Genomic DNA, 113,747 nt, shown 5'->3' on the forward strand with positions numbered 1-113,747 from the left:
CTGATCGCATCAAGACGGGACATCCCTTCCCCATCAGAACTTCAACCTGCCGTAACTTCGAGACAATCTCTTCGGGCCTCGGTCGCTTGTTTGCCATTCTCAGTCCTCCGTTTCCTAAACATAACGGTGGACCCGTTCAGTTGGGGAGGCTCATATCGCAACTTCAAAGAATGTCTGCCATCCGCCTTGTTCTTTAGAAAAACAAAGTGTTCTGGCGCAAAGAGTTACGGCGCAGCCCACACCGCCGCACATCTTTTGGGGACAGTGGGATTTGGACAAGCCAAACGCCCCTGTCCATCAGGGGTAAGACGCTGCCTTCCCCCTCGGGCAACCCTATTAGACAACACCGTGTCCTCGGCTGCGCCTGCGGGCCGCACCACTATTGTCGAATAGCATTGCCTCGCCCCCATCCGCGTTCGCCACGTGGCAGATCAGCAGGAACAAGCGCCTTCGGCGTCTGATCCGCAAATCAGCCCTGATTATCCCAAATGGGAAGTCAGGATCATTGAAATCGGTCTAGGTGCTGGATGAAGGAAGTGAGGCGAAAATGGCAAGGTTCTGTCGCTGGTGGCAGAACTATGTGTCGCCTGACACAAAGGAAAGTGGCGGACCGAGGAGGATTCGAACCCCCGACCCCTTGATTCGTAGTCAAGTACTCTATCCAGCTGAGCTATCGGTCCGCGTTGGTGAGGCGGTGTTTAGACCTGCTGCCCGAGACGTGCAAGCCGATTCTTCAAAAAAAAATCAAAAAGTCGTGTCCCCGCGCGGAAGGCTGATTTCAAAGACTGTTCCCTCGGGTCCGGTCTCTTTCAAAACCAGATCCCCGCCATGGCCGCGCACCAGCTCCTGCGAGATTGCCAGCCCCAGACCCGAGCCACCCTTTCGGACCCCGCCCTGGAAAGGCGTGAACAGGTTTTCGCGAGCTTTGGGGGGAAGGCCCGGCCCCGTGTCGCGGATTTCGATGCACCACGTGTCGTCGTATTCACACCCGGCAATGGTAACCCGGCCTGGTTTTCCGGAAGCAACCAGAGCCTGTCTTGCGTTGCGCACGAGGTTCATGATGACGCGGTACAATTGTTCGGGATCGGCGCGGGCCACAAGCGCGTCCGGCACTTCGTTCACGATCTCGACGCAAGCATCGGCGACGGCGAGTTGTTCGCTGGCCGCGACATCCGCCGCGATTGCGCGTATCGGAACCATAGTCAGAGTGGGCGCGGGCTCTTCCGCGCGTCCAAACGCCAATGTGCTTTCACAAAGGGACACAGCCCGTGTGATGGAATTCACCAGTTTTGGTGCCATCCGCCGCACCAGCGGATCGTCGCTGGCCTCGATCCGGTCGGTAAACAGCTGCGCCGAGGTCAAGATATTGCGCAGGTCATGGCTGACTTTGGCAACAGCCCCCCCAAGCTGCGCCAGCCTTTCGCGCTGTTTGAGCGCCTGGGTCAGGTCCGTTTGCAGCATCTTCAGCGCCTCCTCGGCCTCGCGCAGCTCCGTCACCTTCGAATTCGGTGTGATTACGCCACGCGCGTCCTCTGGCGCACTGGCATAGCGCTGCATGTAGCCGACAACGCTTTTGATGGGGCGCACAAGTACGACGCGCACGGCGAGAAACAGAAAAAACGCCGTGATGATGGAAATGACGAAGGACAGACCGAGAATACGCAACCCATAGTCAACCATCGCCGTTCGCAAGGGCATGCTGTCCGTGGTGACTTCGATCAGAAGGCCTGCCCCCTTGACCGGTTCTCCGATGACCCGGATGACTTCGTTTTCGGGCTTGAAAAAACGGCTGATCGCATCCCGGATCAGAACCCAGGGGCTTGCATCCCGCAAATCGAACGTGTCAGCGACTGGGCCCGGAATAGGCGACGACAACATCAGTTGCCGAACCTCATCCCGTCGCAATACGACGTTATAGACGCCTGCGTTTGCCAGCAGTTCCGCCTCAAGATCTTCCGCCAGCATATCGTCCGCCAGCAAAGCCAGCGAGGCGATCTGCGCACGTTCGAGCCTGTTCAGCAGAAAATCCTCGCGGAACCGGGCGATCGACGGGACAAAGATCAGGACTTCGGCCAACATGACGAAGACCGTCGTCAGGATCAGAAATCGGCCCGACAGCGAGTTCAATTTGCGCCCCTCCTCAGGTCAGGGAATCCAGCGCTGGACGAACCTGACAACTCGTTTAACTGTCTGATTCTCAAACAGCCTTGGCGAGAAATAGGCACCCGCCACACGTTTGTTAAGCTCTCCGATCGTCGGATAGGGTGAAACCATAGCAGCGATCTGCCCCATCTTCAGGTTATTGGCCAAAGCCAACGACCACAAGTTGATCAGTTCGCCCGCCTGATGCCCGACGATTGTGGCGCCGACGGGTCGGCCTTTCACGACCATGACCTTGACGAAACCTTCGGTTTTGCGCTCGGCAATCGCCCGGTCATTGTGGTGATAGTCAAAGCTGGCGATTTCGAGCTTTTCGCCATGCGCTTTGCGCGCCTGAACTTCGGTCAGTCCGACCTGGGCCAGCTCCGGGTCCGTATAGGTGGCCCAAGGGATATGTGCCGTTTTCGCCCTGGACGGCAGACCGAACAGGGCCGAACGAATGATGACGCCCGCATGATACCCGGCAACATGGGTGAATTGCAGGCCACCTGCCACATCTCCGATCGCATAGACGCGGCGATTGGTCGTGCGCAGCGCGTCATCCGTCCTGAGGCCGGTTCTCGTGCGCTCAATTCCGGCCACGTCCAAGTTCAGACGCTCAATATTGGCTTTGCGTCCGGCAGCGATCAAAAGGTGGGAGCCGCGATGAATATCACCGTTTTCGGCAACGACTTCCACAGCACCTTCTGTTCCGCGAACCTGCGCGACCAAGGCGTTTTCCTGGATATCCACACCTTCACTGCGCAGGGTATCCAGCACCACGGACGCTGCCTCGGGGTCGTCTTTGCCCAAGGCTTTGAGCCCTTCGACAACCGTCACCTTGCTGCCGAGGCGTATATGGGCCTGCGCCATCTCCATCCCGATCGGGCCGCCCCCGATGATCAGCAGGTGATCTGGCCGCTCTTTCAAGTCAAAGATGGTTTCGTTCGTATAATAGGGCACCGTGTCCAACCCCGGAATCGGCGGCACCAGCGGCGACGAACCGGTCGCAATGACGATGCGACGCGCAGAGATGACATGATCCCCGGCCTGCACCTTTTCTGGGGATATGAACGCGCCGTATTCGCGAATGACCTTCACGCCAAAGCCTTCGAACCGCTCCTGGCTGTCCATCGGTTCGATCTGAGCGATCACATCATGAACATGATCCTTTACGGCGGCATAGTCGACCTGCGGGCTGGTATTCGCGACGCCAAAAAGTGCGGAATGCGCCTGACCATAGGCCACCTTGCCGCTGGCAATCAGGGCTTTCGACGGGACGCAGCCGAAATTCAGACAATCACCGCCCATCTTGTGACCTTCCAGCAGGACAACATCCGCGCCCATCTGGCTGGCACCTGCGGCGACAGACAATCCTCCGGACCCGGCACCAATGACCAGGAGGTCGGTTTTCAGCTCTTTCATGGCTCAGGTGCCCCTTTTCGCGCGCAGTGCTTTGAAAACGATGGGCAAGGCGGCCAATACACACAACCCGATAATCGGCCCGATCACGAACGGTTCCCACAGCAATGAAACATCAGGCGTTTCCCCGCGGTCGAACACACCACCCAAACCGACTCCGATCCACGTGTACACGATACCTCCGGGGATGATGCCCAGCGCGGTCGTCAAAAGGAAATTACGGAACTTTACACCGACCAAAGCCGGCACGAGATTGGCAACAAAGAACGGCACGACCGGCACCAGACGCAGCAGAAACAACACCGAGATTTCGTTTTCCCGCAGACCGTCTTTCAGCCTCTTGACCGTCCCTTCTGAAGATTCCAGCCGCGACGTCAGGGCTTCGCCCAAGCCCCAGCGCGCCGCCAGAAAGATCGCCGACGCGCCGATGGTGGCGGACACGACATTGAAAACGGTTCCCGCAAAAAGACCGAAAAGAAAACCGCCCGTCATCGAAGCCACCGCGGCACCGGGAAGTGAAAAGGCCACAATGACGATGTAAATGGCGACAAAAGCGGCTGCCATGATCCAATAGTGACCGTCCCGCCACGCCAGAAGCGCCTCGCGATTGTCCCGCAAGGTCTCGAAAGTCAGGTAATCCCCAAGTGTGAAAAAGCCGACAACGGCAACGCTCAGGATTACAAGCAACGGAATGTGGCGCGCGAAACCATTGCGCGGCGCCTGGCTTGTGTCGGACATCAGATTTTCCGGTTCTTTGTGCTTCATCTTGTGCTCAAGATGCGCTGACTGACGGGCCAGCAACAGGGGGATCACGGGGCCTTGATCTTTGTGGCACCGAATGTGAGAGATTTCGGCGATAAACGGGTATTTTGAAACCTTTTGCCGTTGCCGGTAACAGAATTGTTGCAAAAGCTGCGAAAACCTGGCCGTTGGGGTTTGACTTACCCTCCGCTTGGCAGTAGAGGACGGGCTTCGAACACCACGGGCAGGCGAATCCGCGCCGCACCCGACCGCATAGATTGGAGACGGAGCGATGAAACGCACCTATCAGCCTTCGAACCTGGTTCGCAAACGCCGCCACGGTTTCCGTGCGCGCATGGCCACTAAGGCCGGCCGCAAGATCCTGAATGCACGTCGCGCACGCGGCCGCAAATCGCTGAGCGCGTAAACCGCTCACCGATCAGGTTATGAACATGACGCCGCCGGAGGCCCCTGAGGTTGGTAGGAACCACCCCGGGAACAAGCCCCCGGCGGCGTCCGTTTGTGCATCTGCACCTCTGACCGTTCTCAAGAAACGGTCCGACTTTCTGAAAGCGGCGCGTGCCCGCCGACAAGGCACGTCTTCGATGATGGTTCAGGCCCGCAAGCGCGCGCCCGGCGAGGGCGTCGGGATTCGCGTGGGGTTCACCTGCTCGAAAAAAGTGGGCAATGCCGTGGCCCGCAACCGCGCCAAGCGCCGTCTGCGCGAAGCCGCGCGGGCCGTGTTGCCCGAAGCCGGCCGCGACGGGTGGGATTACGTCCTGATCGGCCGCGCCGAGGGTACCGCCAACCGCCCCTATGACGCACTGTTGGACGACCTGCGCTATGCGCTCCGCAAGGTGCATGCGGCCGAAAAATGACCTTCCTGTCCCATATCGTCGCCCTGCCTGTTCGGGCGTATCGGCTGATCTTCAGCCCATGGGTCGGTTTCAACTGTCGCTACCAACCCACCTGTTCCGCCTATGCGCTTGAGGCGCTGGAGAAACACGGGGCGGTCAAAGGATCCTACCTGGCCGCTCATCGGATCTGCCGTTGCCACCCTTGGGGCGGCGACGGATACGATCCGGTACCTGACGACAAGCATAACGACCCTTCGTCCTGACCCCTCGTCAGACTTGACCGGCAAGTGCCGCGCCTGAACAGTTGGACCAGTCCAACCCGAGGTCCCGATGAAATCCCCAGCGCGCGATACCCTGCCAACCCACGATGTCCGGAACCAACCGCCCGCGCGCGGCGGCACCGATCTTTGGCTGTCTGATCCGGTCCTGCAAGACGCAGCAAAGACAGCGGGCGCGCGCGCTTTGGAGCTGGCGGCATATGGCAAAACACTCGGAACCGAAGAAGCGCGGGAACTGGGGCGGGAAGCCAACCGGCATCCTCCAGAGCTGCGGCTGTTCGATCCCGGCGGTAGGCGCCTGGACGAGGTGCGCTTTCACCCGGCCTATCATCAGATGATGCAGATCAGCCAATCGGCGGGCTATGCCGCACTGGCCTGGGATGGACAGCCCGGAGGGCACGCGACCCATGCGGCGATGGTCTATTTGGCCGGACAGGTCGAACCCGGGCATTGCTGCCCGATGACCATGACCTATGCAGCAATCCCTGCACTGGCCGCCAATGAACACATTGCCTCGCTCTGGCAGCCAAAACTCATGGCCCGCCACTATGATCCTTCGAAGGAACCGATCGGTCAAAAGACCAGCGCGACGCTAGGGATGGCGATGACCGAGAAACAGGGCGGTTCGGACATACGCGCCAATACGACCATTGCGACACGCGACGGGGATCACTGGCGCTTGCGCGGGCACAAGTGGTTCTGTTCCGCGCCAATGTCGGATGGGTTCCTGACACTGGCACAGGCGCCCGGCGGGTTGACCTGTTTTCTGGTGCCCCGCTGGCTCGAGGGCGAACGCAATGCGATCCACCTGATGCGTCTGAAGGACAAGCTGGGCAACAAATCCAACGCATCTTCGGAAATCGAGTATCATGACGCGCTGGCCTATCAGTTGGGCGAAGAAGGCGCGGGCATACGCACCATACTGGAAATGGTGCACCACACGCGGCTTGATACAGCCATGGCACCGGCCGGGCTGATGCGTGCCGCGCTCAGCGCAGCGCATCATTGGGTGGAACACCGCAGCGCATTTCAGCGCCGATTGATTGATCAACCGCTGATGCAAGCGGTCCTGTCCGACCTTGTTCTGGACTGGGAAGGCGCAGTGACTCTGGGAATGCGTGTGGCGCAGGCATTTGACGGTCAAACGCCCGAAGACAAGGCCTTTGCCCGGATCAGCGTCGCATTGGCCAAGTTCCTGAACAACAAGCGCTGCCCGGTCGTCGTCGTCGAAGCGATGGAAGTGCTGGGCGGCATGGGGTATGTCGAAGACACGCCCTTGCCCCTGATCTATCGTGAAGCGCCCCTGAACAGCATCTGGGAGGGGTCAGGCAACGTGATCTGCCTCGATATCCTGCGCACTCTGGCCCGTGAGCCGCTGGCTGCCGAGGTTCTGGAGGCCGAGTTGGATACGGTGACAGGCGCAGACAGAAATTATGACGCAGCACTGACCGCGCATCGCAGCCGCTGGCCCGGTCTGCCGCCCGAGGCCGAAGCGCGCTGGTACGCTGAACGCACGGCACTGCTGCTGACAGCCTCGCAATTGCTGCGCCATGCGCCCGGCGCTGTGGCTGACGGCTTTGTTGCCACACGTCTTTCCGGTGACAGCGGCCACATTCCCGGAGCAGTAGCCGGGTTGGATACTGGCGCCCTGCTGGCGCGGCTTGGCTGACCCGCCACTTGCCCGGTTGCGCCATCTGCTGTAGTGGCAGCGCATGTTTGATGATGCAGATGATATCCACCCGCTCTTTGCCGGCGCGCCCTCGACCACCGAGTTCAAAAAACTGCGCAAACGCATCGTGCGCCAGACCCGCGAGGCGATCGAGCAATACGGGATGGTGGACCCGTCCGCCCACGACAAGGACGGCAAACCGCCACGCTGGCTTGTCTGCCTTTCGGGCGGCAAGGACAGTTATACGCTGCTGGCCGTCCTCTACGAACTCAAATGGCGCGGATTGCTGCCTGTCGATCTTCTGGCTTGCAATCTGGATCAGGGGCAACCCGGATTTCCGGCAACGGTCCTGCCAGAGTTTCTGGACCGCATGGGTGTGCCACACAGGATCGAGTATCAGGACACATACTCTGTTGTGATGGACAAGGTCCCGCAGGGCCGAACATATTGCGCCCTGTGCTCGCGACTGCGCCGCGGCAACCTGTATCGCATTGCCCGGGAAGAAGGCTGTTCCGCCGTCGTGCTGGGCCACCACCGCGACGATATTCTCGAAACGTTTTTCATGAATCTCTTCCACGGAGGCCGTCTGGCCACCATGCCACCGAAACTGGTGAATGAAGAGGGAGATCTTTTTGTCTTTCGCCCGCTTGCCCACGTCGCCGAAGCCGACTGCGAGAAATTTGCCAAGGCCATGCAATATCCGATCATCCCCTGCGATTTGTGCGGCAGTCAGGATGGGTTGCAACGGCAGCAGGTCAAACAGATTCTCGATCAATGGGAATCGAACAGTCCGGGTCGGCGTCAGGTTATGTTCCGCGCGTTAACAAATGCACGCCCGTCGCACCTTCTGGATGCGAAACTCTTTGATTTTGTTAATCTTTCCGTAAACTCCGACGAAAAAGCGGAAAATTTGGAAGAAATACCGCTTCTGCGTTAACGACTGACTCAGACTGGCTTCCTAGGCTCGGCATACCATTCATGCCCAAGGTCAGGACCCGATGTGGAATCATCCTTTCGTCGACCGTATTTTTGAAGCTTTGAGAAACGTGGCATACGGCCCAGCCGTTCTTGCCTTTGTTCCGGCAACAAGCCTGGGGGCGTTCTGGCTTGGCGGTGAACGCGCTTTGGTCGCGGTGGCCCTGGGCTTGCCCCTGATGATTGCCGGTATAGGCGCAATGGCCCCCAACCCGGCAGACAGGAAACGGCAACAGGGTGGCCTGCTGCCGAATTACCAGTTCGAAACCGTTCTGGCAGAGGTGCTCTCGGATAGTCGCCGCAGCGGTGAAACGTCGGCCTGTTTCGCTGTAATCCTGGACGACTATACGCAAATGCTTGAACTGCATGGCCAAGCAGCAGCAAACCATGTGGCACAGCAATTCTGCTCTCGTGTCATGTCCATGATCCGCGCCAGTGACTCCGCGACCCGGATCGATGGAAACAAGATGATGGTTGTTCTGCACCCGGCGCAACAGCTTGATCTGGAAACCTGCATTCAGATGTCGGGACGAATGCAATCCGCGGTCGAAGACCCCATCATGCTGAACGGAACCGGAGTTTACTTGTCCTGCTCTATCGGTTTCTGCCTCAGCAGCAATGTCCCCGACGACACCGCGACGGATTGGTGCAACGCTGCAAACAACGCGCTGCAAGAAGCACAGCAAAACGGGCCGTCGACGATTCGTGCCTTTTCGTCCGAAACACGTCGCCGGGCTCAGGTCAGAACCAATCTGCGCAAGGAATTTGATGCGGCGCTGGAAAGCGGTGAAATTCGTCCATGGTTTCAACCGCAGATCTCGACGGATACCGGGCGCGTGTCCGGGTTCGAGGCTCTGGCCCGCTGGGAACACCCGAAAAAAGGAGTGCTGGGTCCCAATGTCTTTCTGCCCTTTGCCGAACAGGCGGAGTTGATGGGCAAACTGGGGCAGGCGATGCGGCATCACGCCTTTTGCGCAATGCGCGAATGGGATCGCGCCGGTCTGACCGTACCACGCATCGGCATCAACTTTTCGTCGGACGAATTGCGTGACCCGGGGCTGATCGACCGCCTGAAATGGGAATTGGATCAATGCGATCTGACCCCGGACAGATTGGCGGTCGAAGTATTGGAGACCGTGTTTTCCAGAGGGCCGGATGACGTAATCACCCGCAATGTCACGGGCTTGGCCGCGATGGGGTGCTGTATCGATCTGGACGATTTCGGCACAGGGCATGCCTCGATCGCGTCAATCAAGCGGTTCAACGTGTCCCGGATCAAAATCGACCGCTCTTTCGTGACAAAGGCGGACCAGGACCCAAGCCAGCAGCAGTTGGCCAGCGCAATTCTGACCATGGCAGAACGGCTGAGTCTGGAAACGCTTGCTGAAGGTGTTGAAACGCCCGGGGAACACGCCTTGATGGCGCAATTGGGATGTGACCACGTTCAGGGGTTTGGCATCGGCAAGCCCATGCCTTTCGAAAAAACCAAGGGCTGGATCACGTCTCATCGCAACAAGATCGACGGAATGCCCAAAATCGGGCGGCAAACCGGCTGAAGAACCGGAAACTGCGCCACAGAAGACCAATCCGTGACGAAATGACGAGCGATTCCGCTTGACCTTTGGGCCTGCACTCTGTTGAACCCTGCGGGTGTCTTTCACTGCTCAAGGTGGCTGTCCCAGATGGACGATCAGAACAAGAATCTCATCCTCGCAACCGCGCTCAGCTTTCTCGTGATCCTGGTCTGGTTCGTGCTGTTCCCCCCGCCGGAACCCACACCAACCACGGAACAGGCTGAAATCGCCAGCATCGAAGGGAATGAGGTTCAGACGCCCAGCGCCGCTGATACCGGTACGGTCGGCGAAGCAACTGCAAGCGCCACTGAAGCCGAAGCCGAACCCGAGGCGCCCCGCGTCAGCATCGACACGCCCCGCCTGACGGGCAGCCTGTCGCTTGCCGGTGGCCGAATTGATGAACTGTCTCTGAAGGATTACAAGGTTTCACTGGCCGAGGATTCTCCGATCGTCGAACTTCTGTCCCCAGTTGGAAGTGACTCGGCCTATTATGCGCTTTATGGCTGGGCCCCCGGCGCGGGCCTGTCGGTCACGGACGTTCCCGGCCCGAACACTCTTTGGACGCTTGAGCAGGGCGAAACTCTGGGTGTTGACACTCCGATCACGCTGGCCTGGGACAATGGAAACGGCCTCACCTTCCGCCGCACCATTGCCGTTGATGAAGACTATATGTTCTCGGTCACCCAGTCGGTCGAGAACACCACGGACGCCGAAGTCGGCATGGCCCCCTACGGCATTCTGGCCCGCCACGGCATGGGCGAAGACGGTGATCTGCCGGGCCTGAAGAACTTCTTTATTCTTCACGAAGGCGTCATGGTCATGTCTGACGGCGTTCTGGATGAGATCGACTATGGCGATGTGCGCGATTTCGATATCGACCCCAATGAACGCGCACAGGCCGAGGTCTATCAGGTCAAAGAAGGCGGCTGGATCGGGTTCACGGATCACTACTGGATGACCACCCTGATCCCGGCCGAGGGTGCAGCGTTCAAGGCCGCTGCCAAATACGATTCACGTCGCAAAATCTATCAAACGGAAACGGTGCTGCCGACACTGACAGTCGCGCCCGGTACGACGGAAGAGGTCACGACCAGACTGTTCGCCGGTGCCAAGGAGTGGGAAACCATCCGGGAGTATCAGGCAGAAGGTGTTCAGAAGTTCATCGACAGCATCGACTGGGGTTGGTTCTACTTCCTGACCAAGCCGATCTTCTGGCTGCTGCACAACATCAATGCCCTGATTGGAAACATGGGCTGGTCAATCATCGGCCTGACGCTGATCATCAAGGCCATCCTGTTCCCGCTAGCCTTCAAGTCCTACGTCTCGATGGCGAAGATGAAGGAATTGCAGCCGCAAATGGAAGCCCTGAAAGAAGCCGCAGGCGATGATCGCCAGAAAATGCAGCAGGGTATGATGGAGCTGTACAAAAAGGAAAAGGTGAACCCTGCCGCAGGCTGCTTGCCAATTCTGTTGCAGATTCCGATCTTCTTCTCGCTGTACAAGGTGATTTTCGTGACGATCGAACTGCGTCAGGCCCCATGGTTCGGCCCGTTCCAGGACCTGAGTGCGCCGGATCCGACGTCGATCTTCAACTTCTTTGGCTTGCTGCCTTGGGCCGCACCTGCACCCGAAAGCCTGATGGCGCTGATCTTCATCGGTATTCTGCCGCTGCTGCTGGGTATTTCGATGTGGTTGCAGCAGAAACTGAACCCGGCGCCAACCGATCCGACGCAGGCCATGATCTTTGCCTGGATGCCTTGGGTCTTCATGTTCATGCTGGGTGGTTTCGCCAGTGGTCTGGTCGTGTACTGGATCGCGAACAACACTATCACGTTCACACAGCAATATCTGATCATGCGCAGCCAGGGCTATAAGCCGGATGTATTCGGAAATATAAAGTCCGGTTTCAAGCGGACGCCAAAAACGGACAACAAATGAGCGGAACGGTCTCAAGCCTTTGGCGCCACCCGATCAAAAGCCATGGGCGAGAAGCCCTGAGCCAAGTCACACTCATCCCCGGGCAGACCATGCCCGGGGATCGCGTTTGGGCGGTCGCTCATGAGGCCGCCAAAACCGATGGTTCGGAATGGGCACCCTGTTTCAATTTCAGCCGCGGTTCAAAAGCGCCTCAGTTGATGGCCATTTCGGCCGAATTGCAGGGCGACCGGGTTACATTGCGCCACCCGCAGCGACCGGATCTCGGTTTTGCGCCGGACACCGAACAAGAGGCTTTTCTGGACTGGGTAAAGCCACTTATGCCGGCGGACCGGGCCGCATCTGCCCGGATCGTTCGGGTTCCGGGGCGCGGTATGACGGACAGCGACTTTCCATCGATCAGCCTGTGCAACATGGCATCGCATCGCGCAGTCGAACAGAAACTGGACCGGACTCTGTCCATTGTTCGATGGCGCGGCAATATCTGGTTCGAAGGTCTGCCGTTATGGGATGAGTTTGACTGGCTGGGTCGTGACGTGCGCATTGGCGAGGCCGTGCTTCGCGTTCGCGAGCGGATCACGCGATGTATGGCCACCACCGCCAATCCCGAAACCGGTGAGAGGGACGCAGACACCCTGCGCGCCCTGAACAGTTGGGACCATCAGGATTTCGGCGTTTACGCCGAGGTCCTTCAGGGCGGCGAAATCCGCGTCAACGATGAGGTGCAGGTGCTATGACCACGCTTCCCTTCCCCCTGGCCGAAGACCCGGATGAATTCGCCCTGGAACGAGGCCGCAAACTGTTTGCAGGCCCGTCCGAGTTCGTCAAAGGCGTTGTCGCCATGAACGGTCTGCCTGCCCCGGACCGGTTGGAAGTCTGTTTTGCGGGGCGTTCGAACGTGGGCAAGTCCAGCCTGATCAATGCCTTGACCGGCACGAAGGGTCTGGCCCGCGCATCCAACACACCCGGCCGCACGCAAGAGATCAACTTTTTCACCCAAGGCCCGGAACTCTATCTCGTGGACCTGCCGGGCTATGGCTATGCAAACGCCCCGGTGAAAGTGGTCGAGAAGTGGCAGAAGCTGCTGAAACAATATCTCAGCGGGCGCCAGACACTGCGCCGTGCCTTTGTCCTGATAGACTCGCGCCACGGGGTAAAACCGGTCGATGACGAAATCATGAAGTTGCTGGACACCAGCGCCGTGACGTTTCAATGCGTACTGACCAAGGCAGACAAGGTCAAAGCCAACGAACGCGAGAAGGTGTTGGAACAAACCCGGGCTGCGTTGTCCAAACATCCCGCAGCTTTTCCGGAGATTGTGCTCACGTCTTCCGAAAAGGGTGATGGCATCGCGACCCTGCGGTCCATCATTGCGCATCTGGAATAGCTTCGCCCTTGGCAGCGTGGGGCAAAGGTCCTAACACGGTTTTCCAGAAGGACTTTAGCTATGAAGACACGAGATATGAACCGGGACTGGATCGCCACCGCAGCCACACTCAACAGCGCCCTGCCCTATTTGCAGCGCTATGATGGAGCCATTGTCGTCATCAAACTTGGCGGGCACGCCATGGGCAGCGACGAGGCGATGGAAAGCTTTGCCCGGGACGTGGTTCTGATGCGCCAGGTGGGTGTGAACCCGGTGGTCGTCCACGGCGGTGGTCCGATGATCAATGCAATGCTGGGCAAGCTGGACATTCAATCCGATTTCGTGAACGGCAAGCGAGTGACCGACAAGGCCACGGTTGAAGTGGTCGAAATGGTTCTGTCCGGCCTCGTGAACAAACGCATCGTACAGGCGATCAATGATCAGGGCGGGTCGGCCGTGGGCTTGTCTGGCAAGGACGCAAGCCTGATGGTCTGCGATCAGACAGATGCGTCGCTGGGCTTTGTCGGCACTCCGGCCGAGATGAATCCGAAGATCCTGCACGATCTGTTTTCCCATGACGTAATCCCGGTCATTGCGCCGCTTGGTGCAGGCCGCGACGGTGAGACATTCAACGTCAATGGTGACACGGCAGCCGGGGCAATCGCATCTGCGCTCAAGGCAGACCGTCTGTTGCTGCTGACGGATGTTTCCGGTGTCAAGAACGCGGCGGACGATGTCGTGACCGAACTCAAGGCCGGTCAGATAAGGGAAATGACCCGCGAAGGCACCATTGCAGGCGGCATGATACCCAAGACGGAAACCGCGCTGGACGCCCTGCACAGCGGCGTGCGGGCGGTTGTCATATTGGATGGGCGTGCACCGAATGCCGTGCTGCTGGAGCTGTTCACCGAACACGGGGCCGGGTCACTGATACGCCCGGACTGACCCCCGCACGAGAGGAGGAGACATGACACATCTTGCACAGCCTTCCTCTGATCGTGACGCGACGCCTTATGAACAGGTTGAAAACGCCGCCGGTCATGCTGGTTTGTTGGTCATGGGCGCACTGCATCCTCGCCACGTTGCTGCCAAAGACCTCGACACCGGTACGCTGATCCTGTTGGGGGCCGGGCCGGACTTCTGGCCCGCACTGAAAGCCTCACCAGAATGGCACCAGGCCGACCCCGTTGACCGATGGTCGAAAAGGGTGGTCAGTCAGATGGCCGAGGCGCTCGGTGCCCGGGCGTATTTTCCGTTTGGCGGCCCCCCGTACACGCCATTCATCGACTGGGCGCTCAAATCTGGACGGACGTTCAGCAGCCCGGTCGGGGCATTGGTGCATGATACCGTTGGCATGATGATTTCCTATCGGGGCGCACTGCATTTTGCCGAAGAGTTCGCCATCCCAGCCCCTGCCGGCGTGTCGCCTTGCGAAACCTGCGCCGCGCCTTGCACGACGACCTGTCCGGTCAGCGCGCTGAACGCGCAGGATCTCTATGACGTCGCTGCATGCCACGACCATCTTGGCACCGCTGAAGGTCAGACCTGCATGTCTGGTGGGTGTCTGGCCCGCCTTGCCTGCCCCCTGAGCGCGGGCGCGGGGCGCGACCCCGAACAATCGGCCCATCACATGAAAGCCTTTCATCCGTCATGACCCGAATTCTGATCCTGACACGTCATGCGAAATCCAGCTGGGATAGCCCGGGTCTTGGCGATCATGACCGCCCGCTGAACAAGCGTGGACGAAAGTCAGCTCCGGCCATCGCTGCTTGGTTGCGTCACCACGGATGGCTACCGGATGAAGTTCTCAGTTCCACATCAACCCGCACCCGCGAGACATGGGATCGCATGGGTTTGCAGGCCAAAAAAATCAGTTTTCTCAGCGCCCTCTACCACGCTGATTCAAAGGTCATGCTGCGAGAGCTTTCGGGCGCTACGGAACCGGCTGTATTGATACTGGGTCACAATCCCGGGATCGCCGATTTCGCCAACCGTCTGGTGCGACAACCGCCAAATCATACACGCTTTTTCGATTATCCAACCTGTGCAACAACCGTCATGTCGTTCGACTTAAACAGCTGGGCCGAGGTCCGATGGCAAACCGGGACGGTGCTGGGGTTCACCATCCCGCGTGAGTTGATCGAATAGAAAAAGGCGGGGCAACACCCCGCCATAATTCTTTCAGCCTTTGTGCAGGTCAGTGACCCAGAATCTGGCTCAGGAACAGTTTGGTCCGCTCGCTTTGCGGGTTGTTGAAGAACTCTTCGGGTTCGTTCTGCTCCACGATCTGACCGGCATCCATGAAGATCACGCGGTTGGCGACCTGGCGGGCAAAACCCATCTCGTGAGTCACGCACAGCATGGTCATGCCTTCCTCGGCCAGTTCGATCATGGTGTCGAGCACCTCTTTGATCATCTCGGGGTCCAGCGCCGATGTCGGTTCATCGAACAACATGATCCGTGGCATCATGCAGAGCGAGCGGGCGATCGCCACACGCTGCTGTTGACCGCCGGATAGCTGACCGGGAAACTTGTCAGCCTGCTCGGGGATTTTCACCTTTTCAAGGAAATGCATTGCACGCTCTTCAGCCTCTTTCTTGGGCGTCTTGCGCACCCAGATTGGGGCCAGCGTACAGTTTTCCAGAATGGTCAGATGCGGGAACAGGTTGAAGTGCTGGAACACCATTCCGACCTCGGAGCGAATCTTGTCGATGTTCTTCAGGTCATTCGACAGCTCGATCCCGTCCACCACGATCTTGCCTTGCTGGTGTTCTTCCAGCGCGTTCAGGCAGCGGATCAGGGTGGACTTGCCCGAACCCGACGGGCCCGCGATCACGATCCGCTCGCCCTGATTGACGGTCAGATTGATGTCGCGCAGCACGTGGAAGGACCCGTACCACTTGTTCATTTGGTTGATTTCGATGGCGACCTCGTCGCTCACCTGCATCTTGGAGCGGTCGATTTCGCGGTCGATTGCAAGTTCAGACATGTGTTGAACTCCTTAACGATGATCTGTGGCAAGGCGACGCTCGAGCCACTGAGAATATTGAGAGATGCCGTAGCAGACGACGAAGAACAGAAGCGCGGCAAAGCCCAGAAGCTCCCAGTAGACGCCGTTCCATTCGGTCGACGCCAGGATGGGTCCCCGGATCATGCCCACCAGATCGAACATCGAAATGACCGAAACCAGTGTCGTATCCTTGAACAGGCCCACGGCCACGTTCACAATCCCGGGGATCGAGATCTTCAGCGCCTGCGGCAAGATGATAAGCCGCATCGCCTGCGGATAATCCAACCCAAGACTGTCTGCGGCCTCGTACTGCCCGCGCGGAAGCGCTGCCAGGCCGCCGCGGATCACCTCGGCGATATAGGCGGACGAGAACATGGTGATCATGATCACAACGCGCAGGAACAGGTCGACCGTGCTGTCAGGCGGGAAGAAATAGGCCAGCATCACCGAAGCCACGAACAGCAGCGTGATCAGAGGCACGCCGCGGATGAACTCGATGAAGATGACGCAGACCCACTTGATCAGCGGCATGTTCGACTGTCGCCCCAAGGCCAGTGCGATCCCAAGTGGTACCGACAGCGACACACAGGTTACGCCCAGCATCATGTTCAGCATGAAACCGCCCAGGTCACGGCTGGGAACGGCCGTCAGCCACGCATTCTCTGATGCGCCTTCCGGGATCAGGGCCCCTCCGACGTTCCAGATGACAAGTGCCGTCACAATTGCTCCGAAGAACCCGGCGGCAAAGTTGTTGTTGCCCAGCTTCTGGAAGACACCACCGGCGGCTATGCAGCCAACTAGTGCAACCAGAGGCACGAGGATCGTGCCACCCCAGATCAGCCAGAAAGCCAGGAAGGGATAGACCGCAGTGAACAACAGCATCTTGCGAGGCAAGTCAAAGAACAGCACCGGCGCAATCGCCACCAGCATCAGAACAAAGGCCAGGTTCGGCCGCCAATAGGCATCGACGGGGTACTTGAACCCATAGATCAGCTGAGGCCAGCGTTCCGTCAGAACCGCGAAACAGGCTCCGGTCTTGTCCCCCAGAATCTCGCGGCATTCCGCGAGCGAGTTGGCATTCCACACTCCGTTCAGAATCCATGGCAAGGTATTCTTGAGAAGAATGTAGATCAGGATTAGCGACAGAACTGTCAGGATCGAGTTGACGACCCCTGAGAACAGATTCTCGCGCAGCCATTTGATGACGCCGGTCTCATTTGCCGGCGGCGGTGAGGGCGGGATGGTGCCTTCGGCCACGAAGGCGATCGGGTTTGTTGCTTGATCACTCATGGCTCAGCGCTCCTTCAGCTTGACGGAAGCGTTGTAGATGTTCATCCCCGTCGAAATCAGCAGCGAGGCCGTGAGGTAGAACAACATCAGCAGCAGAACGCATTCAATCGCCCGGCCGGTCTGGTTCAGGGTAATACCACCCAGTGTTGCGGTGATATCCGCATAGCCAACGGCAATCGCGAGAGACGAGTTCTTGGTGATATTCAGATACTGCGAGATCAGCGGCGGGATGATGACCCGCAATGCCTGGGGCAGGATGACCAGTTTCATGATCCGTCCCTGACGCAGGCCCAACGCGGCGGCCGCCTCGGTCTGACCTTTGCTGATCGCCTGAATACCCGCACGCACGTTTTCCGCGATAAAGGCACCGGTATAGATCGACAGGGCAAACCACAGCGCAATCAGTGGACCACCGGCATTCAGTCCACCGCTGAAGTTAAAGCGCTTCAGCTCGGGGACATCCCAGGTCAGGCCCATGATGATCATCAACAGCACAAAAGGCACCAGCCAGATTGCCAGTTTCGGCAACAGCGTCGCGGGACGCTCGCCGGTTTCCTCCTGCTTCTTGGTCGCGCGTTTTTCGACTTCGCCACTGACGAACCACGATCCGATCAGGACGGCGATGACCAGCAACCAGTTCAGGGCTGTCGATGCAAACAGGCCATTGGCGAACTCGGGACGGGGAAAATAAATGCCTCGATTGGTAAAGGCAAAGGACCCAAACAGCATTGAAGACGTCGGGTTTTCCCCCCGGAACGCGCTGGGCGCCGGCAACACGGCCGTCATGATCGTGAAGATGATGATGATCCAGATCAGAACCGGGATGTTCCGAAAGATCTCGACATATACTGCCATCAGCTTCGACACGAGCCAGTTGTTCGACAGTCTCAGAACACCCGCGATCACACCGAAAACCGTTGCGGTGATACAGGCCAGGAAGGCCACGAGCAGTGTGTTCAGCAAACCGACAAGTGCCGCGCGTGCATGCGATGACTGACTGTCATATTCAACAAGACGCTGGTTGATGTCGTACCCGGCGGAATCGCCGAGGAAAGCATAGGAAATATTGAGCCCTGCGGCCCTGAGGTTCTGGATCAGGTTGTTGCCCAGATACCAGATGGAAAGCGCAATGACGATGGCCGCAATCACCTGAAATGTAAGAGAGCGATAGCGGGTATCGTTTATGAGCATAGACAACCGAAAATCAGCTTTCGGTGGGTCAGTCATAGTCGACATATTTTGGGATCCCCGTGGCTTGCGAGCTGTTTCATTTCGGCGAGGTTTTCCCCGCTCTGCATCTGCCCGCAGCAATTTATTGTAGAAGAGGGCGCAGGTTGCCCCGCGCCCTCTTCCATTGATGCCTTAACGGAACGGCGGCGAGTACAGCAGGCCGCCTTCGGTCCACTGTGCGTTCAGGCCGCGCGCCAGGCCGATCGGTGTTTCTTCACCGATGTTCTTGGCGAAGATTTCACCATAGTTGCCGCCAGCTTTGATCGCTTTGGCCGCCCAGTCGGCGTCCAGACCCAGCATTTCACCCAGAGTGCCTTCTGTACCCAGCAGGCGGTTGATTTCCGGGTTGTCGGTGCCAGCGCTCAGCTCGTCGATATTTGCCGAGGTCACGCCCAGCTCTTCAGCCGAAATCAGTGCGTTCAGGGTCCAGCGGACAACGTCGCCCCACTCGTGGTCGCCATGACGGACCAACGGGCCCAGCGGCTCTTTCGAGATGATTTCGGGCAGCAGGATGTGCTCGTCCGGCGCTTCGAAGGTGGCGCGGGTTGCGGCCAGGCCCGATGCATCGGTGGTGTAAACGTCACATGCACCAGCCAGGTACTGCTGCTGCGCTTCGGCGTTGGTTTCGATCGGAACCGGCTCGTAGCTGATGTTGTTGGCACGGAAGAAATCGGCCAGGTTCAGCTCGGTGGTGGTGCCGGTCTGGATGCAGACACGGGCGCCGTCCAGTTCCTTGGCCGAGCTGACGCCCAGCGCCTTGGGAACCATGAAGCCCTGACCGTCATAATAGTTCACACCGGTGAATTCGAACTTCAGGTCGACGTCGCGGCTGAAGGTCCAGGTGGTGTTTCTTGCCAGCATGTCGATCTCGCCCGAGGCCAGAGCGGTAAAACGTGTCTTACCAGTGGTCGGAACGAATTCAACGGCGTTGGCGTCACCCAGAACGGCAGCAGCAACGGCGCGGCACAGCGATACGTCAAAGCCTTGCCATTCGCCATTTGCGTCGGGCGCAGCAAAACCAACCAGACCGGTGGTCACACCACAATTCAGCTTGCCGCGTGCTTTAACGTCGTCAACGGTCCCTGCCATGGCTGCGCCAGCAGCAAGACCGGCAATCGTTGCCGCGCCCAAGATTACGGATTTTTTCATTTTTACCTCTTCCTGATTTTCCGCCTCGTCCGAGACGGCTCTGCCCGGCAAGTGGATGCCGGATAGGTTACCCCAAAGGTGTCTCCCCTTTAGTGGCACTGAGTTTGGGCGTATTCATAAACAAACGTCAAGGGCCGGATCATCGAAATCGATGGATCAGGCCCCAAGCTGTTTACAGATTTGCTCAAAAAACCGGAATTTAGGATCAAACCGATAATTCAAAGAAGCGTTTGGCATGCATAAAGGCTGCTTTCTTGGCCTCGGCAACCTGATGGGCTTCTTCGTCATGGCCCCATTGTTCAATTTGCCAGGTTTCATCCAATCTTGAAATGCGCCATATTTCGTCCGGATTGCGCCAATTCATGGCGGCCGCAAAGCCAAGAATCAATGACCCCGACAAGCTGACAAGATCGTGAAAAGCGGCCAGTTGGAACGCATCCAGCCCGTGCACCCGAGAACGCAATGTCGCCAGGGCGGATTCCGGCTGCGGTTGATGCAGGACGCCCGCAACCGGAACCAGACGGGCAGACAGCGCGGTCTCGGCCCAATCCAGGGCGGGGTCCCATTCGGCGCTCTGACGATCCTGCAACTCCTGCGGGTGGGTTGCGCGATAACACAATAAATCGGAATCGCCGTAATCGGCCAGCATGTCGGCCACTTCCCCGTGCTGGATGCGGACTTTGTCAATCGCTGCATTTGCAGAACGGGTGAACGGCATCACGGCAGGATCAACTTCTTTTTCCTGCGCGTCCCATTCCCCTGCCACCGCTTCGGCCATGGGGCGGGTTGGCAGGATCAGGTCTGCCTTGGCGGGTGTTTTGACCCTGCGGCCATCCAGTTCGACGGTGAAGCCGCCATCAACCGCGACAACGGTGCTGTCCTTCCAGAAGCGTTTCGGTTTCCAGTCACTCATCTTTCAATTCCACATCCCAGCCAGCGCATTGGGCAACTGGTCAAAGGTTTCGATAATGCAAGAAGCTGCGGTCAGAGCCGATCGGTCATGATAGCCCCAGATGACGCCGATGCCGCGAACACCGGCGGCCGCGGCCATATCCATGTCAAAGCTCGTGTCGCCGATCATCACTGCGCAGGCCGGATCGACCCCGGTTTCCGCCAATGCGGTCTGCACCATGGACGGATGCGGCTTTGACGGGTGGTGATCCGCGACCTGCCGGGTCACGAAATACGGTTCCAGCCCGTGGGCTTCGATCAATGCGTCCAACCCGCGCTGCGACTTGCCGGTTGCCACGCCAAGAAGCACTTCGGGCACGGCATGCAACGCTTCAATCGCCTCGCGCGCACCGGGGTACAACGGCGAACTTGCCGCGCCCAATTCAAGACGATGGGCGTGATAGGCCTCTTTATACCCGTCGACCAGATCGTTCTGGACCGAAAGAGGCTGTTCCGGCGCCAACCTGGCGATGGCATGCGGCAGCGACAAGCCGACAATGGACAGGATCGCCTTTCGCGTCGGAACCGGCACGGAAGCGGCCTGAAAGCTGGCGGTCATGGAATGAACGATGCTGCCCTGACTGTCGACCAGAGTACCGTCGACGTCGAACAGGACCAGCCGCAAGGGTGCGCTCATTGCAGTTCCTCAAACGGGTCGTCAGCCGCCAGATCCTCGCTCCATCCGAACGTGTCCCAGCTGTGCTTCATATGCTCGGGCAAGGGCGCCGTCACGGTCACTGGTTTCCGCGTCACCGGATGCAGGAAGGACAGTCGCCGTGCGTGCAGATGCAGCTTTTTGCTGATGATCCCACCCAGTTGCGCGCCCCATCCGTCGCCAAGGTTTTCCTGACCCGAACCGCCGTATTTTCCGTCGCCGATAATCGGATGTCCGATTGCGGCCATATGCGCCCTCAATTGGTGCGTACGTCCGGTGATCGGCTCCATCGCGACCCAGGCGGCGCGGCCGGCAACTCGATAGAGTGTTGCGTAATGCGTATGCGCGCGTTTTGCGCCCGGAGTGCTGTCAATTTCGTTCATATGCACGGGGATCATCTTTTCACCCTCGCCGTGCTTGCCATGACCGGGCGCCTTGACAAGGCCGGTCTTGATCTCACCCAGGTAAGGCGTTGGAACACCGGCAACCAGCGCCCAGTAGATCTTGCGCGTATCGCGGTGACGGAAAGCGGCCGTCAGACTCTTGGCGGCCTCACGCGTGCGTGCCAGCAGCAGAACACCTGACGTGTCCTTGTCCAATCTATGAACCAGCCGAGGGTTCTCGTCATAGCCGAACCGCAGCGCTTCGGACAGGCTGTCAACATGCCTTGTCTGCCCGCTGCCGCCCTGCACCGGCAGACCATGCGGCTTGTTCAGCGCCAGAATGTGATCGTCGCGGTAGATCACGCAGGATTGGATCATCTTGGCATCCGCATCCGAGATGTGATGCTTGACCTCAGCCGGTTTGTGATCAGCGTCCGGCAAAGGCGGCACGCGAACAACCTGTCCTGCCTCCAACCGGGTCGAGGCCTTGGCACGGCTACCGTCAACACGCAATTCTCCCTTGCGGCACATCTTTTCAATGCGCCCCTGGCTGACATGCGGAAACAGGCGGCGCAGCCAGCGATCCACGCGCTGGTCCCCATCCCCTTCGGCGACTGTAATAATCTGCACGCCACTCATGCCATTACCCCTTTTTCCGCGCGGGTGATCCGCCCGGATTGCGTGTTTATCCGTGTCCCAGAAATCATGGGCGTCTGTCGCGCGCAACGCGGCAAGAGTCAAGGTATCTGGCTCTGGATCTCAGATGTTCGAGAAGTCGCCGTGCCGCCCCGCTCCATCCCGAAAACGGGCCGCACCAGCGGTTCCTTCGCGGCGAATGGCATCCAACCCGTTGGCCCATTCGACCTTGAGAGCGTCACGAACCGGCATTCCACGGGTTTCGATGATCGACCGGCGGTCTGCCCGAACGGCCTCTTGCGGGAAACGGGCGATATCATGTGCCATGTCTTCAGCCGCCTTTCGTGCTGTGCCATGCGGAACGACCTTTTCCGCCAGCCCAATCCTGTAACACTCCTCCGCCTCGACCTTGCGCCCGGTCAGAGCAATCTCCAACGCCTTGCCCTGCCCCACCAGACGCGGCAACCTGACCGAACCACCATCCATCAGGGTAATCCCCCAGCGGCGGCAAAACACACCCAAGTAAGACGTTTCCGCCATGACCCGGATATCGCACCACAAGGCAAGCTCCATTCCTCCGGCCACTGCCGCGCCCTCTATCGCGCCGATGACAGGTTTCGAAAGCTCCAGCCGCGACGGCCCCATGGGCCCCAGCGTTGACGGGGCCGAACCGATGGGAAAACCATGTTTGTCGAAATACGCCTCGCGCCGTTCGGGATCGGCCAGCGATGCGGCAAGTTTCAGATCCCACCCTGCACAGAAATTGCCACCTTTGCCCCAGAATACCGCAGCCTTGGCCGAACTGGCCTCGAAACTCAGAAATGCCTCAACCAGAGCCTCGGCATGTTCCGTATCAACGGCGTTCCGCGCATCCGGCCTGTCGTGAATGACGGTCCAGACATCTTCGGATTTTTCGATTGAAACCGACATATCAAGTCCTCCCCTGCATGCATTGACCCAAGGGAAGCGTCCAATTTCAATCCTGTCGCCTGTGACGCCGCGGAACGCCCACGACTGACCCTGCGTAACTAGCTGTTCCGCTGCGCCCGCAGCTTGGCAAAGTAATCGAGGCGTTTCTTCAGCTCACGCTCGAACCCGCGCTCGACCGGCTGATACAGAACCGGGCGTTTCATCGTCTCGGGGAAGTAGTCCTGACCGGAAAACCCGTCCTCGGCATCATGGTCATAGGCATAGCCCGCGCCGTAACCCTGATCCTTCATCAAAGAGGTCGGCGCGTTCAGGATATGCTTGGGCGGTGGCTCGCTGCCCGACTGCTTGGCCAATCGCATTGCCGCCTTGTAGCCGACATAGGTGCCGTTGGATTTTGGCGCCAGCGCTAGATAGACCAGCGCCTGAGCAAGCGCCAACTCTCCTTCCGGGGAACCCAGACGTTCGTAGGTTTCCCACGATTGCAAGCAAATGGCCTGCGCCTGTGGATCGGCCAAGCCTATATCCTCGACCGCCATGCGTGTGATCCTGCGTGCAAGATACCTTGGGTCCTCGCCCCCGGTCAGCATGCGCGCAAACCAATACAAAGCCGCATCGGGATCAGATCCGCGCACCGATTTGTGCAGGGCCGAGATCAGGTTGTAATGCTCATCACCGGACTTGTCGTATTTTGCGGCCCGCCGCATCAATCGCGTCGACAGCGCATCAGGGCCCAGCGGCGCATCCACCTTCCACGCCGAAACCTGTTCGATCAGGTTCAGCAAAGCCCGACCGTCGCCATCGGCCATCTCCTGCAACGCATCGCGTGCGGCAGGCGTCAATGGCAACGCACGGTTCAGCTCTTTTTCGGCCCGCTGGGTCAGACGCTCCAGATCGGCAAGGCTGAGCCGTTCCAGCACCAGCACCTGCGACCGGCTGAGCACAGCGGCATTCAGCTCGAATGACGGGTTCTCGGTCGTTGCGCCGACCAACAGAATGGTGCCGTCTTCCATATGGGGCAGAAACCCATCTTGCTGAGCCTTGTTGAAACGGTGGATCTCGTCCACGAACAACAAGGTGCCCTGCCCGTTCTGGCGGCGTATTTTCGCGGCCTCAAAAACTTTCTTCAGATCCGGCACACCGGTAAAGATCGCACTGATCTGAACGAAATGCAGATCGGTTTCCTGCGCCAACAGCCGTGCAATCGTCGTCTTTCCAACTCCGGGTGGACCCCAGAAGATCAGGCTGGACAAACTACCTGCCGCCAGCATGACACCCAGCGGGGCCTCGGGGCCCAGCACTTGTTCCTGCCCGATCACCTCGGCCAGGGTTCGAGGCCGCAACCGGTCAGCCAGAGGCCGGTGTGGGGAAGCGGCGGGTTCTGCCGGCCCGGTATCGAACAGATCACTCACAGGTCACAACCGGAACCGCAAAGAAACGGACCGCCCCCCGCGCAGCAGACCTATCTGCACGTAACGGCCCGGGTCGGTCAGCGCGGTCTCAACGTCCCGTGGGCGCTGAATTTCTTCGGCATTGATGCTTTCAAGAATATCACCGGTTCGCAAACCCGCCCTTCCACCATACGGACCGGGATCCACCACGACGACACCGGTCTGCGACAGCGACAAACCCATCTTGGTGATCACGACAGGATTGACCCGAGATACCACCAAGCCCGGAAGAACGGTTCTGTCATTCAACGTCGTTTCTTCGGCGGCCGGAACGTCAGGGGCTTTGATAAGGGCCACCTCGACATCTTCACTTTGCGCACCGCGCAAACGGGTCAGAACCGAGGTTCCACCAACCCCGGCGACCGACATCCGAAACTTCATCTCGGCGGGCGAGTTTACCTCATCCCCGTCCACATGGGTTACCACGTCTCCCACTCTGAACCCTGCGTCGCGCAAAGGGCTGAGTTCATGCAGGTCAGAGATCACAACGCCCAACGGGATGGCCAGACCAAGGGATTCCGCGATATCCGCGCTCATGTGTTGACCCGACATTCCTGCCCACGGGCTGACGAAGGTTTCGTTTCCCTGCTGCGCCTGCTTGAGGAATTGCGCCACAAGATTGGCGGGGATGGCAAAGCCTATTCCGTTTGACCCACCCGATCGGGTCAGAATCGAGGTATTGATCCCGATAAGCTGGCCATTCACATCGATAAGCGCCCCGCCGGAGTTGCCCGGGTTGATTGCCGCATCCGTCTGGATGAAATATCCGCGGCCATTCCCGGTTGCCGTGCCCGTGCGCGCCAGCCCCGAGATGATGCCGGACGACACCGTCTGCCCCACCCCGAACGGGTTTCCGATGGCCAGGGCCAACTCTCCGACTTCGACCTGATCGGAATCGCGAAGGGTCAGATAGGGCAGGTCTTCGGCCTCTTTCAGCCGCAGGATCGCAATATCGCTTTCCTCATGGCCCAGCACAACCTCGGCCGAAAACTCGCGCCGATCGGTGGTCACGACCTGGATCTCGGTCGCGGATCCGACCACGTGATAGTTGGAAACAACATACCCATCGTCAGACAGGATAACCCCGGAACCCAACGAGTTTTGAACCCGCTGACGTGGTTCGCCAAACCCCCGGCCAAAGAAATCCTGAAAGAACGGGTCCGAGAAAAACGGGCTTGCCCGGCCCTGCCGGACGATCTTGGCATAGATGTTCACAACCGCCGGCGATGCCTGTTTCACGACCGGGGCAAATCCCAACGAAATCTCGGCCTGTGACTGCGGAACTTTCGTTTCGGCCATTCCTTGCGTCGCGCAGGTCAAGGCAACAAGGGTCAGCATTACGCGGATCATGGTGGCTCCGTTTTTTGCGATTGGCCCAGATATGCTGACACAAAATCTGAATTGCAAGTCGGCGGTCGGGTATGCCCCGCAACATGTCGGACATGCCATAACGAAAAAACCTCCGTCCGGTTTCCCGAACGGAGGTTCGACCGTGACCTTGGGTCAGATCTTATTCTTCGTCTGCTGCCTCTTCGGCGGCAACGCGGGCCTTGTCAGCCGCACCTTTGGCGTCCAGATCACGGTCAACGAATTCGATGATCGCCATCGGTGCCATGTCGCCATAGCGGAAGCCAGCTTTCAGGATGCGGACATAACCGCCCTGACGCTCGGCGTAGCGGGGACCCAGAACTTCGAACAGCTTCGCTACGTCTTTGTCTTCTTTCAGCTGCGAAGCGGCCTGACGGCGGGCGTGCAGGTCGCCGCGCTTGCCCAGAGTGACAAGCTTTTCGATGATCGGGCGCAGTTCTTTTGCCTTGGGCAGAGTTGTTTTGATTTGCTCATGCTCGATGAGCGAGCCAGCCATGTTCGCAAACAGCGCCTTGCGGTGCTCATGAGTACGGTTCAGGCGGCGATAACCACGTGCGTGACGCATTTTCTAGTTCCTTCTTTTGCGTTTTGCTTTGTCTGGCCGGCGATGCGTGTCACCGGCTCTCCTTGGGGCGGGAATGCCCATATGGTCCCCGGATATTCCCACTTCGGGCCGGGCATTGGGGAAGACGCGCTTAGAACGCGTCTTCGAATTTCTTGGCCAGATCTTCGATGTTGTCCGGCGGCCAATCCTCGACATCCATGCCCAGGTGCAGGCCCATGCCGGACAGCACTTCCTTGATTTCGTTCAGCGACTTGCGGCCGAAGTTCGGGGTGCGCAGCATCTCGGCTTCGGTCTTCTGGATCAGATCACCGATATAGACGATGTTGTCGTTCTTCAGGCAGTTTGCCGAACGGACCGACAGTTCCAGCTCGTCCACCTTCTTCAGCAGCAGCGGGTTGAACTCCAGACCATCGTCCTCGTCCTGACGGCTTGCCGATTCCGGCTCGTCGAAGTTGACGAAGATCGACAGCTGATCCTGAAGGATACGAGCGGCAAAGGCCAGTGCGTCTTCCGGCGTGATCGAACCATCGGTTTCGATCTTCAGGGTCAGTTTGTCATAGTCCAGAACCTGACCTTCACGGGTCGGCTGAACGTCATAGGCGACCTTTTTGACCGGCGAATAGATCGCATCAATCGGAATCAGGCCGATGGGTGCGTCTTCGGGCTTGTTCTTCTCGGCCGAGACATAGCCCTTGCCGGTGTTGACGGTCAGCTCCATGAACAGGTCAGCGCCATCGTCGAGGTGGCAGATGACGTGATCACGGTTCAAAACCTCGATGCCGGCGCTTTCGCTGATGTCACCCGCAGTGACGACCGCGGGGCCTTTGGCATTGATCGACAGGCGCTTGGGGCCTTCGACTTCCATGCGCAGGGCAACCTGCTTGAGGTTCAGGATGATGTCGGTGACGTCTTCACGAACGCCTGCCACGCTCGAAAACTCGTGCAGGACGTTGTCGATCTGGACGCTGGTGATGGCCGCCCCTTGCAGCGAGCTCATCAGGACGCGGCGCAGGGCGTTGCCCAAGGTCAGACCAAAGCCACGCTCCAGCGGTTCGGCAACCAGGGTGGCCTGACGTGCAGGATCATTGCCCGGCTTGGCTTCCAGCTGGGTCGGCTTGATCAATTCTGCCCAATTCTTGTGGATCATGTAATCCCTCCATTCCTGTCCGCGCCCCATGACCAACAAGGTGCAGACGCCCGAGGTTCAAAATGACGTGCTGGGGCCGTGCAGAAACACAGCCCCAGCTCAATTCAAAATCGCTTAGACGCGACGACGCTTCGGCGGGCGGCAACCGTTGTGAGCAATCGGTGTCACGTCGCGGATCGACGTGATGTTGAAGCCCACGGCAGCCAGCGCGCGTAGTGCCGATTCACGGCCCGAACCGGGGCCCTGAACTTCGACTTCCAGCGTCTTGACGCCATGTTCCTGCGCCTTCTTGCCTGCGTCTTCCGCAGCCATCTGAGCGGCGTAGGGGGTCGATTTCCGCGACCCCTTGAAGCCCATGGTACCGGCAGACGACCACGAGATGGCGTTGCCCTGTACGTCCGAGATCAGGATCTTGGTGTTGTTGAAGGTCGAATTCACATGGGCAACGCCCGATGCGATGTTCTTACGCTCTTTGCGCTTAACGCGAGTCTTGTCACGTGCCATCGGTCAGACCCTCCCTTATTTCTTCTTACCAGCGATGGCCTTTGCGGGGCCTTTGCGGGTACGAGCGTTGGTGTGGGTACGCTGACCGCGAACCGGCAGGTTGCGGCGGTGACGCAGACCGCGATAGCAACCCAGGTCCATCAAGCGCTTGACGTTCATCTGAACTTCGCGACGCAGGTCACCTTCAACGGTGAAATTTGCATCGATGTGCTCGCGGATGGCCAGAACTTCGGCGTCGGACAGTTCGTTGACGCGACGGTGCGCTTCAATGCCCACGGCTTCGCAGATCGCTTTGGCCGAGGTGTTTCCGATACCGGTGATATATGTGAGGGCGATAGGTACCCGCTTTGCAGTCGGGATGTTTACGCCGGCAATACGTGCCACGTGTCACTTTCCTTTTCGTTGCGGTTCCGTAACTCCAGAACCTTTTTTCACAACGCTTTACCGTGGCAGTGTGGCCAGAGGGTTCAGCATTATTCGAGGTGGTCGGGGCGGTTGGGACGAATCCCGCACGCGGTCTTGATTCCCTTTAGGGATGGGGGTCGATATGGGCTTTTGGCGGTGCCGTCAAGCCCATATTGAAATCAGCCGAGAATGGCCTCGATCGACGCCGTGACTTCCTTGATGTCCGCCAGCCCGTTCACGGGGCGCAGATCGTCCTTGGCGTAGTAATAGCCGATCAGCGGAGAGGTCTTCTTGTAGTACTCCATCAACCGCGTGCGCAGACTGTCTTCGTTATCGTCGGCGCGACGAACGAAGTCATTTTCCTTGCCGCAGTTGGTGCACTTGCCGTCAGCCGGGATCGGCTTGGTCTTGTCGTTATAGACCTCACCGCATCCGCCGCAGGTTGACCGTGCGGTAATCCGCTCCACCAGAGCATCGTCATCCACGCGCATCTCGATCACGGTATGCAGGGACTGGCCCAGCTTGGTCAGCAGAGCCGACAGCGCGTCGGCCTGCGCCAAAGTGCGGGGGAAGCCGTCAAAGATAAAACCGGCGCCCTTTTCGGTGGTCAGTTTCTCTTCAATCAGGCCGATCACGATCTCATCGGTGACCAGCTTGCCCGCGTCCATGATCGCAGCAACCTTCTGGCCCATTTCGGTTCCGCTGGTCTTTGCCTCGCGCAGCATATCCCCGGTGCTGAGCTGCACCATCCCGCGGGTCTCTACCAGGTGACGCGCCTGCGTTCCCTTGCCTGCCCCCGGGGGGCCCAGAAGAATGATGTTCATCGACGAGCAGCTCCCTTTCTGCCGCGTTTCTTGCCTTTGCCGCGCAGCTGGGACTTTTCGATAAGCCCTTCATATTGATGCGCCAGCAGGTGGCTCTGGACTTGCTGGATCGTGTCCATAGTCACAGAGACGATAATCAGAACCGAGGTGCCACCGAAATAGAACGGAATGGCAAACTGGCCCCGCAGAATTTCGGGCAGAAGACAGACCGCCGCCAGATAGGCCGAACCCAGAACCAGCACGCGGTTGACTACGTATTCCAGATACTCGGCGGTTTTCTTGCCGGGCCGGATGCCGGGCACAAAACCGTTCTGCTTTTTCAGGTTGTCCGCCACATCGTCCGGTTTGAACGACACGTTGAACGTATAGAAATAGGCGAAGAACACGATCATCGAGGCAAAGAACAGAAGGTAAAGCGGCTGTCCGGGGCCGAAATTGGCCAGCAGCCACGACATGACCGGCCCGTTGGCAGCACCGGACGAGAAGGTCGAGATCGTGACCGGCAGCAGCAGCAGCGAGCTGGCGAAGATCGCCGGAATGACACCCGCAGGGTTGACCTTGACCGGCAGGTGGCTTGAACCGCCTTCGTAGACTTTCATACCGGCCTGGCGGCGGGGATACTGAATGTGGATCTTGCGCAGGGCGCGCTCCATGAACACCACGAAGGTGATGACCGCGATGACCATGACGATCACGCCAACAATCACGGCAGGGCTGATCGCACCGCTGCGGCCGCTTGCAAAGAACTGCGCCAGAGCAGCCGGAACCTCGGCAATGATGCCGACGAAGATGATCAAAGAGATGCCGTTGCCGATCCCGCGTGCAGTGATCTGCTCACCCAGCCACATCAGGAACATGGTACCGCCAACCAGCGTTATCATGGTCGACATGCGGAAATAGAGCCCCGGATCAGTCGCCAGATCGCCCGATTCCAGCGAAACGGCCAGACCATAAGCCTGAACGGTGGCCAGAGCCACGGTGCCGAACCGGGTATACTGGTTGATCTTCTTGCGCCCCTGCTCGCCCTCTTTCTTGAGCTGTTCGAGCGCGGGAACCATGGATGTCAGAAGCTGAACGATGATCGAGGCCGAGATGTAAGGCATGATGCCGAGGGCAAAGATACCCATCCGCCCCAGCGCCCCGCCGGTAAACATCGAAATCATGCCGCCGATGCCCTGCCCCGCCTGTTCCATGAATTCGCGCAAAGCTGCTCCGTCAATCCCCGGCACCGGAATAAAGGTGCCCAGACGATAGACGATCAGCAAACCCAGCGTGAACAGGATGCGGTTGCGCAGATCGGTGGCCTTGCCCAAAGCAGCCCAGCTTGTGTTGGCTGCCATTTGTTCTGCTGCTGATACCATAAATCGGTCTCTCTTATGCAAACGCCGCCCGGAACCGTTTTCCGGCTCGGACGGCGTCTTGGAAAACTCTGAGGTCTATGTAAGCGGGTCTTTGCCCGCTCACAAGCGATTACTCTGCCGCAGCAGCTTTTGTGACCTTCAGTGAACCGCCCGCTTTCTCGACTGCCTCGACGGCAGATTTCGAAGCACCGGTCACTTCCAGGTTCACCTTGGCGCTGATTTCGCCTTTGGCCAGAACGCGGATACCGTCCAGCTTGCGGCGCACCAGACCGGACGCAACCAGAGCGTCTTCGGTGATCGCAGCCGAAGCGTCCAGCTTGCCGGCGTCGACGAATTTCTGGATCAGACCCAGATTGATAACCGCGAATTCCTTGCGGTTCGGCTTGTTGAAGCCGCGCTTGGGCAAACGCTGGTACAATGGCATCTGGCCGCCTTCGTAGCCATTGATGGCCACACCCGAACGGGATTTCTGGCCTTTGATACCACGGCCACCCATTTTACCTTTGCCGGAACCCGGACCACGGCCAACGCGGGTGCGTTTCGGGCTGGCGCCTGGATTGTCGCGCAGTTCGTTCAGTTTCATGTCGCTTCTCCTAAGCCGGATATGACCCCGAAGCGTGATGGGCCAAACACGGCATTTCTTGGTTTTGATTCTCGTGGCGGAAAGCCACCGCAGGCGTATAGGCCCGATAACCGCACTTGACAAGCCTGTAGATTGCCTTGCGCCCCGGGATGCCGGCATGAGGTCTTGAGCCAGGTGTTACGCAAAGGGCACCTCTGCCGACCTTTGACCGAAAAGTGACCGTGAAATGCAGCGCCTTTAAGAAAAACCGCTTGCTATGTCGGGGTGGTCGTCTATCCGGTGGCCTACAAACACTAGACTGGCAGGCGTATGACTGAACCCTCTCTCTCGCTCCGCGACAAGCCGGAGACCACCGCCGCACGTGACTGGGTAACAACGCTTGCCAAATATCGCGAACCGGACCAAATGCGCAGCGCTTTTGAGCTGGGCGTAAGCATTGTCCCCTTTTTCGGACTGTGGGCATTGTCCTGGATGTCACTTTCAGTCAGCTATTGGCTGGCCTTTGTGATTTCCGCCCTCAATGCAGCCTTTCTGTTGCGCTTGTTTGCCATCCAGCATGATTGCGGGCACGGCGCATTCTTCAAAAACCGGGCCGTCAGCGACTGGATCGGGCGCGGCATCGGAGTTCTGACACTGACACCATATGATGTCTGGCGCCGCACGCATTCCACGCATCACAACAGTTCCGGCAACCTGGACAAGCGCGGGATGGGCGATGTCCACACCCTGACCGTGGCGGAATACCGCGCCAAAACACCACTGAACAGGTTCTGGTACCGCGTGTACCGGAACCCGATCACTCTGTTCGTGCTTGGCCCCGGTTATCTGTTTCTGTTTCAAAACCGCCTTCCGCTGGGCCTGACAGACAGCGTCAGGTTCTGGGTCAGCGCGATGGCGACCAATCTTGCCATTCTGATTGCCCTTGTGGCCATCTACTATTTTGGCGGGCTGATGCCGATGTTGCTGATCTTTCTGCCGTCGACTCTGATTGCCGCAACGGCCGGAGTTTGGCTGTTTTATGTACAACACCAGTTCGAGAACACGCATTGGGACGCCGATGCAGACTGGCAACTGCATGAAGCAGCGCTGCACGGAAGTTCGCACTATATCCTGCCCTCAGTGTTGCAATGGTTCAGCGCCAATATCGGCATCCACCATGTACACCACCTCTACAGCCGCATTCCGTTCTACCGCCTGACCGAGGTGCTGCGCGATCATGAAGAACTGGCAAACAGCAACCGGATGACCATCCGGGAAAGCCTCGCCAATGCGCGGCTTCACCTGTGGGACGAGAAGAACCGTCGTCTGTTGTCCTTCGCCGAGGCCCGCGCACTTTATGGGTAACGGGCATGCCCGGCGCTTTCGTTTCTGGAATCGAAGCGCATGCCTTGCGTCAACGGCAGGCGTATGGCGCGGGACAGGCTCCATCCATCGCGACGACTTTCTCGGGCGTGATGTTGGCAGAGAATTCGCGCGTCACAAACCGGTATTCTGCCGGTGCAAACGCAGGCGCGACTAAGGTGCCTTCATCCCGATCGTGACTGGCTTTATCGCCCACGCCTGAACGGGAAAGCGATCGCGATTGACGCAACCCGCATCGCGCCCCGCATTGCAGTGAAAAAGGCAGTGACCATCTGGTGACATGAACACCACTCTGCACGACATCAGTGATAACGAGGATTGACCGTTCAACCTGTTTGTCGATGCTGGGCAAGGCTGCGGCACCGTGAAAGAATACTAGCCCCCGGGCATGTGGACACGGCGGAAATCCCTCATGCCCTTGCACAAATCACACAAAATCCCTTGTCACACCCCCGCCCCGATGCCATATGCAAAGTGCTTACGTTTTTCTATTCGACCTACTGTCTCCTTCATCGGCAGTCAGTCTATCGATACAGACCGACGACGCCAGGCTGCCGCAACTCCGTGGGCAGCACTCAAACAGGAGACACGGATATGCCAGCAGGCACCGTAAAATGGTTCAACACCACCAAAGGCTTCGGCTTCATCGCACCGGAAGAGGGCGGCAAAGATGTATTCGTACACATCTCGGCTGTCGAACGTTCGGGCCTGACCGGTCTGGCCGACAACCAGAAAGTCACGTACGAGCTGCGCGCCGGTCGTGACGGCCGCGAAAGCGCCGACAGCATCCAGCTGGCCTGAGCTTGATTTCGGGTGAGGGGATCCCCCTCGCCCCTTTCCCGCCGCGACCTCCGGTGGCAGGCAGGACACATCACGTCCACGTGATGTCTGCCCTAGAATTGACCAAATATCATATCATGATGAAATTGGTTTCAGTTTCATTGGTCATTCGACGAGGGTTTCGATGTTTACACGCCGTATTTTTCTGGCCGCAACAGCAGCCAGCATGTTGCCGGGCATCGCCAGCGCCAAAAAGGCGGTCGAGTATGATCCGACACCGCAATTCGTGCGCATCAAAAAACAGTTTGTACCAGGTCAGCTGCTGGTCGCGCCCCGGTCGTTCTATCTCTATTTCGTCACTGAACCTCGCAAGGCGATCCGCTATGGCTGCGGTGTCGGCAAGGCGGGGCTGGAGTTTACCGGCACAGCCACCATCGATGTGAAAAAGGAATGGCCGACCTGGCGTCCGACCGATGAGATGATCGAACGTGATCCCGTCGCTTACGCCAAATTCAAGGACAACGACTATGTCCAACCCGGCGGCGGAGATAACCCGCTGGGCGCGCGCGCGCTGTATCTGTTCCAGAACGGTGTCGATACCTATTTCCGCATCCACGGCACGACGCAGCCGCAGACCATTGGCCGGGCGGTTTCCAACGGTTGCATACGAATGCTGAACGAGCATGTGATCGATTTGTACAACCGGGTCCCGATCGGAACAGTTGTCACGGTCGTCTAGGTGCCCATGGATGGGCGCCTATTCCGCTCGACCCGCCTGATCAACCAGCTTCAGAACGGACGGCCCCAGTGATTCAACGATTTTGGACACCCCATCCGCGTTTGGATGTATTCCGTCCGGCTGCATGAACTGCGATACCGCACCGGGGTCGCCCTCGGCCGCAAGCCCTTCAAAGAAACTGGCGGCGAAGAGGACGTCGAACTCCTTCGCCAAGTCTGGGTACATTCCGTCGAAAGCTTGCTTGTAATCGGCCCCGTAGTTACCCGGCGCCTGCATACCGATCAGCAGAACCGGTACATTCACGCCCCGCGCCACGTCAAGGATCCTGCGCAGATTGGCCTTTGATACGGCAGGGTCGATCCCCCGCAGCAGGTCGTTGCCGCCAAGGGCAACGATCATGCCATCCACGTCCGGTGTCAGGGTCCAGTCTACACGTGCGGCCCCGCCCGCCGTCGTGTCACCCGAAACACCTGCGTTGATGATGCGGACATCCGCGCCCTGCGTCTGCAACCAGCGTTCAAGCTGTGGAACAAACCCGCTTTCCTCCACCAGCCCATAGCCCTGAGTCAGCGAGTCCCCCAAAGCCGCAATCACCACTTGATCGGCTGTGGCCGCAAAACCGCACCACGCGAAAAGGCCTGCCATCAAAGCCTTGCGCAACGTGGTGATCGCTCCATATCCCAAAAGACCGCTCCTTTTTCGGGTAGACCCATGACGACTGCTGTTCTCGCCCTCCAAGATGCCTCTTTGTCCCTGGATGGCAATGCCGGGCGGGTCGATATCCTGCATGACATTACTTTGACTGTGAACAAAGGCGAGACGCTGGGGCTTATCGGGCCTTCTGGCTCGGGCAAGTCTTCGCTGCTGATGTTGATGGCGGGGTTGGAGCAGGCGACGCACGGTCAAATCATGGCGCTGGGTCAAGACCTGACCGACATGGATGAGGACGCTCTGGCCCGGTTTCGGCGCGACAGTATGGGGGTGGTGTTTCAGAACTTCCACCTGATCCCGACGATGACCGCGCTTGAAAACGTGGCAACCCCACTGGAACTGGCAGGGCACAAGGATGCGTTCGACCGGGCCAAGCAAGAGCTGGACGCCGTTGGCCTGTCGCACCGTCGCGATCATTACCCGGCGCAACTGTCGGGCGGAGAACAACAGCGTGTTGCCTTGGCACGAGCATCTGCACCGCGTCCCAAAATCCTGTTGGCTGATGAACCGACCGGGAATCTGGACGAAACCAACGGGGCCGCAATTGTTGATTTGCTGTTTGGTCTGCGCCGGAAATACGATGCAACCCTGATTCTGGTGACCCACAGCCATTCATTGGCCGAAAGATGTGATCGGGTCGTTCGGTTGCGTGACGGCAGGATCGCCGAAGAGACCCGGCAGGAGGCCGCGGAATGAGCCTGCGGATGGCCGGGCGGCTCGCCCGCCGCGAGCTACGCGGAGGCCTGAGCGGTTTTCGGATCTTTCTGGCCTGTTTGGCGTTGGGGGTCGCCGCCATCGCAGCCGTCGGGTCGGTGCGGCAAGCCATACAGGCTGGGCTTGCGCAAGAAGGGGCCTCGCTGTTGGGGGGCGATGCCGAACTTGAATTCACCTATCGTTTTGCCGATGAGGCAGAGCGCTCCTGGATGCAACAGACATCCGTCCAGATGTCCGAGGTTGTTGATTTCCGCTCGATGGCCGTTGTGCCCGGCGCGACAGGTCCGGAACGAGCGCTGACTCAGGTCAAGTCGGTCGACAACGCGTACCCACTTGTCGGCTCGGTACGGCTGGAACCCGAGATCCCGCTGGAAAACGCCCTGAACGGCAGTTCCGGCTTGCCCGGGGCCGTGATGGAACCTGTGCTGATGGACCGGCTTGGGTTGTCCGTCGGTGATCGGTTTTCACTTGGGACGCAAGAGTTCATCCTGACGGCTGCCTTGCTGGACGAGCCCGACAGCGCGGCGGATGGGTTTGGCCTTGGGCCGCGCACTCTGGTGCGAACCAAGGCGTTGCAGGCGTCCGGTCTGCTGGAACCCGGAACACTGTTTTCAACAAAGTACAGGATGATCCTGCCCCGGAACGCAGATCTTTCGGATGTATCCGCAAGGGCTGACGCGGCATTCGAAGGCACGGGAATGCGCTGGACGGATGCACGCAACGGTGCCCCCGGGATATCCGAGTTCGTCAATCGCCTGAGTGCATTTCTTGTCCTTGTCGGGCTGTCCGGGCTTGCCGTCGGCGGCATCGGCGTTTCTGCCGCCGTGCGTGCTTATCTGGCGCAGAAGACAGAAACGGTTGCGACTCTGCGTACCTTGGGGGCCGATCGCGCCACCATTTTTCAAACCTACATGATTCAAATTGGCGTTCTGTCCGTCTTCGGGATCGCGATCGGCCTGGCGCTGGGTGGATTGGCGCCGCTTGTTCTGGCCCCGCTGCTGGAAAGCCAATTGCCGGTTCCAGCAGTGTTTTCGCTGTATGCACAGCCGCTGATCGAGGCAGCAATATACGGTCTGCTCACAGCGTTCCTGTTCACCCTTTGGCCATTGGCCCGCACCGAGGATGTGCGCGCCGCGACGTTGTTTCGCGACGCGCTGAGCTCGGCCCGCCCCTTTCCACGTCTGATTTACGTCGTGGCAACCGGTGCCGGGCTGTTGTTGCTGATCGCCCTGGCATCATGGTTCAGCGGCTCGACGCGGCTTACTGTCTGGACCGGCGGCGGGCTTGTCGGTGCACTGGCGCTGTTGGCCCTCGCCGCTTATGCCATTCGCAAACTGGCCCGGGCTGGGACTTCGTTGGCCCGCGGGCGACCCACAGTCAGATGGGCGTTGTCGGCCATCTCGGACCCACGCGAAGGTGCAGTATCTGTGGTTCTGTCACTGGGGCTGGGCCTGTCGGTGCTGGCTGCGGTCGGGCAGATCGACGGGACCCTGCGCAACGCCATTTCGGGCAACCTGCCGGATGTTGCGCCGTCGTACTTCTTTGTGGACATCCAGAAAGATCAAATGCCCGGCTTCACCGAACGCCTGCAAAGCGACCCCGCGGTCAGCCGCATTGAAAGCGCGCCGATGTTGCGCGGGATCATCACGCAGATCAACGGCCAGCCCGCTCGGGACGTGGCCGGAGATCACTGGGTGCTGGAAGGAGATCGCGGCGTGACCTATTCGGTTCAACCGCCGCTGAACGCACGCCTGACCGCAGGGGAATGGTGGGCCGAAGATTACGCAGGTGCACCCCAGGTCAGCTTTGCCGCAGAAGAAGCCGAAGAGATGGGCCTGAACCTGGGCGACCAACTGACCGTCAATATCCTGGGGCGAGACATCACGGCAGAGCTGACGTCCCTGCGCGAGGTGGATTTCTCTACCGCGGGAATGGGCTTTGTCATGTCGATGAACCCCTCTGCGCTGGCTGGTGCGCCGCACAGCTTTATCGCGACGGTCTATGCCGAAGAACAGGCCGAGGCGGCCATCCTGCGGGATCTTGCAGGCCAGTTCCCCAATATCACGGCCATCCGGGTGCGCGACGCCATTGATCGTGTCTCGGGCCTGCTGGCAGGCATCGCCGCAGCAACCTCGTACGGTGCAGGAGTATCGCTGCTGACCGGATTTCTGGTTCTGATCGGCGCTGCGGCGGCAGGCGAACCTGCCCGCAGATACGAAGCAGCGATCCTCAGGACATTGGGTGCAGATCGTGGCCGTATCCTGCGCAGCTTTGGCCTGCGATCCGTTCTGCTTGGGGCCGCTGCGGGTTGCGTCGCGCTGTTCGTTGGCATTCTGGGCGGCTGGGCCGTTGCCACCTACATCTTCGACACAGAGTTCACGGTCATCTGGTCATCGGCCTTCGGCATCGTACTGGCCGGGATAGGCGTCACGTTATGTGCTGGGCTGGCATTTGCCCTGCGTCCACTTTCGGTGCGTCCGGCGCGCATATTGCGAGCGAGCGATTGAAATCAGCGCACGCAGGCCACGGGCTGCAAGAGCCTCAGCAGCGGATCATTGTCACATACCAGCGCATCCAGTGTAACATCGTCCAGGGACGCATAGAACACCTCTGCCGCGTCCTGAAGCGCAAGCCTCAGCCGGCAGGCATCCGTAAGAGGGCACGTGTTGTCCGCGTCGGCGAAACACTCGGCAATGGGCAAAGCCCCTTCAACATGCCGGAACACCGCACCGATGCGTATCTGATCCGCAGGGCGCGCCAGCGACATGCCACCGTTTCGACCGCGCTGCGTGCTCAGATAGTTCAGCTGGCTCAGCTGATTGATCACCTGCGCCAGATGGTTTTCCGAAATGTTGCACACTTCGGCGATTTCGGATTTCGTGACCAGCCTGTCCGGGTGAGCTGCGCAATACATCAACAGGCGCACAGCGATATTCGTCCTTTTGGTAATCCGCATGAGGGCCTCCCTAAATTCAAGATGCAACCTTATTGCATGTCCGGGAAAAAAGCGGTTTGACATACATCAATCGACCCAAAGGACACTTCTTGGATGGCCGACCCCTATTTCTTTGGCTATGGCAGCCTCGTGAACCTCGCGACGCATGATTTCCCCGATCCGCGCCCCGCGCGACTGAAGGGTTGGCGGCGGGCCTGGCGGCATACCGATCTGCGACCCGTGGCGTTTCTGACTGCCGTGCCCGACCCGAAGTCAGAGATCGAAGGTATGATTGCGCATGTTCCCAATAATGACTGGGCCGCGCTGGATGAACGGGAATGGGCGTATGACCGAATTCCCGCAACGCAGTCGGTTTCACATCCCCTGACGCACGACGTCGAAATAGCTGTCTACGCCGTCCCGCACGATCGGCACAACCAGCCCAGCAATCACCACCCGTTGCTGCTCAGCTATATCGATGTTGTCGTGCAGGGTTACTTGCGGGCATTCGGCGAAGACGGCGCGGATCGATTCTTTGAGACGACAACAGGCTGGGACGCCCCGATCGTGAATGATCGCGCCGAACCGCGTTATCCACGCCATCAGCAACTCAAACCTGTCGAACGTGATTTTGTCGATGACCGCCTGACAAGATTGTCGGTTCGGTTCGTACAGCCGGCATAAAAAAAGGGCCACCACGTTAGCCGCGCGCGCGGATCACCTGTAGCAACGGCATCAGCGCAGCCATTTCCGGGCCGCGCTCCATGCCGGTCAACGCTTTGCGCAGTGGCATGAACAGGCCTTTGCCCTTGCGACCGGTTGCCTCTTTCACGGCCTTGGTCCAGGTGCCCCACGTGTCACCATCGAACGGTCCTTCGGGCAGCAACGCCATCGCCTGGGCAATAAATTCCCGATCTTCATCGGCGATCAGGGGATCGGCCCCGTCACGGCACAGCTCCCACCAGCCCTTGAGATCGGCCAGGGTGGTGATGTTTTCGCGGGCCATGGCCCAGAAAGGTTCTGCCAATTCATCGGGAACACCGGCATCCGCAACGGCACTGGCCACCTCGGACAGCGGCAGCGATTGCAAATGCCTGGCGGTCAGCGGGAACAGGTCCTGTACATCGAACTTGGTCGGCGCGGCGCCAAACCGGTTTACATCGAACCCTTCGATCAGCTCGGCCATTTCCGAGCGCAGCTCAACCGGATCAGATGAGCCCAGACGCGCCATAAGGCTCAGCAATGCCATCGGTTGCACACCCTGTTCGCGAAGATCGCGCAAGGCCAGCGTGCCTAGCCGTTTCGACAATGCCTCGCCCTGCGGACCAGTCAGCAGAGAATGGTGGGCAAAGCGTGGACAACGCCCGCCCAGCGCCTCGATGATCTGGATCTGCGTCGCCGTGTTGGTCACATGGTCCGAACCCCGTACAACATCCGTCACGCCCATTTCAGTATCATCCACAACCGACGCAATCGTATAGAGAACCTGACCATCGCCACGGATCAGAACCGGATCGGAAACCGAAGCCGCATCAATCGAGATGTCGCCAAGAATGCCGTCATTCCATTCGATACGTTCATGATCCAGCTTGAAGCGCCAGACGCCGTTGCCACGTTCGGCGCGCAGCTTCTCTTTCTCGGCCTCCGACAGGTTCAGCGCAGCGCGGTCATAGACCGGCGGCTTGCCCATGTTCAGTTGCTTCTTGCGTTTCAGATCCAGCTCGGTCGGCGTTTCGAACGCTTCGTACAAACGACCCATCGCGCGCAGCTTGTCGGCCGCTTCGGCATAGCGGTCCAGACGGTCCGACTGACGCTCGACCCGGTCCCAATGCAAACCCAGCCATTCCAGGTCCTGCTTGATGGCATCGACATATTCTTCTTTCGACCGCTCGGGGTCGGTATCATCGATGCGCAGGATGAACGTACCGCCTGCCTTGCGGGCAATCAGATAGTTCATCAGGGCGGTGCGCAGGTTGCCCACATGGATGTAACCGGTGGGCGACGGGGCGAAACGGGTGGTTGTCATGGGTGTCTCCTGTTGGCGCGGCTCTTGTCACATGGGGGCGTTTTTGTCCAGCCGCCGCTTGATCCATCAGGTGATTCAGAAAGGTTTCACCGGCCACACCCTGTCGAGGTCGTCCAGTCCGGCGCGAATGAGTTCGCGCAAAACGCCCGTGTCGATATCCGCCAGTTTGTTGACGTAAAGACAGGACTTGCCCAGCTTGTGCTTTCCCAATCTGGCCATGAGATCCGCAAAATCTGCGTAACCCGGCATGATGTAAATCACCAAAGCTGATTTGCGCGGCGAAAAACCGGTTGCCAGAAAGTCCCCTTCACGACCCGATTTGTAGCGATAGTGGTAGCGGCCATACCCGACGATCGACGGGCCCCACATGACCGGGCTAAACCCGGTGGTGGCGCGAAACAATTTGTCAAGCTGGTGCGCGTCTTCAGCACGGCGCGCCGGTTGAACCGTTCTCAGGAAATTCTCGACGCTTTGATCTGTCGGAACTGTCTTGTTGTCTGATCGCGCCATGAACAAAAATTAACACGTATTATTCATCCATGCACCCCATCTGAATGGCGTATAAACTGGCAAGAGACTCTCGACGCCCTAACTGCAACAATAACAATGATGTCCTGACAGGGAGAACGAAGATGACAATAAAACTTACACGCCGCGCCGCTTTGGGAAGTGCCGCCGCCTTGCCGTTTGCAGCTGCGGCCGCACCGGTTCTGGCCGCCAGCCCGGAAACCAAAGCAAACTCGACCATCGCAAGGTCATTTCATATTGGCGATTTCACGGTCACGACCCTGCTGGATGGCAGCTTTCCACGCGACGGAGCCAAAGAGATTTTTGGGGGCGGAGCGACGGACGAAGAATTTGCCAAGGTTTCGGCTGAAAACTTCATTCCGGCAGACGTCGCACAGTTTTTCTTTACCCCCTCACTGGTCAACACGGGATCAGAGCTGGTTCTGTTTGATACCGGTCTGGGGCAAGGTGGCATACAGGCCGCGCTGGCAGATGCGGGCGTGACCCCGGATCAGATCGATGTGGTCGTGATAACGCATATGCACCCTGACCATATCGGTGGCATGACCACCGAAGGCGCGCCGACCTTTGCGAATGCGCGCTACGTGACGGCTTCTCCGGAATATGATTTCTGGGCTGCGCAGGACGCAGGCAATCGTGTGGGCGATCTGGTCGCTGAAAAAGTCACACCGCTGGCCGAGAAAATGACCTTTGTCGAAGACGGGGGCGAGGTTGCCTCGGGCATTACCGCAGTGGCCGCTTATGGCCACACACCGGGCCACACGGTCTACCATTTGGAAAGCAACGGGCAACGTCTGGTGCTGACGGCGGATCTGGCCAACCACTATGTCTGGTCTTTCGCCCATCCCGAATGGGAAGTCCGGTTTGACATGGACAAGGCCGCAGCCACTGCCGCACGCCGCGATGTTCTTGGCATGCTGGCTGCCGACAAGGTGCCAATGGTCGGCTATCACATGCCCTTCCCCGGCGCCGGGTATGTTGAGACCCGTGGAGAAGGCTTTCGCTTTGTCCCGGTCAGCTACCAGATGATGGGCTGAGCGTTCAGTACCCCGGATCCGGCCGCACTTTTGAACCGTCACTGAACCGCGACAAGCGAAAGGCGGCCGGGTCCACGCAAGCCGTTGTTTCGGCAACCAGATCAGCCACCAGCCGCCCCGCCCCGGGGCCGATTCCAAAGCCATGGCCTGAAAACCCCGTGGCAATGTACATTCCCGGCAGATCATCCACGCCCGAGATGACGGGAATCGCATCCGGCGTCACATCGATCATACCTGCCCAGCTTTGTACGATCTCGCCTGTTTGCACAGCGGGGTATCCCTTGCATGCACTGGCCCAGGCGCGTCGCAACGTTTTTTGAGACGGCTCAGGGTCTAGGATCCGGCACTTTTCGAACGGCGTCACATCGGTTGGCAGCCATCTCCGGTCCTGTTGTGCTTCGATCGTCCAGCGTTTGGACAGGCGAAAGCGCAGAGATTTCCACTCCTGCACAAAAGCCGGCAGAAACTGCATCGCCAATCGAAAGCTGTCCGGCACGATGTCCACGGTATTCTCATGACCGGACGCAATCGTGTAACCGCCATCGGCCCGCTTTCGGATCGCAAAATCATCCGACCACAACGACGTCTCGGGCCCCTCTGCGATGGGGGATGTGCGTAGGACCGTATTCAGAACCTTCAGCTGCGGCAGTTCGATCCCCGCATTGCCTGCAAACAGGCGCGACCACGCACCCCCGGCCAGAACGACGCGGCCGCTGGCAACTTTGCCGCGCTCGGTGAAAACACCAGCGATACGTCCAGCCTGAATGTCCACACTGCGCACGGCGCAATTCGTCATGATCACTGCGCCCCGAGCCCGCGCGGCTTCGGCGATGGCGGGGGCTGTCCATTGAGGTTCGGCACGACCGTCCTGCGGCATGTACAAAGCGGTTTCAAAGCCCGATTGGTTGCCGTGCAAAAGGTCTGCCAACTCACCGCCAGAAACCATCCGCGCGCCGGTCTGCATTCCTTCGACATGGTGCAGCCAACGTTCCATGTTGCCGGTATCCCGCCTGCCGGATGCGCCAAAAAGGATACCGGATCGGGTGTAACCTGTCTTGCGGTCCAGCCGGTCATCGAGCGTCTGCCAGATGCGCAACGATTCCTGCATCAGGGGTATCTCTCTTGGGTCCCGCATCCCAAGACGGACCCAACCCCAATTGCGTGAACTTTGTTCGGCTGCAATCTGCCCTTTTTCGCACACAAGAACCGAAGCGCCCCTCTCTGCCAGTTCCAACGCGGTTGAAACGCCGATGATTCCGCCGCCGATGACCACGACATCAACGGTTTTGGGCAGGGCAAGATCAGGTTCTACAGGAGTCGGTTTGGGCGCGGTCATCGATAGGCCTTACTCTGTCGCTTGGACCGCTATGGAGACCAAGAGGCAAAGCATAGGCAATACAAACCGTCACCGCGACCACGCGAATTTTGGCATCTGTGACCCAGACGCCTGAGGCTATGAGTGCGGGGCCGAAGGTTACGCTACGCCGGACAGTTCCGCCCATTTCTGGCGCAAGATCGCAGACAACCGTTTTTCTTTCAGCGCCGCTTGCGCAGACACATCTTCCTGCGGCAGCAATTGCGGAAACTCTGGCCGCAACATCGCCACTCTCTGATCTTCCGACTGCCGCTGCTCATTCAACAAATCGGCAATTGCTGCATCCAGCTTTTCTTCATCCAATTCTTGCGGCGGAGATTCCATCGTACGCCATTTCAAAGGCGCATGAAGCGATCTTTCATAATCCTCGTACATTTTAACACCAAACCATTCACTCAGACATCCAACCCCGGATACGTCGCGTTCACCAAAATCAGCTTTGCAACTTCAACAAACAATACGTCGCATCCGCCCCACATTGGGCAACTTCCAAGCAAAAATGTGTCAGAAAAATGTCATCCAAACAAGTCTGGGGTGGCCTTTTTGCCCCATTTAACAGGCAATAACCCCGATCTGGGAACAAAGCGCGTAAAGGAAACGTCACTGTTTCCGATCTTGCAGAGCTGGCTTCGATTTCAGCGACGATCACGCCAGCGATTTACGATCGGGTACCGCCGGTCCAGCCAGAATGCCCGCTTGCTCAAGCGCGTGCCCGGAGCGGACTGGAACCGTTTGTACTCGCTGATATAGATCAGGTGCTCGACCTTTCGCGCGTCCGCCTCGTCAAATCCGGCGGCGACGCAATCCGCGATGGAGCCATCCTGATCGACCAGAATGTCAAGTATCGCGTCCAGCACGGGATAGTCTGGCAGACTGTCACTGTCCTTCTGATCTTCGCGCAGTTCGGCGCTGGGGGGTTTGTCGATCACGGAGGGGCGAATGACCTCTCTGTCAGGCCCCATCATCCAGTCTCGATGGTTGGCGTTGCGCCAGCGGCAGGTTTCGAACACGCGGGTCTTGTACAGATCCTTGATCGGGTTGTAGCCGCCATTCATGTCGCCATAGATCGTGGCATAGCCCACCGCGACCTCGGACTTGTTGCCGGTGGTCAACAGCATTTCGCCGAATTTGTTCGAGATCGCCATCAGCAAAAGCCCGCGCAGGCGCGACTGAATGTTCTCCTCGGTCAAGCCTTCGTCCAACCCCGCAAATAGCGGAGCGAGCGTGTTGGTGACGGCAGCCCGGCTTTCCGAAATCGGCACATGGTCATAGTGCACACCCAGCGCCTTGGCGACGGTTTCGGCATCGTCCAATGACGCTTGGCTGGTATATTCCGACGGCAACATCACGCAGCGAACATTGTCGGCCCCGATGGCATCCACCGCGATGGTCGCCACCAACGCGGAATCGATCCCTCCGGACAGTCCCAGAACTGCCTTTTTGAAACCGGTCTTGCCCATATAGTCCCGCAGGGATTGCACCATCGCGCGATAATCCTGCTCCCACACATCCGGCTGGGGCACGATTTCTGCCGGCACAATGCGCCAGCCATCATCGCCGCGCTCAAGTTCCACCTGAGAAACCACTTCGTCGAATACCGGCATCCGGAAGGCCAGCTCTCCGCCCGGGTTGAGACCGAAGCTTGCGCCGTCAAAAACCTGATCGTCCTGCCCGCCTACCATGTTCAGGTAGATCAGCGGCAAGCCCGTTTCGACCACGCGCGCGACCATATGGTTCAGACGTACATCGTATTTGTTCCGGAAATAGGGCGACCCATTGGGGATCAGCAGAAACTCGGCCCCGGTTTCCTCAAGCGTTTCCGCCACATCCGGGTGCCAGCCATCCTCGCAGATGGGGCTGCCGATCCGGAAGTTGCCAACCGAATACGGACCGCCCAGAGGACCCGCATCATACAGGCGCACTTCGTCGAAAACAGTCTCATTCGGCAGGTGGTGCTTCAGAACCTTGCTGGTGATCCGCCCCCGCTTTAGGATCAGATAGGCATTGTACAACTTGCCATCATCGACCCACGGACCACCCAGGGCAATCGCGGGCCCATCGGCGCATTTCGCCGCCAGAGACTCGACCGCATCCATGGCCGCGCGATGAAATACCGGCTTCAGCACCAGATCCTGCGTGTTGTATCCGGTGATGAACATCTCGGGGAACGCCACCAGATCGGCCCCCGCCGCCTTGCCCTGTTCCCACGCGGCAACGACCTTGGCCGCATTGCCGTCGATATCCCCTAAGGTCGGGTTCAGTTGCGCCAGAGTGATGCGGAAACGGTCGGCCATGCTGCCCTCTTGCCTCGTCAGTCCTATTGCCATTTAGCAGATCATCGCGCGAGTAAAAGGCCAATGCGGCAAAACCCGTTGCCCTGCCCGCGACGGTACCCTAGTTTTGCGCCCAGGGATGCAACCAACGATGATCCGGCAGGCAGGACCAAAATGAACGTGATCCGAAACTCAATTGGGGCTGTGGCCATGAGCCTGGCAGCTGCGACCGCTTTTGCACAGGACGGCACGATTATCGTCAAGGATGACGAAGTGGGCGGCGTCTACGAGGGCACTTATGAGAATGGCCTGCGCCACGGGACGGGTACGTATCGGCTGCCCAACGGGTTCGAATACACCGGCCAGTGGATGGAAGGCGAAATTCAGGGCCAGGGCGTCACCAAGTACCCGGATGGATCGGTTTATGAAGGCGCGTTCGTCAAAGGTCAGCCGGAAGGGCGCGGCAAGATCGTTTACGCCAATGGCAGCAGCTATGATGGAGAATGGTCCAACGGATCCATCAACGGCACGGGCGTCGCTGAATTTGCCAATGGCTCGCGATATGAGGGTGAGTTCAGGAACGCACAACGGCACGGCAAGGGCAAACTGACCTTTCCCGACGGATATGTCTACGATGGCGACTGGGTGGACGGTCAGCGGCAAGGCAAGGCCACGATCACCTATGTCGATGGCAGCGCTTACGAAGGCGATGTCAACGCCGGCTTGCGCGATGGCACGGGCACCCAGACAATGCCTGACGGAATGGTATACGAAGGCGAATGGACGCAGGACCAGATCACCGGGACAGGTCGCCTGACCTATGCCAATGGCGATGTTTATGAAGGCGAGCTTGTGCAGGGGCGCCGTCAGGGCAAAGGCAAAGTAACTCACGCGTCAGGGGACGTCTATGAGGGCGACTTTGTCGATGATCGCCGCCATGGCACAGGCACGTTCACCGGAACCGATGGTTTTGTGTACACCGGCGACTGGAACCAGGGTCAGATAGAAGGCCTGGGTGAGCTGACCTATCCCGACGGTTCGGATTACGTGGGCGATTTCGTGGCCGATCTGGCGGAAGGAAACGGCCGCATCACCTATCCCGACGGCTCCACTTACGAGGGTGAGTGGATCGCCGGCGTCATCGAAGGCCAGGGTACGGCGACCTATGCCACCGGCATGATCTACAAGGGCCAGTTCAAAAACGCGCAAAGCCACGGCAAGGGTGTGATGACCCGCGCGGACGGTTCGATCTATGACGGAGACTGGGTCAACGGGGTTCGTCAGGGAAAAGGCAAGGCGACCTACTCTGACGGCACGGTATACACCGGGGATTTCGTGAACGGTAAGCGCCACGGCAAAGGAGAAATCGTGACCCCTGCCGGGTTCAAGTATGTCGGCGACTGGTCCGAAGGCAAAATCAACGGCGAAGGCATAGCGACCTATTCGAACGGCGACGTCTATGAGGGCAACTTTGTCGACAACAAAAGGCAGGGCAGCGGAACCATGCGCTATGCCAACGGGCAAGAAGAAACCGGTATCTGGGAAAACGGTGTTTTGCCAAATCAAACCCAGGACCAGCAGGGCGGCGTAGACGCTCCGGCACAGCAGACAGACCCGGACTCAGAGACGGCACAGCCAGATCCGTCTGGCGAATGATCGCTCACCAGGGAACTGGTTTTCCGGCCCAGTCAAAGAACCCACCGGTATCCGCCGGGCGCAACCCGCCGATCACGGACATCAGGTTGCGCGCGGCTTCACCGGGTTCAACGGCAGGATGCCGTCCCAGATATTTCCGAGTAAACTCTGTCTTGACCGTGCCGGGATGCAGCGCAACACATATCGCCTGTTTATGGGTCCGGGCCAATTCAATTGCCGAAGTATGGACGATTTGATTGACCGCGGCCTTGGCCGCGCGGTAGCTGATCCAGCCGCCCATCCGATTGTCGCCAATGGACCCGACCCGCGCGGACAATACAGCAAATACGGAACGCCGATGTCGCGGCAACAACTGATGGGCCCGGCTTAGCACCAACGCCGGACCAACGGCATTCAGAGCAAACTGGTCCATCATTGCCCTTGCCGAAACAGATCGAATGGTCTTTTCGGGCGCATTGCCTGAAATTTCCAGCGCCCCGGAAGCGACGAGAACAAGATCGAACGGGCCCGATAGGCGATCAAGCATCCGGCTTGCTCGATCTGGCTCCATCAGATCGAACCCCTCGACAGAGCGCGAGAGGCACGTCACCGCAACGCCCTGTGCCTCCAATTGCTCGCGTACGGCCGCACCAATCCCGCCGGACGCACCAATGATCAAAGCAGTATCCATCTGCGACCAGCTAGCGGCATGGACGGATCAATCAAGGGACGGGAATTTCCAACCCCGTACACCGCAACTTGTCGAAAATTGGTTCTTTTCATTCCCGGCGGCGTCTGTATAACCTCAAACCCATGATCAACTGCGCAGATATCCCTTTTGCCAAAGCCGCCCCTCACGGCGCGGTTCTGCGTGGCCTACTGATCCTAATCCGCCTCTGAGCGTGCCATCCGGCGCGCCCGCTCAGAGGAGGACGCCAGCGCGCCAACAGGCTTTAGGACAGACAAGAAAGAGATTCCCATGACCAACGTGACCGACCAAGACCGCGTCTTGATCTTTGATACCACTTTGCGCGACGGCGAGCAGAGCCCCGGCGCGACCATGACCCATGACGAAAAGCTCGAGATTGCCGAACTGTTGGATGACATGGGCGTCGACATCATCGAAGCGGGTTTTCCGATCGCATCCGAAGGTGACTTCAAAGCGGTGTCCGAGATCGCACAACGATCGAAAAACAGCCGCATCTGCGGTCTGGCCCGCGCCAATTTCGCCGATATCGACCGCTGCTGGGAGGCGGTCAAACACGCGGAACAGAACCGCATTCACACATTCATCGGCACCTCTCCGCTGCACCGCGCCATTCCGAACCTGACACAGGACGAGATGGCTGACAAAATTCACGAAACGGTCAGCCACGCGCGCAACCTGTGCGAAAACGTGCAGTGGTCGCCGATGGACGCGACCCGGACCGAGTGGGATTACCTGTGCCGCGTCATCGAAATCGCGATCAAGGCCGGGGCAACCACCATCAACATCCCCGACACCGTGGGATATACTGCGCCTCTGGAATCCGCTGACCTGATCAAACGCCTGATCGAAACGGTTCCGGGCGCAGATGAGGTGATCTTCGCCACCCATTGTCACAACGACCTCGGCATGGCGACAGCGAATTCGCTGGCGGCGGTCATCGGTGGCGCACGCCAGATCGAATGCACCATAAACGGCCTGGGCGAACGCGCCGGCAACACCGCCCTGGAAGAGGTCGTAATGGCTATGCGCACGCGCAATGACATCATGCCCTTCCACACCGGGATCGACACGACCAAGATCATGCATATCTCGCGCCGGGTCGCTACGGTGTCGGGCTTCAACGTTCAGTTCAACAAGGCCATCGTCGGCAAGAACGCGTTTGCCCACGAAAGCGGCATCCATCAGGACGGCATGCTCAAGAACCGCGACAATTTCGAGATCATGCGCCCCGAGGATATCGGCCTGTCGGGCACATCCCTGCCTCTGGGCAAGCACTCGGGCCGCGCGGCTCTGCGCGACAAACTGGAAACGCTGGGCTTTGAAGTTGGCGACAATCAACTCAAAGACATCTTCGTGCGGTTCAAGGATCTGGCGGACCGCAAGAAAGAAGTGTTCGACGACGATCTCATTGCGCTGATGACGTTGGACGAGGCGGACGACTATCTGCAATTGGTGTCGATGAAAGTCACCTGCGGCACCGGCGGGCAGGCGGAATCGACGGTCGAGCTGGAAGTCGACGGCAAGGACGTCATCGCAACTGAACATGGCGACGGGCCGGTAGACGCGACCTTCAAGGCAATCCGTGCGATTCACCCCAACACGGCCCGTTTGCAGCTGTATCAGGTTCATGCGGTGACCGAAGGCACCGATGCGCAGGCCACGGTTTCGGTCAGGCTGGAAGAAGATGGCATGATCGCCACGGGTCAGTCGGCGAACACGGATACCGTCGTGGCTTCGGCCAAAGCCTATATCCACGCGCTGAACCGCCTGATCGTGCGCCGGGAAAAGACCGGCCCGGGCGCGGATGCCCGCGAAATCAGCTACAAAGACCTGACCTGATCCAAAGTGGCGCGGTGAGGGGCTCCCGCACCTGCGGTTGCCCGGCTGCGCCGAGCACCCTTGCAGCTTTGGGCCCGGCAGCGCGCCTGCGGCGCGCTGCCGGGCCCAACATGCTTGACGGCATCTCTGATGCAGGCAAACAGGGCAGGAGTATCGGTTGCATTTCTGGTGGCTGACCTCAGAGGCTTGCAAATAGCTGCGACAGGCGTGTCGTTTCTTCCTCGATGCCGAATGGTGCGTTCAGAATGAACATCCCTGATCCCACCATCCGATGCCCTTCGCGCACCGGTGGAAATGTCACCTCATGACAAATGGCCTTGGGGAAGTTTTGCGCTTCAAGCGTCGCGATCATCCGGGCGTGGCGTTTGTCCGTCAGAACCGGGTACCACAGCGCGATCACCCCGACATTCCATTTCCGGTGCAGTTTGGCAATCACTCCGGGCAGTCGATCGTAATCGGTCTTCATCTCATAGCTTGGGTCAATCAGCAAAAGCCCCCTTCGCGGCGTCGGAGGCATCAGGGATTGCACCAGTTCAAACCCGTCCTGCCGATACACCTTCGCCCCGAACGGTGACATTGCCAAAGACAGCGCGGCATGTTCCTGGGGGTGCAGCTCGGCAAAATGCAGACTGTCCTGATCCCTCAACAGATGTGCTGCAATCATCGGCGATCCCGGATAGGCCGCGTCGCCGTGCCGGGCCTGTATGTTTTTCAGAACCCGCGCCATCGGATGTCCGGGGCCGAACCACCCTTCTCGTTTCGCGCGCTCGATTCCCGCCGCCGCCTCGCCCGTCCGCATGGATTCGTCCGCGTCCAACTGGTACAGCCCCCGTCCAGAATGCGTTTCGACATAGCTGAGCGGCTTGTCCTTCTGCGTCAAATAATTCAGCGCCCAGGCCAGCAATGCGTGCTTTTGGACATCAGCCAGATTCCCGGCGTGGTAAATGTGTTGATAAGAGAGCATTTTGCCTTCTAAAGTCCCATTCAATAAGGCGGAAAGGTGCTGATTGTCGCGGAATCAGCCCTTTTACCGGGCGTGATGGCACCCTATAAGTCATCCGTCCCGGAACCGTCGAGTCGCGGGCAGTAGAAAAACCGACATACAGGATCAGGGGAAACATGGGGATCTTTGGCAATCTGGGCGGCCTGTTCACAGCGGACATGGCCATCGACCTTGGAACGGCGAACACGCTGGTTTACGTCAAGGGGCGCGGTGTCATCCTGTCTGAGCCTTCGGTCGTAGCCTATCACGTCAAGGACGGCGTGAAGAAAGTTCTGGCTGTCGGCGAAGATGCCAAGCTGATGCTGGGCCGGACGCCCGGTTCGATCGAAGCCATCCGCCCCATGCGCGAAGGTGTGATTGCTGACTTCGATACAGCCGAAGAAATGATCAAGCACTTCATCCGCAAGGTTCACAAGCGTTCGACTTTCTCGAAGCCCAAGATCATCGTCTGCGTACCTCACGGTGCGACACCCGTTGAAAAGCGAGCGATCCGTCAGTCGGTTCTGTCCGCTGGTGCCCGCCGCGCCGGCCTGATCGCCGAACCGATCGCCGCCGCCATCGGCGCGGGCATGCCGATCACCGACCCGACCGGCAACATGGTCGTCGACATCGGTGGTGGTACAACCGAAGTGGCGGTTCTGTCGCTGGGCGACATCGTCTATGCCCGCTCGGTCCGCGTGGGTGGCGACCGCATGGATGAAGCCATCATCTCGTACCTGCGTCGCCAGCAGAACCTGCTGGTCGGTGAATCCACCGCCGAGCGGATCAAGACCACCATCGGCACGGCGCGGATGCCTGATGATGGACGCGGCCAGTCGATGCATATTCGGGGTCGTGACCTGTTGAACGGCGTACCCAAGGAAATCGAGATCAGCCAGGCCCAGGTCGCCGAGGCGCTGTCGGAACCCGTCCAGCAGATCTGCGAAGCGGTGATGACTGCGCTGGAAACCACTCCGCCCGATCTGGCCGCCGATATCGTGGATCGCGGCGTCATGCTGACAGGCGGTGGTGCATTGCTGGGTGATCTGGATCTGGCCCTGCGCGAACAGACTGGCCTGGCCGTGTCCATCGCGGACGAAAGCCTGAATTGTGTGGCTTTGGGCACCGGCAAGGCGCTAGAATACGAAAAACAGCTGCGCCACGCGATTGACTACGAAAGCTGAGGCGCGCACCTTTTAGGGGCAGTCTGAATTCGGCACGAGCAGCACGGGAAGGTAACCTGTGGCAAAAGACCGATCACAGCGCGATGACTACACGACCCCTCTGCGCCGCTTGTTGCTGGGGATCGTCATTCTGTGCTTGCTGGGCATCTTTCTGGTCTGGCGGATCGACAGCCCCCGCGTCGAGCGGTTCCGCGCGCAGGTGGTGGACGCGGTCGTACCGTCGATGGATTGGGCCATGGTGCCCGTGACCGCCGCTGTGAACCTTGTGCGCGATTTCCAAAGCTACCAGCGTCTGAGCGAGCAGAACCGCGAGCTGCGCAGCGAACTGCGCCTGATGCGTGCCTGGAAAGAGGCCGCACTGCAATTGGAGCAGGAAAATGCGCGGCTGTTGGATCTGAACAATGTCCGCCTCGACCCGCGCCTGACATACATCACGGGTGTTGTGATGGCCGACAGCGGATCACCCTTTCGGCAGTCCGTCCTGTTGAATGTGGGGGAACGCGACGGGATCGTTGATGGCTGGGCCACGATGGATGGAATCGGGCTGGTTGGCCGAATTTCCGGCGTCGGACCAGATACGGCTCGGGTGATCCTGGTGACGGACGCCACCAGCGCCATTCCGGCAACGATTCAGCCTTCTGGCCAGACCGCGTTGATCAAAGGAGACAATACTCCGGCCCCTGTGGTCGAGTTCCTGGAAAACCGAGAGCTGGTCCGCCCCGGTGATCGGGTGATCACATCCGGCGACGGTGGCGTTTTTCCGGCAGGCCTTTTGATCGGCCAGATCGCCGCGGATCCGGGCGGCCGTTTGCGCGTTCGCCTTTCAGCGGATTTTGAACGGCTCGAGTTTCTTCGCGTTCTGCGCTTCCATTCGCCCCCGCCAATTCAGGATCCGGGTGGGATCGTCGGGCCAACTCGGCCCGAAACTGCGCTTGTACCGGATGAGGTCAGCGATGGATAGGCCCGCCTCATACAACTGGGCAATGCGCGGCCTTTACGTTGCGCTGGCCTTTGTCGTGCTGTTTCTGCATTTGCTGCCGCTTGATGCGCAACCGGATCGCTGGCCTTTTCCTGATGTATTGATTGCGCTGACCTTTGCCTGGGTATTGCGGCGCCCCGATTATGTGCCCACCCTGTTGGTCGCGTTTGTCATGCTGATGGCCGATCTGTTGCTGCAACGCCCGCCGGGCCTTCTGGCCGCGCTGGTGGTGTTTGGCACAGCCTATCTGCGCTCTGCCGCTCCGGGTATGAAGGACACCGGATTTGTCGGTGAATGGATGTCTGTCGGTGTGGTGATTGCCATAGTGTTTTTGATGAACCGAGTAGTTCTGTCGATCTTGTCGGTGCAGCAGGCCGCTTTGTGGCCAGTCGTGATTCAACTTGTGCTGACAATCGCCTTCTACCCGATCATCGTGCTGTTGAGCCAAAGCGTATTTGGCGTCCACCGCCTGTCTGCTGCGGATGCCGGAGCGGTAGGGGGCGGAGCATGAAACAACGCAAACCCAAGTCGCAGGGCCTTGCCTATAAACGCCTGCCACGCCGGGCGCTGCTGCTGGGCGGTTTGCAGGCGGCTTTTATCGGCGGGCTGGCCGCACGGATGCGTTTCATGCAGGTGGATCAGGCCGACGAATACCGCCTGCTGGCCGAAGAAAACCGCATCAACATTCGACTGATCCCGCCAACCCGTGGACGTATCTATGACCGCAATGGTCAGATCATCGGTCAGAACTCACCATCCTATCGCATCGTCATCGTGCGTGAAGACGCAGGCGACGTCGACAAGGTGATTGCCAAATTGTCGGAACTCATCCCGCTGAACGACGATGAGATCGAACGCGCCCGGACCGAAATGCGCCGATCAGCGCCGTTCCTGCCGGTCACTCTGGCGGATCAGGTCACTTGGGAAGACATCTCGAAAGTCGCAGTCAATGCCCCGGCCCTTCCGGGTGTGACGCCCGAGGTCGGCCTGACACGGCAATACCCACGCTATGAGGATTTCGCCCATATCGTCGGCTATGTCGGCCCGGTCAGCGACTACGATCTCAGCAAACTCGAAGACCCCGAGCCGGTTTTGCGAATTCCCAGGTTTCAGATTGGCAAGGTCGGGTTGGAAGCCAAGCAGGAAATTGCCTTGCGTGGCAAAGCCGGCGCAAAGCGTGTCGAAGTCAATGCCACAGGGCGCGTCATGCGCGAGCTGGACCGGCAGGAAGGTCAGCCGGGTGCGGACTTGCAATTGGCGATCGATGCCGACCTGCAACAATATGCGCAAGCGCGGCTGGCAGGTGAAAGCGCGGCTGCAATTGTTCTGGATTGCGAAACCGGGGACCTGCGCGCTGTCAGCTCTACACCCAGTTTCGATCCTAATCTGTTTGTGCGCGGTATCTCGGTCGCTGATTATCGGGCATTGACGGGGGACAAGTATCGCCCTCTGGCCAACAAGTCCGTACAAGGCACTTATCCTCCGGGGTCGACGTTCAAGATGGTCACCGCATTGGCCGCGCTGGAGGCCGGCGTAATAGGCCCTGGAAACACAGTGTATTGCCCCGGACATCTGAAGGTCGGCAGCCGCAGGTTCCACTGCTGGAAGCGCGGTGGGCATGGTACGGTCGATCTGAACCTGTCGCTTAAACGCAGCTGCGACGTCTATTACTACGACGTGGCTTTGCGGGTCGGGATCGACAAGATATCCGAAATGGCCCGTACATTGGGGCTGGGCGTCAAGCACGATATTCCGATGTCGGCGGTTGCCGCTGGACTTGCCCCCAATCAGGAATGGAAGCAGCGGACACACGGTCAGGATTGGCTGGTGGGCGACACGGCCAACGCGTCCATCGGGCAAGGGTTCATGCTGGCATCACCGCTTCAACTGGCCGTCATGACGGCTCGTATAGCCACCGGCCGATCGGTGACACCGCGCCTTGTACGATCGATCGACGGTGTCGAGCAGCCTTCGGGCGCAGGGGAACCGCTGGACATCAACGCCTACAATCTGGAACAGGTGCGCAAGGCCATGTACTCGGTCTCGAATGATCGGCGGGGGACGGCCTATCGCAGTCGCATCATCGCAGACGAGTTCCGCATGGCCGGCAAAACCGGCACCAGCCAGGTCCGCAACATCACCAAGGCCGAGCGTGCCGCCGGCGTTATCCGCAACGAAGACCTCCCATGGGAACGTCGCGACCACGCCTTGTTCGTCTGCTTCGCGCCCTATGACAATCCGAAATACGCGGTTGCCGTGGTCGTTGAACATGGCGGCGGCGGGTCCAAGGCGGCGGCACCGGTCGCCCGCGATATCATGCTTCAGGCGCTCTACAACGGTACTCCGCCGCTTGAAGCATATCCGGTAGCCGACCGCGAGCGCATCAAGGAACAGCAAAAACGGCTCGAGGGCGACCGTCGCCCCAAAGCGCGTCCCGATGGAAAGGACCGCGCATGAGCTATCTTGAATATGCCGTGAAATCCACGCCGTCGGGGTTTCGGAAATTCCTGTACATGAACTGGCCGCTGACCCTGTTGCTGATCAGCACGGCCAGCGCAGGGTTCCTGATGCTGTATTCGGTTGCAGGCGGGTCGTGGACACCCTGGGCAGAACCGCAGATGGAGCGGTTCGGGCTTGGCCTGATCGCGATGTTCATCATTGCTTTGGTTCCGATCTGGTTCTGGCGCAACATGTCCGTGCTGGCCTATCTCGGGTCGGTTGCGTTGCTGGTATTCGTGGAATTGTTCGGCACCATCGGCATGGGCGCGCAGCGTTGGATCGACCTTGGATTCATGCGCCTGCAACCCTCAGAAGTCATGAAGGTGGCCCTGGTCATGGTTCTGGCGGCGTACTACGACTGGCTGCCATCGCACAAGACGTCTCGCCCTCTTTGGGTCTTTATTCCCGTGGCTCTGATTGTCCTGCCCACGCTGCTGGTTCTGAAGCAGCCGGATCTCGGCACGTCGATCCTGCTGTTGGCTGCCGGTGGCGGGCTGATGTTTCTTGCGGGTGTCCACTGGGCTTACTTTGCAGCCGTCATTGCCGCCGTCGTGGGCCTGATCGCCGCCGTGTTCAACAGTCGTGGGACCGACTGGCAGTTGCTCAAGGATTATCAGTTCCGCCGGATCGACACGTTTCTTGACCCTTCTACCGATCCTTTGGGTGCCGGGTATCACATCACGCAATCCAAGATCGCCCTTGGTTCCGGCGGCTGGAACGGGCGCGGTTTCATGCAGGGTACGCAATCCCGGCTGAACTTCCTGCCCGAGAAACACACCGATTTCATCTTCACCACCCTCGCAGAGGAGTTCGGATTCGTCGGAGGCATCACGCTCTTGATTCTCTACGCCCTGATCCTTGTGTTCTGCACGGCGACCGCATTGGCCACCAAGGATCGGTTCTCGTCACTGGTTACTCTGGGCATCGCGCTGAACTTCTTCTTGTTCTTTGCCGTCAACATGTCGATGGTGATGGGCATGGCACCGGTTGTGGGCGTCCCTCTGCCAATGGTCAGCTATGGCGGATCGGCCATGCTGGTGCTGATGGCCGCGTTCGGCATCGTCCAAAGCGCTCATATCCATCGTCCCCGCTGATCTGAAAGGCCCCCGATGCCCGTAAACGTTCTGTTTTCCGCGCGCCCTGCCCTGTGGCCCGTGTATGAACCGCTGCTCACTCGATACCTTGCGGAAGCCGGCGTTGAGGCGCGGCTCGGTACGGAATTTAACCCGGATCAGGTCGATTACGTTGTCTACGCTCCGAATGGCGGGTTACTGGATTTTTCGCCCTTTACACGCCTGAAGGCGGTTCTGAGCCTCTGGGCCGGGGTTGAAAAGATCGCGGACAATGACACGCTGACCATCCCCTTGGCGCGAATGGTGGATCACGGGCTGACGCAGGGTATGACCGAATGGGTGGTGGGCCATGTGCTGCGCTATCATCTGGGAATGGATCGCCACATCACCATCCAGGATGGCGTCTGGGCCCCGGATGCCCCACCTTTGGCGCAAGAGCGCAAAGTGTGCATTCTGGGCCTCGGCGCGTTGGGCGAAGCCGCGGCCCGCGCCCTGGCCTCGCTGAATTTCACGGTCACAGGCTGGAGCCGCACCGCCAAGGACATCCCCGGCGTAAATTGCCTGCATGGTCCTGACGGTCTACGTGACGCGCTTTCCCAGGCCGAGATACTGGTTCTGCTGCTGCCTGACACCGCTGCCACCGAAAACGCGTTGAATGCTGAAACGCTGGCCCTGCTGCCCAAGGGCGCGCGGATCATCAACCCGGGTCGCGGACCTCTGATCGATGACGATGCGCTGCTGGATGCCTTGAACGCGGGTCAGGTCGGTCACGCGACGCTGGATGTGTTCCGGGTCGAGCCCCTGCCCCCCGATCATCCGTATTGGGCACATCCGAACGTGACGGTGACCCCTCATATCGCGTCCGAGACCCGCCCGGTCACAGCCGCGCAGGTCATTTGCGAAAACATCCGGCGTGGCGAAGCCGGAGTGCCCTACGTGCACCTGGTGGATCGCGCTTTGGGCTACTGATTTCAGGCCGCGATCAGACCGCGGCCTTTCAACAGGGCGTCAACCCCCGGCAATCTTCCCCGGAACGCCAGATACAGGTCTTCTGCCTCGCGCGAACCGCCAGTGGACAGGATGTTGTCCTCCAACGCTTTGGCGCGTTCGGGGTCAAAGGCACCTCCCGCCTCTTCAAAGGCGGCAAAGGCGTCGGCATCCATCACTTCGGACCACATATAGCTGTAATACCCCGAGCTGTAGCCATCGCCTGCGAAGACATGCGCGAAATGCGGAGTAGCGTGGCGCATTCCAATGGCCTTCGGCATCCCCAACCCGGCCAAAACTTCTGACTGTTTCGCCATCGGATCTGTCGGCGCCTCGCCATCGTGGAAGGCCAGATCAACAAGGGCCGAGGCGACATATTCCACCGTCTGGAATCCCTGATCGAAATTGGCCGCCTTCAGCACCTTTTGCAGCATTTCCTGCGGCATCGGCTCGCCCGTTTCCGCATGGGTCGCAAACTCGGCAAGAACCTCGGGCACTTCCAGCCAGTGTTCGTAAAGCTGGCTGGGCAATTCTACGAAATCGCGCGCCACAGACGTGCCCGAGATGCTTTCATATGTCACGTTGGACAGCATCTGGTGCAGGGCATGGCCGAATTCATGAAACAGAGTCCGCGCGTCATCATAGGACAGCAGGGCGGGATCCCCCTTGGCAAAGTTGCAGACATTGATGACAACCGGTGTCTGCTTCTTTGGGAATTTGGCCTGCGCCCTCGTCGCGCTGCACCAGGCACCTGACCGCTTGGACCCTCGTGCAAAGTAGTCTCCGATAAATACGGCAACATGCTGCCCGTCGCGGGTAACGTCCCAAGCCCGGCAATCCGGGTGATAGAGGGGTACGTCCAACGGTTTGAATTCCAGCCCGAAAAGCCGGTTGGCGCAGGCAAACGAAGCCTCGATCATACGATCCAGTTGCAGATAGGGTTTCAACGCGGCCTCATCCAGATCATGTTCCGCCTTGCGCCGCTTTTCAGCATAGTACCGCCAATCCCAGGCTTCCAGCGGGCCGTTGATGCCGTCTTCCTGCATCATCTGCGTCAGAACATCCGCGTCGGTGTCGGCGCGGGACTTGGCCGGTTCCCAAACCTGCATCAACAGTTCACGCACCCGATCCGGAGTGCGCGCCATCTCGGTTTCCAGCTTGTAGTCGGCGAACGTGTCATAGCCCAGAAGCTTGGCACGCTCATCGCGCAAGGCCAGGATCTCGGCCGCGATATCTCGGTTGTCTGTCTCGCCCCCATTGGCACCGCGTGCGGCCCAGGCGCGATAGGCTTTTTCACGCAGGTCCCGGCGGGGCGAGAATTGCAGAAACGGCACGATCAGCGACCGTGACAAGGTGACCACCGGCCCCTTGGCTTTCTTCTCCTGCCCCGCGGCACGCGCCGCGTCCACGACGAAATCCGGCAGGCCGTTCAGATCCTCTTCGGTCAGATCCATGTACCAGTCCCGCTCATCCGCCAGCAAGTTCTGGGTAAACGACGTGCCCAGCGACGCGAGGCGCGACTTGATCTCTTGCATGCGGGCGTCTTCGTCCCCTTCCAAAGCCGCGCCGGCACGCACAAAGCCCCGGTGGGTCAGCATCAGCACACGCGCCTGCTCCTCGGTCAGGTCAAGATCATCGCGCCGTGCCCATAGGTCGGCCACACGTTTGAACAGCGACTTGTTGGAAGAAATGCCCGAAAAATGCGCCGAAAGCCTGGGGGAAAACGCGCGTTGCAGTTCTTCCCGCTTGGGGTTGCTGTCCGCGCCCGCAATCGTGAAGAAGACCGACAGAACCTTGTCCAGTTGCCCGCCCGCAGCCTCGAGCGCCTCGATCGTGTTGGCGAATGTGGGGGTATCCGGATTTGCCGCTATCGCGTCAATCTCGGCGTTATGCTCTTTCATCGCCTGCTCCAGTGCCGGCGAGAAATCATCATCCGAGATATCGGAAAAAGGGGCGATTTCAAACGGTGTGGTCCAGTTGGACAGGATCGGGTTGGTCATGCGGATCTCCTTTGATCCCATAGCTATGTCGCCATGGCCGGGTGTTCCAGAACACCCATCCCATGTGAAGAAAAGTTAATCGTTTCTCATGCCACAAACGGGGCAATCGTCCCGGCGGGTCAGAACAATCTTTCGGCTTTCGCCGTACAGCGCGTCATAGATCAGCATCTCGCCGCGCAGCGCCACGCCGGCGCCCGTTATCACCTTGATCGCCTCGACCGCCATCATCGATCCGACGACGCCCGGCAGCGGGCCGATCACGCCGGCCTCGGAACAGGACGGGGCCAGACCGGGGGCCGGGGCCTCTGGGAAGATGCACTGATAGCAGGGGCTGCCATTGGCCGGGTCAAACACACTCAGCTGACCTTCCCACTGCGACAAAGCCCCCGAGATCAGCGGTTTGCCCAGCGCGACGGCGGTTCGGTTTGCCAGATACCGGGTCTCAAAATTGTCGGTTCCGTCAAGAATCAGATCGAAGTCTGCAAACAGGTCGGTGGCGATTTCCTCGCTCAAGCGGCGGTGATAGGGCAGAACAACGACGTTCGGGTTTTGCGCCTCCATCGCCTGCTGCGCCGAAAAGACCTTGGGCATTCCAATATCCGCGTCCCGGTGAATGACCTGTCGTTGCAGGTTGGCATTCTCGACAACGTCATCGTCGATGATCCCGATCGTGCCGACACCCGCAGCCGCCAGATATTGCAGCGCAGGTGCACCCAGACCACCTGCGCCGATCACCAGTACGCGGGCTTTTTTAAGTTTTTTCTGACCGGGCCCACCCAGTTCGCGCAAAACGATATGGCGGGCATAGCGGTCTAGCTCGGCCTCGGTAAATCGGTCCGAGGGCATGTCGGGCTCCGGTTCCGAAGTTGAAACTGCGCGGTTACGCAAGGCTTTGAGTATTCTGCCATACAGCAAAGCCAGCGCCGCGAAACCCACGAGGATCAGCCAAAGCGCCGCAGACCCACCCGTTGCTTCGCGAAGAGGGTGCCCATCCGGCAAGATCAGATGGGACAGTATGACGCCGGCCAGCAACATACTCACGGAAACCACCCGCGCTTTTTTCGACGTGCCGGCGATATAACCGACACCCCAAAGCCCAGCAGCCAGGATGAAAACCAACAGCATCAGCCGCGCCCGGTCGAGCCGAAACCGCCAGCCCCGCGATCGGTTTCGCCCAGAGCCTGAGCCAGTTCAAACGTTGCCTGCACTACCGGCGCGACCACAAGCTGCGCGATACGATCTCCGTGGGCGATCTCGAACCGTTCCTGTCCCGCATTCATCACGATCACGCCCAAAGGCCCACGATAGTCGCTGTCGATAGTGCCCGGCGTGTTGGGCAGTGTAATCCCATGCTTCAACGCAAGGCCCGAGCGGGGCCGAACCTGCACCTCATACCCTTGTGGGATTTCAATGCGCAGGCCGGTCGGCACCAGCGCCCGCTGACCGGGGTCCAGCGTAATCGGCGCGCCGCCGGGCAGATTGGCACGCACGTCCGCGCCGGCCGCCCCCGAGGTTTCGTAAGAGGGAAGCGCCACGGCGGGGTCTGCCCCGTCTTCGCGGATCACCCGGATTGCAACCATGCCCTTGCCTTTCCTTCAGCCCGCCAACGCGTCCGCGATTTTCGCCGCCAGACGCCGGGCAACTTCGCCTTTGCCCATACGGGGCCATTCCTCGGCCCCGTTGTCCGAAATCAGGATGACCGCATTCTCTGACCCGCCCATAATGCCTGTTGCAGGGCTGACATCGTTTGCGACGATCCAGTCGCAGCCTTTGCGCAGACGCTTGGCCGTGGCGTGTTCGATCACATTGTCGGTCTCGGCCGCAAAGCCTACAACCAACGGCGGGCGGTTCACGCCCATCCCGGAAACACGTTTCAGAATGTCCGGGTTTTCGGCGAATTCCAGTACCGGCAGGCCATCGCGGCTTTTTTTCAGCTTCTTGTCCGATGCGCTGGCGACCCGCCAGTCCGCGACCGCAGCCGCGAATATTCCGGCATCGACGGGCAGAGCTGCATCAACCGCATCAGACATCTGTTGCGCGGTTTCGACAGGTACGACCCGCACACCCGCCGGGGGCGGCACGTCTGCCGGGCCAGTCACAAAGGTCACCTCGGCCCCCAATTCCGCCAGCGCCCGGGCCACGGCGGCACCTTGGGCCCCGGACGAACGGTTGGCTATGTACCGGACCGGATCTATCGGCTCATGCGTCGGGCCGGACGTCACCAGCACCCGCCTGCCCGCCAAGGGCCCCGCAGACAACCGAGCCTCAACCGCCGTGACAATTTCCAGCGGCTCGGACATGCGCCCGGGGCCGTATTCGCCACAGGCCATGTCGCCTTCGTTCGGGCCCACAAAGCGCACGCCATCCGCTTGCAGCTGCTTCAGGTTTCGCTGTGTTGCCGGGTGGGTCCACATGCGCACATTCATCGCGGGCGCACACAGAACGGGTGTGTCCGTGGCCATCAGAAGGGTCGAGGCCAGATCGTTGGCCAGCCCTGCGGCCATCTTGCCCATCAGATCCGCCGTTGCGGGGGCCACAACGATCAGATCCGCAGAGCGCGACAGTTGAATATGCCCCATCTCGGCCTCATCAGTGAGGTCAAACAGATCGCGATAGCCTTTTTCACCTGCCAGAGCCGAAACGGACAGCGGTGTCACAAACTCTTCCGCAGCGCGCGTCAATACAGGGGTTACGTCCGCGCCACGCTCGCGCAATCTGCGGATCAGGTCCAGCGATTTGTAAGCCGCGATTCCGCCACCGATAATCAGCAGAATGCGTTTGGATGACAGCATGTTCAGCCCTTCCCGTCCCGGTCGGCCCCGACATTAGGCAAGGCCCGCAGGTAGTTCCAGCGATTAATTCTGAACCTGAAATGCCGCACAGGGGTCTTCGCGCTCGGCCGTGGGGCTATCAATCACGATATCGAATTCTCCGTCGATCGCTCCATCCTCGGATTGTCCGACGGCCACGACTTTCCAACCTGGTCTGAGGCGCGCAAGATAGGTCGGTATGCCCCGATCTTTTCGCGCATGACCATTTCCGGTGATCACGGCAACCGGACCCCCGGTTTCGTCCATCGCACGGACCACGGCACGGGCCAGCACAGCATCGCGCAATCGTTGGATCGCAACCATCTGGGGCAACATTTCAGCCGGAAGCGCATCGCAATGCGCCGCCAACTGGTCGGCTTCGCGCGCGGCTTGTTCTTCGGGCGATAGAGGCACCGTCAGACCATAACGCGCCGCGTCTGCCCCCAACGCCGTGGCGGCACCGCGTTCCATCGCGGCACGCGCAGCAGCACGCGGAACCATGGCCCCGTAAACCGGCGCGCCCGATGCCTCGAACACCGGATAATACATGCTGAGCGGCGGCCAGCCACTTTCAGCCCATTCCAGAATACGGCTCAGTTCTTCTGGGTTGGACACAGCTTTCTGAGCGAGCCTCTGCGCGCCCTCTTCCGTGACCATTTCCCAGACGACGGCCGAGGGTGAAACAGCCTTGAGCGCCTCGGCCTGCACCAGATGATGCGTCGGGTTGTCGTGAACTTCCCCCAATATCACGACATCGGCGTCCCGCATCGCGGACATGGCATCAGCGGGAACAAGTCGATCTGCCAGCCCCGGTCGCGCTGCCGCAACCGTAAGACCCAGAAGGCACACAAGAATCGCAAACTGTTTCATGCGATGAAGTGTTGCACCTCGCGCGACTGGGCTTCAAGGTTCTTGCGCATTTTCGCGAAGGCTGCGGCCTCAAGCTGTCGTACACGTTCTTTTGACAGACCCAGCTCGGTTCCCAAGCTTTCCAAGGTTCGCGCGGGGTCTCGCAGCTTGCGCTCGCGCACGATGAAACGCTCGCGATCATTCAAGGCATTCATCGCCGTCAACAGCCACTTGCGCAATTGTTCGGTATCATGGCTGTGTTCAACTGCTTCGGCTGCCTGCTCGCGGTCATCTTCCAGAGCATCGATCCACTCGCGCCCATCCTCATCAGCGGATTGCACCGCATTCAGCGAAAAATCAGAGCCGGACAGACGACCTTCCATCATCTCGACGTCGCGCAGCGGCACACCGATTTCCGTGGCGATCATCTGATGCAACTGATGACGGTCCAGTTCCTGACCTTCGGTGGCGGCTTCACGTTCCAGCCGGGCCTGAACTCGCCGCATGTTGAAGAATAGCGACTTCTGAGATGAGGTTGACCCGGTCCGAACCATGGACCAGTTCCGCATCACATAGTCCTGAATGCTTGCCTTGATCCACCATACGGCATAGGTCGAAAACCGCACGCCGCGATCTGGATCGAACTTGTCTGCGGCCTTCATCAGGCCAAGGCCTGCTTCCTGAATGAGATCATTCATCGGCGCGCCATAGCGCTTGAACTTGGCCGCCATCGAAATCGCCAGACGCATATAGGCGGTGATCAGACGGTGCAACGCCTGTTCATCACGCTCGTCACGCCAGGCATAAGCCAGTTTCAGTTCGGTTTCCGCATCCAGCAGCTCGGCCTTCATTGCTTGCCGGGACATCGAAAAGTCCGTCGCATTATCCAGTGCCATAAACCTCTCCCCTGTTTGCAGGTACTGGTCAGACTTGCTTTGCCGACCTATGACCATTACGCAAAACAGCACCAAACGGATCAACTATAGGTAAGTACTGTGTCGCCGGATTTAACCTTGGTTCTGGGTGGGGCCGCGTCGGGCAAGTCGGTTTTCGCCGAAGAACTGGTTGTTTCCCAGGGGAAAAGCCGAGTTTACCTTGCGACATCACAAGTGTTTGATGACGAGATGCGCCAGAAGGTAGAGCGCCATCTTGAACAACGCGGCGACGGTTGGACCACGGTTGAAGAACCCTTCGATCCGGGGCCGGTTCTGGCCACATTGTCGCCCGATCAGATTTGCCTGATTGACTGCGCCACCATGTGGCTGAGCAACCACCTGTTGACTGATACCGATCTGGAAGCGGCACAAACCGCCCTGCTTGACGCCCTTCGTGGATGCCCCGCGCAAATCGTGATGGTCTCGAACGAAGTTGGCCACGGTATTGTCCCGGACAACGACCTGGCCCGGCGGTTTCGCGAAGCCCAGGGGCGGTTGAATATAGCACTTGCAGCGCAGGCCGATCTGGTGGTGCAGATCACCGCCGGATTGCCCTTGGTTCTGAAAGGGCAATTGCCGTGACGCGCCTTCACCTTGTTCGACACGGGCCGACGCACGCGAAAACCATGGTCGGCTGGTCCGACCTGCCCGCCGACCTGAGTGATACAGCCGCACTGAAACGTCTGAACGACCATTTGCCGCCCGAGGCGCTTGTGATCTCGTCCGATCTGTCACGGGCAGTTGAAACCGCCACGGCCATACAAGGCCAACGTCAACGTCTTCCTCATCATCCGGGCTTGCGGGAAATCCATTTTGGTCACTGGGAGTTGCGCGGATTTGCCGAAATCGAAGCCGAAGACCCGGAACTGGCCTTTGCATATTGGGACAACCCCGGCGATGTCCGCCCGCCGCAGGGTGAAAGCTGGAACGACGTCCGCAATCGGGTCGACGCGGCGATCGACACGCTTGTTTCAGCACATTCAGGCGGCGATCTGGTCATCGTTGCGCATTTCGGCGTTATCCTAACTCAGGTGCAGCGCGCCCTTGATCTGGACGGACAACAGACTTTTTCACACCGAATCGACAACTTGTCGGTGACGGATATCCTGATCGACGCAGACAGGTGGTCCGTCGGTACAATCAATCACCTTCCGTGAACAGACCCCGCACAAATCACTGTTTTACCGAACTGCGAACCTGCGGCATCGTCTGCGCATGACATATGATTTGTATATCGGCGACCGCCTCTTCTCCAGCTGGTCAATGCGTGGCTGGTTGATGCTTGAGAAATTCAACCTGCCCTACAGAAGCCACATGATTGGCCTGTATTCGGGCACCATGGCACAGGATATGGAGCCCTTGGCCCCAGCGCGACTTGTTCCTGCCCTGCGCTTACCGGAAGGAACTGTGGTGGGCGAAAGCCTGGCCATCGCTGAAACCCTGGCCGAGCGCCACCCTGATGCCGGGTTGTGGCCATCAGATCCCGCCGCCCGGGCAACCGCCCGCTGGCTGTGCGCCGAGATGGTGGCAGGGTTTGTTTCCTTGCGGGGTGAATGCCCGATGCAATTGCTGCACGTCTGGCAGGGTTTCGACCCATCAGATGAAACACTGGCAGATCTGGCACGCATCGAAACACTCTGGGATCATGCGCGCACAGTGTCAGGTGTGGAACAAGGCCCGTTGTTTGGCACGTATTCGCTGGCGGACGTGTTTTACACACCTGTCGCAGCGCGGATCATCGGATATGGGCTGCCAGTATCCAAGGTGAACCGGACCTATTGCCTGGACCTTTTGTCAGACCCCGCCGTCAGACAATGGCGCGCAATGGGCCTGACTGTCAGATACGACCCTTTTCCCTATCGTCAGGATTTGCCGTCCAAGCCTTGGCCGATCAGAGGGGTTTCAACCGCCAAGCCGGCCTCCGGCCCGTCAATCAACCAAGTTTGCCCGTATTCCGGCAAACCCGTTGGGGAATTTCTGGAGTTAGATGGCAAATGCTGGGGCTTCTGCAATCCATTCTGCCGCGACAAAACCGTTGCCGATCCCGACGCGTGGCCAAAATTCGCTGCATTGCGCGCAACCGTTAACGACTCTTAAACCACAATCATGGCAGCAACACCCTGTTAACCAAGAACAGGACTGCCATGGTCGCCCGCGCCCACACTGTTGCCTTTCACGGCGTCGAAGCCCGCCCGGTCGAGGTGCAATGTGCCGTATCGCCCGGCTTGCCGGCCTTTTCCATCGTTGGCCTTCCCGACAAGGCCGTGTCCGAAGCCCGCGACCGTGTCCGCAGCGCGCTGAGTGCGATGGCCATCGCTCTGCCCTCGAAACGAATTACGATCAACCTGTCTCCTGCCGATCTGCCCAAGGAAGGCAGCCATTTCGACCTGCCCATCGCAGTCGCGCTGTTGTCGGCACTCGAGGTCATCCCAGCCGATGCCGCCGAAGGAACGGTCGCACTGGGAGAGTTGTCGCTTGATGGATCTCTGGTACCTGTCGTCGGCGCCCTGCCCGCCGCCATGACGGCCGCGTCCGAAGATCGCATGTTGCTGTGTCCCAAAGCCTCCAGCGCCGAAGCGGCATGGGTCGACGCCACTCAGGTTATCGGCGCGGGTTCCCTGGGCGATGTTGTCCGCCATTTCTCGGGACAGTCCCCTTTGCCCGCGGCACAACCCGGCGAGGTGAATCTGACGCCCAGCGTGCGAGATCTGCGCGACGTAAAGGGGCAGGAACGCGCCAAGCGCGCTTTGGAAATCGCAGCAGCCGGGCGTCACCATCTGATCATGATCGGCACGCCGGGGTCGGGCAAATCCATGCTGGCTGCACGGCTTCCGGGCATCTTGCCTCCGCTGACCGCAGTCGAAGCGTTGGAAACTTCGATGATCCAATCCCTGTGCGGGTTGCTGGATGAAGGCGGAATCAACCGCACGCGTCCTTTTCGGGAACCGCATCATACGGCCTCGATGGCAGCCATTGTCGGCGGGGGCAAAGGTGCCAAGCCCGGTGAAATCTCATTGGCGCATAACGGCGTGCTGTTCATGGATGAGTTTCCCGAGTTTCCGCGTACGGTTCTGGAAACCCTGCGCCAGCCAATAGAATCCGGAGAAGTCATGGTGGCGCGGGCCAACGCCCATGTGAAATACCCTTGCCGTTTCATGCTGGTGGCCGCCGCGAACCCGTGCAAATGCGGCTACCTGACGGATCCATCGCGCGCCTGCTCTCGTGCACCCGGCTGCGGCGAGGATTATCTGAACCGTATCTCGGGGCCCCTGATGGACAGGTTCGACCTGCGGATCGAAGTTCCGCCTGTGGGCTTCACCGATCTTGATCTGCCCCAATCCGGCGACAGCTCGGCGACAGTTGCCGCGCGGGTTGAAAACGCCCGCGCCGTACAGACAGAGCGGTTTCGGGGAATGCCAGAGATGCGTCAGAATTCCGACGCCGAAGGCAAAGTTCTGGAACAGATCGCAACACCCGATGCAGAAGGAAAAGCGGTTTTGCTGAAGGCCGCAGATCGGTTCGGCCTATCGGCCCGTGCCTTTCATCGCATTCTGAGGGTGGCGCGGACGATCGCCGACCTGGACGGCTCAGACGACATCCGTAGACCACATGTGGCAGAGGCGCTGAGCTTTCGCATCAGCGCCCGGGTCATGGCTTAGACCTTGGCTTCAATCGCCTGCCAGATCTTTTCGGCAATGTTCACGCCGTCGAACCGTTCCAGCTCTTGAATACCGGTCGGCGAGGTCACGTTGATCTCGGTGAGATAGTCGCCAATGATGTCGATCCCGACAAAAATCTGCCCTTTTTCCTTCAGCAACGGTCCGATGGCGGCACAGATCTCCAGATCACGCTCTGACAACCCGATCTTTTCCGGGCGCCCGCCCACATGCATGTTTGACCGCGTTTCGCCCGCGGCCGGCACCCGGTTGATTGCGCCAACCGGTTCACCGTCCACCAGGATCACCCGCTTGTCGCCATTGCTAACATCCGGCAGGAACTTTTGCACGATCAGAGGCTCGCGCGAGAACCCCGTGAACAGCTCGTGCAGAGAGGTCAGGTTGCGGTCATTGGCATCCAGTCGGAACACGCCCGCACCGCCATTGCCATAAAGCGGCTTTAGGATGATATCGCCGTGCTTTTCCTTGAACGCCTTGATCGTTTTTATGTCACGGGCAATCGTTGTCGGCGGCGTCAGGTCAGGGAAATCCAAAACCAGCAGTTTTTCAGGATAGTTCCGAACCCAGAACGGGTCGTTGACCACCAGCGTTTGCCCTTTCAGGCGGTCCAGTAGATGGGTGGACGTGATGTAGTGCATGTCAAAGGGTGGATCCTGACGCAGCCAGACCACGTCGAAATCGGCCAGGTCAACTTCACGTTCGGGGCTCAGAACCGCCGGATCGCCGGCGACCCGCTGCACGGTCATGTCATGGCCGCGCGCCGTGATACGACCTTCCTGATAGGCCAGCTGATCCGGCCCATAGAAAAACAACGAATGACCGCGCGCCTGCGCCTCCTCCGCCAGACGGAATGAGCTGTCGGCGTTGATGTCCACGGCCCCGATCGGGTCCATTTGAAAGGCGATTTTCATGTCGTGTCCCTCAGTTTCACGCAAGATACATGGCCCAGCAGGCCTGAGGGTTCAATGGGGCTTAGGCGTGACCGAAGGCGTTTTCGATGATTTGAACCGCGCCAGTGCCATCTACCAGTGCCGCGTCAAATCGGACATTGGTCAATTGCCCACCCGGTTCGTTTTCCAGGTATTGCGCGGCCGAGGCACAGATTCGGTCAATTTGTCTTTGGCTGATCCGGGCTGCAGCATTTTCGAAACTGGAGCTTTTCTTGACCTCGATGAACACCAGCCCGTCGCCGTCCCGCACAATCAGATCGATTTCACCACCGGCACCCCGCCACCGGCGATGCGCAATAGCAAACCCCCGGCGCTCGTAGTCCGAGGCGACCCGAAGCTCGGCTGACTGCCCCGCCTGATAGGAAACCGAGCCCTGAATTGCACGCCGCCCCATGTCATCCCTTTCCCAGTTTCAGAGCTTTCTGGTAAATTGGACGGCGCGGCAGATCATACATTTCTGACACAAGATCCGCTGCGTCCCTGACCGAATGAGTTTCCAAAGCTCGCTTCAAAGCCTCTTCTACGTCGGATTCGTTAACACTTTGCGAATGGCTACGGTCCACCAGCAGAACGATCTCACCCTTGACCGGTTTTTCCTGAATTTCTGCCGCCAGATCGGCCAGTCTTCCACGGCGGATTTCTTCGAACTTTTTCGTAAGTTCACGGCACAAGGCCGCCTGACGGTCTGCCCCCAGGCATTCCGCAAGATCTGCAAGGCTGGCCGAGACGCGTTTTGGGGATTCATAGAACACCAAGGTGCCTGGTATGTTTTTCAAAGCCTCAATCCGGGTCCGGCGTGCGCCCGATGCATTGGGCAAGAAACCTGCGAAAAAGAATGAATCTGTTGGCAGACCCGCCAAGGTCAGCGCTGTTATGGCGGCGGATGCCCCGGGCGCACAGGTCACCATATGCCCGACTTCGGCCGCCTGCTTGCCCAGATCATATCCCGGATCAGCGATCAGCGGCATACCCGCCTCGGATGCATAGGCGACCGATTGGCCCTGTGCCAAGGCATCCATAAGCCTGCCACGCGCCCCGGCGCCGCTGTGATCATGGTAGGCTTGGATATGCCGACCCTCCAGGGGGATGCCATGGATTTCCATCAACCGCCGCAGGCTCCGGGTGTCCTCCGCCGCTATCACATCAGCCGAGGCCAGAACATCCAGCGCCCTGAGCGTAATATCGCGCGCGGTTCCGATCGGAGTGGCAACAAAATACAGGCCCGCAGCCAATCTGTTCTTTTGGAAATTCAAAGCTGGACCCTCACAGCGTGACGTTTATTATCGCGGCTCAACAGAACAGAAGCATTCACAGCCGCCGGATCAGGGAGTTTTCATTTAGATGTTTACCGTTTGCAAGCCCGTAAGCAAGCTGGCGAAAGCCGCCATTGCCCTGACGACCGCAGCATTTCTGGCCGCTTGTGAGCCGGGCGGCGTTGGGGGTGGCCCTTCGATTGACACGTCGAATCCTGTTCCGGTTGCTTTGCTGGTTCCCCGCTCGGGCGACGCCGCGCTGGCGCAGAGCCTTGAGAATGCGGCCCGTATGGCAATGTCCGATCTGCCTAACGTCAAAATCGACCTGCGTGTTTACGATACGGCAGGAAACCCGACCACGGCGACAGCGGTGGCCCAGCAGGCCGTTGCCGAAGGCGCCAAGATCATTGTCGGCCCTGTTTACGCCCAGGCGGCAAACGCTGCCGGACTGGCCGTACTGAACAATAACGTGAATGTTCTTTCGTTCTCGAACAACACCAGCATTGCGGGTGGCAATGTATTTGTACTTGGACCGACCTTTGAAAACACCGCCAACCGGCTGGTGAATTATGCGGGCAGGCAAGGCAAAACGAACACGGTTATCGTGCACAGCAATGATGCCGCGGGGCAAGTGGGGCAAGCTGCCATCGCCAATGCTCTGGCAAACAGCCGGGTCAACAATGCGGGAACGGTCGGATACGACCGGTCGCAACAGGGTGTCATCAACTCGGTTCCCACCATCAAGGCCACCGTCGATTCGACAGGGGCGGACTCGATTTTCATGACGGCAACGACAGCGGGTGCCTTGCCACTTTTCTCGCAATTGCTGCCTGAGGCCGGCGTTTCTCCGGCGACGACACAATTCATCGGTCTAACCCGTTGGGATATCCCCCCGCAAACGCTGGAGCTGCCGGGAGTGCAAGGGGGATGGTTCGCCCTGCCCGACCCGTCAAAGGCCCAAGCCTATCGTCAACGCTATAACGCGACATATGGAGAAGCCCCTCATCCGATCAGCGGTCTGGCCTATGACGGAATAGCGGCGATTGGTGCTTTGGTCAGCCAGGGCAAATCCAATGCTCTGACCGGTGCTGCCCTGACCCAAAATGCCGGTTTCCAAGGTGTTGGCGGTATCTTCCGCCTCCGCCCGAACGGCACCAATGAACGCGGCCTTGCCGTAGCGACGATTCAGAATAAACAGGTGGTTGTGATTGACCCTGCCCCGCAAAGCTTCTCTGGTGCCGGTTTCTGAGCGATCGGGCGAGACCATGGCGCCGGATGGCGCGCTAATTTGCCCTGCCGAAAACATCTTTGACAGCGTCAGCGTCAATGATGCGCTGGCCGAGGTGTTCGAGACCAGCTCTGACAACAGCAAAATGCGCTCTGAAACAGTGCGCATCCTGCGTGACGCTCAGAAAGCGGGTCGAAAAGCCATTGCCGATGCCTTCAGCGAACGTCCGTTCGACGCGCGCGCGCTGACCCGGTCCTATACCTACCTGACGGACCAGCTGGTCGGAACGGCAATGCTGGTCTCCAGCACGCGCTTGCATCCGCTTGCGACGCCAACACAAGGTGAAAAGATCGCCGTACTGGCCGTTGGCGGATACGGGCGCGGTGAAATGGCGCCGTCTTCGGATGTCGATCTGCTGTTTCTGACCCCCTACAAAATCACCGCCTGGGCCGAGAGCGTCATCGAATCGATGCTTTATATCCTTTGGGATCTCAGGCTCAAGGTCGGGCATTCTTCGCGCACGATCAAAGACTGCCTTCGGCTGGGCACCGAGGATTTCACGATCCGCACCGCAATGCTTGAACAACGCTATCTGGCGGGCGACAAGGCGCTGGCCGACGAGCTTGAGCGGCGCCTGAAAACCGAGCTGTTCAAAGGAACCGAGCGGGAATTCATCGAAGCCAAACTGAACGAACGAGATGAGCGGCACCTGAAACAGGGAGAGCGCTACAAGGTCGAACCCAATGTGAAAGAGGGCAAAGGGGGGTTGCGCGACCTCCAATCCCTCTACTGGATCGCAAAGTACATCTATGGCGTTCAGGACGTGGCCGAGCTTGTGCCTTTGGGTCTGTTCACCCCGGAAGAGTTCAAGACTTTCGTTCAGGCCGAAGAATTTCTTTGGGCTGTTCGTTCGCATTTGCATCTGGTGACGGGTCGCGCCACCGAGCAACTGACTTTTGACATGCAGGTCGAGGTTGCCGCGCGCATGGGCTATGAGGATCACGCCGGTCGCCGGGCGGTCGAGGTGTTCATGCAACGCTATTTCCGCGAAGCCACGCGTGTGGGCGAGTTGACGCGGATTTTTCTGACGAAGCTTGAGGCGCTGCACGTGAAAGGCGCACCTTTGCTGGAGCGTATTTTCCGCAGGCGCCGTCGGGTCAAAGCGGGATACCGGGTTGTTCACGGTCGTCTGGACGTAGCGGACCCTGACAAATTTCTGTCCGACAAGGTAAACCTTCTGCGCCTGTTCGAAGAAGGCTTGCGAACGGGAATGCTGATCCATCCGGATGCCATGCGTCTGGTGGCGGCAAATCTGCATCTGATCGACGACGAAATGCGCAATGACAAAGAAGCGCGGCGCATCTTTCTTGACCTGATGCTAAAACACGGCAACCCAGAGCGAGCCTTGCGGCGGATGAACGAACTGGGTGTACTGTCCGCCTTCCTGCCCGAGTTCGAGCCCATCGTGGCCATGATGCAGTTTAACATGTACCACAGCTATACGGTGGACGAGCATACCATCCAGTGCATCGTGAACCTGGCCCAGATCGAACGCGGAGAGTTGATTGAATCGCTGCCTCTTGCCTCTTCGATTCTGAAAGGTGGGGTCAATCGCAAGGTGCTGTATGTCGCCCTGTTGCTGCATGATATCGCGAAGGGGCGCCCCGAGGATCACTCGATCCTTGGGGCACAGATCGCGCGCAAGGTGGCACCAAGACTGGGCCTGAACAAAGCAGATTCGGAAACGGTCGAATGGCTGGTGCGCTATCACCTGCTGATGTCCGACATGGCACAGAAACGTGACATTTCAGACCCCCGCACAGTGCGTGATTTCGCCAAGGCAGTTCAAACCGTCAAACGGCTAGACCTGTTGACCGTTCTGACCGTCTGCGACATTCGCGGCGTGGGACCGAACACATGGAACAACTGGAAAGCCACGCTTTTGCGCGCCCTTCACGCCGAAACCAAGCGCGCGCTGGAAACCGGGATGGAGGACCTCAACCGCGCCAATCGCGGCGCCGAGGCAAAGAAAGCCCTGCGCACCGAACTGGCAGCCTGGTCCAAGGCCGACCTCAAATCCGAGACGGGGCGCCACTATGACCCGTATTGGCAGGGTCTCAATCTGGCCACACATGTCGAGTTTGCGAACATGCTGCGTGCGCTGGAACAAAGCGGCGACCCCGGCGCGATGGAGATCCGCCTGCAACCGGACGAGGATCGCGACGCAACCCGAGCCTGTTTTGCGATGGGCGACCACCCCGGTATCTTTGCCCGCATTGCTGGCGCGCTGGCCCTGGTCGGCGCGAATGTCGTGGATGCGCGCAGCTATACGACCAAAGACGGCTATGTCACCGATGCATTCTGGATTCAGGACGCCGAAGGGCACCCGTTTGAAGCCTCGCGCCTGCCACGTCTTACGCAGATGATCCACAAGACGCTGCGCGGCGAAGTGGTTGCGAAGGAGGCGTTGAAATCACGCGACAAGATCAAGAAACGCGAGCGTGCCTTCAACGTTCCAACGCATATCACCTTCGACAATGACGGTTCTGAAATATACACGATCATCGAAGTGGACACCCGCGACCGTCCGGGTCTGTTGTTTGATCTGACCCGGACCCTCGCTGCAGCGAATGTCTACATCGCCAATGCCGTGATCGCGACCTATGGCGAACAGGTGGTCGATACGTTTTACGTCAAGGATATGTTCGGCTTGAAATATCATTCGGAAAGCAAGCAACGTGGGCTTGAGGCCAAGCTGCGCAAGGCGATCACCGAAGGCGCCGAGCGTGCGGCCTCATGAAGCAAATCCGTTTGTTTTCAGGCCTGTTCACGGTCGGCTTCTGGACGCTGGCCAGTCGAATACTGGGGTTTCTGCGGGAAATTCTGCTGACCGCCTTCATCGGCCCCGGGCCGGTGATGGATGCTTTCGTCGCGGCCTTTCGCCTGCCGAACATGTTCCGCCGCTTTTTCGCCGAAGGCGCATTTAACGCGGCTTTTGTGCCCATGTTCTCGAAACGGCTGGAGGCGGACGAGAACCCCCAAGGGTTCGCGCAGGATGCGTTCAACCTGTTGGCCGTGGCCGTTCTGGCGCTGGTCGGGCTGGCCATGGTTTTCATGCCGGGTCTGGTGTGGCTGACGGCCGAAGGGTTCCATGGGGATGAACGTTTCGAGCTGGCCGTGGACTATGGCTATGTCGTGTTCCCGTATATCCTTTTCATGTCCTTGGCGGCGTTGTTTTCGGGGGTATTGAACGCCACCGGCAGGTTCGCAGCGGCCGCAGCGGCACCTGTTTTGCTGAACATCTTTGCCTGCACCGCGCTGATCGCCGGGGCCATCTCTGGCGGCGAGGTGATACGATGGCTGATCTCGGTCATTCCGGTCGCCGGCGTCGCACAACTGGTGCTGGTCTGGGTGGCGACCGAACGTGCAGGTATCCGTATCCGCCCCGGCCTGCCCCGCCTGACGCCCGAGATGCGCCGGATGGTCCGCATCGCGGTTCCCGCCGCCTTGGCCATGGGGGTCACCCAGGTCAATCTGGTGGTCGGACAACTGGTGGCATCAAAGACCGAAAAGGCCGTGAGTTGGCTGTTTGCCGCGGATCGCCTGTACCAACTGCCTTTGGGCGTCGTCGGAATCGCCATTGGCATTGTCCTGCTGCCCGACCTGTCCCGCCGCCTGCGCGCCGACGACAAGGACGGGGCCCGCAACGCGTTTTCCCGCGCCGGGGAATTTATGCTGCTGTTGACACTGCCCTCGACAGTGGCGTTCCTGATCATCCCGAACCCGCTGGTTTCGGTACTGTTCGAACGGGGACAGTTCAGTCCCGAGGATACCGCTGCGACAGCTCTGGCGGTCGCGATTTATGGCATCGGTCTGCCTGCATTCATGCTGCAAAAACTGCTGCAACCACTTTTCTTTGCGCGCGAGGATACGCGTTCCCCGTTCCGATATGCGGTGGTCGCAATGGTCGTGAACGCGGCCTTGGCGTTTGGCCTATTTCCGCTGGTGGGTTGGATCGCCCCTGCGATTGCCGCGTCAACTGCCGGCTGGGCCATGGTTGTTCTTCTGGCGATCGGGGCACGTCGCATGGGCGAAGAAGCGCGTTTCGATGATCGTTTCAGGGCACGTGCGGGCCGGATCGTTCTGGCCTCGGTCGGTATGGGCGCGGTTTTGTTTGCGTTGATCCACTTCTTGGGTTGGACGCTGGACATTCCCGGCTGGCGCTATCTTGCGCTTTTGGTCCTGATCGTGGTCGCCGCCGTCTCGTATTTCTGTCTTGGTCATGTCCTGGGAGCGTTCAAATTGTCAGAGTTCAAACGCGCCTTGCGCCGGGCCTGATCAATCGCGGCGGATGCGCCCGACGATCCGGGCCCAGGCCCCCGGCGCCACCAGAAATGACATGCCAAAGCCAGTGGCAAACCCGCCCAGATCGGCGACCCATTCCGCGTTTCCGCCGAAGATCAGACCAAACAGGAACTGAATGCCCATCAGAACGGCGATCAGTTGAAACGCCCTTGCCTGATTTGCCCCCACAAGCGACAGTTTGCGCCACAACAACCACGTGAATGCTCCGATCAGGCCATAAACAGGTGGAAACCCTCCGATCAGGGGATAGCGCGGGTCCAGCAAAACGGCATAACTCAACGCGCCGCCAATCCCCGAGACGACGAAAATCAGCAGCATGGGGACACCACCGAAAACCTCACCAACCATTTTTCCCATCGCCAGAACGAAGACACAGACAAAAATCGCCTGCGTAAAGTTGGCGGATACAAAGGGATAGGTCACGAACCGGACCAGATGTTCGAACGGCCAACGCCCGTTCAGCACCATCCAATCGAAAATATCCGCCGAGAAGGCATAGTGCTGTATCGCGTCTAGACGCCAACCCACGGCCGCCGGCCCTCCGATCAAACCGCGCGATCCCAGCGTGAAGGCCAGTTCGACGCCGATGATGAACAGAACCAGCGCCACCACAACGGGCGGCAACGGGTTTACGGCGGGTGTGTAATGCTCACTGCTCATCGGGCTGGCCTTTCGCGGCTGTTGACGTCCCTTTGCCTCATGGGTAAGCGACGGGGGCTGATTTTTCCAGACAGGAGTTCCCTTTGATGACCGAGACCCAGTTCACGCCCCGCGTGTTTTCCGGCGCACAGCCTTCGGGTAACCTGCACCTCGGCAATTATCTCGGTGCGCTTCGGAACTGGGTGAGAATGCAAAGCGAGGAATTTGAAACCATCTATTGCATGGTCGATCTTCATGCAATCACGGTCTGGCAAGATCCAATCGAGTTGCAGCACGCAACGCGGGAGCTTTGTGCCGGTTACATCGCTTCTGGACTAAACCCCGAAAAATCGATTTTGTTCAATCAAAGCCAAGTGCCGGAACACGCGCAACTGGCTTGGATATTTAACTGTGTTGCTCGTATGGGTTGGATGCAGCGCATGACCCAGTGGAAGGACAAGGCCGGCAAGAACCAGCAGAACGCTTCGCTTGGCTTGTTTGCCTATCCTGCTCTGATGGCTGCGGACATTCTAATCTATCACGCAACCCACGTACCGGTCGGGGAAGACCAGAAACAGCATCTTGAGCTGACTCGCGACATCGCCATCAAGTTCAACAACGATTTCGGCGTCGATTTCTTTCCCGTCACCGAGCCGGTGATCGAAGGTGCGGCCACACGGGTCATGAGCCTGAGGGACGGATCAAAGAAGATGTCGAAATCCGATCCTTCTGACATGAGCCGGATCAACCTGACGGATGACGCCGAAGCGATTGCCAGGAAAATCCGCAAAGCCAAGACCGACCCTGATGCTCTGCCGTCAGAGGCCGAAGGGCTCGAGGACCGCCCCGAGGCGCGTAACCTGGTCAATATCTACGCGGCCCTGAACGATCAAACCATCGAACAGGTTCTGTCCGAAGTAGGCGGCAAGCAGTTCGGTGAGTTCAAACCGATGCTGGCCGATCTGGCAGTGGCGAAACTGGCTCCGATCTCGACCGAAATGTCACGCCTGATGGGGGATCAGGCCGAGATTGACCAGATTCTCGCCCGCGGCGCCGAGCGCGCACGTGAAATCGCTGCTCCGATCCTGCAAAAGACTTACGAGATCGTTGGCATGGTCGGCGCCGCATCACGCTGATTGCACTGGACCTTCGCCTGACGCCCTCCTAGGGTTTGCCTGAATCAAAGGAGGGCGTCATGGCAACCGGCACGAACATCCGGACCTATTTTCAAGGCCAATGGCATGAGGGGGACGCACCCATCATGCGCGCGGCGGATCATGGCGCCTGGCTGGGATCTTCGGTCTTTGACGGCGCGCGATATTTTGACGGCGTGGCCCCGGATTTGGAGGCCCATTGCGCACGGGTGAACCGGTCAGCCGAAGCCTTGATGCTGACGCCGACCATGACGACCGAACAGATGGTCGAGTTGGTACGCGAAGGGTTGCAGGCCTACAGCCCGGACACAGCCGTTTACATTCGCCCGATGTACTGGGGGATCGACGGTGACAGCACGGCAATAGTCCCGCAGGAAAACAGCACCGGTTTTGCCATCTGCCTGGAAGAAATCCCAATGGCCCCGGAAACCGCGTCGGCCACTCTGTCGACCACGCGCTTCCGCCGCCCGGTTCTGGAAAGCGCGGTCGTAAACGCCAAGGCGGGGTGCCTTTACCCCAACAACGCCCGCATGCTGCAAGAGGCGCGCTCGAAAGGCTTTTCCAACGCTTTGGTGGCCGATGCGATGGGGCATGTGGCGGAAACGGCGACGGCCAACATCTTCATGGTGAAGGATGGCGAAGTCTTTACACCGATCCCGAACGGAACCTTCCTGGCTGGAATTACCCGAGCACGGCATATCAAAAACCTGCGCGCAGATGGTGTAAAGGTCCACGAAACGGTTCTGAGCTTCGAGGAATTCCACGAGGCCGACGAGGTCTTCATGTCCGGCAACATGAGCAAGGTCACACCGGTAACTGCGCTGGAGGATACGCAATTTCAGGTGGGTCCTGTTGCTCGCCGTGCGCGCGCGCTCTATTGGGATTGGGCTGCAAGTGATCGATAGCACGATGCCCCAGGCTTGCCCGAGTTGCCAGCGTGCGATCGGTCGGGCATGATCCCGGAAACCTAAAGAGGATACCCATGCGTAAGTTCCTAGTCGTTCTGGATGACAGCCGCGAATGCCTGAACGCGATGCGGTTTGCCGCGATGCGGGCTGCCCATACCGGAGGTGGTGTGACGGTCCTGTCTGTCATCCCGCCCGACGAGTTCAATCACTGGATCGGTGTAGCCGAAACCATGCGTGAAGAAGCCCGCGAACGTATCCATGCTCATTTCGAAGTGTTTGCCAAATGGATGCGGGACAAGCAGAACGTGGAACCTGAACTGGCCATTCGCGAAGGTGATCCCGTGGCACAGATCATCGAACATGTTCAGTCCGATCCCGAGATTGGTGTTCTTGTACTTGGGGCGGGGACCGACAAGAAAGGTCCCGGTCCGTTGGTGACTCAACTGACGAAGAATTCGGGTAGCCTGCCGATTCCGATCACGATCGTTCCGGGCAATCTGAGCAAAGAGAAACTGGAAGAAATAACCTGAGGCGCGGCGATGGCGAAGACGATACAGTTCTGGTTCGAATTCGCCTCGACCTATTCCTACCTCAGCGCGATGCGGATCGAAGCGGCCGCGCAAGACAAAGGCGTTGACATTGAATGGCACCCGTTCCTGTTGGGTCCGATTTTCGCGGAACAAGGATGGCGCACCTCACCTTTCAACCTGTATCCGGCCAAAGGGCGGTACATGTGGCGCGATATGGAACGTCTGTGCAAGGCGCGCGGGCTTCCTTTCGCAAAGCCTGATCCGTTTCCGCAGAATTCGCTCAGGGCAGCACGCCTGGTTCTGGGCATCGAGGATCATCGGGAACGGGCGGCGTTTGTTCGGGCCGTCTTGAGCGCCGAATTCGGCGCCGGGCAGAATATCTCCGAGGACAGCGTACTGGCCTCCTGCCTCGACGAAGCAGGGGTGCACAGCGGCGTGCTGAACCGCGCAGGGGACCCGGACATAAAACAGGCCCTATTCGAACAATCTGCCCGCGCCAAGGCGCTTGGTCTGTTTGGTGCACCAAGTTTTCTGGCCGGGGAAGAGTTGTTCTGGGGCGATGACCGTCTGGATGACGCATTAGAATACGCTTCCACAATTTAGAATCGTTCCAAATCTTGACTTCCCGTGCGCCTGCGCGCATATCAGAAGCACATCAGACGGAGCGCCCTCATGTTCATCCAGACCGAATCCACCCCCAATCCGGCCACGTTGAAATTCCTGCCCGGCCAAACGGTGCTGGAAGCTGGAACAGCGGATTTCCCAACTGCGGAAGCGGGCGAAAAATCCCCTCTGGCCAAACGCATATTTGCGGTCAATGGTGTGACTGGCGTGTTTTTTGGCAACGATTTTGTCACCGTCACCAAATCGGACGACGTTCAGTGGGACCACATCAAACCGGCCATTCTTGGCGCAGTGATGGAGCATTATCAATCCGGCCAGCCTGTTATGGGCGCAGATTCCGCCGGGGCCTCGGGCCATGCCGAGCACTCTGGTGAGGACGCTGATATCGTCAACCAGATCAAGGACTTGCTGGACAGCCGTGTGCGTCCTGCCGTGGCTCAGGATGGGGGTGATATCACGTTCCACGGGTTTGATCGCGGCGTGGTCTATCTGCACATGCAGGGGGCCTGCGCGGGTTGCCCGTCTTCGACATTGACCCTGAAGATGGGTATCGAAAACCTTCTGCGCCATTACATTCCGGAAGTGACCGAGGTTCGCCCTGTTGCCGTCTAACCCGACGATTCTGGCATTTGACACATCGGCCGCGCATTGCGCGGCCGCTTTGTTGCGCGATGGCGAAATCGTGACGTCTCGTGCCGAAGCAATGTCACGCGGACAAGCCGAACGATTGATTCCGCTGTTGGAAGACGTTCTGGCGGAAACCGGATGTGATTGGGCCGGTTTGGACGCGATCGGCGTTGGGATAGGGCCCGGGAACTTCACCGGCATCCGTATTTCGGTTTCGGCCGCGCGGGGTCTTGCACTTGGGCTGGAAATCCCTGCGGTCGGAGTTTCCGGCTTCGATGCCTTGCGTGAGCTGGCGGAAGACGGGCAGATACCGGCGATCCCTGCCCCGCGCGACCAGGTTTATGTGAAAATGCCCGGTGCCGATCCGTGTCTCTTGCCTCGGGCCGAAGCGGAACTTGGCGGGCCGTTGTATTCCTGCTCTGACCCTGCCTTGCTGGCACAAGCCATCGCCCGGCTGGCCGCGCGGCGCTGGGATCGTACCAGCTTGCCGCCTGCACCTTTATACGTAAGGCCCGCCGACGCGGCTCCGTCCCGCGATACCCCCCCTGTTCTGCTGAACGAATGACACCGCACGAGATGGCATCGACCCATGCCGCAGCGTTTTCGCACTCGCGCGGCTGGACAGAAGATGAATTCGCCGCCCTTCTTGAAAACCGCTTTACTCATGCCGTCGGAGATTCCCGGTGCTTTGCACTGTTTCAGGTGATTGCGGGCGAAGCCGAGTTGCTGACAATTGCAACCCACCCTTCGTTTCAAAGGCAGGGCCTGGCACTTCGTCTCATGCAGGAATGGCATGATCAAGCGATCGATTTGCAGGCAACGCGTGCCTTTCTGGATGTCGCGGCCGACAACATTGCGGCCATTTCCCTGTACAATCGATGCGGATATCGGCAGTGCGGGTTGCGCAGGGCGTACTATGCACGCGAAACGGGCCAGAAAACTGATGCACTCGTAATGGAATGCCGCCTGCCCCTACGGCAATCGCCCGTTTTTTAGACCATTTGGTCAGAATTCAGTTGACCATGGTGGTTGCAAACCCCCTTAATACCCGCCATCACAACAGTTATGCTCGCTAAAAGTGGGTGAACGGGGCTAATCTGACCCTGTGCCAACAAAATAAAATTGGGAGACTGAAATGACCCTGATGAAATCCTTGATGGGTGCTGCCGCTGCCGTCGCAATGTCAGCCGGAGCGGTTCTGGCCGAACCGGCGGTGATCTTTGACCTGGGCGGCAAGTTCGACAAGTCCTTCAACGAGGCCGCCTATAACGGCGCGCAGCGCTGGGCGAATGAAACCGGCGGCAAGTATCTGGAAATCGAAATTCAGGCAGAACCGCAGCGCGAACAGGCCTTGCGCCGGTTTGCGGAATCCGGTGCAAATCCGATCATCACCATGGGGTTCGGAATCGCTGACGCCCTGGCGGCTGTTGCAAGTGATTACCCCGACACCAAATTCGTCGCTGTTGACGTGACTTGGCTGGACGCTCCAAACATCCGCCAGATTGGCTTTGCCGAGCACGAAGGGTCCTACCTGGTCGGGATGATGGCCGCCATGGCGTCGAAATCCGGCACCGTTGGTTTCATCGGAGGTATGGACATCCCGTTGATTCGCCATTTCGGATGCGGCTATGCCCAGGGCGCTAAGGCCGTGAACCCAGACATCAATGTTGTTGCCAACATGACAGGAACAACGCCTGCTGCCTGGAACGATCCGGTAAAAGGTTCGGAGCTTACAAAAGCGCAGATCAGCCAGGGCGCTGATGTGATATACGCTGCGGCCGGCGGAACCGGCGTTGGCGTTCTGCAAACTGCGGCTGACGAGGGCATCCTGTCGATTGGTGTGGACAGCAACCAGAATCACCTGCACCCAGGCAAAGTTCTGACTTCGATGCTGAAGCGTGTGGACGTCGCGGTTTATGAAGCGATGAAAGCAGGCGAAAACGTTGAAACCGGCGTTTTCATCATGGGTCTGGCCGAAGATGGGGTCGGCGTTGCTATGGATGAAAACAACAAAGAGCTTGTTTCGGTTCGCATGAGCGACGCCGTAGACGAAGCCCGCAAGGCGATCATCAACGGCGACATCAATGTTGTAAGCTATTACGAGAACGACAGCTGCCCGGCGCTGCAGTTCTGATAACGCGCGGGGCGGGAGAGTGCCTTCCGCCTCGCCACCCACTTCGCCATCCTGGCGGACAGCCGGATGGGTTTCTCGGCAGTTGAGGGCAAGACATGACCGTCCCAGCCATTGAGCTCAAAGGGATATCCAAAGCCTTTGGGCCAGTTCAGGCCAACAAAGACATCTCGATCAGCGTTGCACCCGGTACGATCCATGGGATCATCGGTGAAAACGGCGCAGGCAAATCCACGTTGATGAGCATTCTCTTCGGCTTTTACAAAGCCGACAAAGGTGAGATCTGGATCAATGGGACCAAGACCGACATCCCAGACAGCCAGGCGGCCATCGCCTCGGGCATCGGGATGGTGTTCCAGCATTTCAAGCTGGTGGAAAATTTCACCGTACTAGAAAACATCGTACTGGGCGCCGAGGATGGCGGGTTGCTGGCGCCATCACTGGCAAAAGCCCGCAAAGAGCTGAAAGAGCTCGAGGAAGAATACGAACTGTTCGTCGATCCCGACAAGCGCATCGACGAGATCGGCGTGGGGATGCAGCAGCGGGTCGAGATCCTGAAGGCGCTGTACCGCAAGGCCGAAATTCTGATTCTGGACGAACCGACCGGCGTGTTGACCCCAGCCGAAGCCAATCAGCTGTTCCGCATTCTCGACCGACTGCGGTCCGAGGGCAAAACAGTCATCGTGATCACCCACAAACTGCGCGAGATCATGGAAAACACCGACACGGTATCGGTTATGCGGCGCGGGCAAATGACGGCCACGGTCAAGACATCCGAGACCAGCCCCGAGGAGCTAGCCGAACTGATGGTCGGCCGCAAGGTTCTGCTGCAAGTCGACAAAGTGCCCGCGACGCCCGGCAAACCCATTCTCGAGATCGAAAATCTCAGCGTTTTTGATTCGGCGGGCGTCGAACGGGTCAAAAACATCGACCTGACCGTGCGCGCAGGTGAGATCGTCGGCATCGCCGGCGTGGCCGGCAATGGTCAATCCGAACTGCTGGAAGTTCTTGGTGGAATGCGCCCTGGGCAGGGCTCGATCAAGCTGAACGGCGAACCGCTGGCACTGAGTGGGGCCGGATCAGATGGTCAGGCCCGCCGCGCGCATCACATCGCCCACGTGCCCGAGGACCGGCAGCGCGAAGGCCTGATCATGGACTTCCACGCCTGGGAAAACGTGGCCTTCGGGTATCACCGCGACCCGGCCTATAAACGCGGTATCTTCATGGACAACGCGGCGTTGCGCGCCGATACCGAAGCCAAGATCGAGAAATTCGACGTCCGCCCGCCCAATCCCTGGTTGGCAGCCAAGAGTTTCTCGGGCGGCAACCAGCAGAAAATCGTTGTCGCCCGCGAGATTGAACGCAACCCCGACCTGCTGCTGGTCGGGCAACCCACGCGGGGCGTGGACATCGGCGCCATCGAGTTCATTCACAAACAGATTGTCGCGCTGCGTGATCAGGGCAAGGCAATCCTGCTGGTATCGGTCGAACTGGAAGAAATCTTCTCGCTCTCGGACCGGATCGCGGTGATGTTTGACGGACATATCATGGGAGAACGCCTGCCCCATGAGACAGATGAAAAAGAACTGGGCCTTCTGATGGCCGGTGTTGCGGGAGAGGCCGCGTAACATGGAAAAAATGCCTAAATGGGCCGATGTCATTCTGATCCCCCTGATCAGTCTGATACTGGCCGCAATCCTTTCGGCGCTGGTCATCCTCGCCATCGGCGAAAACCCTGTCGAGGCCGTCAAATTGATGGTCACTGGTGCGCTGGGATCGACCTATGGCTGGGGCTATACGCTCTATTACGCGACCAACTTCATGTTTACCGGTCTTGCGGTGGCCGTCGCCTTCCATGCCCGTATGTTCAACATCGGGGGCGAAGGTCAGGCGATGCTGGGCGGGCTGGGCGTGGCCATGGTCTGTCTTTATGTCGACTGGCCGCATTGGAGCATTGCCTTGCTTGCCGCCTGTGCGGCATCGATGCTGTTCGGCGCGCTCTGGGCAGCCATTCCGGCCTATCTTCAGGCAAAGCGTGGCAGCCATATCGTGATCACCACGATCATGTTCAACTTCATCGCCGCTGCTTTCCTGAATTACATGCTGGTCAATGTCATGCGGCCCCAAGGGTCGCAGGATCCGGCCACCGCGCGGTTCTCTGAAAGCGTGCATCTGCCCTCTTTCCAGGAGATGTTCTCGACCGCAGAGAACGTTGTTTTCCGCGGCGCCCCTGCGAACATCACCTTCTTCATCGCGTTGCTTGCCTGCGTGGTTGTCTGGGCGCTGATCTGGCGCACGCGTCTGGGTTATGAAATCCGGGCTTACGGCCATTCCGAGACCGGCGCTGTCTATGCCGGTATTTCACCTGTGCGCATCACGATTGTCGCGATGCTGATTTCCGGCGGGCTGGCAGGGCTGATGGCCATCAACAATGTCATGGGCGAAGCCGAGCGACTTGTTATGAACTCGACCGAGGGCGCGGGTTTCATTGGCATCGCCGTGGCTCTGATGGGGCGTTCACATCCGTTTGGTGTGTTTCTGGCCGCGCTCTTGTTCGGATTTCTGTATCAGGGCGGTGCCGAGCTGGCGCTGTGGGCTTCGATTCCGCGGGAACTGATCGTGGTCATTCAGGCCCTGGTCATCCTGTTCACCGGCGCATTGGACAACATGGTGCGAATGCCGCTTGAAAAACTTTTCCTGGGTATGCGGAAGAGGGCTGAGTGATGGAATTTTTCGTAACCCTCATTCAGGTTCTGGATTCGACCATTCGCCTGTCCACGCCACTGCTGCTTGCCTGTCTGGCCGGTCTGTTTTCGGAACGGGCCGGGATCTTCGACATCGGCCTCGAAGGCAAAATGTTGATGTCAGCGTTCTTTTCGGCTGCAATCGCAGCTGTCACAGGGTCGGTTTGGCTGGGCCTGCTGGCTGGTATCGCATCCTCTTTGTTGCTGTCGGGCCTGCACGGGCTGGCGTCGATCACCTTCCGGGGCAACCAGTTGATATCGGGCGTGGCGATCAACTTTCTGGCCTCGGGCCTGACCGTCCTGGTCGCGCAAAGCTGGTTTCAGCAAGGTGGTCGTACACCGTCCCTGTTTGGCGGGGGCCGGTTCGAACCGATCAACTTCCCATTCGCCGAGTCCCTCAGCGGTGTGCCAATTGTTGGTCCCATCTATTCCGAATTGCTCTCGGGCCACTCGATCCTGGTTTATGTCGCGTTCCTGATGGTTCCGGCCACCTGGTGGCTTCTGTATCGCACCCGGTTCGGTCTGCGCCTGCGGGCGGTGGGTGAGAACCCGGCCGCAGTGGACACCGCCGGTGTCTCGGTGGTTGGCCTGCGGTTCGCCGCTGTCGCCATCTGTGGTGTGCTGTGCGGTATTGCAGGCGCCTATCTGGCTACGGCATTGCAGGCAGGGTTTGTCAAGGAAATGACCGCCGGTCGTGGCTTTATCGCCTTGGCCGCTCTGATCTTTGCCAAGTGGCGCCCGTGGCATGCCATGTGGGCCTGCTTGCTGTTTGGTCTGCTGCAAGCGATCGCGCTGCGGTTCCAAAATATCGACCTGGGTGGCGTCGTGATTCCCGTGCAGGTGATGGACGCCCTGCCCTATATTCTGACGGTGGTGATCCTTGCCGGCTTCGTCGGCAAAGCCATCCCACCTCGGGCAGGCGGAGAACCCTACGTCAAAGAGCGCTGATAAGGCCAGTTCCGAACTGAGTTTCAGTCCTGTTCGCTGCGGAGCGGCATGCAGAGTTGATTTTGCATGCCGCAACCGTTCTAAGAGGGTATGAGTGTGTACCTTCCTGCAAACTGGCAGTTGTCCGCAGACCCGATCAGCGCAAACAGGCAGGTCTGGTCGTATGTGCCGATTAGTCACATTCAAATTTTTAAATATTTAGGCGAATGCGACGCTATGGCGTTGCGCCTCTCAACTCAGTGCGACTAGAAGAGCCCATGCAGATATACCTTCCCATCGCCGAAGTCTCAGTAAACGCCTTTCTCTTGTTGGGGTTGGGCGGCATGGTTGGCATCCTGTCCGGAATGTTCGGTGTCGGTGGCGGCTTTTTGATGACCCCGCTGCTGTTCTTCATCGGTATTCCGCCGGCGGTGGCTGTTGCTACCGAAGCCAATCAGATCGTCGCATCATCCTTTTCCGGAGTTCTGGCACATTTCCGACGAAAGACCGTGGACCTCAAAATGGGAACGGTATTGCTGGTTGGCGGGCTTGTTGGGGCCGCTTTGGGCGTGGTTGTCTTCAACTATCTCAAAAGCCTGGGTCAGGTCGATCTGCTGGTGACACTCTGTTACGTTGTTTTTCTTGGCGTCATTGGCAGCCTGATGTTTGTCGAAAGCCTGAGGGCACTGCGTAAAGCCAAGAAAGGCGGCGCGGCCCCTGCCAAGCGCCGGCAGCGGGGCTGGGTCCATGCCATGCCCTTCAAAATGCGTTTTCGCACCTCGGGCCTGTATATCTCGGTCATCCCGCCGGCCTTGGTCGGTCTGTGCGTTGGGGTTTTGTCGGCGATCATGGGCGTTGGCGGCGGCTTTATCATGGTCCCTGCCATGATCTACTTGCTGGGTATGCCGACCAAGGTCGTTGTCGGCACGTCGCTGTTTCAGATCATCTTTGTGACAGCCTTCACCACGATGCTGCACGCCACCACCAACTATACGGTTGATGTTGTTCTGGCGGTCTTGTTGCTGGTGGGCGGCGTCATTGGCGCCCAGATCGGAACCGTGATCGGAGCCCGAATGCCGGCGGAACAATTGCGCGTGCTGCTTGCCGCTCTGGTGCTGGCCGTATGTGGCAAGCTTGCACTTGATCTGCTTATCGAACCCGCCGAGCTCTACTCGCTTGGCAACGGCGGAGGGCACTGAGGATGCTGCGTTCGCTTATCGCCGCCCTGTGCTTGTTCTGCACGCCCGCTTCGGCAGCGGAAGAACAGGTTGTTCTTGGTCTCAGCCAGGACCGGGTTGCCATCACCGCGACATTCGACGGATCGGAACTTTTGATTTTTGGGGCCATCAAGCGGGAAACCCCAATCCCTTCCGGCCCTCCGGTCGAAGTCATCGTCGCGGTTGCGGGTCCGTCCGAGCCTGTCACCGTGCGACGCAAGGAACGCAAGCTTGGGATCTGGGTGAACACCGACAGTGTTCTTGTCGACCTTGCACCCAGCTTTTACGCCGTTGCAACCAGCGGACCCTTTGACGACATCCTGTCCGACACCGAAGACCTGCGTTACCGGATTTCGATCGAACGCGCGATCCGCTCGGTCGGTGCCGCGATGCATATCCGGGGCGCACAGGATTTTGCAGACGCCGTAATAAGAATTCGAGAACACGAACAACTGTATTCGATCCGCGAAAACACCGTAGCAGTGGATGAACAGACCCTGTTCCGCACCTCGATCGATATGCCCGCCGACCTGACCGAAGGCGATTATTCCGCCCGGATTTTTCTCACCCGTGGCGGAGAGGTCGTCTCGCAATATGAAGCGATCATTGATGTCCGGAAAGTCGGCCTGGAACGTTTTTTGTACAATATGTCCCGCCAGCAGCCCGTCTGGTACGGCCTGATGTCGCTGGTCATAGCGATTGCGGCAGGCTGGGGCGCCTCGACAGCCTTCCGGCTGTTGCGAGAAAAGTAACCGTTACCCTCGGCCGATATAGGGCATGGTCGTGGCCATGACGGTCATGAACTGCACGTTGGCCTCGGGCGGCAGGCTTGCCATATGCAGGACCGAACGCGCGGCGTCTTCCACGGCCATCGTCGGGTCTGGTGTCTCGCCCGCGGCTTGCGCGGCGTCCCCAAGGCCCTGAACAATCTGCGTGCGCGCATTTCCGATATCGATCTGCCCGCAGGCAATTCCAAAGCGACGCCCATCCAGCGAAAGGCTGCGCGTCAGCCCTGTAATGGCGTGCTTTGTGGCCGAATAGTGTACCGAATTTGGGCGCGGAACATGTGCCGCTATCGAGCCGTTGTTTATGATCCGGCCGCCCTGCGGGTTTTGGTGACGCATGATTCTGAAGGCTTCGCGCGCGCAGAGGAACATGCCGTTCAGGTTCACGTTGACGCTTTGATACCAATCGTCCAGAGCGATCTCGTCGATCGTGCCGCCCGGCGCAAAGATCCCGGCGTTGTTGAACAGAACATCCAGCCGCCCGGTGCGGTCTGTAAAAGACCGAAAAGCCCGTTCAACCGCATTCGGGTCGGTCACATTCGCAGGCAGGACGATGGCTGCCTGATGCTCTTTTGCCAGAGCTTCCAGCTTGTCCTTGCTGCGCGCCAACAGCCCGACCGTCCACCCTTGGGACAGAAACAGCAGGGCCGTAGCCCGGCCGATACCTGAACTGGCACCCGTTACGATGATGGATTTCATGTCTCTTCCGCCTCCAATTTCAGCGAAGCCGCCGGAATCGCCCTCAAGTCATCCACACGCAGGGGGTGCGTGGGTTTCGACAGGCGATTGCGCACCACCCAGATCAGCCGCTCTTGCGCGCGCGTGATCGCGACATATGCCAAACGCTTCCACAATGGCTGCCCGGCCTCGGTCCGGCCCATGCGAGCGGCGGCATAGAGATCCGGAGCGAACACTTGAACAGTATCCCATTGTGACCCCTGCGCCTTGTGGATCGTGACGGCCGCCCCGTGCAAAAAGGTCGCCCCCATGCGGGCAGCGTAGGGAATAAACGGCTCTTCCTCATCCGGTTTTTCGATCTGAACAATGGACGCGGCGCTGACCTGCGGGTCTTCGGCCCCCATCACGTGAAGACGCGAGAACCCCGGCTTTCGTCCCGGCCCCAGATATACCACCTGAGCTCCTTTGATCAGCCCACGCGCCTCAAGGTCCAGCCGTTTCTTGCGATGTTTCAGGGGCAATTCGATTCCGTCACAAATAAGCGGTTCACCTTCCAGCAATTCCGTATCCGGTGCGCCGTGAACTTGCCTGAAGGCCTGTATCAAACGAATGCGCGTGGCGTTGCGCCAGACGAGAACCGGGCTTCGGGCCATCAGATCGACCTCAACCCGCTGGCCCCAGACAACCCGATCATCCCGACGGGCTGTTTCTTCGATCAGTCGCTCGAAATCCTCGAAGCCCATTGCCGGGTCAGCCAGCGCATGCGCAAGATCCAGAATTGGATTGTCTGCATCCTGGCGGTGCACGCGCTGAAGTGTCAGCTTCCTGGGCTCGGGCAATGCCTCGAACACCATGCTGCCAGACTGATTTACCGGTGCCAACTGAGCCGGATCGCCGAACAACAGAAGGGTCGGGAAAATCTCCTTGAGATCATCGAACTGGCGGTCATCCAGCATCGACGCCTCGTCGACGAACCCGATATCCAGCGGTTCGTCACGGCGCTTCCACCCGGTGATGAAATCCGACCCTCGCAAACCGGCGGCGGCCAGCGCCCCGGGGATAGATTTGTTGTTTTGATAAAAAGCAGCTGCACGATCCAAGGCTTCATCCGTCAAACCTTCGATATCGGGGCGTTCGTCATTGCCGGCCAGCCATTCCGCGATACGCTCGTATTCCGGATCATAGACCGGCGTGTACAATATGCGGTGAATCGTGGTCGCAGGCACGCCGCGCAATCGCAGAACGCTTGCAGCCTTGTTCGTCGGGGCCAGGATAGCAAGGCTGCGCTTGTCTTTCGATTTGCGGCTTTCATAATCGCCGGACACGATCTGAACACCCGTCTCTGCCAGTGCCTTGTACAGCTCGGCCAACAGCAGCGTTTTGCCCGAACCAGCCTTGCCGATCACGGCCATCACACCTGATTTTCCTGCGCCTGGCAGTTTCAGAAGGGCATCATCTTCGAGATCAACACCCGCTGCCCGCAGCATCTCGGCGATGCTATCATATGCGGCGGCCTGATCATCTGAGAACGTTACATTCGGCAAGGACATGGCGCGACCCTACAGGGCCGCGCCGACCACCACCAGATGTGGATTGGCGTTTTCCGGCACTTAAGCGGACAGGGCGAACCGGTGCTGTCTCTTCGGCCCGAATGCGGCCTTGAACCACATCCGAGACAGATCACGCGGGATGCCCGCACGCTCGGCCACCCGGTTGCAGTCGTCCGCGGAATAGGGCCACAATCCGACTGAAATCTGATCGCGTCCGCTGCCCTGGGTTCCCAGAACCTCGGGCGAGGACCCGATCAGGCGATAGATTCTGATCATCCTTGCATCGAATACGCCGGCGATATGCGTCAGGCCGAAACCTTCCATCATTTCACCGCCGCTCAACATGATGGCGCCGGCAGTATGCGGGCTGGCTGTTCGGGACAGGCAGAACCGGGTGACCTCCCAGATCAGGGGGCTGCAAATCGGCTTGCCGCCATTCAGATGACCAAAAACCTCATTGATCATCACCCGACCGGTCGTAGGCAATACACGCATCGACCCTCCGTGGCTGCCATCCGGCTCTTCCCAGATGACATAAAGCGGATTGAGATCATCGTATTCGTCCCGTTCTTCGCCCTTCTCGTTGACGTGGACATCCCACCCCAACCTGGTCTTGAACTGATCCGCACGATCTTTGAACATCCCCTCTGCCAGAGTCGGAAATCTGTGTAACTCATCGGCATATAGATAACGCAACATGACTTGTTCCCCTTGTCGTCCTGTGCAGGAACGAAGGAAGTACAGAGTCGTGGTTAATTTTGCGTGTGGAGGCCGTTCGCCTCTTAAACCACTATTAATCCCCGGCTGAGTGCCGTGGCGATTGCGTGGGTTGTGTTATGTGCGCCCAGCTTTGAGCGCGCGCTTTCAATGTAAACGCGCAACGTATGCTCAGAAATCGTCAGGGAATGGGCCACTTGGGCGCGGCTGTATCCCAACGCCAAAAGTGTGATCGCGTCGATTTCCCTTGGCGACAAGCTGCGCGGGCAGTCCGGCTGCCTGTCTTTTTCAAACTCCAGCGCCTTGCGATTTATGTAATGCGCAACAAGAATCAAATCACGCCCGTAAGCCGAGACAAAGTTCTTCCAGGTTTGATCATCACAACTGTGGTTGGCCGTGAACAGTGCGAACTGACCATTTGGACCCCGAATTGGGATGGAATACCCCTGATTTCCAACGCCATGGTTTTGCGCATCCAGAAGGAAGGCCTTTGCCACCTTGCCGGACCAATCCAGCGACTTCCAGTCAACCGGGTGAAACCGCTGGAAACACCCTAAGATCACAGGGTCGATACGGTGATAGTTTTTTTCCCTGTAGCGCTCATCCCAGGCGTCTGAATAGGTGGTGTAGCCGTATTGATCTCCGGCACCGTCAACCCAGTGATACGTCAGGTGCTCGACCTTCAACGCGTCCCGCAAACGCTCAGCTACGGCGCTGAGTTCTTCAAGCGTGTTGGTGTTTTCCAAATCCTGAAGGATTTGACCCAAATCGACCTTCGTTGCCATCCGCGGGCGCCCGTACCTCGTTCTTCAAGGACGCAATCTCGGCAGCCGCGATCAGTCTTGTGTCATCAAGCTGCTCTGCAAGCGCGCTCAAACCATTCGCAACGGCGAAAGCATTGAGATCCGACAATACGTCCAATATCCACTCATTTTGCGCCATCAGGGTCTCTCTGAAACAGTTAACGAAGGGTTAACACAACCATAACATGTATGATCTTTTTCAGCCTATTCGCCGGTTTCTACTCCCCAAAAATAGCGATGGGCAAAAATGCAAGCATTTGAAAGATCGTCAGAGGCCCGAAAAACGCAAAACACCCGCGAACCAGCAAGGTGATTCGCGGGCGTTTTTTGTCTACAACCCTGGCGGGTTGTTAGCCTGCGTCCAGGACTTCCTCGAGGGTACGCAGACCCGTACGCGGCGCCTGAACAAGAACGGACATATTGCCCGGCTTGTGCTCGTTCCGCAGCATTTTCATATGGGCCTCGGGCAGGTCATTCCACGTGAACACTTCGGACATGCAGGGGTCCAGGCGGCGCTCGACCATCAGCTTGTTCGCGGCTGCCGCCTGCTTCAGATGAGCAAAGTGCGAGCCCTGCAAACGCTTTTGGTGCATCCACATGTAGCGCACATCGAATGTACAGTTGAAACCCGATGTTCCGGCGCAAATCACGACCATACCGCCTTTTTTCACAACGAAGGTCGACACTGGGAAAGTGCTTTCACCCGGGTGTTCGAACACCATGTCAACATTGTTGCCTTTGCCGGTTATGTCCCAGATCGCCTTGCCGAATTTGCGGGCCTCTTTGAACCATTCGGCATATTCCGGTGTGTTGACCGTGGGCAATTGACCCCAGCAGTTGAAATCACGACGGTTCAGAACGCCTTTGGCGCCCAGACCCATAACGAAATCACGCTTGCTTTCGTCTGAAATCACACCGATCGCATTTGCGCCTGCTGTGTTGATCAATTGGATCGCGTAGGACCCCAGACCGCCCGACGCACCCCAGACCAGGACGTTCTGACCCGGTTTCAGATCGTGCGGTTCGTGGCCAAACAGCATCCGGTACGCGGTTGCCAGCGTCAGGGTGTAGCACGCCGCTTCTTCCCATGTCAGATGCTTGGGGCGCGGCATAAGCTGCTGTGCCTGCACGCGGGTGAACTGGCTGAACGAGCCATCCGGTGTTTCATAGCCCCAGATTCGCTGGCTGGGCGAATACATCGGATCACCGCCGTTGCATTCCTCGTCATCGCCGTCGTCCTGGTTGCAGTGGATCACAACTTCATCGCCAACTTTCCAGCGCTTCACCTTGTCGCCAACGGCCCAAACGATGCCCGACGCATCCGAACCCGCGATGTGATAGGGTGCTTTGTGGCCGTCAAACGGGCTGATCGGCTGACCCAGAGCGGCCCAGACGCCGTTGTAGTTGACCCCTGCGGCCATAACCAGAACCAGCACTTCGTTGCTGTCCAGGGTCGGAACATCCACAACTTCCTGCTGCATGGCGGTGTTCGGCTCACCATGACGTTCTTTGCGGATGGCCCAAGCGTACATTTGCTTTGGGACATATCCCATGGGTGGGATTTCACCCATTTCATACAGATCTTTTTCAGGTGCCTCGTACGACGCGATACCACTTTCGGTGTCCAAAGCCATGCCGGCCTCCTCTGTTCAGTGCCTTTGCCGCGACGCAGAATCGCGCGCTTCACAGACTGGAATATTGGGCGATGAGTAATATTGCAACCGTTTTTGGCGCCATATTGTAATTTTATGACCCAGCGGTTGCAGAAAGTTATTTTGCGGATGCAGAAACCTGGTTACCTGAATCCGCCGGGGCGGATGCGGCGTAATAGTCCAGAAGATCGCCGCGCTGACCTGATACGGACAGCATGTTCCCCTGTCGGTTCAGAATCCGGCGTTCAACCAGTTGATCCAAAGCATTTGATATGGCCTGCGAATTGTCCTTGGTCTGCGGATCATCGCGCTCCATCATCTGTCGGATTTGTGACAGCACGTCTTCTTCGGACATCGGGCCCTTGTCGCGCACCAGCAAACAGGCCGCTGGTGCCGGCACAAGCGGAATAGCATGCTGGATACGCTGCATCAGCGTCCGAGCCAAATCCGTCATCATGTCGTCACTGCCTTCAGCCCGGAATTCCTTGAGAGAGATCGGCCTGCCGTACCGGACGGACGCCAGACCGAACCGCCTGTATCGGCCGATCAAACGACGCCAGATCTGTTTCACTATCCAGCGCGTGATGACGCCGATCCGTGCGCGAAACCGCCGCTCTGTTCCAAGTGCCGCGCGGGTCAGGATGGTGTCTTCCAACACACGGTCGTAATTCAGAGCAACCGGGACAAACACCACATCGCGCCCCTGTGGCGATGTTCCATCCATAATGTACTTGAGCAGTCCAAGCTTGGGGCGCGCAATGGCACCGGTCAGGCTCAGCCCGCCTTCTGGAAACATGGCTTGAGTTACGCCGGCTTCGGTTGCGTGGCGCACATAGGTGGACAGAACCTGACGATAGAGTTCGCTACCGGACTTGCGCCGGATAAAATACGCCCCCATCGCCCGGATCAATCGGCTGAGCGGCCAGACCCGGGCCCACTCTCCTACAGCATAAGACAGCGCAGAATGTCGGGCCGCAAGATACGTGACCAAAACGTAATCCATGTTGCTTCGGTGGTTCATGACAAAGACAACCGTAGCTTCGGGATCAATGTTCCTGACGGATTCTTCGTCCTGATAGCTAAGCCGTACCTCGTAGAATGTGTTGCTCAGCAAGCGGGCCAGCCGGATCGCAAAGCTGAAATAGGCGAAGGCCGAAAAGGACGGAACGATCTCTCGGGCATAACGACGTGCCTGCTCCGAGGCGACGGCCTCGGGCATGCCGGTTTCACGGGCATGTTGCTGAACCGCCTGGCCGACCTGCGGATCATAAATCAAGCGCTGGATCATGTCGTGTCGACGCGCCAACTTGAAGGGCTGGATTGGGCGTTGAAGGCGCTGGTTCAGGCGCGCCACCGCGCGTTCCAACCTGCGACGGAAAAACCAGCGGACGGACGGAAACAGGAAATGCGATGCGAAAGTGACCATGGCAAAGACCACGATCAGCACGAAAAGCCAAAGCGGAAGTTCCACGGTTTGCGTCATGGCGGCAGATTGCCACCAATCACAGCTGCCCACAATCTGAACAATTGCGGCATGCCGCAACGCAGCGAATTGACATGTCCCGAAAATTGCGCTTTAGAACCTCGAGACGAAATTTTATTGCCCACTGAAACGCGAGGCCCCGCTATGACGCAGACGCAGAAAGATCGCCCCTGGCTCATCCGAACCTATGCCGGTCATTCCACGGCCAAAGCCTCGAACGCGCTTTATCGGGGGAATCTTGCGAAAGGCCAAACCGGCCTGTCGGTGGCCTTCGATCTGCCCACTCAAACGGGCTATGACAGCGACCACACTTTGGCCCGCGGTGAAGTCGGCAAGGTTGGTGTGCCGGTCTGTCATCTGGGCGACATGCGGGTTCTGTTCGACCAGATCCCGCTGGAGCAGATGAACACCTCGATGACGATCAACGCCACTGCGCCATGGCTTTTGGCGCTTTATATCGCCGTCGCGGAAGAGCAAGGCGCGGATGTATCCAAACTACAGGGCACGGTTCAAAACGACCTGATCAAGGAATACCTGAGCCGCGGCACTTATGTTTGCCCGCCCAAGCCGTCGCTCAAGATGATCGCGGACGTGGCCGAGTATTGCTATACCAATGTTCCGAAATGGAACCCGATGAACGTGTGCTCGTATCACCTGCAAGAGGCGGGTGCGACGCCAGAGCAGGAACTGGCCTATGCCTTGGCCACTGCCATCGCCGTGCTGGACGAATTGCGCCCACGTGTACCTGCCGAGGATTTCCCGGCGCTCTGCGGTCGGATTTCCTTCTTTGTAAATGCTGGCATCCGCTTTGTCACCGAAATGTGCAAAATGCGTGCCTTCGTGGATCTTTGGGATGAGATCCTGCAACAACGCTATGGCGTTGAAAATCCGAAATTCCGTCGATTCCGCTATGGCGTGCAGGTGAACTCTCTGGGTCTGACCGAGCAGCAGCCCGAAAACAACGTCTATCGCATCCTGATCGAAATGCTGGCCGTAACCCTGTCGAAGAATGCCCGCGCCCGAGCGGTGCAGTTGCCCGCCTGGAACGAGGCGCTGGGTCTGCCGCGCCCGTGGGACCAGCAGTGGTCGATGCGGATGCAGCAGATCCTGGCCTATGAGACCGATCTGCTGGAATACGACGACCTGTTCGATGGAAACCCCGCTGTCGATGCCAAGGTGAAAGAACTGAAAGAAGGCGCACGGGCCGAACTGGCCAACCTGGATTCGATGGGCGGCGCGGTCGCTTCGATCGAATACATGAAGTCCCGACTGGTAGATTCCAACGCTGAACGCCTGAACCGGATCGAGCGCAACGAAACCGTTGTTGTCGGTGTGAACAAATGGATCGAAGGCGAGGCATCACCCCTGCAAACCGAAGACGGTGGCATCATGGTTGTTGATCCTGCCGTGGAACAAGAACAGATCGACCGCCTAAATACGTGGCGCGCAGAACGGGACGAAGCGGCCGTAACCGCGGCCTTGGCCGCGCTGCGCGAAGCGGCACAGACCGGGGCAAACATCATGGAACCGTCCATTGCCGCCGCAAAGGCCGGCGCGACGACGGGCGAATGGGCCGAAGAGATGCGCAAAGTCTATGGAACCTATCGCGGCCCAACCGGCGTTTCCGGGTCTGTTTCGAACAAGACCGAAGGGCTGGACGACCTGCGTGCCGCTGTTGATGCCGTCAGCGACAAGCTGGGCCGGCGTCTGAAGTTCCTTGTAGGCAAACCTGGGCTGGACGGCCATTCCAACGGTGCCGAACAGATCGCCTTCCGTGCCCGCGATTGCGGTATGGACATCAGCTATGAGGGCATTCGCCTGACACCCGAAGAAATCGTTGCGGCCGCCCGCGAAGATGACGCGCATGTCATTGGATTGTCGATCCTGTCCGGCAGCCACCTGCCACTGGTCAAAGACGTCATGGAACGTCTGCGGCAGGCGGGGTTGTCTCATATCCCAGTCGTGGTGGGTGGCATTATTCCGGACGAAGATGCCGAAAAACTGAAATCCATGGGTGTGGCCAAGGTCTACACCCCGAAAAACTTCGAACTCAATTCGATAATGGGCGATATCGTTACTCTGGCGGATCCTCGGAACCTCGCGGCAGAGTAAATTAGCTTAAAGGCACTTTTTCTCCTGTTTCCGTCTCTGAAAAATTCGGGATGGAATAAGCTGATATTTGGAATTACGGTGCGCGCTCATGTGCACCGTAATTATTATCTGATGGAGAAGAATGATGGGGATCAATCTTGAGAATATGTCACGCAAAGACCTTTTGGCTTTGCGCAATGACATTGAAAAGGCTTTGATCAGGGCAGAAAAACGCGAACGTCAGGAAGCTTTGAAAGCCGCAGAAAAGGCTGCGGCAGAATTCGGCTTCTCTTTGTCTGAACTGTCCGGAGAAACGTCGCGCAGCGTTAAGCCAACAAAAACAAAGGCTAAATACCGCAACCCGGAAAATCCAGATCAAACCTGGACTGGTCGCGGCCGCAAACCTCAATGGGTGCATGATGCGCTGACCGCAGGCGCGGATATTTCTGATCTGGAAATCTAATCTGAGCGTTTTTGAAAATGACAATTCATATTGGCGCCGAAAAAGGCGAAATAGCTGAAACCGTTCTTTTGCCCGGTGATCCCTACCGGGCGAAATGGGCGGCCGAAACGTTTTTGGACGATGTCAAACAGGTCAATAACGTTCGGGGAATGCTTGGCTTTACCGGAAACTGGAAGGGAAACCCCGTAACAATTCAGGGAAGCGGCATGGGAATGCCGTCTCTTTCCATTTATGTAAACGAGTTGATCCGCGATTACGATGCGAAAACCCTGATCCGCATCGGATCCTGCGGGGGGATGCAGGACAGCGTCAAAATTCGTGACGTTATTCTGGCCATGACATCAACCACGCTGAGCACACCGTCGCGCGGCATCATGAAAGAGCTGAACTTTGCACCCTGCGCCGATTGGGGGCTGCTGCAAGCTGCCGCCACGGCGGCTGCCGCCAAGGGAACGCCGACCCATGTTGGTGGAATTTACTCGTCAGATGTCTTTTATGACGAGCGTCCAGATCTCAATGAACAGATGGTGCGTCACGGCATTCTGGGGGTCGAGATGGAAGCGGCCGAGCTCTATATCCTGGCGGCGCGCCACAAATGCCGCGCCTTGGCCGTTCTGACTGTTTCCGACCACCTGTTGACCGGAGAGGCTCTGCCATCGTCAGAACGTGAAAGCAGCTTTGGTGAAATGGTGGAAATCGCGCTTCAGGCTGCGTTCCCCAACAGCTGATGGTAGGCAGGCACGAGGAAACGGGTGCCTGCCGTTGCTAACGCCCGTGCGAACGATCATAACCATTGCTCGCAGGGCTGTCCCACCCCTTCAAATCACCAATGGCAGGAGCGAACACCTCCACCAGCAAGGGGTGGCAGGCAGCCGTGTCCGAAGAGTGTTCCGAGGAACAATCCCCGCCCGGGCAGGCGCTGAGGTTGCCCAGCAAATCAATCTCGGCAAAAAATTCCAGAAAATCTCCCGGGCGCACGGGTGAGGCTTTCATGAAGTACTGACCCGTGTCGCGGGTGAAACCGGTACACATGAAGACGTTCAATACGTCGTGCACCGCGGGTTCGGCTTCGGCCAGCGGAATATTGAGGTGATCCGCAAGCGCGCGGGTCAGGTTGGAATGGCAACAATGATGGTATTGCGTACCGGACAAAAGGTTGCCCGTATACGGATCGCATCGCGTACCGATGACGTCATGAACCGACCCCCCATAGGAATCGATCCCGTACCACTCCAGCGTATCCGCAATAATCGTGGCCATCGGGCGCAGATGAGGAAAACTGGACCACATCCGCTCTCCGGTGGTCAGATGCGTGCCATGCAGCGCCCGGGTTTTTCCGGAATAGAAGCGTTCCGAAAGGTCGTTTCGGTTCCAGAGGTTCAGATCGCCAACCTGCGGCCCCTCGACGGAAGTGATGCGAAAGAAATGGCCGGCAGGCACTTCAAAACAACGCGCATCGCGTGGCGGCACCAGCACTTCGCCCGTTTTGCTTGCGCGTGCGCGAAGGGACTTCATCCAAGATACATCCGGTCGCGGCAATGCTTCGTTCGGGTAACAGATGACAGGGGCAACCGCGCGACGGGCTTCGGCATCTTCGGGCGGTTGTAGAGTGTTTTCTGAAACGGTCATGCCGGGCAGAGTGGCGTATTATTCAGCCCTCGGAAAGCCCTATCTTTCAGGGGTCACGCGCCCTCAAACACCGCAATGGTTGGTCCGGTGCGGTGGCTTCGGCACCGCAGAAGCTGCATCGCCAGATGCCGTGGCCCTTGTCCTGCCGCCACCTGCAATCACGTGTCAGCCCGGAATGGCGCGAGCGCCAGAGGAAATAGGCAAACACGCCGGCCGCCAGAAGAAGCAGAAGAACAGGCATCCCTCTGCTTTGCCGATAAACCGTCAGTTTGCAAGCCTTGCCGCCTGTATCAGGCTGCGTTTGCGTATTCGAAAAGCTCTGGTTCCTTGTCAGCCTTCGCAGGTTCGGGCGTGTAATAGGCCCATGCCTGTTCAAGCAGTTCCAGCGCGTCTTGGGCGTCGGTTTTCCGTTTGGATGTGTCTTTGCTCATTGGAGTGATCCTGACTAAAGCTCATCACTCCTCCCTGCCCAAAAAATAAGGCAATGCAGCCGGGGCTGCATCGCCTATTTATGCAAGATGGACATGCGAAAATCGCAAATCGGGTCTGTGTTTAGACCGCGCGTTCGACCATCATCTTCTTGATCTCGGCAATCGCCTTGGCCGGGTTCAGACCTTTCGGGCAGGTCTTGGCACAGTTCATGATGGTGTGACAGCGGTAGAGCTTGAACGGATCTTCCAGCTCATCCAGACGTTCACCGGTGGCTTCATCCCGGCTGTCGATGATCCAGCGATAGGCATGCAGCAAAGCCGCGGGGCCAAGATAGCGGTCGCCATTCCACCAGTAGCTGGGGCATGAGGTCGAGCAGCTGGCGCACATCACGCATTCATAGAGACCGTCCAGCTTCTTGCGATCTTCGATGGACTGTTTCCATTCTTTCGCGGGACGATTGGTCTTGGTTTCCAGCCACGGCATGATGGACGCATGCTGGGCATAGAAATGAGTCAGATCAGGGATCAGGTCCTTGACCACCGGCATATGCGGCAGCGGATAGATTTTCACATCGCCCTTGATCTCATCCATGCCATAGATACAGGCCAGCGTATTGATCCCGTCGATGTTCATCGCGCAAGATCCACAGATGCCTTCGCGGCAGGACCGTCGGAACGTCAACGTCGGATCGATCTCGTTTTTGATCTTGATTAGCGCGTCCAGTACCATCGGACCGCACGTATCCATATCAACGAAATAGGTGTCGACACGCGGGTTCTGCCCGTCATCGGGGTTCCAACGATAGATCTGGAACTTGCGCACGTTCGTGGCGCCGTCCGGCTTTGGCCAGGTCTTGCCGGTGGTAATCCGGGAATTCTTGGGCAGGGTCAGTTGAACCATGTCAATTCTCCATTCAGCACAAGGCCGCCTTTCAGCCTGTCCGGGCGCATTCAGACGCCCCTCGGTTATAATGCCCCCAATGGGCGATGTTCACGTCGAAATCCGGCGAAAGCCAATCCGCAAGGCTTTGCGGATCGTCCCGGTCGATATCAAAGCGCAGAAAGCGCGGGTTGTCGTCAAAGAAAGCTTCGACCTCGGAATGGTGCACGTCATACATATGCGCCCAGCCCCGTTTTACCTCGTCGGCCGTCTGTCCATTGGCCTTGCAGCATCGCTCTAGGTACCTACCGCCGGAATGGTTGGCACGTGATGCGATCCAGTCATCGCGATTGCGCGTGTTCAGCAAGAAATAGGCGTCAGGGTAAGCCGCGTGCAGCTCTCGAAAGAACCGCGCGCCGTCCAGCATGAAGCGCGAATTGACAAAGGCGATATCGGTGAAGGCCCGAACGGCACCAAACCCATCCAGCGGTCTGCGCCCCATGGCAATATTGGTTACCATGCGATGTGCAAGGTTTAGACCCTGTTCATCTTCCCAATGCACAGATGGAATCCCGTTGTTCTGAAACAGCTTGTGAAACGAGGTCGTCGCACAGCGGTTCAAGCCGATCAGGATGATCTTGGGATCGCTTTGCCCGGATTGGAGTTTCTCGACCGTCATTGCAGGCACCAGCAAAGCATACGCCTCGGCACGCCTGGGATTTCACCATGACTCGCGCTTTTTTGAACGCCCTTCCGGCATGTGACTGGATCAAAAGCGGCTTGTTTGGCTTTCCGGGTCGATATGGTGCTTGCGCCAGTCACACGTTCAACTCCGCTCGAACACTTTGAACGCGGCAAAGCTGTTCTTTGAGGCATGCGCATGCCCTTTGACGGCAAACGGGTTCTCTTCTTCACAATAGAGCTGCCAGCCGGGCATGAATTCTTCAACCCACAGGGAATACGGGCGATGGCGCACATGCTGGTTGGAAGGGTTCTGGTCAAAATCAGACGAATAGATAACGACATAACGCTGTGCCAACCCGAAGAGCCGCCGCATGTAGTTATCGAAAACGCTGTCCTCGGTCAGATGATAAATGACATCCAACGAAAGAGAAACGTCATGCGGCTCAACCTCGGAATCGGCGTTTTTGAACACCCAATTCGGGCGGGATCGAAAAGCTTCGTTGCAGCGCCGAACGCAGAGGTCAGAGACATCCAAACCGGTATATTTCGGGATATCAAACAATTGCGCCTGATTTCCGTCGCCCGAACCCAATTCTACAACCGAGTCCACGCCTTCCATCTCGACCATCGTGTTGATGAAATTCGCTTTGTAGACAGCAAGACGCCCGTAAGACCCCGCTCCCGAGGTCTTGCCGTGCTCATATCGGCGTTGCCAATAATCGGTCGAAGAAAACTCTGCCATCTCGCCCCTGTTCCTGACCCGCCCTTTAGAACGTCCGCGCTTTGGGCGCGATTTTCTGCAAGCTGATACCGCCTTGGTCCTCGGTCGTCAGCGGATCAACGATGACCGGACGATAGCTGAGCTCAACCTTGCTGCCCTCAACCCGGCTGACCGTGTGAACACGCCAGTTTTCGTCATCACGCTCGCTGAAGTCCTCATGCGCGTGGGCCCCTCGGGATTCCTTGCGGGCCTCGGCGCCGACGATGGTGGCAAGCGCGTTTGGCATCAGGTTGGTCAGTTCAAGGGTTTCCATCAGATCGCTGTTCCAGACCAACGAACGGTCCGTGACCTTCAGGTCGTCCATCTTTGCGGCAATCGCCGTCATCTTCTCGACACCTTCGGCCATGGTCTTGGCGGTCCGGAACACGGCCGCATCCGCCTGCATGGTCTTTTGCATCTCAAGCCGAAGATCGGCGGTTGGGATTGAACCGCTGGCGTTACGCACCGCATCAAAACGGTCAAACGCCTTGTCGACCGACGCCTGGTTCAGAACCGGGTTGGGGGATTCGGCGTCGACAACCTTGCCAGCCCGGATCGCTGCCGCCCGGCCAAAGACCACAAGGTCAATCAGCGAGTTCGACCCCAGTCGGTTCGCACCGTGGACAGAGGCACAACCGGCTTCGCCAACGGCCATCAAACCGGGAACAACCGCAGTCGGATCGTCGGAAGTCGGGTTCAGAACCTCACCCCAATAGTTCGTGGGGATACCGCCCATGTTGTAATGCACGGTGGGCAGAACCGGGATCGGTTCCTTCGTGACATCCACACCCGCAAAAATCTTGGCGCTTTCCGATATACCGGGCAGGCGCTCTGCCAGAGCCTCGGCAGGCAAGTGGCTGAGGTTCAGGTGAATGTGATCCCCTTCGACCCCTACGCCACGTCCCTCGCGGATTTCCATGGTCATCGAGCGCGAAACGTAATCGCGCGGTGCGAGGTCCTTGTACTGGGGCGCATAGCGCTCCATGAACCGTTCACCTTCCGAGTTTGTCAGATACCCGCCTTCGCCGCGCGCACCTTCGGTGATCAGACAGCCCGAACCGTAGATGCCTGTGGGGTGGAACTGAACGAATTCCATATCCTGCAAGGCCAGCCCAGCACGGGCCACCATGCCGCCGCCATCGCCGGTGCAGGTATGGGCCGAGGTGGCGCTGAAATAGGCACGGCCATAGCCGCCGGTCGCCAATACCACCATCTTGGCGTTGAAGACATGCATGGTGCCATCGTCCAGCTTCCAGCAGACGACACCCTGACACTGACCGTCTTCGGACATGATCAAGTCGATGGCGAAATACTCGATATAGAACTCGGCGTTGTTCTTGAGCGACTGTCCGTACAGAGTATGTAGGATCGCGTGGCCGGTCCGGTCGGCGGCTGCACAGGTGCGCTGTACCGCAGGACCTTCTCCGAATTCAGTGGTGTGTCCACCGAAGGGGCGCTGATAAATCTTGCCCTCTTCCGTCCGGCTGAACGGAACGCCATAGTGCTCCAGCTCGTAGACCGCCTTGGGCGCCTCGCGGGCAAGGTACTCCATCGCGTCGGTATCGCCCAACCAGTCCGAGCCCTTGACGGTATCGTACATGTGCCATTGCCAATAATCGGGGCCCATATTCGACAGCGACGCGGCAATGCCACCCTGTGCAGCCACGGTATGAGAACGGGTTGGGAAAACCTTGGTCACGCAGGCCGTACGCAGGCCTTGTTCCGCCATACCCAATGTCGCCCGCAGACCGGCCCCACCGGCGCCGACAACGACCACGTCATATTCATGCGTTTCGTATTCGTATGCAGCCATTTCTTTCAGCTCCGGGAATTAAAGGGCAATGCGCGCGATGGCGAAGATGCCGGCCGCGGCCGCACCGTAGGACAGGCAGGTCACCAGAATGATCAGGACCTTCTCAAGCGTGCCGTGAACGTAGTCTTCAAGCATCACCTGCGCACCGTCTGCGAAGTGTTTGAAGCCAACCGCCAGCGTCAGTGCTGCCACGATGGCCGGGAAGGGCCGCGAGTAGTATTCAAGTACCACGTCAAACGGCTGACCCAGAACCGGGCCGAAGGTGAAAACAAACAAAGGCACAAGGATCAGCAGAGCCACCGAGCTGACTTTCATCGCCCAGAAATGAGCGGTGCCGGATTTCGCCGAGCCAAGGCCAGCGGCGCGTTTGCGGTCGGTCAGATAACGCATGTCAGGCCTCCAATCACGCGACGATGACAAGGGTCAGAAGGGTCAGCACGACCGATCCGATGACAACGGCCCAGCCCAGCTTTGTCGCCGTGGGAAGGTCCAGCCCAATCGCATTGTCCCAGATCAGGTGCCGTACACCGGCCAGAGTGTGATACCAAAGACCCCATACGGACAGAGCCATCACCAGATCGCCAAGCACCGAAGTAATCACTCCGTTCGCAACGGCGAAGGCCTCGGGCGACGTTGCTGCGGCCAGAAACCACCAGACGATCAGCAGCGCCGCCAGCAGTAGCGCGTTTCCGGTAATGCGTGTCAGGATGGATGTGACTGACGTCAGCTGTGGACGATAGATCGACAGGTGCGGCGAAAGTGGGCGGTTGCCCCGATTTACATCGGCCATGGCGGCTCCTTTTCGGTTGGCTACCGAACGTTTTACTGTTTTTTGCGACACTGTCACGTGCTGCGGGTGCAAAAACCACTAAATTCAGCGCAATTTGACGGATTATTCCGGTATGTGATCACACAAAATATTGTCGTGATCACATTTAACATTCCCCTTCATCAATGTTAGCGATTTCAAGACCAAAGGCATGTGATCACGAATCTCCTGACTGTCATTTCAGGCCTGCCGTTTGCTGCGTCACTTCGCGCAGCAGTTTCTTGCGAATTCGTTCCGGGTAGTCCGCGAAGCCCGAGGCCGAAACGACAAAAGCGCCTTCGCCCACGATGACATTCTCAAAGAAATAGGCCGTCAGGTCCGGTTCACTTTCTTCGATGGCCAACGCATTGACGACGATGCCTCGGTCCCGCAAAGCCGCGTGAACTTGCGTCGGTTCAACTCCTTCATTGGATACGCCGTCCCCCGACAGATCGATCAGTCGCCGTTTGCAATCGGAAACGGACTCAAATGCGTCCAGCGTCGTGTGCAGCGCCTCGCCAATCGCTGTCGAGAAGTTCCGCCAGATGCGTGGATCTTCGGCAACCTGATCGGCAAAACGATCCAGCGCCGCGAAACTGTCGACTCGGGTCCAGGGGATCGTGACCTGCTGGCGCGACGACCCGGTCCATTGCACCAGCATCAACTGCGCCTGACCACGAACCAATGCCTCGGACACGATCGGGTCACGCAGACCAGCGGCCAGCCCGTCCATCTGGATACGAAACTCGCTGGCGTCGACAGAGCCGGAAACGTCAACCGCCAGGGCCAGCGCCAGATCGCAGGCCTGAGCCGCCGGTGCCAGACAAACGCTGGTCAATATCGCGCGCAGAATATGCATGTTGCAAGCCTAGCACGGCTTGCACGCGAATGGCTCACATTACCGTCAGCACGCCTATTGCGGCATGAGCGCCCAATAGTCGAGGTCCAGAAGCACATCCGGCAAATACCGGCCCTCGTCATTCTCCAACTCGAACGGATCACCACCCTTTGTCGCCACCAGACGCAGGCGGATCGCACCCACGCCGGGAACACCGGTTTCCGCCTTATCCAGAACTTCGGACCAGGCCTTGATCGTGTCGCCCGCGAAACACGGGTTGGCATGCGCGCCGCCATTCAGGCCGACAATCATCTGCGCGTTCGCAAGCCCATTGAACGACAATGTCCGCGCCATCGAGATCACGTGCCCGCCATAGATCAACCTGCCTTCCGGGCGGAACGTCAGGTCGAAATGCACCTTGGCGGTGTTCTGCCACAATCGCGTGGCCAGCATGTGTTCGGCCTCTTCCACGGTGACGCCGTCCACGTGGTCGATTTTCTCACCGATCTCATAATCGCCCCAACGATGCGCTTCACCGGCCAACGCAAAATCGTAATTCGAGAAATCCAGACCTTCGGGCACGATCAGATCCTGGGGCGTCAAGGCCTTCTTCAATTCGGGAACAACCGTTTCGGGCGCTGGCGCATTCACGTCTGCCTTGCGCACCATCACCCAACGGACATATTCGATGACGACTTCGTCCAATTGGTTCAATCCACGGGTGCGGACCCAGACGACACCTGTTTTCCCGTTGGAATTCTGTTTGACGCCAATAACCTCGGATACAGATCGCAGGGTATCACCGGCGTAGACGGGTTTCAGCCAACGGCCTTCGCCATAGCCAAGATTGGCAACCGCGTTCAACGAGACATCCGGAACCGTTTTGCCGAACACCAGATGAAACGCCGCCAGATCATCAAGCGGACTTTCCGGCAAACCGCAATCCCGGGCAAATTCGTCCGAGGAATACAGCGCGTGACGCGCGGGATAAAGCGCGTGATACAAACCGCGTTCGCCCTCGGTCACTGTGCGCGGCACGGCGTGTTGCAACACCTGCCCTACGGAATAATCCTCGAAAAATCGGCCCGGATTTGTTTTTACCATTACTGCTGTCCCAGTTTCATGTCGGGGGAATAGTCGGCTTCGACCTCTTTGGTCACAGCCTGCGCACACCGCATTACATTGTTGGCTGAGTCAAAGGCATAGGACGGGTCGCCGTGCAGCTCCCATCCCTTCGCCAGCGCATCTGACACCTTGTGGCAGAAGGCTGACGTGTCTTCTTCGGTCAACAAACGATAGAGTTTCGCCATGGGGTCAGGTCCTCATGAGCCAAACGGAGACGGACCGACCAGGCCGTGGATATATCCGATAATCCCCAGCAGCACGATCGACGCCACAAAGAACATCGCATCCTTGCCATAGGTTCCCGGTTCACCGGGCTCCCAGTCGGGTTCGGCCTTGTTGATCACAACAACTTCGACCACGGCCCATGCCAGAAGACCGCCGAACAGGATGATCGAGGCCAGATCTCCGTTCACCAGCAAATGCGCAAAGGCCCACAGCTTGAATCCACCAAGCATCGGATGGCGAAGCTTGTTCAGCACCCGGCCTTTTGTGCCCGCGGGGCTCATCATGAAAATCGCGATCAGAACCAACAGATTATTGACGTGAATCAGGAAGGTCGGCGGTGCCCAGACATAGATGAAGTCGGTCATGCGATAGCCGAACACCATCAGCAGGATCGACGCGACCAGCGCCAGGGCAACCACCCCCTTGCCCCCGTCGCCCATCGCGGCGCGGCGTTCAGGCGCCACACGTTTGAACAGATGTGCGGCCCACCACAGCGCCACGCCTAAAATCAGAAGAACAAAGCCCATGCTGGCTTACCCCGCTTGCAAAGCTGAAATCGCCTCTGCTTTTGCCAGAATTTCACGGGCCGTTGCAACGTGCAGGTTTTCAACGATCTTGCCATCCACGACGGCAACACCCTGCCCTTGCGCTTCGGTCTCTTCGAATGCCGAAATTTGGCGACGGGCCAGATCGATCTCGTCATCTGATGGTGCGAATGCTGTGTTGGCCACATCGACCTGGGCCGGATGGATCAGTGTTTTGCCATCAAAGCCCATGTCGCGACCCTGCGCACACTCGGCGGTTAGACCCTCGGCATCCTTGAAAGCGTTGTACACGCCATCGATGATGATCAGCCCTTCGGCCTTGGCGGCCAACAGGCACAGACCCAGCGAAGTCATCATCGGCAGGCGATCGGGACGAAAGCGAGTTTGCAGCTCTTTGGCCAGATCGTTTGTGCCCATCACGAACCCGGCCATCAGCGGATGCGCGGCGATCTCGGCAGCGTTCAGCATTCCGCGCGGCGTTTCCATCATGGCCCAGATCGGCAATTCTCCGGTGATCGCCGCCAGAGCATCCACGTCAGCCGCCGAATTCACCTTGGGCAACAGGACAACATCGGCATCCATGTCGCGCACCGCCTCGGCATCGGCACGCCCCCATTCGGTGTCCAACCCATTGATCCGGACGATCTTGACCCGCGCACCATAGCCCCCAGCGGCCAAGGCCCCTTTCAGCGTTTCGCGAGCGTTTTCTTTTTCGTCCGCTGCAACTGCATCTTCCAGGTCGAAGATGATCGCATCCACAGGCAAAGATCGGGCCTTGTCCAGGGCCCGGTCCCTCGAACCAGGAATGTAGAGAACCGAACGATAGGGGCGCAGACGAGGATCCATGGACCACTCCCATTGAAATAAAGTTGCGCGGAATGGGACATTTTTTGCAGGAAAGTTCAAGCACAAAATCGCCGCACTGCAGCAAACCCGACGCAACGTGCGTTCCCTTAACCGGATTTCGTCCCTTGCCACCCACCCTGATCGGCAGTTGGAATCAAAAAGGGGTACGGGATGCGAAAGACGGTGTTCAAGATGACGATGGGGCTTGGGATCATGGTCCTGGCCGCGCAACATGTGCATGCTCAGGGTCAAAACTGTGCGCCCAGAGAAGCTGTACTGGAACGGTTGTACGAGGCCTATGGCGAAACGCGCAGGGGTTTGGGACTGGCCCGGAAAGGCGCCGTCATGGAGCTTTTTGCCTCGAACGAAACCGGCAGCTGGACGATCACGGTGACGTTGCCCAACGGGATCACCTGCCTTGTGGCTTCTGGTCAGGCTTTTGAAGAGGTGGCCGAGGCGCTGCGACCCAATGCCTGATCAGGTAAGCGCGTCCCAGATCAGCTTGCTGCCGGTGAGTGTCAGCAGCACATAGGCAAGCCCGAAGAACAGGCGTTCGGACGACATGAAATGTGCCCGGACGCCCAGCCATGCCCCCAGGATCGCAAAGGGTGCCAGCAGCAAATCCGCCCATAACGTCTGCCATGTGAACATACCCAGATAAGCATAAGGTATGAATTTCGCGATATTGATCACCCAGAAAACCAGTACCGTACTGGCTTGAAATTCCGTTTTCGTCAGGCGTTGCGACAATAGATAGACCGCTGCCGGGGGGCCACCGGCATGGCTGACGAAACTTGTGAAACCCGCGACCAGCCCGGCAAACAAACCGGAAGACGGCGGCAGTCGCCTGGCAAACCCGCGCACCCACCCTTTCGACTGCGCGATGTGCCAGATTACGAACCCGACCGAGATGCCACCGATCAGCAGACGCAACAGATTATCATCTGTTGCACGATAAAGCCACGCACCCATCGCCACACCGGGCACGGCGCCAAGGATCAGCAGACGGGAATCCGGCCAGCTCCACCGCCTCCAATAGGGACCTAACGTGGCCACGTCGATCACCATCAAGATCGGCAGCATCAGGGCCAAAGCCTGCCCGGGCGTCAGGATCAAGGCCAGAATCGACGACGAGGCAAAGGCCACGCCGGAACCGAAACCGCCCTTTGAAATACCGGCAAAGATCACGGCAGGGATCGCCACGGCAAAAAACATCAAGTTCAATTCGAACATGCGACAGTCCCGGTTTTGGCTTGTCTCAAAGGCCGTTTAGCGCAATCAAAGCAGGGCCTGCAAACAGTATGCGGTTGTATGCCACGTCGCAGAACTCTTGCCTATTGACGTTTTAACGACTAGCACAACCGCGATTTCAATACCGACCGGATATGGAGAAATTCCAAATGGCCAGACCCAAGATTGCGCTGATCGGCGCGGGGAACATCGGCGGCACGCTCGCACATCTCGCAGCTGTCAAAGAACTGGGTGACGTTGTCCTGTTTGACATCGCAGACGGGCTGCCTCAAGGCAAGGCGCTCGACATCGCTGAATCCGGCCCTTCGGAAGGGTTCGACGCCTCGATGAAAGGCACCAGCGACTATGCCGATATCGCTGGCGCGGATGTGTGCATCGTGACCGCAGGCGTGGCCCGCAAACCGGGCATGAGCCGCGATGATCTGCTGGGCATCAACCTGAAAGTCATGAAGTCGGTTGGTGAAGGCATCGCAGCCCACGCACCCGACGCGTTCGTGATCTGCATCACCAACCCGCTGGACGCGATGGTCTGGGCCTTGCGCGAATTCTCGGGCCTGCCGCACAACAAGGTCTGCGGCATGGCAGGGGTGCTTGACTCGGCGCGCTTTGCACACTTCCTGTCGGAAGAGTTCAACGTCTCGATGCGCGACGTCACCGCCTTCGTTCTGGGCGGCCACGGCGACACCATGGTACCGTCGGTCCGTTACTCGACCGTTGCCGGCATTCCGCTGCCTGATCTGGTCGAGATGGGCTGGACCACGCAAGAGAAACTGGACGCCATCGTGCAGCGTACCCGTGACGGCGGCGCCGAAATCGTTGGCCTGCTGAAAACCGGTTCGGCCTATTACGCGCCTGCAACATCGGCGATCGAAATGGCCGAAGCCTATCTGAAAGACCAGAAACGCGTTCTGCCATGCGCGGCCTACTGCAACGGCGAACTGGGTGTAGACGGGCTCTATGTCGGTGTTCCGACCGTGATCGGCGCAGGCGGCGTCGAGCGTATCGTTGACATCAAGCTGAACGAAGACGAGCAGGCAGGGTTCGACAACTCGGTGAACGCCGTGAAGGGTCTGATCGACGCGTGCAAGGGCATCGACAGCTCGCTGGCGTAAAACAGCCCTGAACTCCGAATAACAGACCGGCCCGTTTCAGGGCCGGTTTTCTTTTGGTCCGCGCATGTCCCGGTCGCAAATGTTGGCGCAAACGCCGCAAATCCCTTTTTTCGAATGTGATTTTCTGACGCTGCGCAGTTTTTTCGAATCGTTTTGCCACATCAGAAATTTTGTGATCACACCCTAAAATCCCGTGATCACAAATGTTGAAAATCTTCGCTAAAAACCCATCGAGCATCAAAAAACCCTTTAAACTTGCCCGCTAGACACCCCTATAACGATTAAACGCAGTCAGACGGGACAGTTTCGATGAACATTCACGAATATCAGGCCAAAGCCCTCCTTCGCAGCTATGGCGCACCGGTGTCCGATGGTCGCGCCGTGTTGCGCGCCGAAGAAGCCAAAACCGCAGCAGGTGAGCTGGACGGCCCGCTTTGGGTTGTCAAAGCACAGATCCACGCAGGTGGTCGCGGCAAGGGTTCGTTCAAAGAAGCCGACGCCGGTGAAAAAGGCGGTGTTCGTCTGACCAAATCGGTTGAAGAAGCCGCCGAAGAAGCCAAAAAGATGCTGGGCCGTACACTGGTCACGCATCAGACCGGTCCGGCAGGCAAGCAGGTCAACCGCATCTATATCGAAGCAGGCTCGGGCATCGAGCGCGAACTGTACCTGGCCCTGCTGGTAGATCGTCAAACCAGCCGCATTTCTTTCGTCTGTTCGACCGAGGGCGGCATGGACATCGAAGAGGTGGCCGCCGCAACGCCCGAGAAAATCCTGTCCTTCTCGGTCGATCCGGCCACCGGTTACATGCCGTATCACGGTCGCCGCATCGCCTTCTCGCTGGGTCTGGAAGGCCCGCAAGTCAAGCAATGCGTCAAACTGATGGGTCAGCTCTATCAAGCCTTCGTCGAGAAGGACATGGAGATGCTGGAGATCAACCCGCTGATCGTTTCCGACAGCGGCGATCTCAAGGTGCTGGACGCCAAGGTCGGCTTTGACGGCAACGCGGTCTACCGCCACCCCGACATCGCCGAGCTGCGCGACACGACCGAGGAAGACCCCAAGGAGCTGGAAGCCAGCAAATACGACCTGAATTACATCGCGCTGGATGGTGAGATCGGCTGCATGGTCAATGGCGCCGGTCTGGCGATGGCGACGATGGACATCATCAAGCTGTATGGGGCCGAGCCTGCCAACTTCCTCGACGTGGGTGGCGGTGCGACCAAAGAGAAAGTGACTGAGGCGTTCAAGATCATCACCTCAGACCCGCAGGTCAAAGGCATTCTGGTCAACATCTTCGGCGGCATAATGCGCTGTGACGTCATCGCCGAGGGCGTTGTCGCCGCGGTGAAAGAGGTCGGCCTGAAGGTTCCGCTGGTCGTGCGTCTGGAAGGCACGAATGTCGAAAAAGGCAAAGAGATCATCAACACCTCTGGCCTCGACGTGATCGCGGCGGACAACCTGAAAGACGGTGCCGAAAAGATCGTGAAAGCGGTCAAGGGTTAAGCTTGTTCAAGTGGGGCTGGCCTCGGGCCCGCCCCATCGCGGCTAAAACCAAGCTGAAAAGCATTGCCGCGCAAGGCCGAAAGAAGCAATCGATCTGATGACCATCCCAATCTTCCTCATAGGCTTGGAACGCGCCACAGGGCGGGCGCGTTTGATGGAGCAGGAGCTGCAAAAGGCAGGCCTGTCGGCGACGCGCGTCAATGCTGTTGATTGCGACGCCGCCACCCGTGAGGATTTCCTGCGCGACTGTCGGGCCGAAGGGCCGTGGGGCTATTTCCATACCAAGGACATGGCCTGCACCCTCAGCCATGCCAAAGCATGGGAGGCGCTGATCGCCTCGGGCGCGGAACAGGCGTTGATCCTTGAGGATGATGTGTTTCTGACACCGGAACTGGCAGACTGGCTGAATGATGCCTCATGGTGGCCCGCAGATGCCGATATCGTCCGGTTCGAACGCTGGCGCAGCACGAAGCTTTACGTGGCACTTGGACGCAAGCGGTTGTCCCATTTGGGGCGGGAACTGCGCCTGATGCGCTCGCGCCATCCCGGTGGTGCAGCTTATGCTCTGACACGCGAAGCGGCCCGGCACTTCCTGGCCCAGAAACCCTTTGACATTACGCTGGATGGTTTGTTGTTCAACCCTTCCGCCTCGCCGGCGGCGCGCCAGATCAACACCTATCAGGTGATCCCGGCCATGGTCGAACAGGGCAACGAAGCGCCCGGCGAATACAATTTGGGTGCGCCGCGCGCGCGGCCAACAGGCTGGCCCCTGATCCGGCAAAAAGTAAGGCGTGGCATCGCTGAAATCAGCAGCGGCCTGCGCACGGCGGCCAACCTGGCCCTGGGACGTGCCACGCTCGAGAAAATTACCTATGCGCCGCAGGTTCTGCCGGCGACTGAACCCAATCAATCCAACACCGCCTAGAGAAAGGGACAAAATGGCAGTCCTCATCGACGAAAACACCAAAGTGATCTGTCAGGGCTTTACCGGCTCGCAGGGTACATTCCACAGCGAACAGGCCATTGCCTATGGCACCAAGATGGTCGGCGGCGTCACCCCCGGCAAAGGCGGGATGGAGCATCTGGGCCTGCCCGTGTTCAACTCGGTCCACGAGGCCAAGCACGTGACCGAAGCCAATGCCAGCGTGATCTATGTGCCGCCGCCGTTTGCTGCGGATTCGATCCTCGAAGCGATTGATGCCGAGATGGAAGTGATCGTCTGCATCACCGAAGGCATCCCGGTGCTGGACATGATGAAGGTGAAACGCGCGCTGGAAGGCAGCAAATCCCGCCTGATCGGCCCGAACTGCCCCGGTGTGATTACACCCGACGCCTGCAAGATCGGCATCATGCCCGGCCATATCCACAAGCGCGGCTCGGTCGGCGTTGTGTCCCGCTCGGGCACTCTGACTTATGAGGCCGTCAAGCAAACCACCGATGTGGGTCTGGGCCAGTCCACCTGCGTGGGTATCGGCGGCGACCCGATCAAAGGCACCGAGCATATCGACGTGCTGGAATGGTTCCTGGCCGATGACGAGACCGAGTCGATCATCATGATCGGTGAGATCGGTGGCTCGGCCGAGGAAGAAGCCGCGCAGTTCCTGGCGGATGAGGCCAAGAAGGGCCGCAAGAAGCCGACCGCCGGTTTCATCGCAGGCCGCACAGCCCCTCCGGGCCGCCGTATGGGCCACGCAGGCGCGATTGTCGCCGGTGGCAAAGGAGGCGCCGAAGACAAGATCGAAGCC

The 113,747-nt window shown here is 58.8% G+C and carries 115 protein-coding genes and 1 tRNA gene (1 of these 116 running past the window's edge); 55 read left to right on the forward strand and 61 right to left on the reverse strand.

Features of this window, described 5'->3' with window-relative positions; translation table 11 throughout:
* Positions 1–603: 603 nt before the first annotated feature.
* The 4 genes from GOW31_RS14585 to GOW31_RS14600 form a co-directional block, all read right to left on the reverse strand.
* Positions 604–680: transfer RNA gene (locus GOW31_RS14585), tRNA-Arg, on the reverse strand.
* Between the two features lie 64 nt (positions 681–744).
* A complete protein-coding gene (locus tag GOW31_RS14590; protein WP_254441729.1) occupies positions 745–2,127 on the reverse strand; it encodes an ATP-binding protein in 1,383 nt (460 codons plus the stop codon).
* A gap of 18 nt (positions 2,128–2,145) precedes the next feature.
* A complete protein-coding gene (locus GOW31_RS14595) occupies positions 2,146–3,564 on the reverse strand; it encodes an NAD(P)/FAD-dependent oxidoreductase (protein WP_171171027.1) in 1,419 nt (472 codons plus the stop codon).
* 3 nt (positions 3,565–3,567) lie between these two features.
* Entirely contained in the window at positions 3,568–4,299 is a 732-nt protein-coding gene (locus GOW31_RS14600) for a TVP38/TMEM64 family protein (RefSeq protein ID WP_171171028.1), read from the reverse strand.
* Positions 4,300–4,594: 295 nt separating this feature from the next.
* Between GOW31_RS14600 and rpmH the strand changes: the two genes are divergently transcribed.
* From rpmH to GOW31_RS14660, 12 genes are all read left to right on the forward strand, one after another.
* A complete protein-coding gene (gene rpmH, locus GOW31_RS14605) occupies positions 4,595–4,729 on the forward strand; it encodes a 50S ribosomal protein L34 (protein WP_005980833.1) in 135 nt (44 codons plus the stop codon).
* Between the two features lie 25 nt (positions 4,730–4,754).
* Positions 4,755–5,180, forward strand: coding sequence for a ribonuclease P protein component (rnpA, locus tag GOW31_RS14610; RefSeq protein WP_171171029.1), 426 nt, complete (start codon positions 4,755–4,757; stop codon positions 5,178–5,180).
* Entirely contained in the window at positions 5,177–5,422 is a 246-nt protein-coding gene (yidD, locus tag GOW31_RS14615; RefSeq protein ID WP_152456928.1) for a membrane protein insertion efficiency factor YidD, read from the forward strand. The genes rnpA and yidD overlap by 4 nt, the downstream gene beginning before the upstream one ends.
* A gap of 67 nt (positions 5,423–5,489) precedes the next feature.
* Positions 5,490–7,106 carry an acyl-CoA dehydrogenase family protein gene (locus GOW31_RS14620; protein ID WP_171171030.1) on the forward strand — a complete coding sequence of 539 codons (1,617 nt, stop codon included), beginning with the start codon at positions 5,490–5,492 and terminating at the stop codon, positions 7,104–7,106.
* A 43-nt stretch (positions 7,107–7,149) separates the two neighbouring features.
* A complete protein-coding gene (gene ttcA / locus GOW31_RS14625; RefSeq protein ID WP_171119626.1) occupies positions 7,150–8,043 on the forward strand; it encodes a tRNA 2-thiocytidine(32) synthetase TtcA in 894 nt (297 codons plus the stop codon).
* Positions 8,044–8,104: 61 nt separating this feature from the next.
* The gene (locus GOW31_RS14630) at positions 8,105–9,637 is read left to right on the forward strand and encodes a bifunctional diguanylate cyclase/phosphodiesterase (protein WP_171171031.1); all 1,533 of its coding nucleotides are present in this window, start codon (positions 8,105–8,107) and stop codon (positions 9,635–9,637) included.
* Between the two features lie 126 nt (positions 9,638–9,763).
* On the forward strand, positions 9,764–11,593 hold the full coding sequence (gene yidC / locus GOW31_RS14635) for a membrane protein insertase YidC (protein ID WP_171119628.1): 1,830 nt from the start codon (positions 9,764–9,766) through the stop codon (positions 11,591–11,593).
* Positions 11,590–12,327: an MOSC domain-containing protein gene (locus GOW31_RS14640; RefSeq protein WP_171171032.1), complete on the forward strand. Its 738-nt coding sequence runs from the start codon at positions 11,590–11,592 to the stop codon at positions 12,325–12,327. The genes yidC and GOW31_RS14640 overlap by 4 nt, the downstream gene beginning before the upstream one ends.
* The gene (gene yihA / locus GOW31_RS14645) at positions 12,324–12,977 is read left to right on the forward strand and encodes a ribosome biogenesis GTP-binding protein YihA/YsxC (protein ID WP_170346454.1); all 654 of its coding nucleotides are present in this window, start codon (positions 12,324–12,326) and stop codon (positions 12,975–12,977) included. The genes GOW31_RS14640 and yihA overlap by 4 nt, the downstream gene beginning before the upstream one ends.
* A gap of 60 nt (positions 12,978–13,037) precedes the next feature.
* The gene (gene argB, locus GOW31_RS14650) at positions 13,038–13,901 is read left to right on the forward strand and encodes an acetylglutamate kinase (protein ID WP_171171033.1); all 864 of its coding nucleotides are present in this window, start codon (positions 13,038–13,040) and stop codon (positions 13,899–13,901) included.
* 22 nt (positions 13,902–13,923) lie between these two features.
* Positions 13,924–14,610: a ferredoxin gene (locus GOW31_RS14655; RefSeq protein ID WP_171171034.1), complete on the forward strand. Its 687-nt coding sequence runs from the start codon at positions 13,924–13,926 to the stop codon at positions 14,608–14,610.
* Entirely contained in the window at positions 14,607–15,104 is a 498-nt protein-coding gene (locus tag GOW31_RS14660; RefSeq protein ID WP_171171036.1) for a histidine phosphatase family protein, read from the forward strand. The genes GOW31_RS14655 and GOW31_RS14660 overlap by 4 nt, the downstream gene beginning before the upstream one ends.
* Before the next feature lie 49 nt (positions 15,105–15,153).
* On the opposite strand, the gene GOW31_RS14665 is transcribed toward GOW31_RS14660, so the two are convergent.
* The 17 genes from GOW31_RS14665 to rplO form a co-directional block, all read right to left on the reverse strand.
* On the reverse strand, positions 15,154–15,945 hold the full coding sequence (locus GOW31_RS14665; protein WP_171119634.1) for an amino acid ABC transporter ATP-binding protein: 792 nt from the start codon (positions 15,943–15,945) through the stop codon (positions 15,154–15,156).
* A gap of 12 nt (positions 15,946–15,957) precedes the next feature.
* Positions 15,958–17,256 (reverse strand): amino acid ABC transporter permease, encoded by a 1,299-nt coding sequence (locus tag GOW31_RS14670; protein WP_171119635.1) that lies wholly within the window; start codon positions 17,254–17,256, stop codon positions 15,958–15,960.
* 3 nt (positions 17,257–17,259) lie between these two features.
* A complete protein-coding gene (locus GOW31_RS14675) occupies positions 17,260–18,492 on the reverse strand; it encodes an amino acid ABC transporter permease (protein ID WP_152456917.1) in 1,233 nt (410 codons plus the stop codon).
* A gap of 126 nt (positions 18,493–18,618) precedes the next feature.
* On the reverse strand, positions 18,619–19,635 hold the full coding sequence (locus tag GOW31_RS14680; protein ID WP_152456916.1) for an amino acid ABC transporter substrate-binding protein: 1,017 nt from the start codon (positions 19,633–19,635) through the stop codon (positions 18,619–18,621).
* Between the two features lie 205 nt (positions 19,636–19,840).
* A complete protein-coding gene (locus GOW31_RS14685; protein ID WP_171171038.1) occupies positions 19,841–20,548 on the reverse strand; it encodes an ATP12 family chaperone protein in 708 nt (235 codons plus the stop codon).
* Between the two features lie 3 nt (positions 20,549–20,551).
* Positions 20,552–21,223 (reverse strand): HAD-IA family hydrolase, encoded by a 672-nt coding sequence (locus GOW31_RS14690; protein ID WP_171171040.1) that lies wholly within the window; start codon positions 21,221–21,223, stop codon positions 20,552–20,554.
* Entirely contained in the window at positions 21,220–22,263 is a 1,044-nt protein-coding gene (locus GOW31_RS14695; RefSeq protein WP_171171042.1) for an RluA family pseudouridine synthase, read from the reverse strand. Before GOW31_RS14695 ends, GOW31_RS14690 begins: the two co-directional genes overlap by 4 nt.
* 120 nt (positions 22,264–22,383) lie before the next feature.
* Complete coding sequence (locus tag GOW31_RS14700; protein WP_171171044.1) at positions 22,384–23,190, reverse strand: crotonase/enoyl-CoA hydratase family protein; 807 nt, start codon at positions 23,188–23,190, stop codon at positions 22,384–22,386.
* A 98-nt stretch (positions 23,191–23,288) separates the two neighbouring features.
* Entirely contained in the window at positions 23,289–24,599 is a 1,311-nt protein-coding gene (locus GOW31_RS14705; protein WP_171171046.1) for a replication-associated recombination protein A, read from the reverse strand.
* Positions 24,600–24,602: 3 nt separating this feature from the next.
* Entirely contained in the window at positions 24,603–25,988 is a 1,386-nt protein-coding gene (locus GOW31_RS14710; protein ID WP_171171049.1) for a trypsin-like peptidase domain-containing protein, read from the reverse strand.
* A 160-nt stretch (positions 25,989–26,148) separates the two neighbouring features.
* A complete protein-coding gene (rplQ, locus tag GOW31_RS14715) occupies positions 26,149–26,571 on the reverse strand; it encodes a 50S ribosomal protein L17 (protein ID WP_039970431.1) in 423 nt (140 codons plus the stop codon).
* Between the two features lie 130 nt (positions 26,572–26,701).
* A complete protein-coding gene (locus tag GOW31_RS14720) occupies positions 26,702–27,718 on the reverse strand; it encodes a DNA-directed RNA polymerase subunit alpha (protein ID WP_117870179.1) in 1,017 nt (338 codons plus the stop codon).
* Between the two features lie 114 nt (positions 27,719–27,832).
* On the reverse strand, positions 27,833–28,222 hold the full coding sequence (gene rpsK / locus GOW31_RS14725) for a 30S ribosomal protein S11 (RefSeq protein ID WP_008757289.1): 390 nt from the start codon (positions 28,220–28,222) through the stop codon (positions 27,833–27,835).
* 15 nt (positions 28,223–28,237) lie between these two features.
* Positions 28,238–28,606 (reverse strand): 30S ribosomal protein S13, encoded by a 369-nt coding sequence (gene rpsM, locus GOW31_RS14730; protein WP_008757392.1) that lies wholly within the window; start codon positions 28,604–28,606, stop codon positions 28,238–28,240.
* Between the two features lie 200 nt (positions 28,607–28,806).
* On the reverse strand, positions 28,807–29,451 hold the full coding sequence (locus tag GOW31_RS14735; protein ID WP_171171051.1) for an adenylate kinase: 645 nt from the start codon (positions 29,449–29,451) through the stop codon (positions 28,807–28,809).
* Positions 29,448–30,812: a preprotein translocase subunit SecY gene (gene secY, locus GOW31_RS14740; RefSeq protein WP_152456907.1), complete on the reverse strand. Its 1,365-nt coding sequence runs from the start codon at positions 30,810–30,812 to the stop codon at positions 29,448–29,450. The genes GOW31_RS14735 and secY overlap by 4 nt, the downstream gene beginning before the upstream one ends.
* A gap of 109 nt (positions 30,813–30,921) precedes the next feature.
* Positions 30,922–31,395: a 50S ribosomal protein L15 gene (rplO, locus tag GOW31_RS14745; RefSeq protein ID WP_152456906.1), complete on the reverse strand. Its 474-nt coding sequence runs from the start codon at positions 31,393–31,395 to the stop codon at positions 30,922–30,924.
* 309 nt (positions 31,396–31,704) lie between these two features.
* Between rplO and GOW31_RS14750 the strand changes: the two genes are divergently transcribed.
* The 3 genes from GOW31_RS14750 (at position 31,705) to GOW31_RS14760 (ending at position 34,276) form a co-directional block, all read left to right on the forward strand.
* Positions 31,705–32,739, forward strand: coding sequence for a fatty acid desaturase (locus GOW31_RS14750; protein ID WP_171171053.1), 1,035 nt, complete (start codon positions 31,705–31,707; stop codon positions 32,737–32,739).
* Between the two features lie 612 nt (positions 32,740–33,351).
* Entirely contained in the window at positions 33,352–33,558 is a 207-nt protein-coding gene (locus GOW31_RS14755; RefSeq protein WP_152456904.1) for a cold-shock protein, read from the forward strand.
* Between the two features lie 163 nt (positions 33,559–33,721).
* Entirely contained in the window at positions 33,722–34,276 is a 555-nt protein-coding gene (locus tag GOW31_RS14760) for a L,D-transpeptidase (protein ID WP_171171054.1), read from the forward strand.
* Positions 34,277–34,294: 18 nt separating this feature from the next.
* On the opposite strand, the gene GOW31_RS14765 is transcribed toward GOW31_RS14760, so the two are convergent.
* Positions 34,295–34,921 carry an arylesterase gene (locus tag GOW31_RS14765; protein WP_171171349.1) on the reverse strand — a complete coding sequence of 209 codons (627 nt, stop codon included), beginning with the start codon at positions 34,919–34,921 and terminating at the stop codon, positions 34,295–34,297.
* A 66-nt stretch (positions 34,922–34,987) separates the two neighbouring features.
* Here GOW31_RS14765 and GOW31_RS14770 point away from each other — a divergent pair, with 66 nt between their 5' ends.
* Together GOW31_RS14770 and GOW31_RS14775 are read left to right on the forward strand one after the other, a co-directional pair.
* Positions 34,988–35,683 (forward strand): ABC transporter ATP-binding protein, encoded by a 696-nt coding sequence (locus tag GOW31_RS14770; protein ID WP_171171056.1) that lies wholly within the window; start codon positions 34,988–34,990, stop codon positions 35,681–35,683.
* Complete coding sequence (locus GOW31_RS14775; RefSeq protein ID WP_171171059.1) at positions 35,680–38,208, forward strand: ABC transporter permease; 2,529 nt, start codon at positions 35,680–35,682, stop codon at positions 38,206–38,208. Before GOW31_RS14770 ends, GOW31_RS14775 begins: the two co-directional genes overlap by 4 nt.
* A gap of 2 nt (positions 38,209–38,210) precedes the next feature.
* Here the strand turns inward: GOW31_RS14775 and GOW31_RS14780 are convergent, their stop codons facing one another.
* Positions 38,211–38,657, reverse strand: a complete 447-nt coding sequence (locus GOW31_RS14780) for an Rrf2 family transcriptional regulator (protein ID WP_170346430.1) — start codon at positions 38,655–38,657, stop codon at positions 38,211–38,213.
* A 93-nt stretch (positions 38,658–38,750) separates the two neighbouring features.
* On the opposite strand from GOW31_RS14780, the gene GOW31_RS14785 reads away from it, so the two are divergent.
* The gene (locus GOW31_RS14785; protein WP_171171061.1) at positions 38,751–39,320 is read left to right on the forward strand and encodes a gamma-glutamylcyclotransferase family protein; all 570 of its coding nucleotides are present in this window, start codon (positions 38,751–38,753) and stop codon (positions 39,318–39,320) included.
* A 16-nt stretch (positions 39,321–39,336) separates the two neighbouring features.
* Here GOW31_RS14785 and gltX read toward each other — a convergent pair whose 3' ends face one another.
* Positions 39,337–40,662 carry a glutamate--tRNA ligase gene (gltX, locus tag GOW31_RS14790; RefSeq protein WP_171119648.1) on the reverse strand — a complete coding sequence of 442 codons (1,326 nt, stop codon included), beginning with the start codon at positions 40,660–40,662 and terminating at the stop codon, positions 39,337–39,339.
* 75 nt (positions 40,663–40,737) lie between these two features.
* Positions 40,738–41,172 carry a DUF1801 domain-containing protein gene (locus GOW31_RS14795; RefSeq protein WP_171119649.1) on the reverse strand — a complete coding sequence of 145 codons (435 nt, stop codon included), beginning with the start codon at positions 41,170–41,172 and terminating at the stop codon, positions 40,738–40,740.
* 122 nt (positions 41,173–41,294) lie between these two features.
* Here GOW31_RS14795 and GOW31_RS14800 point away from each other — a divergent pair, with 122 nt between their 5' ends.
* Positions 41,295–42,227: an MBL fold metallo-hydrolase gene (locus tag GOW31_RS14800; RefSeq protein WP_171171063.1), complete on the forward strand. Its 933-nt coding sequence runs from the start codon at positions 41,295–41,297 to the stop codon at positions 42,225–42,227.
* A gap of 4 nt (positions 42,228–42,231) precedes the next feature.
* Here GOW31_RS14800 and GOW31_RS14805 read toward each other — a convergent pair whose 3' ends face one another.
* The 3 genes from GOW31_RS14805 to GOW31_RS14815 all read right to left on the reverse strand — a co-directional run bounded on the left by GOW31_RS14805 (position 42,232) and on the right by GOW31_RS14815 (position 45,896).
* The gene (locus GOW31_RS14805; RefSeq protein ID WP_171171066.1) at positions 42,232–43,563 is read right to left on the reverse strand and encodes an FAD-binding oxidoreductase; all 1,332 of its coding nucleotides are present in this window, start codon (positions 43,561–43,563) and stop codon (positions 42,232–42,234) included.
* Positions 43,564–43,701: 138 nt separating this feature from the next.
* Positions 43,702–43,926 (reverse strand): hypothetical protein, encoded by a 225-nt coding sequence (locus GOW31_RS14810; RefSeq protein WP_254441730.1) that lies wholly within the window; start codon positions 43,924–43,926, stop codon positions 43,702–43,704.
* 311 nt (positions 43,927–44,237) lie between these two features.
* Positions 44,238–45,896, reverse strand: coding sequence for an NAD+ synthase (locus tag GOW31_RS14815; protein WP_171171070.1), 1,659 nt, complete (start codon positions 45,894–45,896; stop codon positions 44,238–44,240).
* 153 nt (positions 45,897–46,049) lie between these two features.
* Here GOW31_RS14815 and GOW31_RS14820 point away from each other — a divergent pair, with 153 nt between their 5' ends.
* On the forward strand, positions 46,050–47,531 hold the full coding sequence (locus GOW31_RS14820) for a 2-isopropylmalate synthase (protein WP_171171072.1): 1,482 nt from the start codon (positions 46,050–46,052) through the stop codon (positions 47,529–47,531).
* 4 nt (positions 47,532–47,535) lie between these two features.
* Here GOW31_RS14820 and GOW31_RS14825 read toward each other — a convergent pair whose 3' ends face one another.
* Positions 47,536–48,201: an SDR family NAD(P)-dependent oxidoreductase gene (locus GOW31_RS14825; RefSeq protein ID WP_171171074.1), complete on the reverse strand. Its 666-nt coding sequence runs from the start codon at positions 48,199–48,201 to the stop codon at positions 47,536–47,538.
* A gap of 288 nt (positions 48,202–48,489) precedes the next feature.
* Between GOW31_RS14825 and GOW31_RS14830 the strand changes: the two genes are divergently transcribed.
* Positions 48,490–50,058 carry a 2-isopropylmalate synthase gene (locus tag GOW31_RS14830; RefSeq protein WP_171119655.1) on the forward strand — a complete coding sequence of 523 codons (1,569 nt, stop codon included), beginning with the start codon at positions 48,490–48,492 and terminating at the stop codon, positions 50,056–50,058.
* 178 nt (positions 50,059–50,236) lie between these two features.
* Here GOW31_RS14830 and GOW31_RS14835 read toward each other — a convergent pair whose 3' ends face one another.
* Positions 50,237–51,022 carry a 23S rRNA (adenine(2030)-N(6))-methyltransferase RlmJ gene (locus tag GOW31_RS14835; protein ID WP_171171076.1) on the reverse strand — a complete coding sequence of 262 codons (786 nt, stop codon included), beginning with the start codon at positions 51,020–51,022 and terminating at the stop codon, positions 50,237–50,239.
* A gap of 155 nt (positions 51,023–51,177) precedes the next feature.
* Here GOW31_RS14835 and GOW31_RS14840 point away from each other — a divergent pair, with 155 nt between their 5' ends.
* The 6 genes from GOW31_RS14840 to GOW31_RS14865 are packed head-to-tail and all read left to right on the forward strand — an operon-like array spanning position 51,178 to position 57,744.
* On the forward strand, positions 51,178–52,224 hold the full coding sequence (locus tag GOW31_RS14840; protein ID WP_039523195.1) for a rod shape-determining protein: 1,047 nt from the start codon (positions 51,178–51,180) through the stop codon (positions 52,222–52,224).
* A 58-nt stretch (positions 52,225–52,282) separates the two neighbouring features.
* Positions 52,283–53,185, forward strand: coding sequence for a rod shape-determining protein MreC (mreC, locus tag GOW31_RS14845; RefSeq protein ID WP_170346418.1), 903 nt, complete (start codon positions 52,283–52,285; stop codon positions 53,183–53,185).
* On the forward strand, positions 53,178–53,714 hold the full coding sequence (locus GOW31_RS14850) for a rod shape-determining protein MreD (protein WP_171171078.1): 537 nt from the start codon (positions 53,178–53,180) through the stop codon (positions 53,712–53,714). The genes mreC and GOW31_RS14850 overlap by 8 nt, the downstream gene beginning before the upstream one ends.
* The gene (mrdA, locus tag GOW31_RS14855) at positions 53,711–55,660 is read left to right on the forward strand and encodes a penicillin-binding protein 2 (protein ID WP_171119658.1); all 1,950 of its coding nucleotides are present in this window, start codon (positions 53,711–53,713) and stop codon (positions 55,658–55,660) included. The genes GOW31_RS14850 and mrdA overlap by 4 nt, the downstream gene beginning before the upstream one ends.
* Positions 55,657–56,796 (forward strand): rod shape-determining protein RodA, encoded by a 1,140-nt coding sequence (gene rodA, locus GOW31_RS14860; protein WP_171171080.1) that lies wholly within the window; start codon positions 55,657–55,659, stop codon positions 56,794–56,796. The genes mrdA and rodA overlap by 4 nt, the downstream gene beginning before the upstream one ends.
* A 15-nt stretch (positions 56,797–56,811) precedes the next feature.
* Positions 56,812–57,744: a glyoxylate/hydroxypyruvate reductase A gene (locus GOW31_RS14865; protein WP_171171082.1), complete on the forward strand. Its 933-nt coding sequence runs from the start codon at positions 56,812–56,814 to the stop codon at positions 57,742–57,744.
* Positions 57,745–57,746: 2 nt separating this feature from the next.
* On the opposite strand, the gene GOW31_RS14870 is transcribed toward GOW31_RS14865, so the two are convergent.
* The 6 genes from GOW31_RS14870 to GOW31_RS14895 form a co-directional block, all read right to left on the reverse strand.
* The gene (locus tag GOW31_RS14870; RefSeq protein ID WP_171171084.1) at positions 57,747–59,762 is read right to left on the reverse strand and encodes a M3 family metallopeptidase; all 2,016 of its coding nucleotides are present in this window, start codon (positions 59,760–59,762) and stop codon (positions 57,747–57,749) included.
* A 75-nt stretch (positions 59,763–59,837) separates the two neighbouring features.
* The gene (locus GOW31_RS14875) at positions 59,838–60,887 is read right to left on the reverse strand and encodes a HesA/MoeB/ThiF family protein (RefSeq protein ID WP_171171086.1); all 1,050 of its coding nucleotides are present in this window, start codon (positions 60,885–60,887) and stop codon (positions 59,838–59,840) included.
* Positions 60,887–61,342 (reverse strand): dUTP diphosphatase, encoded by a 456-nt coding sequence (gene dut, locus GOW31_RS14880; RefSeq protein WP_171119662.1) that lies wholly within the window; start codon positions 61,340–61,342, stop codon positions 60,887–60,889. Before dut ends, GOW31_RS14875 begins: the two co-directional genes overlap by 1 nt.
* A 15-nt stretch (positions 61,343–61,357) precedes the next feature.
* The gene (coaBC, locus tag GOW31_RS14885) at positions 61,358–62,554 is read right to left on the reverse strand and encodes a bifunctional phosphopantothenoylcysteine decarboxylase/phosphopantothenate--cysteine ligase CoaBC (protein ID WP_171171088.1); all 1,197 of its coding nucleotides are present in this window, start codon (positions 62,552–62,554) and stop codon (positions 61,358–61,360) included.
* A 63-nt stretch (positions 62,555–62,617) separates the two neighbouring features.
* A complete protein-coding gene (locus GOW31_RS14890) occupies positions 62,618–63,442 on the reverse strand; it encodes a ChaN family lipoprotein (protein ID WP_171171090.1) in 825 nt (274 codons plus the stop codon).
* The gene (locus GOW31_RS14895; RefSeq protein ID WP_152456879.1) at positions 63,439–64,317 is read right to left on the reverse strand and encodes an RNA polymerase factor sigma-32; all 879 of its coding nucleotides are present in this window, start codon (positions 64,315–64,317) and stop codon (positions 63,439–63,441) included. Before GOW31_RS14895 ends, GOW31_RS14890 begins: the two co-directional genes overlap by 4 nt.
* A 99-nt stretch (positions 64,318–64,416) precedes the next feature.
* Here GOW31_RS14895 and cobU point away from each other — a divergent pair, with 99 nt between their 5' ends.
* From cobU to GOW31_RS14915, 4 genes are read left to right on the forward strand one after another with little or no spacing between them, the layout of a single operon-like run.
* Entirely contained in the window at positions 64,417–64,938 is a 522-nt protein-coding gene (cobU, locus tag GOW31_RS14900) for a bifunctional adenosylcobinamide kinase/adenosylcobinamide-phosphate guanylyltransferase (protein WP_171171092.1), read from the forward strand.
* Positions 64,935–65,513 carry a histidine phosphatase family protein gene (locus tag GOW31_RS14905; RefSeq protein ID WP_171171094.1) on the forward strand — a complete coding sequence of 193 codons (579 nt, stop codon included), beginning with the start codon at positions 64,935–64,937 and terminating at the stop codon, positions 65,511–65,513. The genes cobU and GOW31_RS14905 overlap by 4 nt, the downstream gene beginning before the upstream one ends.
* Before the next feature lie 58 nt (positions 65,514–65,571).
* Positions 65,572–66,453: a glutathione S-transferase gene (locus tag GOW31_RS14910; RefSeq protein WP_171171096.1), complete on the forward strand. Its 882-nt coding sequence runs from the start codon at positions 65,572–65,574 to the stop codon at positions 66,451–66,453.
* Between the two features lie 47 nt (positions 66,454–66,500).
* Positions 66,501–68,015, forward strand: a complete 1,515-nt coding sequence (locus tag GOW31_RS14915; protein WP_171171097.1) for a YifB family Mg chelatase-like AAA ATPase — start codon at positions 66,501–66,503, stop codon at positions 68,013–68,015.
* Here GOW31_RS14915 and gshB read toward each other — a convergent pair.
* The 3 genes from gshB to rsmI form a co-directional block, all read right to left on the reverse strand.
* Positions 68,012–68,944 (reverse strand): glutathione synthase, encoded by a 933-nt coding sequence (gene gshB / locus GOW31_RS14920; RefSeq protein ID WP_152456874.1) that lies wholly within the window; start codon positions 68,942–68,944, stop codon positions 68,012–68,014. The genes GOW31_RS14915 and gshB overlap by 4 nt on opposite strands.
* 61 nt (positions 68,945–69,005) lie before the next feature.
* Entirely contained in the window at positions 69,006–69,377 is a 372-nt protein-coding gene (locus tag GOW31_RS14925; protein WP_171171099.1) for a YraN family protein, read from the reverse strand.
* 1 nt (position 69,378) lies between these two features.
* Positions 69,379–70,236 carry a 16S rRNA (cytidine(1402)-2'-O)-methyltransferase gene (rsmI, locus tag GOW31_RS14930; protein ID WP_171171101.1) on the reverse strand — a complete coding sequence of 286 codons (858 nt, stop codon included), beginning with the start codon at positions 70,234–70,236 and terminating at the stop codon, positions 69,379–69,381.
* Positions 70,237–70,324: 88 nt separating this feature from the next.
* On the opposite strand from rsmI, the gene GOW31_RS14935 reads away from it, so the two are divergent.
* The 3 genes from GOW31_RS14935 to murJ are packed head-to-tail and all read left to right on the forward strand — an operon-like array spanning position 70,325 to position 75,802.
* Complete coding sequence (locus GOW31_RS14935; protein ID WP_152456871.1) at positions 70,325–71,485, forward strand: penicillin-binding protein activator; 1,161 nt, start codon at positions 70,325–70,327, stop codon at positions 71,483–71,485.
* Positions 71,445–74,264 (forward strand): [protein-PII] uridylyltransferase, encoded by a 2,820-nt coding sequence (locus GOW31_RS14940; RefSeq protein ID WP_152456870.1) that lies wholly within the window; start codon positions 71,445–71,447, stop codon positions 74,262–74,264. Before GOW31_RS14935 ends, GOW31_RS14940 begins: the two co-directional genes overlap by 41 nt.
* Positions 74,261–75,802, forward strand: a complete 1,542-nt coding sequence (gene murJ, locus GOW31_RS14945) for a murein biosynthesis integral membrane protein MurJ (protein WP_171171103.1) — start codon at positions 74,261–74,263, stop codon at positions 75,800–75,802. The genes GOW31_RS14940 and murJ overlap by 4 nt, the downstream gene beginning before the upstream one ends.
* Here murJ and GOW31_RS14950 read toward each other — a convergent pair whose 3' ends face one another.
* Positions 75,803–76,489, reverse strand: a complete 687-nt coding sequence (locus GOW31_RS14950; protein WP_171171106.1) for a rhomboid family intramembrane serine protease — start codon at positions 76,487–76,489, stop codon at positions 75,803–75,805. It abuts the gene before it with no gap.
* An 86-nt stretch (positions 76,490–76,575) separates the two neighbouring features.
* On the opposite strand from GOW31_RS14950, the gene trpS reads away from it, so the two are divergent.
* The 13 genes from trpS to GOW31_RS15015 all read left to right on the forward strand — a co-directional run bounded on the left by trpS (position 76,576) and on the right by GOW31_RS15015 (position 88,082).
* Positions 76,576–77,604: a tryptophan--tRNA ligase gene (gene trpS, locus GOW31_RS14955; RefSeq protein WP_171171108.1), complete on the forward strand. Its 1,029-nt coding sequence runs from the start codon at positions 76,576–76,578 to the stop codon at positions 77,602–77,604.
* 59 nt (positions 77,605–77,663) lie between these two features.
* Positions 77,664–78,527 carry a branched-chain amino acid aminotransferase gene (locus tag GOW31_RS14960; protein ID WP_171171109.1) on the forward strand — a complete coding sequence of 288 codons (864 nt, stop codon included), beginning with the start codon at positions 77,664–77,666 and terminating at the stop codon, positions 78,525–78,527.
* A gap of 77 nt (positions 78,528–78,604) precedes the next feature.
* On the forward strand, positions 78,605–79,060 hold the full coding sequence (locus tag GOW31_RS14965; RefSeq protein WP_152456865.1) for a universal stress protein: 456 nt from the start codon (positions 78,605–78,607) through the stop codon (positions 79,058–79,060).
* Positions 79,061–79,069: 9 nt separating this feature from the next.
* Positions 79,070–79,663 carry a 2-hydroxychromene-2-carboxylate isomerase gene (locus tag GOW31_RS14970; protein WP_171171112.1) on the forward strand — a complete coding sequence of 198 codons (594 nt, stop codon included), beginning with the start codon at positions 79,070–79,072 and terminating at the stop codon, positions 79,661–79,663.
* A gap of 69 nt (positions 79,664–79,732) precedes the next feature.
* A complete protein-coding gene (locus tag GOW31_RS14975; protein WP_152456863.1) occupies positions 79,733–80,296 on the forward strand; it encodes a NifU family protein in 564 nt (187 codons plus the stop codon).
* A complete protein-coding gene (gene tsaB, locus GOW31_RS14980; protein WP_171171114.1) occupies positions 80,286–80,876 on the forward strand; it encodes a tRNA (adenosine(37)-N6)-threonylcarbamoyltransferase complex dimerization subunit type 1 TsaB in 591 nt (196 codons plus the stop codon). The genes GOW31_RS14975 and tsaB overlap by 11 nt, the downstream gene beginning before the upstream one ends.
* Positions 80,873–81,307: an N-acetyltransferase gene (locus GOW31_RS14985; protein WP_171171116.1), complete on the forward strand. Its 435-nt coding sequence runs from the start codon at positions 80,873–80,875 to the stop codon at positions 81,305–81,307. The genes tsaB and GOW31_RS14985 overlap by 4 nt, the downstream gene beginning before the upstream one ends.
* Positions 81,308–81,446: 139 nt before the next feature.
* Positions 81,447–82,445: a BMP family protein gene (locus GOW31_RS14990; protein WP_171119679.1), complete on the forward strand. Its 999-nt coding sequence runs from the start codon at positions 81,447–81,449 to the stop codon at positions 82,443–82,445.
* 95 nt (positions 82,446–82,540) lie between these two features.
* A complete protein-coding gene (locus GOW31_RS14995) occupies positions 82,541–84,070 on the forward strand; it encodes an ABC transporter ATP-binding protein (RefSeq protein ID WP_171171118.1) in 1,530 nt (509 codons plus the stop codon).
* A gap of 1 nt (position 84,071) precedes the next feature.
* Complete coding sequence (locus GOW31_RS15000) at positions 84,072–85,166, forward strand: ABC transporter permease (RefSeq protein ID WP_152456858.1); 1,095 nt, start codon at positions 84,072–84,074, stop codon at positions 85,164–85,166.
* Entirely contained in the window at positions 85,166–86,134 is a 969-nt protein-coding gene (locus GOW31_RS15005) for an ABC transporter permease (protein WP_171171121.1), read from the forward strand. The genes GOW31_RS15000 and GOW31_RS15005 overlap by 1 nt, the downstream gene beginning before the upstream one ends.
* Before the next feature lie 257 nt (positions 86,135–86,391).
* The gene (locus GOW31_RS15010; protein ID WP_171171123.1) at positions 86,392–87,312 is read left to right on the forward strand and encodes a sulfite exporter TauE/SafE family protein; all 921 of its coding nucleotides are present in this window, start codon (positions 86,392–86,394) and stop codon (positions 87,310–87,312) included.
* Between the two features lie 2 nt (positions 87,313–87,314).
* Positions 87,315–88,082, forward strand: coding sequence for a TIGR02186 family protein (locus tag GOW31_RS15015; RefSeq protein WP_171171125.1), 768 nt, complete (start codon positions 87,315–87,317; stop codon positions 88,080–88,082).
* A 3-nt stretch (positions 88,083–88,085) separates the two neighbouring features.
* Here GOW31_RS15015 and GOW31_RS15020 read toward each other — a convergent pair whose 3' ends face one another.
* The 6 genes from GOW31_RS15020 to GOW31_RS15045 all read right to left on the reverse strand — a co-directional run bounded on the left by GOW31_RS15020 (position 88,086) and on the right by GOW31_RS15045 (position 94,998).
* Entirely contained in the window at positions 88,086–88,814 is a 729-nt protein-coding gene (locus GOW31_RS15020; RefSeq protein ID WP_171171127.1) for an SDR family oxidoreductase, read from the reverse strand.
* Positions 88,811–90,343: an ATP-dependent RecD-like DNA helicase gene (locus GOW31_RS15025; RefSeq protein ID WP_171171129.1), complete on the reverse strand. Its 1,533-nt coding sequence runs from the start codon at positions 90,341–90,343 to the stop codon at positions 88,811–88,813. The genes GOW31_RS15020 and GOW31_RS15025 overlap by 4 nt, the downstream gene beginning before the upstream one ends.
* Before the next feature lie 60 nt (positions 90,344–90,403).
* Positions 90,404–91,042 carry an acyl-homoserine-lactone synthase gene (locus GOW31_RS15030; protein ID WP_171171131.1) on the reverse strand — a complete coding sequence of 213 codons (639 nt, stop codon included), beginning with the start codon at positions 91,040–91,042 and terminating at the stop codon, positions 90,404–90,406.
* Between the two features lie 83 nt (positions 91,043–91,125).
* A complete protein-coding gene (locus GOW31_RS15035; RefSeq protein ID WP_171171133.1) occupies positions 91,126–91,845 on the reverse strand; it encodes a LuxR family transcriptional regulator in 720 nt (239 codons plus the stop codon).
* A 368-nt stretch (positions 91,846–92,213) separates the two neighbouring features.
* On the reverse strand, positions 92,214–93,497 hold the full coding sequence (gene ccrA, locus GOW31_RS15040; RefSeq protein ID WP_170346380.1) for a crotonyl-CoA carboxylase/reductase: 1,284 nt from the start codon (positions 93,495–93,497) through the stop codon (positions 92,214–92,216).
* Between the two features lie 136 nt (positions 93,498–93,633).
* Entirely contained in the window at positions 93,634–94,998 is a 1,365-nt protein-coding gene (locus GOW31_RS15045; protein WP_171171136.1) for a 1-acyl-sn-glycerol-3-phosphate acyltransferase, read from the reverse strand.
* Positions 94,999–95,049: 51 nt separating this feature from the next.
* Between GOW31_RS15045 and GOW31_RS15050 the strand changes: the two genes are divergently transcribed.
* The 3 genes from GOW31_RS15050 to deoD all read left to right on the forward strand — a co-directional run bounded on the left by GOW31_RS15050 (position 95,050) and on the right by deoD (position 98,280).
* Entirely contained in the window at positions 95,050–97,110 is a 2,061-nt protein-coding gene (locus GOW31_RS15050; RefSeq protein ID WP_256368805.1) for a protein meaA, read from the forward strand.
* A gap of 124 nt (positions 97,111–97,234) precedes the next feature.
* Positions 97,235–97,552 carry an H-NS family nucleoid-associated regulatory protein gene (locus GOW31_RS15055; RefSeq protein WP_171171140.1) on the forward strand — a complete coding sequence of 106 codons (318 nt, stop codon included), beginning with the start codon at positions 97,235–97,237 and terminating at the stop codon, positions 97,550–97,552.
* A gap of 17 nt (positions 97,553–97,569) precedes the next feature.
* On the forward strand, positions 97,570–98,280 hold the full coding sequence (gene deoD / locus GOW31_RS15060; protein WP_171119690.1) for a purine-nucleoside phosphorylase: 711 nt from the start codon (positions 97,570–97,572) through the stop codon (positions 98,278–98,280).
* A gap of 37 nt (positions 98,281–98,317) precedes the next feature.
* On the opposite strand, the gene GOW31_RS15065 is transcribed toward deoD, so the two are convergent.
* The 14 genes from GOW31_RS15065 to GOW31_RS15130 all read right to left on the reverse strand — a co-directional run bounded on the left by GOW31_RS15065 (position 98,318) and on the right by GOW31_RS15130 (position 108,136).
* Complete coding sequence (locus GOW31_RS15065) at positions 98,318–99,181, reverse strand: DUF1989 domain-containing protein (protein ID WP_171171142.1); 864 nt, start codon at positions 99,179–99,181, stop codon at positions 98,318–98,320.
* Between the two features lie 46 nt (positions 99,182–99,227).
* Positions 99,228–99,422 carry a hypothetical protein gene (locus GOW31_RS15070; protein WP_171171144.1) on the reverse strand — a complete coding sequence of 65 codons (195 nt, stop codon included), beginning with the start codon at positions 99,420–99,422 and terminating at the stop codon, positions 99,228–99,230.
* 49 nt (positions 99,423–99,471) lie between these two features.
* Positions 99,472–99,612 carry a hypothetical protein gene (locus GOW31_RS15075; RefSeq protein WP_171119692.1) on the reverse strand — a complete coding sequence of 47 codons (141 nt, stop codon included), beginning with the start codon at positions 99,610–99,612 and terminating at the stop codon, positions 99,472–99,474.
* Between the two features lie 121 nt (positions 99,613–99,733).
* Entirely contained in the window at positions 99,734–100,513 is a 780-nt protein-coding gene (locus GOW31_RS15080; protein ID WP_152456842.1) for a succinate dehydrogenase iron-sulfur subunit, read from the reverse strand.
* A gap of 31 nt (positions 100,514–100,544) precedes the next feature.
* A complete protein-coding gene (locus GOW31_RS15085) occupies positions 100,545–101,171 on the reverse strand; it encodes a sulfotransferase (RefSeq protein ID WP_171119693.1) in 627 nt (208 codons plus the stop codon).
* Between the two features lie 147 nt (positions 101,172–101,318).
* Complete coding sequence (locus tag GOW31_RS15090; protein WP_171171146.1) at positions 101,319–101,918, reverse strand: class I SAM-dependent methyltransferase; 600 nt, start codon at positions 101,916–101,918, stop codon at positions 101,319–101,321.
* Positions 101,919–101,943: 25 nt separating this feature from the next.
* Positions 101,944–103,749, reverse strand: a complete 1,806-nt coding sequence (sdhA, locus tag GOW31_RS15095; RefSeq protein ID WP_171171148.1) for a succinate dehydrogenase flavoprotein subunit — start codon at positions 103,747–103,749, stop codon at positions 101,944–101,946.
* Between the two features lie 18 nt (positions 103,750–103,767).
* Positions 103,768–104,139 (reverse strand): succinate dehydrogenase, hydrophobic membrane anchor protein, encoded by a 372-nt coding sequence (gene sdhD, locus GOW31_RS15100; RefSeq protein ID WP_117870336.1) that lies wholly within the window; start codon positions 104,137–104,139, stop codon positions 103,768–103,770.
* 13 nt (positions 104,140–104,152) lie between these two features.
* Entirely contained in the window at positions 104,153–104,539 is a 387-nt protein-coding gene (gene sdhC, locus GOW31_RS15105) for a succinate dehydrogenase, cytochrome b556 subunit (protein ID WP_152456838.1), read from the reverse strand.
* 214 nt (positions 104,540–104,753) lie between these two features.
* Positions 104,754–105,416: a DUF1194 domain-containing protein gene (locus tag GOW31_RS15110; RefSeq protein ID WP_171171150.1), complete on the reverse strand. Its 663-nt coding sequence runs from the start codon at positions 105,414–105,416 to the stop codon at positions 104,754–104,756.
* Positions 105,417–105,470: 54 nt separating this feature from the next.
* Positions 105,471–106,499: a MaoC family dehydratase gene (locus tag GOW31_RS15115; RefSeq protein WP_171171152.1), complete on the reverse strand. Its 1,029-nt coding sequence runs from the start codon at positions 106,497–106,499 to the stop codon at positions 105,471–105,473.
* Entirely contained in the window at positions 106,499–106,705 is a 207-nt protein-coding gene (locus GOW31_RS15120; protein WP_171171155.1) for a DUF1737 domain-containing protein, read from the reverse strand. The genes GOW31_RS15115 and GOW31_RS15120 overlap by 1 nt, the downstream gene beginning before the upstream one ends.
* A 12-nt stretch (positions 106,706–106,717) precedes the next feature.
* The gene (locus GOW31_RS15125; RefSeq protein WP_171171157.1) at positions 106,718–107,272 is read right to left on the reverse strand and encodes an NnrU family protein; all 555 of its coding nucleotides are present in this window, start codon (positions 107,270–107,272) and stop codon (positions 106,718–106,720) included.
* 6 nt (positions 107,273–107,278) lie between these two features.
* A complete protein-coding gene (locus GOW31_RS15130) occupies positions 107,279–108,136 on the reverse strand; it encodes a CoA ester lyase (protein ID WP_171171159.1) in 858 nt (285 codons plus the stop codon).
* A 171-nt stretch (positions 108,137–108,307) separates the two neighbouring features.
* On the opposite strand from GOW31_RS15130, the gene GOW31_RS15135 reads away from it, so the two are divergent.
* A complete protein-coding gene (locus GOW31_RS15135) occupies positions 108,308–108,613 on the forward strand; it encodes a hypothetical protein (RefSeq protein WP_171171161.1) in 306 nt (101 codons plus the stop codon).
* Here GOW31_RS15135 and GOW31_RS15140 read toward each other — a convergent pair whose 3' ends face one another.
* A complete protein-coding gene (locus GOW31_RS15140; protein ID WP_171171163.1) occupies positions 108,614–109,369 on the reverse strand; it encodes a sulfite exporter TauE/SafE family protein in 756 nt (251 codons plus the stop codon).
* A 167-nt stretch (positions 109,370–109,536) separates the two neighbouring features.
* Here GOW31_RS15140 and mdh point away from each other — a divergent pair, with 167 nt between their 5' ends.
* From mdh to sucD, 4 genes are all read left to right on the forward strand, one after another.
* On the forward strand, positions 109,537–110,499 hold the full coding sequence (gene mdh / locus GOW31_RS15145; RefSeq protein ID WP_117870353.1) for a malate dehydrogenase: 963 nt from the start codon (positions 109,537–109,539) through the stop codon (positions 110,497–110,499).
* 309 nt (positions 110,500–110,808) lie between these two features.
* A complete protein-coding gene (sucC, locus tag GOW31_RS15150; RefSeq protein ID WP_152456830.1) occupies positions 110,809–112,002 on the forward strand; it encodes an ADP-forming succinate--CoA ligase subunit beta in 1,194 nt (397 codons plus the stop codon).
* Between the two features lie 97 nt (positions 112,003–112,099).
* On the forward strand, positions 112,100–112,927 hold the full coding sequence (locus GOW31_RS15155) for a glycosyltransferase family 25 protein (RefSeq protein ID WP_171119701.1): 828 nt from the start codon (positions 112,100–112,102) through the stop codon (positions 112,925–112,927).
* Positions 112,928–112,940: 13 nt separating this feature from the next.
* A protein-coding gene (sucD, locus tag GOW31_RS15160) for a succinate--CoA ligase subunit alpha (protein ID WP_152456828.1) crosses the window boundary here: on the forward strand, positions 112,941–113,747 show its 5' portion. The gene runs 75 nt beyond the window's last position; 807 of the gene's 882 nt are visible here — the first part of the coding sequence; its start codon is at positions 112,941–112,943; the stop codon falls past the right edge of the window.

The organism is Ruegeria sp. HKCCA0370 (assembly GCF_013033705.1).
GTDB lineage: Bacteria > Pseudomonadota > Alphaproteobacteria > Rhodobacterales > Rhodobacteraceae > Ruegeria.

Coding starts and splice junctions, on each gene's coding strand:
- GOW31_RS15085 (WP_171119693.1), bottom strand. CDS start 101,171: ATGACGGTCGAGAAACTCCAATCCGGGCAAAGCGATCCCAAGATCATC.
- sdhC (WP_152456838.1), bottom strand. CDS start 104,539: ATGGCCGATGTAAATCGGGGCAACCGCCCACTTTCGCCGCACCTGTCG.
- GOW31_RS14995 (WP_171171118.1), top strand. CDS start 82,541: ATGACCGTCCCAGCCATTGAGCTCAAAGGGATATCCAAAGCCTTTGGG.
- GOW31_RS15075 (WP_171119692.1), bottom strand. CDS start 99,612: ATGAGCAAAGACACATCCAAACGGAAAACCGACGCCCAAGACGCGCTG.
- GOW31_RS14910 (WP_171171096.1), top strand. CDS start 65,572: ATGACATATGATTTGTATATCGGCGACCGCCTCTTCTCCAGCTGGTCA.
- GOW31_RS14970 (WP_171171112.1), top strand. CDS start 79,070: ATGGCGAAGACGATACAGTTCTGGTTCGAATTCGCCTCGACCTATTCC.
- GOW31_RS14830 (WP_171119655.1), top strand. CDS start 48,490: ATGACCAACGTGACCGACCAAGACCGCGTCTTGATCTTTGATACCACT.
- GOW31_RS15090 (WP_171171146.1), bottom strand. CDS start 101,918: ATGGCAGAGTTTTCTTCGACCGATTATTGGCAACGCCGATATGAGCAC.
- GOW31_RS14690 (WP_171171040.1), bottom strand. CDS start 21,223: ATGAGCGCACCCTTGCGGCTGGTCCTGTTCGACGTCGACGGTACTCTG.
- GOW31_RS15080 (WP_152456842.1), bottom strand. CDS start 100,513: ATGGTTCAACTGACCCTGCCCAAGAATTCCCGGATTACCACCGGCAAG.
- gltX (WP_171119648.1), bottom strand. CDS start 40,662: ATGACAACCACCCGTTTCGCCCCGTCGCCCACCGGTTACATCCATGTG.
- GOW31_RS15155 (WP_171119701.1), top strand. CDS start 112,100: ATGACCATCCCAATCTTCCTCATAGGCTTGGAACGCGCCACAGGGCGG.
- GOW31_RS14820 (WP_171171072.1), top strand. CDS start 46,050: ATGAACGTGATCCGAAACTCAATTGGGGCTGTGGCCATGAGCCTGGCA.
- GOW31_RS14965 (WP_152456865.1), top strand. CDS start 78,605: ATGCGTAAGTTCCTAGTCGTTCTGGATGACAGCCGCGAATGCCTGAAC.
- GOW31_RS14675 (WP_152456917.1), bottom strand. CDS start 18,492: ATGTCGACTATGACTGACCCACCGAAAGCTGATTTTCGGTTGTCTATG.
- GOW31_RS15035 (WP_171171133.1), bottom strand. CDS start 91,845: ATGGCAACGAAGGTCGATTTGGGTCAAATCCTTCAGGATTTGGAAAAC.
- GOW31_RS15030 (WP_171171131.1), bottom strand. CDS start 91,042: ATGTTGCGTTATCTATATGCCGATGAGTTACACAGATTTCCGACTCTG.
- GOW31_RS14670 (WP_171119635.1), bottom strand. CDS start 17,256: ATGAGTGATCAAGCAACAAACCCGATCGCCTTCGTGGCCGAAGGCACC.
- GOW31_RS14640 (WP_171171032.1), top strand. CDS start 11,590: ATGAGCGGAACGGTCTCAAGCCTTTGGCGCCACCCGATCAAAAGCCAT.
- GOW31_RS14700 (WP_171171044.1), bottom strand. CDS start 23,190: ATGTCGGTTTCAATCGAAAAATCCGAAGATGTCTGGACCGTCATTCAC.
- GOW31_RS14600 (WP_171171028.1), bottom strand. CDS start 4,299: ATGTCCGACACAAGCCAGGCGCCGCGCAATGGTTTCGCGCGCCACATT.
- GOW31_RS15000 (WP_152456858.1), top strand. CDS start 84,072: ATGGAAAAAATGCCTAAATGGGCCGATGTCATTCTGATCCCCCTGATC.
- ttcA (WP_171119626.1), top strand. CDS start 7,150: ATGTTTGATGATGCAGATGATATCCACCCGCTCTTTGCCGGCGCGCCC.
- yidC (WP_171119628.1), top strand. CDS start 9,764: ATGGACGATCAGAACAAGAATCTCATCCTCGCAACCGCGCTCAGCTTT.
- GOW31_RS15065 (WP_171171142.1), bottom strand. CDS start 99,181: ATGACCGTTTCAGAAAACACTCTACAACCGCCCGAAGATGCCGAAGCC.
- GOW31_RS15070 (WP_171171144.1), bottom strand. CDS start 99,422: ATGCCTGTTCTTCTGCTTCTTCTGGCGGCCGGCGTGTTTGCCTATTTC.
- GOW31_RS14655 (WP_171171034.1), top strand. CDS start 13,924: ATGACACATCTTGCACAGCCTTCCTCTGATCGTGACGCGACGCCTTAT.
- GOW31_RS15115 (WP_171171152.1), bottom strand. CDS start 106,499: ATGGTAAAAACAAATCCGGGCCGATTTTTCGAGGATTATTCCGTAGGG.
- rodA (WP_171171080.1), top strand. CDS start 55,657: ATGAGCTATCTTGAATATGCCGTGAAATCCACGCCGTCGGGGTTTCGG.
- argB (WP_171171033.1), top strand. CDS start 13,038: ATGAAGACACGAGATATGAACCGGGACTGGATCGCCACCGCAGCCACA.
- GOW31_RS14985 (WP_171171116.1), top strand. CDS start 80,873: ATGACACCGCACGAGATGGCATCGACCCATGCCGCAGCGTTTTCGCAC.
- GOW31_RS14870 (WP_171171084.1), bottom strand. CDS start 59,762: ATGACCAACCCGATCCTGTCCAACTGGACCACACCGTTTGAAATCGCC.
- GOW31_RS14895 (WP_152456879.1), bottom strand. CDS start 64,317: ATGGCACTGGATAATGCGACGGACTTTTCGATGTCCCGGCAAGCAATG.
- GOW31_RS15020 (WP_171171127.1), bottom strand. CDS start 88,814: ATGAAATCCATCATCGTAACGGGTGCCAGTTCAGGTATCGGCCGGGCT.
- GOW31_RS15130 (WP_171171159.1), bottom strand. CDS start 108,136: ATGGATCCTCGTCTGCGCCCCTATCGTTCGGTTCTCTACATTCCTGGT.
- rpsK (WP_008757289.1), bottom strand. CDS start 28,222: ATGGCACGTGACAAGACTCGCGTTAAGCGCAAAGAGCGTAAGAACATC.
- GOW31_RS14595 (WP_171171027.1), bottom strand. CDS start 3,564: ATGAAAGAGCTGAAAACCGACCTCCTGGTCATTGGTGCCGGGTCCGGA.
- GOW31_RS14935 (WP_152456871.1), top strand. CDS start 70,325: ATGTTTACCGTTTGCAAGCCCGTAAGCAAGCTGGCGAAAGCCGCCATT.
- rplO (WP_152456906.1), bottom strand. CDS start 31,395: ATGAAACTGAACGAACTGCGCGACAATCCAGGCGCCAGCCCGAAACGC.
- secY (WP_152456907.1), bottom strand. CDS start 30,812: ATGGTATCAGCAGCAGAACAAATGGCAGCCAACACAAGCTGGGCTGCT.
- GOW31_RS14785 (WP_171171061.1), top strand. CDS start 38,751: ATGGCCGACCCCTATTTCTTTGGCTATGGCAGCCTCGTGAACCTCGCG.
- GOW31_RS14875 (WP_171171086.1), bottom strand. CDS start 60,887: ATGCTGTTGGTTTTCATCCTGGCTGCTGGGCTTTGGGGTGTCGGTTAT.
- GOW31_RS14720 (WP_117870179.1), bottom strand. CDS start 27,718: ATGATCCACAAGAATTGGGCAGAATTGATCAAGCCGACCCAGCTGGAA.
- GOW31_RS14915 (WP_171171097.1), top strand. CDS start 66,501: ATGGTCGCCCGCGCCCACACTGTTGCCTTTCACGGCGTCGAAGCCCGC.
- GOW31_RS14865 (WP_171171082.1), top strand. CDS start 56,812: ATGCCCGTAAACGTTCTGTTTTCCGCGCGCCCTGCCCTGTGGCCCGTG.
- GOW31_RS14850 (WP_171171078.1), top strand. CDS start 53,178: ATGGATAGGCCCGCCTCATACAACTGGGCAATGCGCGGCCTTTACGTT.
- GOW31_RS14630 (WP_171171031.1), top strand. CDS start 8,105: ATGTGGAATCATCCTTTCGTCGACCGTATTTTTGAAGCTTTGAGAAAC.
- GOW31_RS15045 (WP_171171136.1), bottom strand. CDS start 94,998: ATGACGCAAACCGTGGAACTTCCGCTTTGGCTTTTCGTGCTGATCGTG.
- GOW31_RS14960 (WP_171171109.1), top strand. CDS start 77,664: ATGGCAACCGGCACGAACATCCGGACCTATTTTCAAGGCCAATGGCAT.
- mrdA (WP_171119658.1), top strand. CDS start 53,711: ATGAAACAACGCAAACCCAAGTCGCAGGGCCTTGCCTATAAACGCCTG.
- GOW31_RS14710 (WP_171171049.1), bottom strand. CDS start 25,988: ATGATCCGCGTAATGCTGACCCTTGTTGCCTTGACCTGCGCGACGCAA.
- GOW31_RS14925 (WP_171171099.1), bottom strand. CDS start 69,377: ATGGGGCGGCGTGCAATTCAGGGCTCGGTTTCCTATCAGGCGGGGCAG.
- GOW31_RS14815 (WP_171171070.1), bottom strand. CDS start 45,896: ATGGCCGACCGTTTCCGCATCACTCTGGCGCAACTGAACCCGACCTTA.
- sdhA (WP_171171148.1), bottom strand. CDS start 103,749: ATGGCTGCATACGAATACGAAACGCATGAATATGACGTGGTCGTTGTC.
- GOW31_RS15005 (WP_171171121.1), top strand. CDS start 85,166: ATGGAATTTTTCGTAACCCTCATTCAGGTTCTGGATTCGACCATTCGC.
- GOW31_RS14665 (WP_171119634.1), bottom strand. CDS start 15,945: ATGTCTGAACTTGCAATCGACCGCGAAATCGACCGCTCCAAGATGCAG.
- yidD (WP_152456928.1), top strand. CDS start 5,177: ATGACCTTCCTGTCCCATATCGTCGCCCTGCCTGTTCGGGCGTATCGG.
- GOW31_RS14695 (WP_171171042.1), bottom strand. CDS start 22,263: ATGAGTGGCGTGCAGATTATTACAGTCGCCGAAGGGGATGGGGACCAG.
- GOW31_RS15010 (WP_171171123.1), top strand. CDS start 86,392: ATGCAGATATACCTTCCCATCGCCGAAGTCTCAGTAAACGCCTTTCTC.
- GOW31_RS14770 (WP_171171056.1), top strand. CDS start 34,988: ATGACGACTGCTGTTCTCGCCCTCCAAGATGCCTCTTTGTCCCTGGAT.
- GOW31_RS14750 (WP_171171053.1), top strand. CDS start 31,705: ATGACTGAACCCTCTCTCTCGCTCCGCGACAAGCCGGAGACCACCGCC.
- rplQ (WP_039970431.1), bottom strand. CDS start 26,571: ATGCGTCACGCACGTGGTTATCGCCGCCTGAACCGTACTCATGAGCAC.
- mdh (WP_117870353.1), top strand. CDS start 109,537: ATGGCCAGACCCAAGATTGCGCTGATCGGCGCGGGGAACATCGGCGGC.
- GOW31_RS15125 (WP_171171157.1), bottom strand. CDS start 107,272: ATGGGCTTTGTTCTTCTGATTTTAGGCGTGGCGCTGTGGTGGGCCGCA.
- GOW31_RS14765 (WP_171171349.1), bottom strand. CDS start 34,921: ATGGCAGGCCTTTTCGCGTGGTGCGGTTTTGCGGCCACAGCCGATCAA.
- GOW31_RS15135 (WP_171171161.1), top strand. CDS start 108,308: ATGCGAAAGACGGTGTTCAAGATGACGATGGGGCTTGGGATCATGGTC.
- GOW31_RS15015 (WP_171171125.1), top strand. CDS start 87,315: ATGCTGCGTTCGCTTATCGCCGCCCTGTGCTTGTTCTGCACGCCCGCT.
- murJ (WP_171171103.1), top strand. CDS start 74,261: ATGAAGCAAATCCGTTTGTTTTCAGGCCTGTTCACGGTCGGCTTCTGG.
- GOW31_RS14685 (WP_171171038.1), bottom strand. CDS start 20,548: ATGAGTGACTGGAAACCGAAACGCTTCTGGAAGGACAGCACCGTTGTC.
- GOW31_RS14775 (WP_171171059.1), top strand. CDS start 35,680: ATGAGCCTGCGGATGGCCGGGCGGCTCGCCCGCCGCGAGCTACGCGGA.
- GOW31_RS14840 (WP_039523195.1), top strand. CDS start 51,178: ATGGGGATCTTTGGCAATCTGGGCGGCCTGTTCACAGCGGACATGGCC.
- coaBC (WP_171171088.1), bottom strand. CDS start 62,554: ATGCTGTCATCCAAACGCATTCTGCTGATTATCGGTGGCGGAATCGCG.
- trpS (WP_171171108.1), top strand. CDS start 76,576: ATGACCGAGACCCAGTTCACGCCCCGCGTGTTTTCCGGCGCACAGCCT.
- gshB (WP_152456874.1), bottom strand. CDS start 68,944: ATGAAAATCGCCTTTCAAATGGACCCGATCGGGGCCGTGGACATCAAC.
- dut (WP_171119662.1), bottom strand. CDS start 61,342: ATGGTTGCAATCCGGGTGATCCGCGAAGACGGGGCAGACCCCGCCGTG.
- GOW31_RS14975 (WP_152456863.1), top strand. CDS start 79,733: ATGTTCATCCAGACCGAATCCACCCCCAATCCGGCCACGTTGAAATTC.
- GOW31_RS15120 (WP_171171155.1), bottom strand. CDS start 106,705: ATGGCGAAACTCTATCGTTTGTTGACCGAAGAAGACACGTCAGCCTTC.
- GOW31_RS15110 (WP_171171150.1), bottom strand. CDS start 105,416: ATGCATATTCTGCGCGCGATATTGACCAGCGTTTGTCTGGCACCGGCG.
- GOW31_RS15140 (WP_171171163.1), bottom strand. CDS start 109,369: ATGTTCGAATTGAACTTGATGTTTTTTGCCGTGGCGATCCCTGCCGTG.
- GOW31_RS14950 (WP_171171106.1), bottom strand. CDS start 76,489: ATGAGCAGTGAGCATTACACACCCGCCGTAAACCCGTTGCCGCCCGTT.
- GOW31_RS14795 (WP_171119649.1), bottom strand. CDS start 41,172: ATGGCGCGATCAGACAACAAGACAGTTCCGACAGATCAAAGCGTCGAG.
- GOW31_RS14620 (WP_171171030.1), top strand. CDS start 5,490: ATGAAATCCCCAGCGCGCGATACCCTGCCAACCCACGATGTCCGGAAC.
- ccrA (WP_170346380.1), bottom strand. CDS start 93,497: ATGGCTTTGGACACCGAAAGTGGTATCGCGTCGTACGAGGCACCTGAA.
- sucC (WP_152456830.1), top strand. CDS start 110,809: ATGAACATTCACGAATATCAGGCCAAAGCCCTCCTTCGCAGCTATGGC.
- GOW31_RS14780 (WP_170346430.1), bottom strand. CDS start 38,657: ATGCGGATTACCAAAAGGACGAATATCGCTGTGCGCCTGTTGATGTAT.
- rpmH (WP_005980833.1), top strand. CDS start 4,595: ATGAAACGCACCTATCAGCCTTCGAACCTGGTTCGCAAACGCCGCCAC.
- GOW31_RS15050 (WP_256368805.1), top strand. CDS start 95,050: ATGCCGCAACGCAGCGAATTGACATGTCCCGAAAATTGCGCTTTAGAA.
- GOW31_RS14800 (WP_171171063.1), top strand. CDS start 41,295: ATGACAATAAAACTTACACGCCGCGCCGCTTTGGGAAGTGCCGCCGCC.
- GOW31_RS15055 (WP_171171140.1), top strand. CDS start 97,235: ATGGGGATCAATCTTGAGAATATGTCACGCAAAGACCTTTTGGCTTTG.
- GOW31_RS14805 (WP_171171066.1), bottom strand. CDS start 43,563: ATGACCGCGCCCAAACCGACTCCTGTAGAACCTGATCTTGCCCTGCCC.
- GOW31_RS14835 (WP_171171076.1), bottom strand. CDS start 51,022: ATGCTCTCTTATCAACACATTTACCACGCCGGGAATCTGGCTGATGTC.
- GOW31_RS14660 (WP_171171036.1), top strand. CDS start 14,607: ATGACCCGAATTCTGATCCTGACACGTCATGCGAAATCCAGCTGGGAT.
- GOW31_RS14735 (WP_171171051.1), bottom strand. CDS start 29,451: ATGAACATCATTCTTCTGGGCCCCCCGGGGGCAGGCAAGGGAACGCAG.
- GOW31_RS14755 (WP_152456904.1), top strand. CDS start 33,352: ATGCCAGCAGGCACCGTAAAATGGTTCAACACCACCAAAGGCTTCGGC.
- GOW31_RS14810 (WP_254441730.1), bottom strand. CDS start 43,926: ATGGAATCTCCGCCGCAAGAATTGGATGAAGAAAAGCTGGATGCAGCA.
- GOW31_RS14760 (WP_171171054.1), top strand. CDS start 33,722: ATGTTTACACGCCGTATTTTTCTGGCCGCAACAGCAGCCAGCATGTTG.
- GOW31_RS15025 (WP_171171129.1), bottom strand. CDS start 90,343: ATGTCCTTGCCGAATGTAACGTTCTCAGATGATCAGGCCGCCGCATAT.
- GOW31_RS14825 (WP_171171074.1), bottom strand. CDS start 48,201: ATGGATACTGCTTTGATCATTGGTGCGTCCGGCGGGATTGGTGCGGCC.
- rnpA (WP_171171029.1), top strand. CDS start 4,755: ATGACGCCGCCGGAGGCCCCTGAGGTTGGTAGGAACCACCCCGGGAAC.
- GOW31_RS14990 (WP_171119679.1), top strand. CDS start 81,447: ATGACCCTGATGAAATCCTTGATGGGTGCTGCCGCTGCCGTCGCAATG.
- yihA (WP_170346454.1), top strand. CDS start 12,324: ATGACCACGCTTCCCTTCCCCCTGGCCGAAGACCCGGATGAATTCGCC.
- deoD (WP_171119690.1), top strand. CDS start 97,570: ATGACAATTCATATTGGCGCCGAAAAAGGCGAAATAGCTGAAACCGTT.
- GOW31_RS14680 (WP_152456916.1), bottom strand. CDS start 19,635: ATGAAAAAATCCGTAATCTTGGGCGCGGCAACGATTGCCGGTCTTGCT.
- GOW31_RS14890 (WP_171171090.1), bottom strand. CDS start 63,442: ATGAAACAGTTTGCGATTCTTGTGTGCCTTCTGGGTCTTACGGTTGCG.
- sdhD (WP_117870336.1), bottom strand. CDS start 104,139: ATGCGTTATCTGACCGACCGCAAACGCGCCGCTGGCCTTGGCTCGGCG.